Origin of the sequence: Cecembia calidifontis (assembly GCF_004216715.1) — a bacterium.
GTDB classification, from domain to species: domain Bacteria; phylum Bacteroidota; class Bacteroidia; order Cytophagales; family Cyclobacteriaceae; genus Cecembia_A; species Cecembia_A calidifontis.
Genome location: NZ_SGXG01000001.1, coordinates 1,865,001 through 1,980,343, shown reverse-complemented (window position 1 = coordinate 1,980,343; position 115,343 = coordinate 1,865,001). Strand labels below are relative to the sequence as shown.

General features: G+C 40.5%; 99 protein-coding genes, 2 rRNA genes and 2 pseudogenes (1 of these 103 only partly in view). 44 read left to right on the top strand and 59 right to left on the bottom strand.

The genetic code is table 11. From position 1 onward, the window contains the following. Nucleotides 1-484: 484 nt before the first annotated feature. Entirely contained in the window at nt 485-1,000 is a 516-nt protein-coding gene (locus tag BC751_RS08700) for a metallophosphoesterase family protein (protein ID WP_130275207.1), read from the bottom strand. A gap of 74 nt (nt 1,001-1,074) precedes the next feature. Here BC751_RS08700 and BC751_RS08695 point away from each other — a divergent pair, with 74 nt between their 5' ends. Together BC751_RS08695 and BC751_RS08690 are read left to right on the top strand one after the other, a co-directional pair. Further along, a complete protein-coding gene (locus BC751_RS08695; protein WP_130275206.1) occupies nt 1,075-1,500 on the top strand; it encodes a rhodanese-like domain-containing protein in 426 nt (141 codons plus the stop codon). Between the two features lie 121 nt (nt 1,501-1,621). After that, nucleotides 1,622-2,599, top strand: coding sequence for a pyruvate dehydrogenase complex E1 component subunit beta (locus BC751_RS08690; protein WP_130275205.1), 978 nt, complete (start codon nt 1,622-1,624; stop codon nt 2,597-2,599). A 130-nt stretch (nt 2,600-2,729) separates the two neighbouring features. On the opposite strand, the gene BC751_RS08685 is transcribed toward BC751_RS08690, so the two are convergent. Beyond that, nucleotides 2,730-5,243 (bottom strand): TonB-dependent receptor, encoded by a 2,514-nt coding sequence (locus tag BC751_RS08685; RefSeq protein ID WP_130275204.1) that lies wholly within the window; start codon nt 5,241-5,243, stop codon nt 2,730-2,732. A gap of 254 nt (nt 5,244-5,497) precedes the next feature. Between BC751_RS08685 and BC751_RS08680 the strand changes: the two genes are divergently transcribed. The 7 genes from BC751_RS08680 (at nt 5,498) to BC751_RS08650 (ending at nt 12,922) form a co-directional block, all read left to right on the top strand. Continuing rightward, entirely contained in the window at nt 5,498-6,571 is a 1,074-nt protein-coding gene (locus BC751_RS08680; protein WP_130275203.1) for a sensor histidine kinase, read from the top strand. Beyond that, nucleotides 6,568-7,308, top strand: coding sequence for a LytR/AlgR family response regulator transcription factor (locus BC751_RS08675; RefSeq protein ID WP_130275202.1), 741 nt, complete (start codon nt 6,568-6,570; stop codon nt 7,306-7,308). The genes BC751_RS08680 and BC751_RS08675 overlap by 4 nt, the downstream gene beginning before the upstream one ends. A 163-nt stretch (nt 7,309-7,471) precedes the next feature. Continuing rightward, a complete protein-coding gene (locus BC751_RS08670) occupies nt 7,472-7,948 on the top strand; it encodes a nucleoside deaminase (RefSeq protein ID WP_130275201.1) in 477 nt (158 codons plus the stop codon). A 17-nt stretch (nt 7,949-7,965) separates the two neighbouring features. Further along, nucleotides 7,966-8,496 (top strand): hypothetical protein, encoded by a 531-nt coding sequence (locus tag BC751_RS08665; RefSeq protein ID WP_130275200.1) that lies wholly within the window; start codon nt 7,966-7,968, stop codon nt 8,494-8,496. A 132-nt stretch (nt 8,497-8,628) separates the two neighbouring features. Continuing rightward, on the top strand, nt 8,629-9,891 hold the full coding sequence (locus tag BC751_RS08660) for an NAD(P)/FAD-dependent oxidoreductase (protein WP_130275199.1): 1,263 nt from the start codon (nt 8,629-8,631) through the stop codon (nt 9,889-9,891). Nucleotides 9,892-10,024: 133 nt separating this feature from the next. Next, complete coding sequence (locus tag BC751_RS08655; RefSeq protein ID WP_130275198.1) at nt 10,025-12,442, top strand: TonB-dependent receptor; 2,418 nt, start codon at nt 10,025-10,027, stop codon at nt 12,440-12,442. A 60-nt stretch (nt 12,443-12,502) separates the two neighbouring features. Further along, complete coding sequence (locus BC751_RS08650; RefSeq protein ID WP_130275197.1) at nt 12,503-12,922, top strand: DsrE family protein; 420 nt, start codon at nt 12,503-12,505, stop codon at nt 12,920-12,922. Nucleotides 12,923-13,166: 244 nt separating this feature from the next. Here BC751_RS08650 and BC751_RS08645 read toward each other — a convergent pair whose 3' ends face one another. Then, a complete protein-coding gene (locus BC751_RS08645) occupies nt 13,167-14,474 on the bottom strand; it encodes an IS1380 family transposase (RefSeq protein ID WP_130273823.1) in 1,308 nt (435 codons plus the stop codon). A 195-nt stretch (nt 14,475-14,669) separates the two neighbouring features. Between BC751_RS08645 and BC751_RS08640 the strand changes: the two genes are divergently transcribed. After that, a complete protein-coding gene (locus tag BC751_RS08640; RefSeq protein WP_130275196.1) occupies nt 14,670-15,494 on the top strand; it encodes a ZIP family metal transporter in 825 nt (274 codons plus the stop codon). Nucleotides 15,495-15,504: 10 nt separating this feature from the next. Here the strand turns inward: BC751_RS08640 and BC751_RS08635 are convergent, their stop codons facing one another. Beyond that, on the bottom strand, nt 15,505-16,263 hold the full coding sequence (locus BC751_RS08635; RefSeq protein ID WP_130275195.1) for an LOG family protein: 759 nt from the start codon (nt 16,261-16,263) through the stop codon (nt 15,505-15,507). A gap of 121 nt (nt 16,264-16,384) precedes the next feature. Here BC751_RS08635 and BC751_RS08630 point away from each other — a divergent pair, with 121 nt between their 5' ends. Then, a complete protein-coding gene (locus tag BC751_RS08630) occupies nt 16,385-17,302 on the top strand; it encodes a sugar phosphate isomerase/epimerase family protein (protein ID WP_130275194.1) in 918 nt (305 codons plus the stop codon). Between the two features lie 379 nt (nt 17,303-17,681). Here BC751_RS08630 and BC751_RS08625 read toward each other — a convergent pair. Beyond that, nucleotides 17,682-19,193 (bottom strand): annotated as a pseudogene (locus BC751_RS08625) (IS1634 family transposase). 529 nt (nt 19,194-19,722) lie between these two features. Between BC751_RS08625 and BC751_RS08620 the strand changes: the two are divergent. Together BC751_RS08620 and BC751_RS08615 are read left to right on the top strand one after the other, a co-directional pair. Further along, nucleotides 19,723-20,886 (top strand): dipeptidase, encoded by a 1,164-nt coding sequence (locus tag BC751_RS08620; RefSeq protein WP_130275193.1) that lies wholly within the window; start codon nt 19,723-19,725, stop codon nt 20,884-20,886. Continuing rightward, nucleotides 20,886-21,617, top strand: coding sequence for a VIT1/CCC1 transporter family protein (locus BC751_RS08615; protein ID WP_130275192.1), 732 nt, complete (start codon nt 20,886-20,888; stop codon nt 21,615-21,617). Before BC751_RS08620 ends, BC751_RS08615 begins: the two co-directional genes overlap by 1 nt. A gap of 46 nt (nt 21,618-21,663) precedes the next feature. Here BC751_RS08615 and BC751_RS08610 read toward each other — a convergent pair whose 3' ends face one another. Further along, nucleotides 21,664-22,695 carry a DUF4407 domain-containing protein gene (locus BC751_RS08610; RefSeq protein WP_130275191.1) on the bottom strand — a complete coding sequence of 344 codons (1,032 nt, stop codon included), beginning with the start codon at nt 22,693-22,695 and terminating at the stop codon, nt 21,664-21,666. 270 nt (nt 22,696-22,965) lie between these two features. Here BC751_RS08610 and BC751_RS08605 point away from each other — a divergent pair, with 270 nt between their 5' ends. From BC751_RS08605 to BC751_RS08590, 4 genes are all read left to right on the top strand, one after another. Beyond that, on the top strand, nt 22,966-23,619 hold the full coding sequence (locus BC751_RS08605; protein ID WP_130275190.1) for a GDSL-type esterase/lipase family protein: 654 nt from the start codon (nt 22,966-22,968) through the stop codon (nt 23,617-23,619). Nucleotides 23,620-23,660: 41 nt separating this feature from the next. After that, on the top strand, nt 23,661-23,966 hold the full coding sequence (locus BC751_RS08600; protein WP_130275189.1) for a thiamine-binding protein: 306 nt from the start codon (nt 23,661-23,663) through the stop codon (nt 23,964-23,966). A 102-nt stretch (nt 23,967-24,068) separates the two neighbouring features. After that, nucleotides 24,069-25,250, top strand: coding sequence for a hypothetical protein (locus BC751_RS08595; protein ID WP_130275188.1), 1,182 nt, complete (start codon nt 24,069-24,071; stop codon nt 25,248-25,250). 2 nt (nt 25,251-25,252) lie between these two features. Next, nucleotides 25,253-27,688, top strand: coding sequence for an OmpA family protein (locus BC751_RS08590; protein ID WP_130275187.1), 2,436 nt, complete (start codon nt 25,253-25,255; stop codon nt 27,686-27,688). A gap of 52 nt (nt 27,689-27,740) precedes the next feature. Here BC751_RS08590 and BC751_RS08585 read toward each other — a convergent pair whose 3' ends face one another. After that, the gene (locus BC751_RS08585; protein ID WP_130275186.1) at nt 27,741-28,415 is read right to left on the bottom strand and encodes a hypothetical protein; all 675 of its coding nucleotides are present in this window, start codon (nt 28,413-28,415) and stop codon (nt 27,741-27,743) included. Between the two features lie 215 nt (nt 28,416-28,630). On the opposite strand from BC751_RS08585, the gene BC751_RS08580 reads away from it, so the two are divergent. Beyond that, nucleotides 28,631-29,911 carry a serpin family protein gene (locus BC751_RS08580; protein ID WP_130275185.1) on the top strand — a complete coding sequence of 427 codons (1,281 nt, stop codon included), beginning with the start codon at nt 28,631-28,633 and terminating at the stop codon, nt 29,909-29,911. Between the two features lie 51 nt (nt 29,912-29,962). On the opposite strand, the gene BC751_RS08575 is transcribed toward BC751_RS08580, so the two are convergent. Further along, nucleotides 29,963-30,676 carry a hypothetical protein gene (locus BC751_RS08575; protein ID WP_130275184.1) on the bottom strand — a complete coding sequence of 238 codons (714 nt, stop codon included), beginning with the start codon at nt 30,674-30,676 and terminating at the stop codon, nt 29,963-29,965. 94 nt (nt 30,677-30,770) lie between these two features. Here BC751_RS08575 and BC751_RS08570 point away from each other — a divergent pair, with 94 nt between their 5' ends. Further along, nucleotides 30,771-31,952: an IS4 family transposase gene (locus tag BC751_RS08570; protein ID WP_130273808.1), complete on the top strand. Its 1,182-nt coding sequence runs from the start codon at nt 30,771-30,773 to the stop codon at nt 31,950-31,952. A gap of 2 nt (nt 31,953-31,954) precedes the next feature. Here the strand turns inward: BC751_RS08570 and BC751_RS08565 are convergent, their stop codons facing one another. Further along, nucleotides 31,955-32,701, bottom strand: coding sequence for a hypothetical protein (locus tag BC751_RS08565; RefSeq protein ID WP_130275183.1), 747 nt, complete (start codon nt 32,699-32,701; stop codon nt 31,955-31,957). 619 nt (nt 32,702-33,320) lie between these two features. Here BC751_RS08565 and BC751_RS08560 point away from each other — a divergent pair. After that, complete coding sequence (locus BC751_RS08560) at nt 33,321-33,665, top strand: PadR family transcriptional regulator (RefSeq protein ID WP_130275182.1); 345 nt, start codon at nt 33,321-33,323, stop codon at nt 33,663-33,665. Between the two features lie 304 nt (nt 33,666-33,969). On the opposite strand, the gene BC751_RS08555 is transcribed toward BC751_RS08560, so the two are convergent. Beyond that, nucleotides 33,970-35,277 carry an IS1380 family transposase gene (locus tag BC751_RS08555; RefSeq protein WP_130273823.1) on the bottom strand — a complete coding sequence of 436 codons (1,308 nt, stop codon included), beginning with the start codon at nt 35,275-35,277 and terminating at the stop codon, nt 33,970-33,972. Nucleotides 35,278-35,518: 241 nt separating this feature from the next. On the opposite strand from BC751_RS08555, the gene BC751_RS08550 reads away from it, so the two are divergent. After that, nucleotides 35,519-35,749 (top strand): DUF433 domain-containing protein, encoded by a 231-nt coding sequence (locus BC751_RS08550; protein ID WP_130275181.1) that lies wholly within the window; start codon nt 35,519-35,521, stop codon nt 35,747-35,749. A gap of 425 nt (nt 35,750-36,174) precedes the next feature. On the opposite strand, the gene BC751_RS08540 is transcribed toward BC751_RS08550, so the two are convergent. Continuing rightward, the gene (locus BC751_RS08540) at nt 36,175-37,380 is read right to left on the bottom strand and encodes an IS256 family transposase (protein ID WP_130274032.1); all 1,206 of its coding nucleotides are present in this window, start codon (nt 37,378-37,380) and stop codon (nt 36,175-36,177) included. A 361-nt stretch (nt 37,381-37,741) separates the two neighbouring features. Here BC751_RS08540 and BC751_RS08535 point away from each other — a divergent pair, with 361 nt between their 5' ends. The 6 genes from BC751_RS08535 to BC751_RS08515 all read left to right on the top strand — a co-directional run bounded on the left by BC751_RS08535 (nt 37,742) and on the right by BC751_RS08515 (nt 41,253). Continuing rightward, nucleotides 37,742-38,083 carry a hypothetical protein gene (locus BC751_RS08535; protein ID WP_130275180.1) on the top strand — a complete coding sequence of 114 codons (342 nt, stop codon included), beginning with the start codon at nt 37,742-37,744 and terminating at the stop codon, nt 38,081-38,083. Between the two features lie 11 nt (nt 38,084-38,094). Continuing rightward, a complete protein-coding gene (locus tag BC751_RS08530) occupies nt 38,095-38,769 on the top strand; it encodes a hypothetical protein (RefSeq protein WP_165389815.1) in 675 nt (224 codons plus the stop codon). Further along, on the top strand, nt 38,766-39,383 hold the full coding sequence (locus BC751_RS08525) for an HAD family hydrolase (RefSeq protein ID WP_130275178.1): 618 nt from the start codon (nt 38,766-38,768) through the stop codon (nt 39,381-39,383). Before BC751_RS08530 ends, BC751_RS08525 begins: the two co-directional genes overlap by 4 nt. Continuing rightward, a complete protein-coding gene (locus BC751_RS21890) occupies nt 39,380-39,547 on the top strand; it encodes a hypothetical protein (protein WP_165389765.1) in 168 nt (55 codons plus the stop codon). Before BC751_RS08525 ends, BC751_RS21890 begins: the two co-directional genes overlap by 4 nt. Then, on the top strand, nt 39,534-40,226 hold the full coding sequence (locus BC751_RS08520; protein WP_130275177.1) for a hypothetical protein: 693 nt from the start codon (nt 39,534-39,536) through the stop codon (nt 40,224-40,226). The genes BC751_RS21890 and BC751_RS08520 overlap by 14 nt, the downstream gene beginning before the upstream one ends. A gap of 199 nt (nt 40,227-40,425) precedes the next feature. Continuing rightward, a complete protein-coding gene (locus BC751_RS08515; RefSeq protein ID WP_130275176.1) occupies nt 40,426-41,253 on the top strand; it encodes an OmpA family protein in 828 nt (275 codons plus the stop codon). 212 nt (nt 41,254-41,465) lie between these two features. On the opposite strand, the gene BC751_RS08510 is transcribed toward BC751_RS08515, so the two are convergent. The 4 genes from BC751_RS08510 to BC751_RS08495 form a co-directional block, all read right to left on the bottom strand. After that, nucleotides 41,466-42,176, bottom strand: coding sequence for a hypothetical protein (locus BC751_RS08510; protein ID WP_130275175.1), 711 nt, complete (start codon nt 42,174-42,176; stop codon nt 41,466-41,468). After that, nucleotides 42,124-43,092, bottom strand: coding sequence for a hypothetical protein (locus tag BC751_RS08505; RefSeq protein ID WP_130275174.1), 969 nt, complete (start codon nt 43,090-43,092; stop codon nt 42,124-42,126). Before BC751_RS08505 ends, BC751_RS08510 begins: the two co-directional genes overlap by 53 nt. Before the next feature lie 158 nt (nt 43,093-43,250). Then, nucleotides 43,251-43,499: a hypothetical protein gene (locus tag BC751_RS08500; protein WP_130275173.1), complete on the bottom strand. Its 249-nt coding sequence runs from the start codon at nt 43,497-43,499 to the stop codon at nt 43,251-43,253. Between the two features lie 130 nt (nt 43,500-43,629). After that, entirely contained in the window at nt 43,630-44,181 is a 552-nt protein-coding gene (locus BC751_RS08495; protein ID WP_130275172.1) for a Crp/Fnr family transcriptional regulator, read from the bottom strand. Between the two features lie 443 nt (nt 44,182-44,624). Here BC751_RS08495 and BC751_RS08490 point away from each other — a divergent pair. Further along, nucleotides 44,625-44,735 (top strand): annotated as a pseudogene (locus BC751_RS08490) (IS1595 family transposase); the annotation flags it as partial. Nucleotides 44,736-44,772: 37 nt separating this feature from the next. Here BC751_RS08490 and BC751_RS08485 read toward each other — a convergent pair. From BC751_RS08485 to BC751_RS08465, 5 genes are all read right to left on the bottom strand, one after another. Then, a complete protein-coding gene (locus tag BC751_RS08485; protein ID WP_106567108.1) occupies nt 44,773-45,150 on the bottom strand; it encodes an Ig-like domain-containing protein in 378 nt (125 codons plus the stop codon). Between the two features lies 1 nt (nt 45,151). After that, the gene (locus BC751_RS08480; RefSeq protein ID WP_130275171.1) at nt 45,152-46,321 is read right to left on the bottom strand and encodes a 6-bladed beta-propeller; all 1,170 of its coding nucleotides are present in this window, start codon (nt 46,319-46,321) and stop codon (nt 45,152-45,154) included. 100 nt (nt 46,322-46,421) lie between these two features. After that, the gene (locus BC751_RS08475) at nt 46,422-46,643 is read right to left on the bottom strand and encodes a hypothetical protein (RefSeq protein ID WP_130275170.1); all 222 of its coding nucleotides are present in this window, start codon (nt 46,641-46,643) and stop codon (nt 46,422-46,424) included. Between the two features lie 228 nt (nt 46,644-46,871). After that, nucleotides 46,872-48,098, bottom strand: coding sequence for an IS4 family transposase (locus BC751_RS08470; RefSeq protein WP_130273774.1), 1,227 nt, complete (start codon nt 48,096-48,098; stop codon nt 46,872-46,874). A gap of 109 nt (nt 48,099-48,207) precedes the next feature. After that, nucleotides 48,208-48,774, bottom strand: coding sequence for a Crp/Fnr family transcriptional regulator (locus tag BC751_RS08465; RefSeq protein WP_130275169.1), 567 nt, complete (start codon nt 48,772-48,774; stop codon nt 48,208-48,210). Between the two features lie 250 nt (nt 48,775-49,024). Between BC751_RS08465 and typA the strand changes: the two genes are divergently transcribed. Both typA and BC751_RS08455 read left to right on the top strand, forming a co-directional pair. Beyond that, on the top strand, nt 49,025-50,830 hold the full coding sequence (typA, locus tag BC751_RS08460) for a translational GTPase TypA (RefSeq protein ID WP_130275168.1): 1,806 nt from the start codon (nt 49,025-49,027) through the stop codon (nt 50,828-50,830). A 523-nt stretch (nt 50,831-51,353) separates the two neighbouring features. Further along, nucleotides 51,354-51,608: a hypothetical protein gene (locus BC751_RS08455; protein ID WP_130275167.1), complete on the top strand. Its 255-nt coding sequence runs from the start codon at nt 51,354-51,356 to the stop codon at nt 51,606-51,608. Nucleotides 51,609-51,713: 105 nt separating this feature from the next. Here BC751_RS08455 and BC751_RS08450 read toward each other — a convergent pair whose 3' ends face one another. Further along, nucleotides 51,714-53,225 carry an IS1634 family transposase gene (locus tag BC751_RS08450; RefSeq protein ID WP_130273763.1) on the bottom strand — a complete coding sequence of 504 codons (1,512 nt, stop codon included), beginning with the start codon at nt 53,223-53,225 and terminating at the stop codon, nt 51,714-51,716. Between the two features lie 510 nt (nt 53,226-53,735). Here BC751_RS08450 and BC751_RS08445 point away from each other — a divergent pair. Continuing rightward, nucleotides 53,736-53,990, top strand: a complete 255-nt coding sequence (locus BC751_RS08445) for a hypothetical protein (protein ID WP_130275167.1) — start codon at nt 53,736-53,738, stop codon at nt 53,988-53,990. A 223-nt stretch (nt 53,991-54,213) separates the two neighbouring features. Here BC751_RS08445 and BC751_RS08440 read toward each other — a convergent pair whose 3' ends face one another. Next, nucleotides 54,214-55,224, bottom strand: coding sequence for an IS30 family transposase (locus BC751_RS08440; protein ID WP_130273814.1), 1,011 nt, complete (start codon nt 55,222-55,224; stop codon nt 54,214-54,216). Nucleotides 55,225-55,333: 109 nt separating this feature from the next. On the opposite strand from BC751_RS08440, the gene BC751_RS08435 reads away from it, so the two are divergent. The 5 genes from BC751_RS08435 (at nt 55,334) to BC751_RS08415 (ending at nt 60,346) form a co-directional block, all read left to right on the top strand. After that, on the top strand, nt 55,334-55,690 hold the full coding sequence (locus tag BC751_RS08435; protein ID WP_130275166.1) for a hypothetical protein: 357 nt from the start codon (nt 55,334-55,336) through the stop codon (nt 55,688-55,690). A gap of 40 nt (nt 55,691-55,730) precedes the next feature. Continuing rightward, complete coding sequence (locus BC751_RS08430) at nt 55,731-57,389, top strand: ABC transporter substrate-binding protein (protein ID WP_130275165.1); 1,659 nt, start codon at nt 55,731-55,733, stop codon at nt 57,387-57,389. Nucleotides 57,390-57,400: 11 nt separating this feature from the next. Next, the gene (gene hemL, locus BC751_RS08425; RefSeq protein ID WP_130275164.1) at nt 57,401-58,693 is read left to right on the top strand and encodes a glutamate-1-semialdehyde 2,1-aminomutase; all 1,293 of its coding nucleotides are present in this window, start codon (nt 57,401-57,403) and stop codon (nt 58,691-58,693) included. Nucleotides 58,694-58,704: 11 nt separating this feature from the next. Next, nucleotides 58,705-59,061, top strand: coding sequence for a Spx/MgsR family RNA polymerase-binding regulatory protein (locus tag BC751_RS08420; RefSeq protein WP_130275163.1), 357 nt, complete (start codon nt 58,705-58,707; stop codon nt 59,059-59,061). A 124-nt stretch (nt 59,062-59,185) separates the two neighbouring features. Next, the gene (locus tag BC751_RS08415) at nt 59,186-60,346 is read left to right on the top strand and encodes an acyltransferase family protein (RefSeq protein ID WP_130275162.1); all 1,161 of its coding nucleotides are present in this window, start codon (nt 59,186-59,188) and stop codon (nt 60,344-60,346) included. Nucleotides 60,347-60,591: 245 nt separating this feature from the next. Here the strand turns inward: BC751_RS08415 and BC751_RS08410 are convergent, their stop codons facing one another. Together BC751_RS08410 and BC751_RS08405 are read right to left on the bottom strand one after the other, a co-directional pair. Continuing rightward, on the bottom strand, nt 60,592-61,935 hold the full coding sequence (locus BC751_RS08410; RefSeq protein WP_242617407.1) for a transposase: 1,344 nt from the start codon (nt 61,933-61,935) through the stop codon (nt 60,592-60,594). Nucleotides 61,936-62,166: 231 nt separating this feature from the next. Further along, nucleotides 62,167-63,114: an NAD-dependent epimerase/dehydratase family protein gene (locus BC751_RS08405; RefSeq protein WP_130275161.1), complete on the bottom strand. Its 948-nt coding sequence runs from the start codon at nt 63,112-63,114 to the stop codon at nt 62,167-62,169. A 143-nt stretch (nt 63,115-63,257) separates the two neighbouring features. On the opposite strand from BC751_RS08405, the gene kbl reads away from it, so the two are divergent. Then, on the top strand, nt 63,258-64,454 hold the full coding sequence (gene kbl, locus BC751_RS08400; RefSeq protein ID WP_130275160.1) for a glycine C-acetyltransferase: 1,197 nt from the start codon (nt 63,258-63,260) through the stop codon (nt 64,452-64,454). Between the two features lie 106 nt (nt 64,455-64,560). Here the strand turns inward: kbl and BC751_RS08395 are convergent, their stop codons facing one another. From BC751_RS08395 to BC751_RS08320, 16 genes are all read right to left on the bottom strand, one after another. Next, a complete protein-coding gene (locus BC751_RS08395) occupies nt 64,561-65,235 on the bottom strand; it encodes an energy transducer TonB (protein ID WP_130275159.1) in 675 nt (224 codons plus the stop codon). 70 nt (nt 65,236-65,305) lie between these two features. After that, nucleotides 65,306-65,626: a VanZ family protein gene (locus BC751_RS08390; RefSeq protein ID WP_278043601.1), complete on the bottom strand. Its 321-nt coding sequence runs from the start codon at nt 65,624-65,626 to the stop codon at nt 65,306-65,308. A gap of 65 nt (nt 65,627-65,691) precedes the next feature. Continuing rightward, nucleotides 65,692-66,069 carry a glycine cleavage system protein GcvH gene (gene gcvH, locus BC751_RS08385; protein ID WP_130275158.1) on the bottom strand — a complete coding sequence of 126 codons (378 nt, stop codon included), beginning with the start codon at nt 66,067-66,069 and terminating at the stop codon, nt 65,692-65,694. A gap of 54 nt (nt 66,070-66,123) precedes the next feature. Next, a complete protein-coding gene (sov, locus tag BC751_RS08380; protein WP_479722971.1) occupies nt 66,124-73,200 on the bottom strand; it encodes a T9SS outer membrane translocon Sov/SprA in 7,077 nt (2,358 codons plus the stop codon). Nucleotides 73,201-73,281: 81 nt separating this feature from the next. Next, complete coding sequence (gene ruvA / locus BC751_RS08375; protein ID WP_130275156.1) at nt 73,282-73,881, bottom strand: Holliday junction branch migration protein RuvA; 600 nt, start codon at nt 73,879-73,881, stop codon at nt 73,282-73,284. After that, nucleotides 73,878-76,148, bottom strand: a complete 2,271-nt coding sequence (locus BC751_RS08370) for an NADP-dependent malic enzyme (protein ID WP_130275155.1) — start codon at nt 76,146-76,148, stop codon at nt 73,878-73,880. The genes ruvA and BC751_RS08370 overlap by 4 nt, the downstream gene beginning before the upstream one ends. A gap of 23 nt (nt 76,149-76,171) precedes the next feature. Then, nucleotides 76,172-77,275, bottom strand: coding sequence for a DUF4837 family protein (locus tag BC751_RS08365; protein ID WP_130275154.1), 1,104 nt, complete (start codon nt 77,273-77,275; stop codon nt 76,172-76,174). Nucleotides 77,276-77,347: 72 nt separating this feature from the next. Next, nucleotides 77,348-78,769, bottom strand: coding sequence for a lytic transglycosylase domain-containing protein (locus BC751_RS08360; RefSeq protein WP_130275153.1), 1,422 nt, complete (start codon nt 78,767-78,769; stop codon nt 77,348-77,350). A gap of 14 nt (nt 78,770-78,783) precedes the next feature. Next, nucleotides 78,784-80,214 (bottom strand): Asp-tRNA(Asn)/Glu-tRNA(Gln) amidotransferase subunit GatA, encoded by a 1,431-nt coding sequence (gene gatA, locus BC751_RS08355; RefSeq protein ID WP_130275152.1) that lies wholly within the window; start codon nt 80,212-80,214, stop codon nt 78,784-78,786. Between the two features lie 20 nt (nt 80,215-80,234). Then, a complete protein-coding gene (gene tatA / locus BC751_RS08350) occupies nt 80,235-80,438 on the bottom strand; it encodes a twin-arginine translocase TatA/TatE family subunit (protein ID WP_130275151.1) in 204 nt (67 codons plus the stop codon). Between the two features lie 114 nt (nt 80,439-80,552). After that, nucleotides 80,553-81,797 carry a murein hydrolase activator EnvC family protein gene (locus tag BC751_RS08345; RefSeq protein WP_130275150.1) on the bottom strand — a complete coding sequence of 415 codons (1,245 nt, stop codon included), beginning with the start codon at nt 81,795-81,797 and terminating at the stop codon, nt 80,553-80,555. A gap of 3 nt (nt 81,798-81,800) precedes the next feature. Continuing rightward, a complete protein-coding gene (gene lolB1 / locus BC751_RS08340; RefSeq protein ID WP_130275149.1) occupies nt 81,801-82,538 on the bottom strand; it encodes a lipoprotein insertase outer membrane protein LolB1 in 738 nt (245 codons plus the stop codon). Next, nucleotides 82,528-84,261, bottom strand: coding sequence for a tetratricopeptide repeat protein (locus BC751_RS08335; RefSeq protein WP_130275148.1), 1,734 nt, complete (start codon nt 84,259-84,261; stop codon nt 82,528-82,530). Before BC751_RS08335 ends, lolB1 begins: the two co-directional genes overlap by 11 nt. 182 nt (nt 84,262-84,443) lie before the next feature. Next, complete coding sequence (dut, locus tag BC751_RS08330; RefSeq protein WP_130275147.1) at nt 84,444-84,878, bottom strand: dUTP diphosphatase; 435 nt, start codon at nt 84,876-84,878, stop codon at nt 84,444-84,446. Further along, nucleotides 84,875-86,398 (bottom strand): lipopolysaccharide biosynthesis protein, encoded by a 1,524-nt coding sequence (locus tag BC751_RS08325; protein WP_130275146.1) that lies wholly within the window; start codon nt 86,396-86,398, stop codon nt 84,875-84,877. Before BC751_RS08325 ends, dut begins: the two co-directional genes overlap by 4 nt. Nucleotides 86,399-86,419: 21 nt before the next feature. Beyond that, nucleotides 86,420-87,205, bottom strand: a complete 786-nt coding sequence (locus BC751_RS08320) for an enoyl-CoA hydratase/isomerase family protein (RefSeq protein ID WP_130275145.1) — start codon at nt 87,203-87,205, stop codon at nt 86,420-86,422. Between the two features lie 226 nt (nt 87,206-87,431). Here BC751_RS08320 and BC751_RS08315 point away from each other — a divergent pair, with 226 nt between their 5' ends. Continuing rightward, nucleotides 87,432-88,886 (top strand): NADP-dependent isocitrate dehydrogenase, encoded by a 1,455-nt coding sequence (locus tag BC751_RS08315; RefSeq protein ID WP_130275144.1) that lies wholly within the window; start codon nt 87,432-87,434, stop codon nt 88,884-88,886. A gap of 124 nt (nt 88,887-89,010) precedes the next feature. On the opposite strand, the gene guaA is transcribed toward BC751_RS08315, so the two are convergent. The 9 genes from guaA to BC751_RS08270 form a co-directional block, all read right to left on the bottom strand. Next, entirely contained in the window at nt 89,011-90,540 is a 1,530-nt protein-coding gene (gene guaA / locus BC751_RS08310) for a glutamine-hydrolyzing GMP synthase (RefSeq protein WP_130275143.1), read from the bottom strand. A gap of 85 nt (nt 90,541-90,625) precedes the next feature. After that, a complete protein-coding gene (locus BC751_RS08305) occupies nt 90,626-91,630 on the bottom strand; it encodes a phosphotriesterase family protein (protein ID WP_130275142.1) in 1,005 nt (334 codons plus the stop codon). 26 nt (nt 91,631-91,656) lie between these two features. Beyond that, nucleotides 91,657-92,673, bottom strand: coding sequence for a ligase-associated DNA damage response exonuclease (locus tag BC751_RS08300; RefSeq protein WP_130275141.1), 1,017 nt, complete (start codon nt 92,671-92,673; stop codon nt 91,657-91,659). A gap of 15 nt (nt 92,674-92,688) precedes the next feature. Next, nucleotides 92,689-93,318, bottom strand: coding sequence for a flavin reductase family protein (locus BC751_RS08295; protein WP_130275140.1), 630 nt, complete (start codon nt 93,316-93,318; stop codon nt 92,689-92,691). Then, the gene (locus BC751_RS08290; protein ID WP_130275139.1) at nt 93,315-93,758 is read right to left on the bottom strand and encodes a hypothetical protein; all 444 of its coding nucleotides are present in this window, start codon (nt 93,756-93,758) and stop codon (nt 93,315-93,317) included. The genes BC751_RS08295 and BC751_RS08290 overlap by 4 nt, the downstream gene beginning before the upstream one ends. Nucleotides 93,759-93,776: 18 nt before the next feature. Beyond that, entirely contained in the window at nt 93,777-94,040 is a 264-nt protein-coding gene (locus tag BC751_RS08285; RefSeq protein ID WP_130275138.1) for a hypothetical protein, read from the bottom strand. An 80-nt stretch (nt 94,041-94,120) separates the two neighbouring features. Further along, nucleotides 94,121-94,807 carry an SDR family NAD(P)-dependent oxidoreductase gene (locus BC751_RS08280; protein WP_130275137.1) on the bottom strand — a complete coding sequence of 229 codons (687 nt, stop codon included), beginning with the start codon at nt 94,805-94,807 and terminating at the stop codon, nt 94,121-94,123. A gap of 112 nt (nt 94,808-94,919) precedes the next feature. After that, nucleotides 94,920-95,615 carry a GTP cyclohydrolase I FolE gene (folE, locus tag BC751_RS08275; RefSeq protein ID WP_130275136.1) on the bottom strand — a complete coding sequence of 232 codons (696 nt, stop codon included), beginning with the start codon at nt 95,613-95,615 and terminating at the stop codon, nt 94,920-94,922. Next, nucleotides 95,575-95,985 carry a 6-pyruvoyl trahydropterin synthase family protein gene (locus BC751_RS08270; protein WP_130275135.1) on the bottom strand — a complete coding sequence of 137 codons (411 nt, stop codon included), beginning with the start codon at nt 95,983-95,985 and terminating at the stop codon, nt 95,575-95,577. The genes folE and BC751_RS08270 overlap by 41 nt, the downstream gene beginning before the upstream one ends. A 278-nt stretch (nt 95,986-96,263) precedes the next feature. On the opposite strand from BC751_RS08270, the gene BC751_RS08265 reads away from it, so the two are divergent. Then, the gene (locus tag BC751_RS08265) at nt 96,264-96,974 is read left to right on the top strand and encodes a murein L,D-transpeptidase catalytic domain family protein (protein WP_130275134.1); all 711 of its coding nucleotides are present in this window, start codon (nt 96,264-96,266) and stop codon (nt 96,972-96,974) included. Here BC751_RS08265 and BC751_RS08260 read toward each other — a convergent pair. The 3 genes from BC751_RS08260 to BC751_RS08250 all read right to left on the bottom strand — a co-directional run bounded on the left by BC751_RS08260 (nt 96,963) and on the right by BC751_RS08250 (nt 100,867). Beyond that, on the bottom strand, nt 96,963-98,651 hold the full coding sequence (locus BC751_RS08260; RefSeq protein ID WP_130275133.1) for a L,D-transpeptidase family protein: 1,689 nt from the start codon (nt 98,649-98,651) through the stop codon (nt 96,963-96,965). The genes BC751_RS08265 and BC751_RS08260 overlap by 12 nt on opposite strands. A gap of 121 nt (nt 98,652-98,772) precedes the next feature. Beyond that, complete coding sequence (locus BC751_RS08255) at nt 98,773-99,324, bottom strand: KdsC family phosphatase (RefSeq protein WP_130275132.1); 552 nt, start codon at nt 99,322-99,324, stop codon at nt 98,773-98,775. A gap of 1 nt (nt 99,325) precedes the next feature. Further along, complete coding sequence (locus BC751_RS08250; RefSeq protein WP_130275131.1) at nt 99,326-100,867, bottom strand: bifunctional GNAT family N-acetyltransferase/carbon-nitrogen hydrolase family protein; 1,542 nt, start codon at nt 100,865-100,867, stop codon at nt 99,326-99,328. Nucleotides 100,868-101,002: 135 nt separating this feature from the next. On the opposite strand from BC751_RS08250, the gene BC751_RS08245 reads away from it, so the two are divergent. The 4 genes from BC751_RS08245 (at nt 101,003) to BC751_RS08230 (ending at nt 105,759) form a co-directional block, all read left to right on the top strand. After that, on the top strand, nt 101,003-101,938 hold the full coding sequence (locus tag BC751_RS08245) for a hypothetical protein (protein ID WP_130275130.1): 936 nt from the start codon (nt 101,003-101,005) through the stop codon (nt 101,936-101,938). Nucleotides 101,939-102,067: 129 nt separating this feature from the next. Beyond that, nucleotides 102,068-104,842 (top strand): leucine--tRNA ligase, encoded by a 2,775-nt coding sequence (gene leuS / locus BC751_RS08240; RefSeq protein WP_130275129.1) that lies wholly within the window; start codon nt 102,068-102,070, stop codon nt 104,840-104,842. Between the two features lie 50 nt (nt 104,843-104,892). Beyond that, nucleotides 104,893-105,210 (top strand): hypothetical protein, encoded by a 318-nt coding sequence (locus tag BC751_RS08235; RefSeq protein WP_130275128.1) that lies wholly within the window; start codon nt 104,893-104,895, stop codon nt 105,208-105,210. 21 nt (nt 105,211-105,231) lie between these two features. Next, entirely contained in the window at nt 105,232-105,759 is a 528-nt protein-coding gene (locus BC751_RS08230; protein WP_130275127.1) for an FKBP-type peptidyl-prolyl cis-trans isomerase, read from the top strand. Between the two features lie 39 nt (nt 105,760-105,798). On the opposite strand, the gene BC751_RS08225 is transcribed toward BC751_RS08230, so the two are convergent. The 5 genes from BC751_RS08225 to BC751_RS08205 form a co-directional block, all read right to left on the bottom strand. Then, nucleotides 105,799-106,755, bottom strand: coding sequence for an ABC transporter ATP-binding protein (locus BC751_RS08225; protein WP_130275126.1), 957 nt, complete (start codon nt 106,753-106,755; stop codon nt 105,799-105,801). Next, a complete protein-coding gene (locus tag BC751_RS08220) occupies nt 106,752-106,985 on the bottom strand; it encodes an MmcQ/YjbR family DNA-binding protein (protein ID WP_130277536.1) in 234 nt (77 codons plus the stop codon). The genes BC751_RS08225 and BC751_RS08220 overlap by 4 nt, the downstream gene beginning before the upstream one ends. Next, nucleotides 106,986-107,177, bottom strand: a complete 192-nt coding sequence (locus tag BC751_RS08215) for a DUF6728 family protein (RefSeq protein ID WP_130275125.1) — start codon at nt 107,175-107,177, stop codon at nt 106,986-106,988. A 74-nt stretch (nt 107,178-107,251) separates the two neighbouring features. Next, complete coding sequence (ispG, locus tag BC751_RS08210; protein WP_130275124.1) at nt 107,252-109,231, bottom strand: (E)-4-hydroxy-3-methylbut-2-enyl-diphosphate synthase; 1,980 nt, start codon at nt 109,229-109,231, stop codon at nt 107,252-107,254. A 4-nt stretch (nt 109,232-109,235) separates the two neighbouring features. Further along, the gene (locus tag BC751_RS08205; protein WP_130275123.1) at nt 109,236-109,940 is read right to left on the bottom strand and encodes an SDR family oxidoreductase; all 705 of its coding nucleotides are present in this window, start codon (nt 109,938-109,940) and stop codon (nt 109,236-109,238) included. 129 nt (nt 109,941-110,069) lie between these two features. On the opposite strand from BC751_RS08205, the gene BC751_RS08200 reads away from it, so the two are divergent. Beyond that, a complete protein-coding gene (locus tag BC751_RS08200; RefSeq protein ID WP_130275122.1) occupies nt 110,070-112,343 on the top strand; it encodes a helix-turn-helix domain-containing protein in 2,274 nt (757 codons plus the stop codon). Nucleotides 112,344-112,922: 579 nt separating this feature from the next. On the opposite strand, the gene rrf is transcribed toward BC751_RS08200, so the two are convergent. Then, nucleotides 112,923-113,034, bottom strand: a 5S ribosomal RNA gene (gene rrf / locus BC751_RS08195). A gap of 177 nt (nt 113,035-113,211) precedes the next feature. Then, a 23S ribosomal RNA gene (locus tag BC751_RS08190) occupies nt 113,212-115,343 on the bottom strand (it continues 747 nt past the right edge of the window).

Sequence of the window (115,343 nt, the reverse complement as noted above, 5' to 3'; positions counted from 1 at the left end):
CAGAAACACAGCTAAACATCTGTCTTGTAAATTATTTAGGACAGCATTGAAGTAATTTAAATGGAATCTAATGGCCATCCTTAAGCAAGGTGGCCATTTGATTAAAAGCTTATCCTGGGTTTACACCCGCACAAGTGGGTGCTAAATCACACTTGCTATTCCACCAACTTCCTGCATCCACACAGGCTTTTATTTGATTCCCCAAACAATATCCATCATTCTTTCCTCCGTTACATGAATAACAATGAGCATTTAGAGGTTGCAGTGAAACTGAAAAGAACAACCCAAAAGCGACGAATAAATAAATAATTTGCTTTCTCATGATTTTTTAAAATTTAAATTAAAGATAATTACAAATGGAAAAATTTTTCCTGAATTAATTCAATTGGAGGTCTCCTGATATCAAAAATAAAAAAAAGACCATATGACCAAACAATTTTTAAAAAATATTCCACTTAAAATTAGATTTTAATTAGGAGCAGAATTAAAAACTTAAACTATTTCTTCCCCTCTTTCCCAATTCTACTACCCGCAGGTTTTGTATTTTCCCCTTTTGGATTTCAAACAGCAATAGCGTCCGCATGACATGAAAACCTTGCTGTCCGATTGCCCCGGGATTCATGTAGAGACAGTTCAAGGAAGGATCAAATTCCACTTTACAGATATGGGAATGCCCGCAGACAAATAATCCCGCTCCATATTTTCTAATCTTCTCCTTTACGCCCTTGGCATAACGTGGTGGTTTCCCACCGATATGGAGCATAAACACCTTTAGCCCTTCCAATTCAAACAGTAATTCTTCAGGATACTCCTCCCTCATCTCCAAACCATCTATATTTCCGGTTATGATGCGCAGCTTTTTATCTTTGGGTAAGACCTGTCCAAGATGGATCTCCCCTATATCCCCTGCATGCCAGATTTCATCTACATCCTGTAAATAAGAAAGCACCTTGGCGTCCATATAACCATGGGAATCAGAAATAAGCGCAATTTTCACCATGTAGTGTTTGGGAATGAATTATTGTATAGTTTTGTTATGATACAAGACTAAACAATTAAAACCATAAAATCAAAATGAAAACTTCAGTCAAAAACTGGAAAAATGTACTCTTCCTAATGGGATTTTTCATCAGTATTTCCCTAACCCAAAATGCATTTGCACAGGAAGGCGCCCCAAAATTAAGCCCTGATGAATTTGAGGTCCAGGCCAAAAAACACAAGAAAAAAAATGTGATTTTGGACATCAGAACACCTGAGGAAGTCGCTGAAGGCTATATTGAAGGGGCAAAGTTTGTAGATTTTTTAGGAGGAAATTTTGAAACAGAAATCCAAAAATTGGACAAAAAGAAAACCTATTATGTCTACTGCAGGTCTGCAAGAAGGACCATTCCGGCCACAGAAAAAATGAAAGAATTAGGCTTCAAAAAGGTATACATGCTGGATGGAGGACTTAACAACTGGATCGAAAAAGGAAAACCCTTGACCAAATCACCTAAATAAGCCTTTGAAACAAATAAAACAGAGCTTCATAATTTCACTGAAAATATCCCTTCAAAGGCCAAAGCTTGTTTTGGATTTGAGGGATTAGTTTCTATTTTTACGGTCGCAAATATTGTTTATAATGAGAGTTATCCAATTCAGAGAAGCTTTAAGAGAAGCGATGTCCGAAGAAATGAGACGCGACAAAAACGTCTTTCTCATGGGGGAGGAAGTAGCAGAATATAATGGAGCCTATAAGGTATCCCAAGGCATGTTGGACGAATTTGGTCCTGACAGGGTTTATGACACTCCCATTGCAGAACTTGGTTTTGCAGGCTTAGGCGTTGGAGCTGCAATGAATGGTCTGAGACCGATCATTGAATTCATGACATTCAATTTCTCCCTGGTAGCCATAGATCAAGTGGTCAACTCCGCCGCTAAAATGTATTCCATGTCCGGAGGCGCTTACAATGTTCCTATTGTATTCAGAGGACCAACCGGAAATGCCGGTCAATTGGGCGCTACACACTCTTCAAATTTCGAAAACTGGTTTGCCAATACTCCAGGCTTGAAAGTTGTTGTTCCTTCCAATCCTTATGATGCCAAAGGGCTCTTAAAAGCCTCTATCAGGGACAATGATCCGGTGATTTTTATGGAATCCGAATTGATGTATTCTGATAAAGGAGAAGTTCCTGAAGGAGAGTACCTTCTTCCCATTGGCGTAGCCGACATCAAAAGAAAAGGAAAAGATGTGACTATCGTTTCTTTTGGGAAAATGATGAAAGTTGCATTGGAAGCCGCCGAAGAATTGGCAAAAGAAGGTGTAGAAGCAGAGGTAATTGACCTCAGAACAGTAAGACCTATAGATTACGCAGCAGTGGTAGAATCTGTAAAGAAAACCAACAGATGCGTGGTTGTTGAAGAGGCCAACCCATTGGCAGCCATTTCTTCTGAAATCGCCTACCATTTACAAAGAAATGCCTTCGACTACCTGGACGCCCCAGTAATCAGGGTCAATTCAATGGATGTACCTTTGAGCTATGCCCCAACTTACATAGACGTGACCATTCCAAACGTGAAAAGGACATTGGAAGCAGTAAAGCAAGTGATGTACAAGTAAACCAATCGTTTACTTTAAATATAAAGCCTGTCGGAAAATTCCGACAGGCTTTTTTATTTACCATATGGAATTAAAAAAAACCGCCATGCTATTGCGTGGCAGCTTTTAAAAACAAACAATCTATCTACATTTAATTATTGTTCATGTTGGCAGCTCCATTGCCTTCCCCGCCTTCCTTGATGTCATCATTGGTTACCCCTCTCTTTTTCCTTCTGGAAGGCTCCATGCTCAGCTTACCGATACGGTAATTGAAATTGATCTTAAAATTCATATTTCTCATCCCTACCACACTCTGCTGCATGATCGTCGGAGTGTTCAATTCACTACGGATTCTGAATTCCGAGGTAAAGAAATTCTCCGCACCAAATCCTATACTTCCTCTTTTTTCATTGAACTGTTTGTTGAGGTTCAAGCTGTACATTCCAAATCCACCCGCAAAGCCCTGCAACTGAACCTGTCTGCCTCTTGCAAAACCAAAGGCCTGAAGCTGCCAGTTGTTTGGCAAGGAATAATTGGCAAACAAACGGCCGCTTAATACAAAGCCCTGATTACTTGCCGCATACAAGGGATCACTCAATCCATTGTCCAAATCAGCAAAATAGCCATCTATGCTGCCATTCAGGGAGAACTTACCGGAAAGGTTAACATTGGAGAACACGGAGAAACCATAAGCCCTTTCCTGTCCGATATTCTCAAAAGTGGTAAAGATCACATCATCATCCATTACCGTTCTTACTGGTTGAATAGAACCCGTAGTATTTCTGAAATAGGTGGTAAAGTTGATGGTCATCCCTTTGGTAAAGGTGCTATAAGACAACTCATAATTATCTGTCAGTTCAGGATCCAACAATGGATTTCCCTGAGAAATCTGCTGCGGATTCGCCGCATTGATATTTGGGTTCAGGAAGTTCAAAAAAGGTCTTTGCACCCTTCTATTATAGGCCGCCTTGATCATATTACCATTAGCCAATTTACGGCTCAGGTTTAAACTAGGAACGAACAGACCGTAGGAAGGAATCTCGGTAGCCAATTCTGCATTCCTAAAATCCGCCGTAATGGCAGTATACTCATATCTTAAACCGCCCTTGAATGAATAGTTCTTTAGGAAATTAGTCGTGTAGGAAGCATATCCTGCAGTTACATTTTGGTCATAGCTGAATTCATTGGAAAAGGCGGCGTCATCAATCTGCACAAACTCTCCATCTGCCCCTTGCCCGACAAAATAAGCAAAGTCACTTTCAGCCCTTCTCAGGATATTCTTGGCACCATATTCCAGGATCTTTCCCTTACCAACTGGATTTACATAATCCAACTGTACCGTAAACTCCCTGTTTCTGCCCAAGTTGTTGTTCTTGATCCTGCTGGCCACATCTTCAAAGGTCCCATTGTAGATGCTGTTCACAAAATCATTGGTCAGGTTATTCTGGCTGAAAAGTGAAGAAATACTGAATTCTTTCATCGGCTTTTCATAGGTCTTGGTGTAGTTGAAATTGACATCCACATTGTTGTTGAGGTTTCGGATATCCACATCTCTTAATACAGAGCTCAACAATTGGTCTTCCAAATAGGTGTCGGTCAAAAGGCCATCCTGGGTATTATTCATATTCCTGACACCGAAACTCACGGAAGCTGTCAGGAAGTTATATTTATCAATATCATAATCCCATCCCAGATTATACCTTCCAAACAGCATGTTGCTTCTGGTATCGGCTGACTGCAGAATATTGAGTGTAGTGCCATCTGCATTCGTTACCATTTGGTTATTATCGAATGATCCAATGATATTGTAACCTGCACGGCCAAACCCGCCAAGGGTCCAACCCATCTTACCTTGTTTCAGGTTGGCATTCAATCCAAGGTTTGATCCTCTAAGGCCTGCACTGCTATTGATGTTTAAGGTAGCACCCTGAAGGTTGTTTTTCTTGGTCACGATATTGATGACTCCACCGGTTCCTTCTGCATCGTATTTGGCAGAGGGTGAAGTAATCACCTCGATAGATTTAATTTCTTCAGCAGGGATCTGCTTTAAGGCATCTGCCACATTGGTGGCGACTATAGCGGATTGTTTACCATTGATCAGAACTAGAATGTTTGAACTACCTCTCATGGACACATTTCCATCCATATCTACTGAAAGCATGGGCACCCTTCTCATTACATCCGTAGCATCTCCACCGATGAGGGTTTTGTCATTTTCAGCATTATAAATGGTCCTATCCACTTTTTCTTCAATCAGGTCACGCTGTCCCATCACAGTAACTTCCTGCAAGGCAACCGCTTCTGTGGCTAAGCTGATAGTGCCCAGGTCAAGAACTGGATTATCAGGACCAAACCTAAGGACCGTAGAATTGAAGGATTCAAATCCCATAAAACTGATCTGAACCTGATAATTGCCTTCCCCAAAATTGGCTATCACAAATTCACCACCGAAATCCGCAACAGCACCTGCGACATTTTTACCGGTCTCTGCATCTACCAATGCCACCGCAGCATAAGGTATGGGATCTTCTTTTCCCTTTTCAAGAACTTTTCCTAAAATCTTATAAACAGGTTTTTCACTGGACTGTGTTTGTGCCTGGAGAGGCAGAAAAGCCAACACAAACAATATCGTCAGTAGGGGTAATAATTGGTTTAAAGTTTTCATTGTCTCTGATGTGGATAGTTTACAGCAACAAAGGAATAAGGAAGAAAAATCAAAAAAAAACCAAATCTACCATAGGGGGTATTTCATCGACAAAAGAGGCGGAAAAGCTGATGAAAGCAATTTGAGGTTCCCGAAACCCTACTTTATCCCAATTTTTGGATGATCCGTCGGATGAATCTCCTGATTGGTAGATTACATGGGCAATAGCAGAAATTTTATTTTAGTTTTACCAAAAAATCACCTACATTAAATCAATGGAAACCAGCGGTCTCAAGAAAAACATCACCATCCTAATCCACATTTTAACCTGGATGTTGATTGGGCTTTTGCTATTTGTTCTCTCTCCAATATGGAGTGGGGTAAGCAGACCGACAGAATTCTGGATCAAACAGGGCCTTGAATTTTCATCTTTGATTGGAATATTTTATTTCAATTATTTCTTCCTGATCAAAAGAACCCTTTTCAGCAATAAAACCAAACTATTCTTACTTATCAACCTGCTTTTAGGCTTTGCCTATGTAGGACTACTTATTCTTTATGATGAGTATGTAGGCATGCAAGAAATCATGCATAAAGTTTTCCGTCCTAACATCCCATATGTTCCTAAACCAAGAAATTACTACTGGGACATTACTAATTTATTGATTTTTTACATGTCCGTAGGAATAAGTACCAGTATAGCCGCTGTTCAAAAATGGCAGGGAGACGAAAAAATACGCCTCAAACTGGAAAAAGAAAAAACCAATTCTGAACTTTCCTATCTCAAAGCCCAGATCAATCCCCATTTTTTCTTCAATACCTTAAATAATATCTATTCACTGACCAATATTGATGTAGAAAAGGCCAAAGCTGCCTTGCTCAAACTCTCCCGAATGATGCGGTATGTCCTTTATGAGACAGAAAAAAATCAGACGCTCCTTTCCAAGGAATTGGATTTTATACATGATTACATAGAACTGATGCAGATGAGGCTTTCCAAAAAAGTAAAATTGGACATACTACTGCCAGATAAAGTTGAAGAAGCGGAGATTGCCCCTATGCTTTTGTTGCCTTTTATCGAAAATTGCTTCAAACATGGCATCAGTTCACAGCAGGAGAGCAACATCTTCATCTCCTTGGAAAAAAGGGGAAATGAACTGCACCTGGAAACCAAAAACCACATTTTTAAATCCAGTGAAAATACCCCTGAGGGTGAGGCAAGCGGAATAGGGCTTATCAACACCCAAAGAAGGTTGGATCTATTGTACCCCGGCAAATATACCTTGACAATAGATAAAATGAATCGGGAAAATGAATACCGTGTACATTTAATATTGAAAATAAAATGAAAATCAGGTGTATAGCTGTTGATGACGAACCTCTTGCCCTTGACCTGATCAGCAAGTTCATTGAACAGACCTCCTTTCTTTCCCTGGAAGCCAAATTTGATAATGCCATTGAGGCCTTGGGTTATATCAACCAAAATGACATAGATCTGGTGTTTTTGGATATTCAGATGCCGGATTTATCTGGCATGGAACTCGCCAGAATCATTGATGGCAAGAAATCCTTTACTAAACCAAGAATCATATTTACAACTGCCTATAATCAATTTGCGGTAGAAGGTTACAAAGTAGACGCACTGGATTACCTGCTCAAACCCTTCAGTTATGAGGAGTTCTTAAGAGCCTCTACTAAAGCCTATCAGTTTTTTGAGCAACAGAAAAAGTCTGAGTCGGAGAATAAAGCTCAGGAATCCAATTCAGATTACATTTTTCTTAAAGTGGAGTACCAATTGGTGAAAGTAATGCTTCAAGACATCACCCATGTGGAAGCCTACAAAGATTATGTTAAAGTCTATTTGAAGGACAAAAAAAATCCACTGCTCTCACTTACCAGTATGAAAAACATGGAAGAGCTTTTGCCAAAGGAAAAATTCATGAGGGTGCACCGCTCTTTCATCATCAATCTTGACCATATCGATTCCGTCGCCCGGAATATTATCCATATCGGTGAGCATCAAATCACCATCAGTGACAACTACAAAGATGTTTTCGCAAACTTCCTGAGCAAATGGCTTGGCTGATTTTTTTTGGAATTTATCAAAAGCCTTTATGAGTTTTTCTTTCTGAAAATTTCTTTTTCCTTATTACCGAAAACCCAAAAGGAAATGAAATTCGGAACATTTCATTTATTTTTGACGTAACTTTAAGTATATAAACTTCAATATTCTGAGATTTTCGGCTTTTATGACAGAGGAACAAAAGTCCTTTATGAAAATGGCCATAGAAATTTCCAGATCTGGAATGCAGGCTGGAAAAGGTGGTCCATTTGGATGTGTGATTGTTAAAGATGGAAAAATTATTGGGTCAGGATCCAATTCTGTGCTTTCGACCAATGACCCTACTGCACATGCTGAAATTGTGGCCATCAGGGATGCATGCAAAAACCTTGGAAACTTCCAGTTGGAAGGTTGTGAACTTTATACTTCTTGTGAACCCTGCCCTATGTGTTTGGGTGCCATCTATTGGGCAAGGCCTTCAAAGGTTTTTTATGCCAATACCAAGAAGGATGCAGCAGAGGCAGGTTTTGATGACCAATTCATTTATGAAGAACTTAAACTTCCTTATAATTTGAGAAAAATTCCATTTGAGCAGGGAATGCGGGACTCCGCTAAAGAGGTATTCCAGGAATGGGTATTGAAAGAAGACAAAACCTTATATTAACTAAAAACTGCAAAATCATGAAAAAGGCAATCATTTTTATTGTAAGCATTGGTATTTTGGCCTCTTGTGCCAAAGAAAAGAAAATTGAAGAGCGTTATCTCTATGAAACCGACAAGGTTGTAGATATTGAAACCGGAGATGAGTACATCATGGAAGAAGAGAATGAAATCACAGTGGTACACAGTGATGGTACCAAAGAGGTCATTCCTATTGAAGAGGCACCCTTTTACGGCAGTACTTTTTCAGATGATTATCTGAGATACCTTGAAGAAAAAATGCAACAAAGGAAAGAAAGAATATTGGAGGCAAAAAAGAATCAGATCAAAGAGGCAAGAAGATCAAGGTATGCTTCCATTTCAAATGAGGAATTACTGAAACAATTCCAGCAGGCGCATAAAGATGGCCTAGACATGAGCAGGCAAATGGACATGATCGCGGAATTGATAGACAGAGGTGTGGTATCCTCTGAAGAGGCCCCGGATCTTTTGGAAATTTCCCCCGAACTGATTGACTTCGATATTGAACTGGAAAAACCAATAGAAAATTAAAAAACAAGCTGTTGAATAATAAAAAAAGGTTTTGGGATTTTCTCAAAACCTTTTTTTAAATGTGATGAAAATCACCTTTTTTAAAATTTTAAGGTGGTATTTTTAGAGGAACAAAAATAAACCCTTTTTACCATGAGCCACTTTAAAATATTGATTATTGGCGGTGGGACTGCCGGAATTACTGTAGCTGCCCAGCTGAAAAGAAAAGACAAATCGCTCTCAATTGGTTTAATTGAGCCATCTGAAAACCATTATTACCAGCCCGCCTGGACACTGGTGGGTGCAGGAACTTATAACTTTGAAAAAACAAGGCGGAAAGAAGCTGACTACATCCCAAAAGGCGTAGAATGGATTAAAGACTTTGCCACTGAAATACAACCTGAAAAAAATTCAGTCAGTACAAAATCATCCGGAACCTTCACTTATGATTTCCTGGTAGTTGCTCCTGGCCTGGTCATGAACTATGACCTGCTCCCTGGCCTTAAAGAAGCAATGGAATCAGATTATGTAGGGTCGGTATATACAGACCCCGAAAAATTCTGGAAAATCCTTCAAAATTTCAAAGGAGGAAATGCTGTTTATACCCAAGCAAATACTCCAATAAAATGTGGGGGAGCCCCACAAAAAATCATGTACCTTTCTGAGCATTTCTTTAGAAAAAAAGGAATCAGAAAAGATGCTAATGTCATATTCGCAACGCCGGGTACGGTTATTTTTGGGGTAAAAGAAATAGCCGAAACATTGACCAAAATTATTCAGAGCAGGGGCATTTATTTCAAACCCTTCTATGCCCCAATAAAAATTGACGGTCAGAAAAAAGAAATTACATTTAAATATATCAAACCGGATACGGAAAATTTAGAATCCGTAATAGATCCAAAGCTTGCGGAAAAGGTGACCGGGGACCATGAAATCACCATAAAATATGATCTCTTGCATCTTGCACCTCCTCAACAGGCTCCGGAATTCATCAGAAATTCATCTTTGGTCTATCAAGAAGGCCCACATAAAGGTTGGCTGGAAGTTGACATCAATACCCTACAGCACATGAAGTACCCCAATATCTTTGGCCTTGGAGATGTGGTAGGCTTACCCACAGCCAAAACGGGGGCTGCTGTCAGAAAACAGGCACCTGTGGTGGTTGGAAATATTCTACAACTGATAAAGCGGGACAAACTGGGCACCAAAATCTACGAAGGATATTCTTCCTGCCCCTTGGTTACCGGATATGGAAAAATGGTACTTGCGGAATTCAAATACAATAACGTCAGAGACAGTGATCCACTGATATCCAAATTTGTAGACACTACAAAAGAACAGTTTTCTATGTGGCTTCTGAAAAAATATGGCCTTCCATTTATGTATTGGAACTTAATGCTAAGAGGCAAAGCATAAAACAGCAAATCCCAGCACAATGAGCAGACATCCCATCGTTCTCATGAACATGGGATGTTTTTTTATTCCAATAATGTAATTTTCCATCGAAAATCATTAGCTTTTTACCTAATTGCCTTATATATAAATCTTCATGAGAATTGCGTTTTTTCTTTGTTTTTTCCTGATATCCACCCATTCATTCTCCCAAACTTTGGTAATTAGGGATTGGGAAACCAAAAAGCCACTGGAGTTTGTCACAGTTACTGACATGGGTGGTAAGATACAGGCTATTTCCAATGAAAATGGCGAGGTGGATCTAAGTGATTTTTCCAAAATTGAAAAATTGGAAATCAGGCTTTTTGGGTACAGGAGTCAAACAAAAACCTATTCCCAGATCCAGGAAGAGAACTTCAGGCTCTTCCTCTACCCAAGTGTGGTAAATCTGCAACAAGCGGTAGTATCTGCTACAAAATGGGAACAAAACAGGCAGGAAATCCCTTCCAAAATCTCCACCATAACAAAGGCCAACAGGGAATTGCTTAATCCCCAGACAGCCGCTGATTTACTGGGAATTTCAGGAGATGTCTTTATCCAAAAAAGCCAACAAGGTGGAGGTAGTCCCATGATCAGGGGATTTTCTACTAACCGGTTACTTTATTCTGTGGATGGGGTTAGGATGAATACGGCCATTTTTAGAAGCGGGAACCTTCATAATGTCATCTCTTTAGACCCTTTTGCCATAGAAAGTACAGAAGTATTCTTCGGTCCTGGATCCATTGTTTACGGAAGTGATGCCATAGGAGCAGTGATGAGTTTTCAAACCATTAAGCCGGAATTGGTGGATACAGGGGACAAGAAGATTCAAGGCAGTCTAACTTTAAGAGGAAATACAGCTAACAATGAAAAAACAGGGCACCTACATTTGAAATACGGAGGTAAAAAATGGGCTGGAGTAAGTAGTTTTACCCGGTACGATTTTGGGGATTTAAGAATGGGCAGTAAAGGACCTGAAGAATTCCTCAGGCCTGTTTTTGTGGTGAGAACAGATGGCACAGATAAGGTTGAGCCCAATCCTAAACCGCTTATTCAGGTGCCTACAGGATATCAGCAAACCAACCTGATGCAAAAATTGAGGTACTCGCCCAATGAACAATGGGATGTACAATATGCATTTCATTATTCTGAAACATCTGATTTCCCACGATATGACAGACTGATCCGATTCAGGCCAAATGGATTGCCCCGATCTGCCGAGTGGTTTTACGGGCCCCAGATCTGGATGATGAACCACCTTAAAATTAGTCAACAAGGAAAGAGCAAAATTTATGATCAAATGACCTTGAGTCTCTCCCAACAAAGATTTGAGGAGAGCCGGATTGATAGGAATTTCAATGATCCCATTAGAAGGACCAGAATTGAAAAAGTAGATGCTTTTGCCGCAAATTTGGATTTTCTTAAAGAATGGACTGAAAAAAAAGAAACGAAATTATTTTATGGCGCAGAAATAGTCACGAACAAAGTAAACTCAAGCGGAACAGATAAAAACATTCTTACAGGAAATATCAACCGTGCTGCTTCAAGATATCCCAATGCCAATTGGAGCTCTCAGGCCTTATATGCCAATTTCCAACAGCGTATTTCTTCCAAATCCCTGATCCAATCAGGAATCAGGTATAACAGATTTAGCTTAGATGCTGACTTTTCCCAAAACCTGGAATTTTACCCCCTACCCTTTTCCAGAAGCAAAAATCAAGAAGGCGCCCTGAATGCCAGTTTGGGATGGGTTTACACGCCTCAGGAAAGCTGGATTTTCCACGTCAACGCTTCTACAGGATTCCGGGCCCCTAATGTGGATGATATCGGTAAAGTTTTTGATTCAGAACCCGGAACCGTAATGGTACCCAATCCAAATTTAAAAGCAGAATATGCTTACAATCTGGAAGTAAATGCAGGAAAAATCCTTTCTGAATCCGTCATGCTGGATTTTACAACCTATTACACGAGGCTGGACAATGCTTTGGTCAGAAGGAAAGCTACCCTAAACGGCATGGACAGCATCATCTATGATGGGGAGTTAAGCAGGGTACTTTCTCTTAAAAATGCAGCGTTTGTAGAAATCATAGGCCTGCAGGCTGCCCTGGAAATCAAGTTTGATACCCATTGGAGTTTTTCTTCCAAACTGAACATACAAAAAGGCACAGAAGAAACAGATGATGGAACAAGAAGTCCTTCAAGACATGCGCCACCAATATTTGGAGTAAGCAGACTTGAATATAAAAATGCCAAACTCCGAATTCAGTTGTTCAGCGAATATGCAGGGAGCTTCAGTTTCGAACAATTACCTTTGGAAGAAAGGGGAAAACCCGAACTCTATGCCATTGATCAAAACGGCAACCCATTCAGTCCTTCTTGGGCTACCATTAACCTGATGGCCAAATATCAGCTTCACAAATTATTTACTGTAAGTTCAGGATTGGAAAACATCACAGATGTCAGATACAGAACCTATAGTTCAGGTGTTGCTGCTCCGGGAAGAAATTTTATCCTTTCATTAACTGCTAATTTTTAGTACCTTAAGTGATCCTGGTCACTGATAATTCATAACAAAACCGTAAATTTTCAATAAAAAATGCTTAAACACTCCATCCTCCTTTTCCTTCTATTCATCAGTTCGCAGCTTACAGCACAAGTAGTATCCAATGAACCCCATCAGATCATCTTTCAATTGGTTGATGGGGACAGTACGACCCATTCCAAATTTATACGTCAGCTCAACAATATTTTGGAGGCGGCTCCTAATGCAAAAATAGAGGTAGTTACACACGGCATGGGGGTAGATTTACTCAAAATAAAGAACAATCCTTTTGAAAATCCATTGAAACAACTCAAGGAGAGGGGAGTTGAATTCGTTGTTTGTGAAAATACACTAAAACAAAGAAACATGAAGAAGGAACAGTTCCTTCCTTTGGCCGGATTTGTACCATCGGCTATTCTTGAATTGGTAATGAAGCAGGAAAAAGGCTGGATTTATATCAAGGCAGGAGGATAATTCTTTAAAAACCTAAAATCCGCAGGATTTTAGTTTGGAGATTTGAATCTGCTTGTTTGTGTTCATTTTTGGTCTAGTTCGGGAATTTCTTCCCTTTGATTGAAGAGTGTTCATAGTTTTGAGACAATGGATTTTAGGTTTGAGGATAAAATGGACGGTTTTTTTCCTCAATTTTAATGGAAAAGGCATACCTCTTCCCTGTAAATCTTTATTTTTTGAGCTCCTGAGGGGTTTTTATCTGAATTTAGTTCAAAATCGGCTTGTAATCCTTACTCGTGAACAGTTTGAGCACTTCTCTTCTTCCCGTTCTTATCCACTTGGCTGAAACAGTGATAAATCTGAAGATAAACTTCTTGAGCCTGTCGGTAGGCTTAAGCCAATCAACTTTTCTGGAATACTCTCCAATGATATAGGTGTAAAAATTGGCATACATAGCCGTCATAAGCATAAAGGAGGTATTCTCTGCAAGGAACGAACAGGGCAACTTAGACCAGCCAAAGTCATTGTTGAGTACATCAAACAAGCGTTCGCTTGCACCCCGGGCGTTATAAAACCTTACAACAGCTTCATTGGACGATGTATGTTCATTGGTCAGAATAGCCCTGTAAGTAAATGCATCTCCACTAAACACATCTGCCTGCCCGTCTTTACGCCTGATTCTGGTAATGACCAGCCTGTAAGACCTGTCTTTACCGAAAGGTTTGTAGTCGGATAGGTCAGTAACTTCCATTTCCTGTACACCCAAACGTATTTTCTGCCACTTCTCAGGGGCTATACTTCCAAGGATATTATCCAGTTTGGCACATCTGTTTGCCCGTATATAAAAGCTTTCGGTATGTGCTTCCAGTGTGCGGAGAACTTCTTCCTGATAGGATGCTGAATCGGCTCTGAACCTTCCGATACGGATATTTTCATTGGTAAGCTGCCCAAACATGCGTGTAAGTGTATCAGCCTGCAAATATTTGGCCTGACTGTTGCCATTTCTGCCCTCTACGTACACAGGAATGGCCTGTGAAAATTCAGGATGTGCTATGGAAGCTACACCTGGCTGATATCCATAGACGTGTTTATATGTCTTTTTTGAATCGTACTTTTCAGTTGGAATGACGGTGTTGTCATAATCGAGGTCGTAAGCAACACCTGACTTGAGTAATCCGGTCTTACAAGCTGATTTTAACAACAAGCTGTTGAGTTTTCCATTGATATTAAATTCATGGCTTACTCCACTGGACGGATTTATAAAGAGTTCTGTATCAACAGCAAGCTCTTTGATACCTCTCAGAATTGTATCGGCACTGCATACTGAAAATGAAGGGACCTGTTCAAGTGCGTCTCTCAAGTGAACATTGATATCTTCAGTACAGTCGCCACCATTAAAGAAAATAGCCATATGATTGGCGAAAATGTCACTGTATGAAAACCCTCCCCTTAAGGCTCTAACCCCCAATTGATTATCAATGAGTTCTGGGAGACCAGAATTTTTGAAAGAGTTAAAAACAAAATTAAAACCTCCGAAAGGTGTGATTTTTTCTGTCGAATTCGTAATTTTCATACCGCTTATCAAGGATGTGTGGTAACACCTAAATAAGTGAAAAAAAAACGAGCCGGAAAAGCCTGAATTGAATAAATTCAGCCACTTTTTCGGCTTTTTTTAAATCCGCCCTGCGGATTTAAGGAAAAATCCGATTATATTTGGTTGAATAGAACAATATCCTCTATAGATCTTGTCCCATTAACCAGTTTATAAATGGATTATTTTGAGAGTTTGGCAATAGAAATCGGCCCGGTAAAATCGGCGTTATTGGCAACGACATTTACCTGGTTACTGACAGCTTTGGGAGCCTCATTGGTGTTTTTCTTCAAAACCATCAAAAGATCTGTATTCGACACCATGCTTGGTTTTACCGGTGGGGTGATGATAGCCGCCAGTTTTTGGTCTTTATTGGCCCCAAGCATAAAAAATTCAGAGCATTTATACCCTGACCACCCCTGGATTCCTGCTGCTGTTGGTTTCCTTTTTGGAGGTTTGTTCATTTACAGTCTGGACAAATTTATGCCCCACCTACATATCAACTTTGGCAAAGAAGAATCGGAAGGGGTGCCGACCCAATTTCACAAGTCCACTCTTTTGCTTTTGGCCATTACCCTGCACAATATTCCCGAAGGACTTGGCGTAGGTATTTTGTTCGGGGCAGCTGCCCATGGGATCGAAGGGGCTAGTTTTTCAGCCGCTATTGCCCTGGCAATTGGGATAGGCATACAAAATTTTCCCGAAGGGCTTGCCGTGGCTATGCCTTTAAGGAGGCAGGGGGTTAGCAGGAGAAACAGTTTTTGGTATGGCCAGCTTTCAGCCATTGTGGAACCTATTGCCGGAGTAGTTGGGGCTATTGCTGTCATCCACATGCAAGAAGTATTGCCTTATGCACTATCATTTGCTGCCGGAGCTATGATTTACGTGGTGGTGGAAGAGGTAATTCCTGAAACCCAAAGGGACAAATATACCGACTTGGCCGTATTGGGTTTCATGGGAGGGTTTACCATTATGATGATCTTAGATGTGGCTTTGGGGTAAATCCTTACGGTCATATCCTATTCTCAGCCAAGATAGGTTCGGGTTCAATATCAGTCCTTCTCTTTAAACCATAACCTTCGATAGCAAATTTTCGGATATGCTCCTCCATTTCATCAACAGAATCTGTCAGTAGGAACAGATCAAGATCCTTCTTGTCGATAGTCCCGTATTCCGCAAGGTGCTGGATATATTCATAAAGGTGCTTATGAAAGTCTGAGCACATCAGGACAATCGGAAATCTTTTCATTACCCTTGTCTGAATCAAAGTTAAGGCCTCAAAAAATTCATCCAAAGTACCAAATCCCCCCGGCATAACAACAAAAGCAAAACTATACTTAGACAACAATACTTTTCTCACGAAAAAATATTTAAAATTCATCCACTTATCCAAATAGGGGTTGGGGCGCTGCTCAAAAGGCAGGATAATGTTACAACCGATGGATTTACCACCCACATTCTTCGCACCCCTATTGGCTGCTTCCATAATCCCTGGACCCCCACCTGTCATCACAGCAAACCCCATTTCACTAACCCTCTCTCCCACTTTTACGGCCAACTGATAAAAGCGGTCCTTTTCTTCAAATCTCGCAGAGCCGAAAACAGTCACACAAGGTCCAATAAAATGCAACATCCTGAATCCCCGGATAAATTCAATCATTACTTTGACCACCATTTTAAATTCTTTCCATCTGGTCTGTGGTCCGGCAAAAAACGCCTCCTCTTCCGGATTGACAAGGGGAGAAAATGATCTGGGTTTTTCTTTAAGCATGACTTATAAAATTAAAATGATGGTATAAAAATAAGAGATTTGGAAATAAAACGGCAAATTATGGAGGTTCAGCATACAGAACCGGATCTTTTTAATTAAATTATTCCAATAATCCCCTGCCATGAACAGAAGAGAATTCATCCAATCCAGCTCCTTGGCTTTCATGTTCACTTTGAATATGGGCCATATTCCCCTTATGGAAAAGGAAAGCAGACTAAGATTAGGAGGGCCTATTTTCCGAAAAACGCAATCGCCGGAAGAATGGGCCTTAGCCGTTAAATCCTATGGCTACAGGGCTGCTTATTGTCCATTAAGTATAGGTGCTGGTTTGGAAGAAATCAGAAAATATGAGTTGGCCGCCAAAAAGCACAACATCATCATAGCAGAAGTAGGTGCTTGGTCAAATCCCATTAGCCCAGACCCCAAAACAGCTTTTGAAGCCTTTGAAAAATGTACCAAATCCTTACAGCTGGCGGATGAAATCGGGGCAAACTGCTGTGTCAACATTGCCGGATCAAAAAATAAGGAAAATTGGGCAGGACCCCATCCTGAAAATTTTTCCAATGAAACATTTGATGCAATTGTAGAAACGACCCGGAAAATCATAGACGAAGTTCAGCCAACGCGTACCTTTTTCACCCTGGAAGCTATGCCTTGGATTTTCCCAGAATCCCCCGATAGTTACCTCAGGTTAATTAAAGCCATTGACAGAAAAGCCTTTGGAGTCCATCTGGACCCCGTAAATATGGTAGTCAGCCCGGCCGTTTTCTTTAATAATGGAGAACTGATCAAAGAATCTTTCAAAAAGCTGGGCCCCTACATCAAAAGCTGTCATGCCAAAGACCTGGTAATAAAAGAAAAAACCTACATGCCACAGTTTGATGAGGTTATTCCGGGAAGAGGACAAATGGATTATAAAGTTTTCTTACAAGAACTCAAAAGATATCCGGATATTCCATTAATGATGGAACACCTGAGTTCAGAGGAAGAATACAAAGAAGGGGCTGATTACATCCAGAAAATTGAACAATCAGCCTGAGGAGTCAATCCAAAATTATTTGTCTGAAACGATAATTTAAAAGGCTTAAAAAATCACATATTGGAGTAATTCATGAAATTTTGTATCGAATAAAAAACTTAACATCGCTTTTTCAGGACAAAATTCTTCAGTTTTGAAAAATCAGGTCACTACAACCACATCCAAGACACAAAAAAACACATTTATGAAAAAAACGGTTAATTTCTTAACCATGTTTTCCGTTTTTTACACCTTTCATAAAAATAACGGTTAAAATTAAGGGTATAAAAAAAGGAGTCTTCGTAAAAGACTCCAAATGTGGGTTTATTTGTAACTGACTACAGCCGTATAAACTTTGGGAATTCTGACGCTCCTGACTTCGACACTGGGACACCCAAAATCAAAAACCGAACATTTTTGCGAGTTTTTGTTGACTTTCGTTCAAAAGCAGGGTCTTTCTCAGCTTTTTACCTGAAGATTTGAGCTGTATTTCAACAGTGTAAATCCCTTTTGCTATTTCTATGGCTTTCTGAGGAGAAAGTTTTGGTCCTTTTTCCAATTACTGCCTTTCCAGTTCCTTAAACACTTTGTAAGCGACGAATGCGATGCTTATATGTGCTTCGATCCTGCGTTGTTTATAATGGAAAACAGGCCTGACTTTGATTTCATTTTTGGTTATCCTGAAGGCCTTTTCTATTTTCCAAAGGTTGTTGTAATTCTCAATGACCTCGTCTTTGTCAAGGTTTGTGTTGGTAATATACCCTTTGAGACCGTCCCATTTCCCATCCTGTTCAAACTTTTCAATATCAAGGGCAATCTTTACCTCCCCTTCCATTTTAAGATACTTGTTATAGCCCCTGTTGTTGATGTGGCTTTTGTTGAGCTTTCCTGATTTTAACTGTTTCTCGAGCTTTTTAAGACCTTTCTCCCTGTTGATCCTGTCTTTTTTGGCTCTTCTGTCTGAATAACTGACAACCATTCTGAGCCCGTCCTCCCAATCCAGCAGCCTGCTCTCGCCGTTTTCAAGTTCAAAAGCCAATATCCTCTCTTTACTTTTATCAGGGGAAGCTTTCAGCCTTGCTCCCAGAATAAACTCGTAACCGTTGTCCCGTAACTCTTTTACATTGCTTTTTGACAGTAAACCTGAATCGGCAACAACAATCGGAGCAGGTAAGCTATACTTCTTTCTAAAAGCTTCTATCACAGGGATCATCGTATGCCCTTCAAACTTGTTTCCCTCAAAAATCTCATAAGCCAGAGGATATCCCTCTAGTCCAACCAGCAGACCCAAAACAATCTGTGGATTTTGATGCTTTCCCTCCTTGGAAAAACCACTCTTTCTAAGATCATCTTCATGATCCACTTCAAAATAAAGCGTAGTAACATCATAGAAAACGATATTGATACTCCCTCCGAGTATTCTCTTGGTATGTTCAAAGCTGATCAGCTGGACCGTTTCCTTATAGTTGTTGTAAAGCTTGTCCATGTACCTGTAAAGGTCCTGAACCTGGAATTCGAGGCCGTGGTAGGTGAGCAGGTAATCACAGGTTTTCAGCTTGCTGGCAGGAAAACAGATCCTGGAATATACCAGCCACCTGAAGATATCATCTTGGATTGCGCTGAACCCAATATCATTGAAAATCCTGTCCAAAAGCAGCTCGGTACCTGAAACAGTGATGTTTTCAACACTTTCCAGAACAGAATCGGCAATCCGTTCTTCATCACTGAAGGGGATTTCAAGTGCTCCTTTATGGTTTTTTATCCATTCCTCCCCAAGAATAAAAAGTCTTTCAACCTCAGATCGATCAGAACTGCTTCCGATCGTTTTTACAACCTTGCTTTTACCTTTGATCTTCTCAATTACCTGAACACTGATCTTGCCACTTTTATTGGGTTTTCTCCGAACAAACATGCCTAAAAGTACAAAAAACCACCCCGGGACACCCAAATTGAGAATCTGAAAATTATAATGATCTATATTTCAATACTTTATGTAAAAATGGGACTGACGACTGTCGAAGTCAGGAAAAAGGAGTCTTCGTAAAAGACTCCAAATGTGGGTTTATTTGTAACTGACTACAGCCGTATAAACTTTGGGAATTCTGACGCTTTTTGCGTTTTTTCACTACCAAAATTTTTTAAACTTAAAAAATATCAACGAAATCACCATAAAACTTATAAAAAATTTTTAGGATTTTTTTCCAACGGCAAATATTAATTTGCCTAATCATTCCTCTCTTTACGAATAATTTGCCAAGAAGGATTAGAGTAACTTGAGAATAGAAATATCACAGATCCTCATCCCAGATTACAAAATTGACCATTCAACATGCGACTATCTTAAGCCTCAAGAGAAAAATTTACAGGATAGAACGATTAAGCGTTTTGCCCCCTAAATTCATTGCACTTTTTTGATTAAATTGTTAGCAAAACCCACTGTTATGAAGAAATTTATTATCCTCCTGGTCGTACTCTTTTTTCTTTACTGGCTGGGAACAATGACTGTCCCAACCATCATAGAAAAAGGAAGTAATCCAGTCAAAGAACAAGCACCCTATAAGGTGTCCCAACAGGCTTTGGAGCTCTATCAATCTTTTGACTTTGTCGCGGATCTCCATTGTGATGCGCTTTTGTGGGGAAGAAACCTTACTGAAAGAGCCTATTACGGACATGTGGACTTCCCTAGGATGCAGGAAGCCAATGTCGCCATGCAGGTTTTCACCATTGTCTCCAAATCCCCTAGAGGACAAAACATGGACTTCAATAAAGCGGATACACAGGATAATATTACCCTTCTGAATATCGTGCAGGGAAGGCCTATTTCTAACTGGTTCAGTTTGATCAACCGCACCCTTTACCAATCTACCAAACTTCAGGAATTTGCCGACAATTATGGAAAAGATTTCATATTGATCAAATCCAAAGCAGACCTGGAGAAGCTTATTGAGGCCAGAAAAACAGACAGGAATGTCATTGGCGGTTTATTGGGCATTGAAGGAGCCCATGCCCTGGAAGGCAATATGCAAAATCTTGAAAGGGTCTATGAAGCTGGTGTAAGACTGATAGGCCCAGTGCACTTTTTTGACAATGAACTCGGCGGATCGGCACATGGGGAAAGCGGAGATGGTCTGACAGAATTTGGAAAAGCAGTCATTAGGAGGATGAACGAACTCAACATGATCATCGATCTCGCCCATGTCTCCCCCAAGATGTTTGACGACATCCTGGATGTATCACAAAAACCGATAATGGTCTCCCATACAGGAATCAGGGCGGTCCTTAATTCTCCCCGAAACCTGAGTGATGAGCAGATCAGAAAAGTGGCAGAAAAAGGAGGTATTATTGGTATTGCATTTTTTGACATGGCCGTAGGACCCGATGAGATCAAAGGGATAGTAGCCAGTATGAAAAGGGTGAAAAACCTGGTAGGCATACAACATGTAGCATTAGGCTCAGATTATGATGGCAGTGTAGCGGTTCCTTTTGACATCACAGGACTTCCCATTATTGTGGAGGCCTTGCTCCAAGAAGGCTTTACTGCAGATGAAATACGGGCCATCATGGGAGAGAATGTCAAAAGATTTTTATTGGAAAATTTAGGATAATGGAAGAAAATCAGATTCATAAGGTATATTCACTTTGGGGAAATACACAAAATTATCTAAGGGAATTTGTTTACGGCGGCATTGATGGTGCAGTGACCACCTTTGCAGTGGTAGCAGGAGCAGTAGGGGCCAATTTTGAACCGGCAATCATTATCATTTTAGGATTCGCTAATCTTTTTGCAGATGGTTTTTCCATGTCTGTAGGCGCCTATCTATCTGCCAAATCAGAAAAAGAACATTATAGAAAACACCGCAAAATTGAATATTGGGAAATAGAAACCGTTCCGGAAATGGAAAGAAAAGAAGTGGAAGTCATTTACCGCGCAAAAGGTTTTGAAGGGAAACTATTGCAGGACATTGTAGATGTCATTGTTTCCGATAAAGACCGTTGGGTGGATGAAATGATGAAAAATGAACTGGAAATGATCCCGGACTACAAGAGTCCTCTCAAAATTGGCCTTGCCACATTAATTTCATTTATAACGGTGGGGTTTATACCATTGATCATTTATGTATATGACTACTTTCAGGAAGTATCATTTGATAAATTTTTCTGGACAAGCTTTTTTACCGGCCTTGCCTTTGTTTTTGTGGGTTGGCTCAAAAGCTTCGTAAACCAAACGGATACATTCAAAAGTATATTGGAAACCCTCATATTGGGATTCGTTGCCGCCCTAGTGGCATACTATGTGGGAGATTTTCTTGAATCCCTGATTGTGAATGGAATTTAAATTATTCAAATATCAAGTTAGTCGCTTCGAAATCTTCTGCTCACCTTCAGGAAAAAACCTCTGATTCAAAAAGCTGGATGTTTCTTTCACTTCTCTTTTTGGTTTTGAAAGATTGCTCCTTAACATAGACCTGCACATTCTCCTCCCTGAGTTCCAAAACCTCATCATAAGGTCCTCTTGGTGAAATCAATTTGACAAAAATGGGAGCAGTCTCTAGGGCAATAAAGAGTAAAAGAATAAAATAATTGGCCCATTTGATAGCCTCGCTTTCCTGAGTCAATGCATATAGTGAATCCAAACAGGCGGCCAAACCATCAAAGCTCTCAATTTGGGGAGCTCTTTTTAAAAATTCTGCTTCCCTGAAAGCCATTAACCTGCTGATCTCTGCTTCTAAAGTGTCTATTCTTGCCTGGTTGGATAACCTGGTGCCATCCAATTCCTTTTGGGCAGCATCAAGCTGCTGCTCTTTTTTTCGGGCATTGCTTCCCAAGCCTACAATTCCGCTTGTCCCATCTGTTTTGGTACCGAATCTTTCAAAATCATACTCCTGTTGCAATTTATCCCTGAAGGCTATGGCTTTTTCAGTTTCAGCTTGGATACTATCCTTTTTTGCTTCCAAAGATTGGATCTCCGGAAAACCTTTGTCTATGGCCAATTTACTTTGGGCTATCATTTCCATTTTTTTCTCATCCAGTTTGCGGTTGATCTCCTTCTCAAAAATCTTCAACTCCAAAGGCCTTGAAATTACAATGGCCAATAGCACCGCAAAGACCAACCTTGGAAATGCCATTTTCCATTCGCTCCAAGCTTTGTTTCTTTTCCTCATACTGGAAACTATAAACCTGTCGAGGTTAAAAATCATCAAACCCCAGACCAAGCCAAAAATGGAGGCAATAAGCAAGGAGTCAAAAACTGTATAAAGGGCATATCCTGCTGCCAGGGACGCAAAAAGGCCGGTAAAAAATACTGTTCCTCCTATTCCAACATATTTATTGGTCTCAGTAGGTAAACGCTTCAATAAGGGCACATGGGCTCCTGAACAAAACCAGAAGAAACGGGTGATTGTATGGATTTGCATAGCTATGGAATTTCTAATCAGTTGGCCAACAAAAAACGAACTAGAAAAACAGAACCATCTGTGTTTTGACAAAAATCTTTTCAACTGCAACCAAAACACAGCAATAAAAAAAATTGACGGGGTTTTAAGCGGAGCATTTGAAACAACTCAATTTGATATCTAAAAAAAGATTGTAGCCAACAATGCGTTAAAAAACCAAAAACGGACATTCTGTGTACGGTTTTGAGGCAGGGCATTTTTGACTTAATTTTAGAAAAAATAAATCTGACCATGAGAAAATTAGTATTCCTGTTTTTAATTATACAGACAGGGTTAGCGTTTCCTGTATTTTCCCAATCGAGGCCCTATGAAAAAGAAGTCAGGGAGCTGAATGAAAAATACCGACAGTTACCTTGGCAGAAAGGAGGCATTGTTTTTACGGGCAGTTCAAGCATCCGCCTTTGGAAAACTTTAGAAAAGGACTTTCCTAGAAATTCAATTATTAATACCGGCTTCGGAGGTTCTCAAACCCATCACTTATTGGAATTTATTGATGATTTAGTGATCCAATATTCCCCGTCAAAGGTTTTTATATATGAAGGCGACAATGACATCCATGCGGGAAAATCAAGTCGGCAAATAATCGAAGAACATTTTGAGATCATCTCCAAAGTAATGGAAAGCCTTCCAGATGCCAAATTCTATATCATCAGTGCCAAACCCAGCCCCTCCAGATGGGAATTGAAAGGGGCTTATTTGCAATTGAAGCAGGAAATGCAACAATTCTGTGCTTCCCAAGACCAGGTCACCTTCATTGATGTCTGGACACCTATGTTGGACAAGGCAGGAAATCCCAATCCCAAACTTTTTGTGGAAGACAATCTCCATATGAACGACAAAGGCTACAAAATCTGGAAAAAGGCTATTAAGCCTCACATGAAATAACCAGCCAAGCTAACCATCACACCATCCTCAAATTAAAAATTATGTCAAGAGCAAATCTAATCAATCTCGGTATCCAGATCGTCCCAAAAAGCAAAACCTTGGACAGTTACGCCCTGGTAGATAAAGCAATAGAAGTGATCCGAAATTCAGGGATCAAACACGTGGTTACACCGTTTGAGACCGTTATGGAGGGAACGCAGGAAGAATTGATGGCTATTGCACAACAGGCCCAGCAGGCCGTCATGGATGCAGGTGCGGACGAAGTGCTGGTCTATTACCGCATACAGGTAAGGAAAAATGAAGATGTAACCATAGGGGAAAAGACGGATAAGTTTAAATCAATTTGAGCAAGAAGAAGCATTAAAATGAAACAAATCCCGTCATTTTTTTATTAATTTATAGTCAAGAGGTTCATTTTGTATCAAATATACCTAAAAACCAGTCTTTTTATGCTTAAGTACAAATATCATTACCAATCCCTTCTGCTTATTTTCTTGTCCATTTTACCCCTTTTGAGTTTCGGGCAAATCAAATCAATTTATTACAATGTACTGGCCAATGAATTGAATAATAGTAACCCTATTCCCTCTGAAGAACCATTTTTCGTAAAAGGTAGACTTCCATCTGGAATTGAGATGGTCAAAGTATCCGTCAATCGTGCCGGAAAAAATGAAAACCGGGCTATTTTTTACGAATGGAAGAAACCTTTTGATTTTGAGGTTAGTGAATATGAACTCTTTATTTCCAATCCTCTGAGAAATAATGAACGCTATGATTTCGAATTCTTTTTTTATGGCAGGGCCGAGGAGCAACAAATGCAAAAGGTCATGACTGCCCTACACCGAAACCTTGAGGCCTACATTAGGGCCAATATGGAAGTCAAAAGCAATGGCATTAAAACCAACCATTCAGATCCTGTACTCTTGTCCCAAATGAATCAAATTGTAAATGATGGACTAAGGGACTATCAGCACTTTTTAGGCCGGGAATTTCAGGGTTTCAGCGAAATCGTACGGCAGAAACTCGATCAAAAAGAGCGCTTGAAGTTAAGAAGAGCCCGCTTCAATGTCCTGGGAAGAAATAGAGAGGACAATGCAAAAGCAGCCTATGCAGAGCAATACATTCAGGAATTGATCCAATTGGTGCAAAATGAAAGTAGCCAATATCTGGACAAAAGCCTTCTTGCCTTGGTAGACATCAGGACCATTTCCAACTACCCCACTGAAAAAAGGGCAAATGTTCTTCCCCTCAATATTGGGTATGCCACTATCCCCTTGAAAAGAGAACTCCCAACTACAGAGTACCTCCACGGTCCTTATGTAGGACTGTCCCTCCCCTTGGGCAACAAGGCCTTCACGAAATTTCTCGGAAATGCATCTTTTTCCACAGGGATCTTTTTGACCAATTTTGAAAGCAGCCAGGGAGACCGTGTAACGGGTGATTTGATAGGTCTGCCCATCTATGCCGGGCTTGGGTATAAAATGTTCCAAGTGTTTAGATTGAATGTAGGTGCGGTGATGTTAAATGTTGAACCGGCCAATAACATCAGCAGCTCCAATACTTTCATCCAGCCTTTTGCTGGAATTAGTCTGGAGTTCAATTTATGGTTGGGGCTTAAAGAAAGGAGGTAAGGATGCGCCGGATGCTGACTTTTCTTTTCCTGTATTTTTTGATTCAACTTGCTTCTACTGCTCAGCAAAAAGACTTTAAATGGAGATTGGGCCTTAGTGGAGGCTACACCAATTATTATGGGGATCTGAGCCCGCATACCGTGCGTGGTATTTCCAATTGGGACGCCATCCATCATTTACTGTATTTTAACGAAAACTATTTTGACAGACCTTCTTTCAAAGTCAGTCTTGAGCGACAGTTAAGCCCTACGATTGGATTGATGTTAAGCTATGGTCAATATCAATTTGCCATGAGCGACAGGTATGTCAGAAGGGATGGAACACTTTGGACAGAAGCCCCTAATTTTGCGAGAGGGTTGAATTTCCAGAACAACACCCGTGATCTTGGATTTTCTTTTGTCATTAAATCAGACAATGACAAGTTTCTTCCTTCAAGGTCTTTAATTGCACCTTACTTTACAATTGGTTTTGGAATCTTAGATTTTCAGGTCAGAGGTGATCTTCTGAATGACCAGGGACAGCGATACAATCATAACTCTAATCAAATCATTCACAATGGCATTTATGAAACAGACCTTCATGCTTTAGTGACCGAAAATGGCTATGATTTAAGAACGCCCTACACCAATCTTGGATTGGGATTTAGAATAAAACTGGGTCCGAGATTAGAACTTTTTGCGCAAACAGACCTGATTTATAGTTTTTCGGATTACTTGGATGATGTAAGTGGCAAGTACCGGACTTCATATGACAATGACTTTCAGGCTTATGCTTCCAGGCCGGGAACCAATACAGTTGACCCCAATAATCCTTTTCGGGGAAACCCCAATTTAAGGAATGACTGGATCCTCTATCATGGGGTAGGTATCAGGTTTAACTTTGGAATTAGCAAGCGTGCCTTCCAAGCGCCAAGGATAAGCACATTCCCCCATCAAGCGCAAAATTCCAGTCCACTTACTTTTCCATCCCCTCCAAATGAGCAACAAGTAATTGAGAATAAAGGAGCTATTAATATCGAGGAACGTTTAACCATTCTGGAAAATCAGCAAACCTGGTTAAACAGGAAGGCTGACAGCATTTCTTACCGTACACAAGTTTTGATCTGGGATTCTGAAATCAATAAAAGAGAAAACAAACTTAGAGCAATTGACAACCGAAGGAAAACCTTATTGGATATTTCAAAAACCTTCCAGAATCAAATGGATGATCTTCAAATGAACAAGCACTTGGAAGAAAGCCTGAGAGATTCTTTGCTTAAAGCATACCGGTTCAGTGATTACAACCTGCGCTATAGTCTCGATTCCATCAGCAGAAGAGAAAAGGAATTCAAAACCGAAATTGACAGCATTGGCCGATTGAAATCCAATTACCACTTACTGACCGGTCAGTTTTTTGCAACAGCAAAGGATTCAACTTATTCTGAATATGCTGATAACAGACCTATGGGTCAGGGCCAAGCCAAAAGATCAATAAATACTTCTGAAGGACCAACTTACGCTGGCGCAGAAGAAAGAAGGGGAGTTTCCCAGGTTCAAAGAAGCGCAACAGAACCAAGAGAGGAAAGGAGAACCGATGCGAATTTTCAAAGAGAGGGCAGCAACACGGAAGAAATGAGAAGGTTGCAACAAGAAAACCAATACCTGAGGTATCAAAGGGACCAGCTCCTGATCAATCAATCATATCTTCGTCAGGATAGATCAAGAAACAACACTAGACCTGATAGGCTAGTTGTTATCGACAGGGGAATGCGCAATGACCGGATGGTCGTGGAAAACCAATCGCAAAATCAAGGTAGAAAGCGATGGTGGTGGCCATTTGGTGCAGCCGGAGGAGCTGTTGTAGCTGCAGCTGTTATAGATAATGAAGACTCCAATCCAAAAAAAGTTGACGACACGCCATTTGTGGTAAGGGGTAATGAGGAACTGATCATACCAGAAAGATTTTCCCTTAATACTAATCTGGCTGACAGCCTTAGCAGAATTGACCTGGGTGCTATTTTCCGGAACAGCTCACCGGATAATCTTGTCCAAACACCAAGCAGAGAAGATACGCTGGTCAATCAATTTACTTTGGGCAGACAAGAGGGTATTCAACTACTGCCACCTAAAATAATGGTCTTTTTCCAAACCAATCAACGGGAACCTGATGAGGTAGAATTAAGAAAATTAGCAAGCTTGGTGGATTTTGTAAAAGAAAATGAGGGTTTTCAAATCGTGCTTTCCGGCTTTGCAGACAATACCGGAAATATCAATTACAACCTCAAACTTGCTGATGACCGCATGCAGGCTGTGGGCAAAGCTTTAAAGGAAAACTATGGACTGGAAGCTTCACAAATACGGTTTGAGCAAGGAGGCCAGGTTATCCGCGGGACACAAAGGGTTTCCAATGATCAGGATCGGCGGGTAGAAGCCAGGGTCGAACCAACAAATCTCCCATAAGATGAATTCAGCTTACCCATCCTTCCACCCCAAATTATTTGTGCTCTTCAGGTTATTGGATATGCTTTCTTTTTGACCAATTATCAAAATTGATCCCATAACCCATAAATAGTCCAAGGTATGAACCTCTGTTATTCACGTTGAAATTGCTCCCTTCCCATTTTTCCCGATATAAGTTTGAAACCCCAAACTGTTGTCTTACACCAAAAACAAAATAATTGTTGCGTTTATTGTACAACTTTATCCCTGCCTCTGTCCTAAAAACAGGGCTTAGAGCCAATTTCTGGTTCTCAGCTGATTGTGCGCCTTGATGGGTGTCAAAATATCGGTTGGTAGCTACACCTATCGAAGGCTGTATAAAGAATCCATATTCCCCTTTATCCCAATTGTACCGGGCACCAAGTGCATAAACCCCATATTCTTCCCCTATTATGGACTTACCGAATCCAGATCCTTCTGGATAATTTTCCGAAAAAGGAACCCTTAGCCACTCAGCTTGAACGCTTAACTGCCACCGTGCTGCCATTCTTGTCAAAAAATTGACCCCCAAATGAAAATCCAAAGGAGACTGAATAGTCGCCGATGGATCAGTGGTTAATTTTTCAGCTTCAAAAAATGATTGATTCCCTCCTCCATACAACTCCAAATTGAATTTGCCCTGTGCGTAAAGCTCAGTTGAACCAATAAAACCCAAAACAAATAAGATACAGATGTGAAAATTTTTCATGATATAAATGAGGTTAGCTGTACAAATATGAAAAATTTTGAATTATTAAGCCTTTCGATACAACTTAACAAATGTTAATCCCTTAGTTAAAAAATGTAAATTAAAGCATACTTTATTTTCAACCTGAATACAAAATCAAGCATGTCAATCAATTTTTTCTCAGCAGTATTGTAGCAGTTCACATAGTTTCAGCGTCTTATATAAAAAAAATGACCATGAAAGCCTTAATCACCATCAAAGCATCTGGGAAAAAAATATTGGGATTTCTATTCTTTCTAATCATAACAGCTGGCTGCCTTCCCAGTGAAGATCCGCTCACCGGCCGGGTAGAGCCCAATTTGAGAGCACTCAGTGCAACAGAGGAAAGGCTTTCGCAATCAAGCACCAAATTTGCCATCGACCTTTTTCAGCAGATCGGAAACAAGGAATCAGAGAAAAACCTTTTTTTCAGCCCATTCAGTATCCATCAGGCCTTGTCTATGACCATGAACGGAAGCCAAGGAGAGATCTTGGAGGAATTTAAAAATGTTTTAAGATACCAAGGACTTAGCCTGGATGAGGCCAACCAAGGTTCCAAAGAACTGACCGAGTTTTTATTGCAATTGGACCCCAAAGTAAAATTGGCCATAGCCAATGCGATCTGGTACAAACAAGGTTATCAAGTCTACGCTCCATTCAAAGAAATTGCCCAAAGGTATTACCATGCAGAGGTTGCTGCACTGGATATGGGCAACCCAAATGCTGTCAATGTCATTAACAATTGGATTGCCCGGCAAACCAACAATCTCATCAGAGATATGCTCGACAATATCCCTGAAAATGCAGTGATGTACCTGGTCAATGCCATTTACTTCAAGGCGGATTGGACATACAATTTCCCGAAAGCAAACACCAAAAAAGAAAAATTCTTTCCGTACAATGGCCAGGAAGTGATGGTTGACATGATGGATCTTGGCAAAGCAGCTGGATTCAGATCTTATGGCACGGCAGATTATGGCTACCTAGAAATCCCTTACAGTTCAGGCCAGTACAACATGGGTGTACTGATTGGACAAGAAGGAAATACGGCAGCATTAGCTTCTTATTTGACCTTAGAAAACCTGGAGAAATGGAAAAAAGATGCAAGGGATATCAATTTAATTTTGAAAATGCCCAAATTCAAAATTCAGTACAGAATACCCAATATGGCAGAAGACCTTATGGCTTTAGGACTGGAAAAACCATTTGATTACCACCCTGATAATTTCACCAAACTTTTTTCCAACCCAACTAATTATCTTAAAATCAATAGGGTGATCCATGAGGCTTTGATCGAGGTGGATGAAAAGGGTACTGAAGCAGCTGCCGCCACAATTGTAGAAATCGTGGAGAGAATAAATATGGGTCCATCAGAACCTGTTGTTTTAACATTGGATAGGCCCTTTATCTTTTTTATCCAAGAAAAACACAGCGGTGCTATCTTGTTTATGGGCAAATTAGAGAATCCTATTGAATAGTAATCTATTGGAATGGCTTGGGATATCCTGCTGACCGCAACTTGAACCATCTTATTTTAACATGGCCATCTTTTTCTGCTTATCCAAAATATTCAAAGGCAACTTCCAGCCGAAATCAAATCTAAAACCATTTAGTGTGGCTTCCTGATTGAATTGATAATTTATTCCTTCAATAAGGTAATCAACCGAAATGTTACTGATTACCGGTGATCCAAAATTCCTGGTAACATTCAAACTCATAAAGCTGGAATTGAAAACCTGGAATTCTAAATGCATGCCAGCATTGAACAAAAAATGCTTTCGAATTTCAATTGGAATACTTTTAACAACCCCGGCAACACCAATTTGGGTTTGATCATTAAAAATCACACTACCGTTAGACCTAAAGGTAAAATCCCTCGTTAGGGTGTTGTCACTTAGCAGAACAGAAGTCCCAAAACTAGGACCAAATCGCACAGTTTTCCAATCTGAGAGCGGTATATCGTATTTAAAGGTAATGGGAACATGAGGGGTATTGATTCCATAAACAATCCATTCATTCCAAACAAAACTACCATGGTCTATAGCAATAGGATTCCCTGCTGAAAACTGACCATAACCAGCTTCTAAGGAGTAATTGTTCCACTTGTATCCAAATACAAGGCTAAATTGGCCACTACTGTTAAAATAAATATCCTGTTCGGGAGTTGTCGGCTGCTTTATTCTAAAGCCTCCATAAGCCATCAGGTAAAAACCATCTGCATTGGACAGGTCATTTTTGATCATTTTGTTTCAATACCGTCCTAAATAAAATATGAGAGGTCTGGTTTTTTGCCCAAAATAGCTATTTTGGGTTTGCACCAAAAAACATAAACCTCCCATGAGTAATATTACATTGTTTTCTCAGATTATTAAAAAAATCGAGCGTTCAATTTTCAAGAAACTGGTTGAAGAGAAGCAAACGGACAAGGGCTGCAAAGGCTTTGACAGCTGGACGCATTTGGTTTCCATGCTTTTTTGCCATTTTGCCAAAAGTACTTCTGTAAGGGATATTTCAAACGGCCTGCGTTCGGCCACGGGGAACCTCAACCATCTGGGGATTGCCAAGGCACCATCCAAGTCCAGTATCAGTTATCAGAACAAGCGCAGGGACTCTGACCTGTTCAAGGAGCTGTATTACGGGCTTCTGAAGCATTTAGGACAGCAGGCGTCCCTGAGCAGGGTAAAACTACGGATCAAGGCTCCCGTCTATCTGCTCGACTCCACGGTGGTAAGTCTTTGCCTTTCGATGTTTGACTGGGCAACCTTCAGGACCAAAAAGGGTGCTGTAAAGATGCATACGCTTCTGGACTATGACGGGAAACTCCCTGTTTATGTGAATATTACAGAAGGAAGTATGGCAGACAATAAAGGCGCTTATGATATTCCTTTGGAGAAAGGATCCGTTATAGTGGCGGACCGCTATTACAATGACTTTCCGATGCTCAACATTTGGGACAGCAAGGGGGTCTTTTTCGTCATAAGGCACAAGGATAACCTTAAGTTCAGCACAATCAATGAACGTCGACTCCCTGAAAATACTGCACAGGAAGTACTGATAGACGAAGAAATTGAACTGGTAAACCCGCAGTCAAAAGTGAAGTACCCCGGAAAACTCAGAAGAGTGGCTGTATGGGACGAAAAAAACCGACAGACCGTCGAACTGATTACCAATAACTTCAAATGGTCAGCAAAGACAATCGGTGATCTTTACCGGTGCCGATGGGAGATTGAGATCTTCTTCAGGGACATCAAGCAGTTACTCCATATCAAAACCTTTATCGGAACATCGAAAAATGCCGTGATGATCCAGATATGGACCGCGCTGATCACCATTCTGCTCCTAAAAGTGATGAAGGCAACCGCTAAATTCGGATGGCATCTGTCCAATCTGGTTGCATTTATCAGACTGAACATATTCGTTAAAATAGAGCTGCAAAAGTGGCTGGACAAACCCTTTGAAGACCATGAAAAACCTCCTCAAAAAAGCCAACAGGGGGTTCTATTTCCGGATTACAGATAAAATCACAATAGAAATTGCAGAAACACAGCTAAACATCTGTCTTGTAAATTATTTAGGACAGCATTGATTTTGTTTTGGTTATAATAGCGCTTGGGAATTTTTCTTTTATGCCTACTCCAATTGGAAGTATTGATTCCATAGCCTAAAAAAGCAGAAGCAAAAGACCCCTTAGATGTAACCTGATGCACCCCTGGCCTTCCGTCTAAGCCAAATATTGGAGCATTCAATTGCTGGAAATTATATAATCCCTGCTGATAGCGAAGCCCGGCGGTGAAGTAATTTTCTTTTCGGTTTAGTATTTTATATCCAACTTCAGCGTTTAACCCCAAACCTAAAGTATTTATGACCATTCCGGTTTCTAATCCATCTATTGGATCCTCGGTAACAGTGGGGTTAAAAGCTGGCGGAGGAAAAATTAAACTTGACCCAAGCTGCCAGAAAAACCCAGTCTGATTTGGTTTAAAATAGGTTTTTCGTAAGACAAATCCCATTTGAAAAACATTGTCTCCCAGAAAGGACAATGAACTTACTGTATCATACAAAAATGTCCTCCAATGGTTTCTCTTTACCAAATCGAACTGAACCCCTAGCTCTAAATCATTCCCCAATTCATAAAACCCTCTCAAACTCCCCTGCCAGGCCCATTTGGTGTTAGACCTGAAATAGGGTTCAAAAGCAGAATTCTCATAACTTAAAAAGGAACGGGATGGACCTCCTGATATTTCTATATGAAAATTACGCTGAGCCATAGCGCTAAAAAGGACAGCCCAGAAAAAGATGGCAAGCAAAAACAGCTTTTTCATCATGAGACTTAAAATACTAATATACAACTAAATTCCGATTGGGATATTATCAGTAGCTAAGATTATTTTTTGACAAATCACCAATCCTTTGAAATCCCTATTACCCCTAATGATTTAACCCAAAAAATCGGATGACGACTTTTCGATATCCAACTTCTACCATCTATAACGGAAAAGATGATAGCACACAGATGACGCAGATTTGGTAGATCTTCGCGGATTTTTATTTCCGACATTCCACTTTCGAAATCCCTCTTTTACCATCGGTTTTTCAGGCCTTTTCTAAAATCCGACTTTCAACATCTCTCTTTTAATTCAACTCCTCGCGGAGTTGGGAAGGCCGGTAATACCCTTCTCCACCCTTTCCCGGGCAGCGGCCCGGGGCAAATAACCTGCGGTATTGGACGCCTTCAGCGTCAAAAAACAGAAAAATATAGGTGCCCAAAGTCTAACCTCTTGCTTCTTGTGTCTTATGTCTTGTGTCTAGTCTCTTAAAAAAAAATACCCAAGTTTCTTATGTATGTAATTTTTTTATATATTTAGCCATCCAATGTACTTAAACACCATGTCTAATAACAATCTGATCAAAGGAAGCCTACAGACTATCATCCTCAAACTGCTGGAAGAGAATGAAAAAATGTACGGCTATGAGATAACCCAACGGGTAAAGGAACTGACCGAAGGCGAAATCAAAATTACTGAGGGCGCCCTCTACCCTGCCCTGCATAAATTGGAAGCAGAAGGACTGCTGACCACTGAAATCCAACAAGTGGACAATAGGGTAAGGAAATACTATAGCCTGACCAAGAATGGGCAAAAGGAAGTCAGTGCCAAGATGTCCGAGTTACAGAGTTTCGTAGGTAACCTCCAACGTATCCTGGATCCTGAATGGAAGCCGGGTTTGGCTTAAAGGGTTCACGCAAGGTTCGCAACGAATGACGCAACGAAATATTGAACATTGATTTTAAAATTAATTATAGCCTAAAATCCGCAGGATTTTAGTTTGGAGATTTGAATCTGCTTGTTTGTGTTCATTTTTGGTCTAGTTCGGGAATTTCTTCCCTTTGATTGAAGAGTGTTCATAGTTTTGAGACAATGGATTTTAGGTTTGAGGATAAAATGGACGGTTTTTTTTCCTCAATTTTAATGGAAAAGGCATACCTCTTCCCTGTAAATCTTTATTTTTTGAGCTCCTGAGGGGTTTTTATCTGAATTTAGTTCAAAATCGGCTTGTAATCCTTACTCGTGAACAGTTTGAGCACTTCTCTTCTTCCCGTTCTTATCCACTTGGCTGAAACAGTGATAAATCTGAAGATAAACTTCTTGAGCCTGTCGGTAGGCTTAAGCCAATCAACTTTTCTGGAATACTCTCCAATGATATAGGTGTAAAAATTGGCATACATAGCCGTCATAAGCATAAAGGAGGTATTCTCTGCAAGGAACGAACAGGGCAACTTAGACCAGCCAAAGTCATTGTTGAGTACATCAAACAAGCGTTCGCTTGCACCCCGGGCGTTATAAAACCTTACAACAGCTTCATTGGACGATGTATGTTCATTGGTCAGAATAGCCCTGTAAGTAAATGCATCTCCACTAAACACATCTGCCTGCCCGTCTTTACGCCTGATTCTGGTAATGACCAGCCTGTAAGACCTGTCTTTACCGAAAGGTTTGTAGTCGGATAGGTCAGTAACTTCCATTTCCTGTACACCCAAACGTATTTTCTGCCACTTCTCAGGGGCTATACTTCCAAGGATATTATCCAGTTTGGCACATCTGTTTGCCCGTATATAAAAGCTTTCGGTATGTGCTTCCAGTGTGCGGAGAACTTCTTCCTGATAGGATGCTGAATCGGCTCTGAACCTTCCGATACGGATATTTTCATTGGTAAGCTGCCCAAACATGCGTGTAAGTGTATCAGCCTGCAAATATTTGGCCTGACTGTTGCCATTTCTGCCCTCTACGTACACAGGAATGGCCTGTGAAAATTCAGGATGTGCTATGGAAGCTACACCTGGCTGATATCCATAGACGTGTTTATATGTCTTTTTTGAATCGTACTTTTCAGTTGGAATGACGGTGTTGTCATAATCGAGGTCGTAAGCAACACCTGACTTGAGTAATCCGGTCTTACAAGCTGATTTTAACAACAAGCTGTTGAGTTTTCCATTGATATTAAATTCATGGCTTACTCCACTGGACGGATTTATAAAGAGTTCTGTATCAACAGCAAGCTCTTTGATACCTCTCAGAATTGTATCGGCACTGCATACTGAAAATGAAGGGACCTGTTCAAGTGCGTCTCTCAAGTGAACATTGATATCTTCAGTACAGTCGCCACCATTAAAGAAAATAGCCATATGATTGGCGAAAATGTCACTGTATGAAAACCCTCCCCTTAAGGCTCTAACCCCCAATTGATTATCAATGAGTTCTGGGAGACCAGAATTTTTGAAAGAGTTAAAAACAAAATTAAAACCTCCGAAAGGTGTGATTTTTTCTGTCGAATTCGTAATTTTCATACCGCTTATCAAGGATGTGTGGTAACACCTAAATAAGTGAAAAAAAAACGAGCCGGAAAAGCCTGAATTGAATAAATTCAGCCACTTTTTCGGCTTTTTTTAAATCCGCCCTGCGGATTTAAGGTATAGATTAAAAAAATTAACCATAGCGAGCGTGGCGAAAACTTTGCGCCCGTTGGGAGAAATCACTACAATCACTACATGAAAAAACTAATCATATAATAAAACACAAACTTTAAATATGGAAGATTTACTAAAAAGAATTACGATCAATCCAGATATCGCGCATGGCAAACCAACTATCAGAAATACCCGATATGGTGTTGCATATATCCTTGAGTATTTGGCAGGAGGCGATACTGTTGAAGATTTACTAAAGGAATTTAAGGACCTTGAAAAAGAGGATATATTGGCCTGCTTAGCTTATGCAGCACAGATGGCAAATACCAAAGACTTTAAAATCAGCGCTTAATGGAGTCATTAATTAGCAAGCATTCTTTGATTATTCTTACACCTGAAAGTATAAAAGTAATACAGTGACCCGCCAACTAACCAACATAGAACTCCAAGAAATCCGCAAAGCGATCATGCGGAAAGAGATATCCTCAGCTGAGATTCTGATAGAAGTCTGGAAAATCAAATCTAAAAAAGCTTTGATATGAAGTTGACTGAAAAAGATATAGAAAACCTGCATTACCATATCAATGGTAAGCGTATCCCATATATCGAGGTAAGGGATGAGGTATTGGACCACTATCAAACGGCCTTGGAACAGGAGGAGAAAAGGTCTCTAGAAGATGTATTGGCTGAGTTGGATCAGACTTTTACTATAGGATACTGTAGACAAATTGGACACTATCCCGATAAGTGTGTAAACTTCAAATTATGGTTTTATTGTCAGGTATCAAGAAGCCTGACCCTATCACCAAATATAAGCAGGAAACTGTTAAGAATAGCTCCCCAGTCTCTGATAGGCATAGTCCATTTTTTCGATGCTTCTCTTGCAGCCAGGAAAACAGACTTCATTACGGCATCATCTGTCGGGAAAGAGAGCTTGTTTTTGGTGTATTTTCTGATCTTTCCATTGAGATTTTCAATCAGGTTGGTGGTATAGATGATTTTACGGATTTCAGCCGGGTAATCGAAGAAAACGGTGAGTTCATCCCAGTTGTCCCTCCAGCTTTTGATGGCATAAGCGTATTTGGATTCCCATTTTTTGGCAAAATCGTTCAGGGCAGCCCAAGCAGCATCTTTTGTAGGGGCGGTATAAATTTCCTTCATATCCCTTGTAAACGCCCTGCGGTCTTTCCATGCGACATATCTACATGCGTTTCTGATCTGGTGGACGACACATATCTGAGTGACTGATTGGGGGAATGAAGCTTTTATCGTATCAGTAAACCCGTTCAGGTTGTCAGTTGCCGTTATGAGAATATCTTCAACCCCTCTGGCTTTCAGGTCGGTGAGTACCCCCATCCAGAAAGCCGAAGATTCATTCTTGCCAAGCCAAAGGCCTAGGATCTCTTTAAGGCCGTTAGTTCTGAGGCCAACGGCAATATAAACGGTCTTGTTGACCACTTTGGAGTTCTCCCTGACTTTGAAGGATATACCATCCATCCAAACGATCAGGTATACAGGGTCAAGCGGCCTGTTTCTCCATGCAACAATATCCTCCGCTACGGCACCGGTAACCCTTGAGATGGTGGAGGAGGAAACATTGATGTCATAAAGCTCCCGGATCTGTTCTTCGATGTCCTGGTTTGACATTCCCTTGGCATACATGGAAATGATCACGTTTTCAACGCCCTCCGCCATGCTTCTGCGTTTGGGCACAAGGGCAGGCTCAAAGCTGCCGTCCCTGTCTCTTGGGACTCTGATTTCAGCTTCCCCAAATGTGTTTTTTATTGTTTTGGTGGAATAGCCGTTCCTTGAATTGGGATTATCGGAATTCTGATGCTTTTCATAGCCAAGATGGGCATCCAGCTCGCCTTCAAGCATTTTCTCAACGGCTCTTTTCTGAAGCTGTTGAAGGAAGGAATTAAGCTCCCCGGCAGTCCTGAACTGCTTGAGGAAGTCATCATTTAGGAGATCTTCTTTTTTCATTTTTGTAATCTGTGTGTTATAAAGGTAAGAAATTGTCCACACACAGACCGGGGGGCGCCTACCGCGGGTTCCTCAAATTCCCTGTGCGATTTCTTCTAAATCACACAGAGAATTTCGAGGTTTAACTTTAACTTCGTAAGTAGTGAAACCAACTTACACAGTTTGTGTCATAGTCCCACAAATTGCTAATAAATACCTTCAAAATCTAAAGGCAGAGTACCCATTACGATTTAAAAAGGAATTGTTTGCTTTATTTTCAATAAAAAACATCTGGATCCCAATTTTATTGTTAGCCTTTATCCTAACGCTGACAAACTATATCCCAAAGACCTCTGCACTACTTCATTTGTTGAACATAATTATGCTATCAGCTTTGGCTATCGAAAACTGGGCGATTCCAAGGTCATATCCCAACAATGAGAAAAAGCACCACTATAGAATGATCGATGACAAACCTATTTTTGCCCACTCCAAGGCAGATTCTCCAAAAGGCTTTGCCATTGTGCATATAATCTGTTACGGAATAGTCCTAGCTCCTTTACTTTTTATTTATCTCATGGAAGGTGGTCATGGAAATGATACAAATCTCATTTTCCAGCCTCCCTATCTATATGCCACAGTAGTAGGAGCATGGCTATTTATACTAATGATGATTGTAAGGTTCCGTGCAAAAACCAACCTTTCAAGACCTAAAATCAATTAATGGCAGAAATTATGAGGACCCTATTTGAAAATGAAATCCAACTAATCAAAGCCCGTCTCGATCGCTGCTTGATTGCGTACCAAGAACTTTACGATGAGTTGTTGGACCATTACATTTCTGCCTTAGAACAGGCTCCCGAAGAGGATTTTCTTCAAAAGAAGGAAGAGTTGGACGATGCTTTTTCTTGGTCTGTTATCAAGCGCATGGAAAAGGACCTACAAAATATGGCTTGGAAGGAATTTACGAAAGCAGCGCTATCCAGTTTTCAAATTTGGAAATTGGGCTGGACCAAATTAGTGACACTTTTGCTTGTTTCAACAGTAGCCTTTTTTGCTTTTAAGTTCGTCGGACCGGAATACTTTTACACAATGGCATTAGCTGGCATTGGGTTAACTTTAATGGCAATTCTTTATTTTCATAGAGAAGAATTTAGATTCAGTTTTTCTATAAACCCTTGGAAGCATAGACCTAAGAAAGTGCTGCAAACCACAGTGACACTGTCATTCGTCTTTGTCTTTAATCTGATCAATTTATTTGCCCAATTGATACCCCTTTTGCTGGAAAGCTCTCCTTATCAGCAATTCACACCCATAGTTTTCTTGATTTTAGGATCATTATTGATTGCCATGACGCTGACAATTTATCAATCCATCAATCTAAAAACATTAAAACTGATCAAGCCATGAAACTAAACCCCGAACAACTGGAAACGATCAGACTGGAATTGTCTAAAACAAAAATTTATTACACCGACATTCAGGATGAATTACTTGATCATGTCGCTTCTGAAACCGAGCAACTCATGCAGGAAGGCATGGATTTCAACACCGCATTTTCTCAAGCTGCCCAAAAGGTAAACCCGGAAAAATTTCAGATGGATGTGCTGATTGCTAGCCATTTGTCAAAGATCAAGTCAATTTTCAAATCATTGGTGGAACCGATGATTTTTATCAAATCCTTATTGTTGGCAGGTTTGATACTGGCTTTTGTGCATGGATCTGGCTTAGAAATCCCTTTTGCCATCAAATGGATGAAAACTTCCTTCATCGTACTCATTACTTTACTGATCGTATTATCTTTCAGGAAAAAGCTACTCAAAAACTCCAATGTGGTTGCTTCTTGGAACTCTTCTTGGTTAGTGTTCTGGCTAATGTTTATAGTAATTGATTTTGATTTGTTACTTAAACTAGGATTTACTGCTCAAACAATCTTTGCAATCAATACGCTTAGCATTTCCTTTTTATGTATCAGCGGCTATACCATGACAATCCGTGAAATTCAAAAATTGAAGACAGCATGAGCATATCAGAAAGAGACATTCAGTATTTAGAAGGTTTTTTCAGTTTTACCTATTACCATCCTGCTATTTCCATCAGCATACTTTTTTTCATGCTGATCTCAGCAAGGGCTATGTATCATGTATATCATTCCCAACTTAAACCCTTTTTGTATGAAGTTAAGTAAAGATCAAATCGAGCAACTCAAAAAGCTCATTTCTTACAAGGGTTATCCAGAGATTGATGTTCAGTATGAAATCCTGGATCATGTGGCCTGTAAAGTGGAAGACTTAATGTCAGAAAATCCAAAGCTGAGTGTACCCGATGCTTTCCAAAAGGTGCATGCTTCCTTTGGAATTTTTGGGTTTTCGACGCTGGAAGAATCTTATAAAAAGATGATTGAAAAAAGGCTTTGGGGTTACTATTGGAATGAACTCAAGCAACTCTTGACCAGCTACAGAATTATCTTTCCTTTGGGATTGCTCTTCATCTTTTACCAATCCTCCGCATTATTGGGGGATTCCAAAGCATGGATCCTGATGATGATAGGCTTTCTGTTCATTTCATTCATTTGGGTAGTAATCCGCTATTGGAATACCCACAAAAAATATAAAAAGTATGCTTCCTACATGGCTTCCAACTCTGTTTTCCAACTGACCAATTTTGGGGTGCTCACGTGTCTCTATGGACATAATTTTGTTTACCGACAGGGAGGGGTTCAAGAGGGCTTATTTGTAAAGATTTTTATTGGGGCAATTTTGACAGCGATAGCATTTCTTTTTATCAGCATATTTATTTTGCCAAGGGTTTTGGATAGAAGCATTGCGGATACGGAGGAATTGATTCAGGTTTATGGGGAAGGGTGAATCCCTTTATGATTCATGCCAATAAATGGCACTAAAAAATCAAATTACAATCAAAATAAATCAATAAAACTAAATAAATTTTTATATTTTGCATCCGAATAAGAATATTCATTTCCAAACACTGAATCCTTGGTATTTAATGCATCAGTATAAAAATTCCCAACAAATAATTTTTTCCTCAAAATTAAACACTAGTCAAATGATAAAGGCACTTTTAATTTCCGCTGTTTTCTATACAGTTTTCTTTAATGCGCTTGCTCAATCTCCCTGTGACCCACATCCACTATTTAATATCCTACCCCAACACAGCATTTCCGGTTGTGAACAAAAAGAGTATGATAAAATCAAGGTTGAGTTCACCGATAAAGATGGGACTTGGATTCAATATGAAAAAGCAGGGTATTTTCTGAAAACCTTCTACACATTTGAAGGTGAGTGGGGTAAGAATCCCTCCAATGCTATGATCTTCCAGAATTACATTCAGGCGGTAAGTTCCAAAGGAGGCACAGTAATCAACCAATCCAAGGCCAACCTGTTTCTCCATTTCAAATCCGGAGGAGAGTCATGGTACATTCATATCCAAAGTGATCAGAGCGGCACCTTCTCGGTGAGTTGTGTACGGGAAGAAAATATGAATCAATATATCGTGCTTTCTGCTGAGGATATCGCCAAAGAAATGAAAGCCAATGGCAAGGCTACTTTTTATGGAATTTATTTCGATACTGATAAATCAGATATTAAGCCTGAGTCCAATGAGACTTTAGAGCAATTGGCCAAGTACCTAAAATCGAACCCAAAAGTAAATGTCTTCATAGTGGGTCATACAGACAATACCGGTTCCTTTGAGCATAATCAAAAATTATCAGAAAAAAGAGCAGAAGCGGTGGTCAACCATTTAATTGGAACGTATCAAATTGCTGCTGCCAGATTAAAAGCTTACGGTGTATCTTCACTATCGCCAGTTTCAACGAATACATCAGAAGAAGGGAAAAGCAAAAACAGGAGAGTGGAGATGGTATTGAGGTAAAATCTCATCAATCTACCAAGTTTTTGTTTTTAGCTACTCCAAAAACCCTTAAGTTGACCAATGCGGCATGCTAAAGGTCCCCGCATTTTTCATCAAGTAATTGAATAGTTTGAGCCTTTACACTTGATACAATTGTGGCAATCATAACCAATATGAAGTAAGTGATTTTCATTTTTGGAGTAGAAAACTAGATATTTAAAAAAATCGGTTATCTATTTTAACTCATAGGAAACGATGGTTTTTGTACAAGATTGAAACGACAGCCCATAGGGCTCTAAACTCTCCCGAAGGGTGTCCAGTGTCTGTGCTTTAAGCCTGAAGGAATAAGAACCTTTATTTTTATCCTCATCAAGATAAAACCTTCCCAACTGACCATACTGGTTAAATTTATTCGCCAAACTGACTAAATCATACCCATCCAAATGAATGTTTGAGCGATTGGACTCGTCCTTTTTGATTACCCCATTTTTAGGGATATAAACATGTCGTTCTAACTTTTGACTGGAAATAACCTTAAGACAATTACCTGATAGTGAGACAGAAGAAATTGTCGCTGAAAAATCTTTATGTTGACCCAATAGGTTCCAGATTTGATCTAAAATAGATTTATCCAGTGCAGTTGTATAGTTGACCCGTAATGTGTAAGAATTTTTATCGAATTTTCTGGAAACTTTAAACTCATAGTCAGGCCAAAGTTTTGTAAAAATTTCCTTTAAAGACCCACCAGCAACCGCAAAACCAGGACCGCTGGATGAACTTAGGTTCTCCACTCCATCCCCCTCATACCGGTGCAATTCAAAACTACCTCCTTGAAGCTTAGCCTCAGTTACCAAAACTTTTTGTGCAGTCAACTCTTGAGCATGACCAATCTTAATCTGCAAGTTCATCAAGAGGAAAACGAATGAATAAAAAAGGAATTTCATAGGATTGTAGTTTTTGGAAAGGTTCTGGATAAGATTCTTTTTTATTAAATTCAAGAAATGCTTCATCAGTCAACAAGAGGTAAACGTAATCCCGATGGACCTGACCCAAGAAGGGAAACTCTATCCCATTGGAGAGCCTGACTTTATCTATCATCAATTTTTTGCCGGTAGGAAGATGATGGATAAGGGTTTTAAGATTGAAATCTTTAATCAAGGAATAAAAACGCCATTTTTCTGATTGGGTTAGGTATAACGGAAAGTAAAGCTTTTCTTCATCTAACTCAACACCAACCTTGGCATCAATTTTCTCTGGCATAACATGTAATCTTTCAATTCCAATTAATTTGCCGCCATTGTCAAATTTGACCAAGCTATCATTTAGCATTCGGCTAAACATAATCTCATTGCCTATAATGGCAAAAGTTTGATTAACCAATACATTAAATTGGTAAGAATTGGTCATGGAAGCAGGGTAAGGAAAATACTTTTTTCGTTCCTCTTGATTGGAAAGTGGAAATGTGAAAATTTGGTGATTCAGGGAAGAGTCCTGATTCAGGGTATTAGGTGTCTGGTAAAGAAAAATCCTGTCATCCAAAACTTCTATCCTAGAGGCATCTACTTTCAAATCCATCGAGGCCACATAAGACCTTTCTTCTAAGTTAAATTCATATACTGTTCCTTTACCATCGCAAAGAATAAATAGTTTATTGCCGGAGATTGAAAAATTCCTCGGATTACAACCCATCAATTCCATATAAATATCAGAATCCATTATAAAAGGCTCGGCGTCTGATTGAGGATAGTGGTAAACCGAAGAACCAACCAGAAAAGTAAAACCTTCTTCTCCAATTTTCCACTGGTCTGTGGTTCCAATAAATGGCATATCGCTGAATTCCAAGACCTCATACTTATTCAATTCAAAGATCTGTGATGGTAGGCTAGTGACAAATTCCGGACTATTTGAACACTGTTTACAAGACACCATTGATAAAAGTAATAAGGAAATGTATGCTTTATTCATGGCACTAAAATTTAAAAAAGGCGACAAAATTAGTTATTTTACCGCCAAACAAGTTACTGAATACTAGCCGCAGAATTTGCAATGCAAGTAGCCGACATAGCATTACAGCAGGCATAAGAACCGGCACCACAGGTTACAGATGGGCCTTCGACTTCCCAAAGAGAAATACCGAGGATTTTCTTTTTGGTCTTAAAAGTACAAGAAGTAGCACCTTCTCCTCCTGCGGCACAGGCAGCAGAAAGATTAGAATAGGACATCAAAAACAATCCTAAACAAAAGAATAACAATATAGTTTTTTTCATTTTTAAGTTTAATTTAGTCGTGGAACATAATTAAGGTTATCTCCCGGGAACAATACAAACTTAACCCCCCCCCCACACATTAAAATTTAGTTAAACTAGATTAAAAAAGAACTTCAACTAGTTGAATAAATCATAGTTTTCTTTCAGTTTTTAACTTGGAAAGGTATTGGGGACTGACGTTGAAGTAGGTAGCAAGATGTTTTTGGGGAATTCTTATCCATAATCCCGGATAAGCTTGTTTAAAGCTTTCCCATTTTTCAAGAAACAACTTCTTCCCATTGATCAATTTCCATTGGAGGTTGTATTGGTATTTTAGCATGGAGATTTCCTTGAAAACATCCAGCACAAGCTGGTGGTCCAAGTCCCGCTCTTGGAAAAAACCCATTGAAAAGCTTATTATTTTACAATCTTCCAATGCTTCAACTGTAAATGAAGACCTGAGATGACTTCCAAAATAAAATCCCGTCAAATAATAATTGCCTTCAAAAATAAACGAATTGGTAAATTCACCCTCACCATCTTGATGATATTCCCTCAAAATTCCAGATTCTATCCAAAACAAATTTGCTAATACCTGTCCCTGTGCAAGCAACAACTGGCCTTTTTTCAACCCAATTACATCCATCCAAGGAGCTGATTGATAATTGGGAAACCTTTTGAACACAAAATCAAAACCTTTCATAACAAAACCAATAAAGCTCAAACTAATATACAGGCTTTAGTTTTAAGAAATAAAGTACATTCGGAATTTTATATCAACACCTGCAACCATTTTGGTATAACTTTTTCATTCAGTTTGTTTTAATATTCCAAAGTATAAACCTTTAGGAAAAACCTGACACTACACTTTAAGCCAATTTCAAGTTTGTTTTAAAAACAGAACTTGAAATTCAATCCGTAAAAGTCTTCCCTTAACCCAAATAACCATTTCGAATGGCTGAACCAAATGCCACCAGCAGCACGGACGAAATCTTACCCATGGGTTTCAACCCTGGGTCCTACAAACAACACCTCTCCCCAATAAGTCCCTTAGGGACGGACGACCATGTACAACACATATGTCTGTTATTTCTACTGTACCATTCACAAGCAATATTCTCCCTAAGTTTACACACTTATCGGGATAGTGTCCTCAATGAATTCTGTTATAAACTAAACCGAAGATACTTTGGTAAAAAACTCTTTGATAGACTGGTTATTGCAAGCATTTGCCCCTACTTGTATACAAGCGGATAATCATATTGTTTTATAAGGCCTCCGGAAGTATCAAAATTTAAAGTACCTTAGCTTTCATAATTACAAGTATTCTAGGTTTCGCTTCTGAATTGGTTTCTATGATAATTTTTCGCTGGAAAATCCCGGGATAATGGGAGGTAAATGAAAATCCAAGTATTTTAGATTCTTTGGGCCCAATTGATCCAATTTCATGATCCAATACAGTACATTCACAATCTGAAAAAGTGCTTAGGATTTTCACATCCATATTCCCAGTGTTTTTTAGGATTATTGAACCGAAAACCTCTTCGCTGGTAGGCACTTCTCCTAAATCAATAAACTTATTTTCAACCTCAAGAACTGATTTGCTTGATTTTCCTTTACACCCAGCAAAAATAATTACCAAGATAATAACAATAAATTGGTATATTTTCATTTCAAAATGGTTTGATTTTCATTTTCAATAAGTATAATGAATTTACAGAATCTATGTCCTTAAACATTTTTCCAAAAAATGACTCTTCCATTTCCCCTTGTTTCCTAAAATATTCTATTGTTTCGGAATTTGAAATAAAAATCAATTCATTCTCTGTATTTAGGATCATAGGGTCACCCACTAATTTGAAAGAAATATCATTTTCAAACCCCTTGGAAAAAGTCTTAAATCCATTACTTACCAAACTATATATGCCATAATAAAGACGGCCATTGAGATAATAAGAAAAGACTAAGTAATTATCATTTTTTAAAAAAACGTTTCCTAAAACACTCACTCCGTTTGCAGGATCCTGAAATAATCCTCCAAAAAGAAATTTTTGAAAATCTCCCCTATTGGCAAAGACGAAATCGTTAACATTGTCAGTTTTGTACTTCAAGAAAAAATCAAGTTTCTCCTGATCAAAAACATAAACTTTGTCATCAAAGGGCAAGGAAAAATAAACCTCATTTCCCTGCTTACTGATAAAACCCGAAAATGGAATTATGGCATTGGATTTACTATGATCATAAGGAAAGAAGGTTTTTGTCTCTCCTGTGCTTATATTATAGTAAAGGACATTCTTGTCCTTGACAAAATCACTAGGATTATGGTTGATATAAAACATGAATTCATTATCAGAAAGCTGTATCATAGAGTTACCAAAAAATTCAATTTTGTAGGAACCTAAAAACTCCAAATCACTAAGGCTGTACTGAAATAATCTGAGATCTGCTGTTGAAAAAATGGTAAGAGTATCTTCCCAAACGGAAAAATCTTTAATACCTTGATATTGTCCAGGGCCTAGGCCCAATTCCCCTATTTTTCCAATAAAGTATCCGTTTGGGTCAAATACCAACAGTAACGATAGATTCTTATCAAACAAAATAAACTTTTGTTTATGTAAAATAATTTTGTCTATCTGACTTACCAATATGGAATCAGGCAACACAAATTCAGTCACCATTAAATCATAAAATAATTCTTGAAGACCTCCCTCCTCTTGTCCCAACTTATCTCTTATGGATACTTGATGAAATAGTTGGTCATCCTTTAGATAATATTGTTCATTTGGGCTTTTGCATGAAGCCAAATAATAAAATAGAAAGATAATAAAATACCCACGAAGCATAATCAATATCTGAATAATTAAAAATCAATAAATGAAAGAGCCTTCATTTAATAAACCAAATAAATCTTCATTTACCAATGAAAGCTCTCTAAAATCAATACTAAGTTTGAGGACCTCCCCCGCACCTGTTAGGAACACAGTTGGTTCTTCCAGTAGTACAGGTATTACCTATTTGAATAATATTTCCATTTGAATCGTGCATTGTACAGACTTCCAGTTCAAATTTACCTCCTGAACTGCCATTAGATGAATATGAAGTAAAATAAAAAATAGATAAAGTCATTATTCCTGAAATTAATAGAAAGGTTAATTTTTTTTTCATTTTTCTTTTGGTTTAAATATGGAACATGATTTTAGTTTATTTGCCAAGAACAATACAAATTTACCCCCCCACATTAAAATTTAGTTAAACTAGATTAAAAAAGAACTTCAACTAGTTGAATAAATCATAGTTTTCTTTTACTGTCGTCCGACTAAAATAAGAAATTTAAAATAAAGTCCTCTAATGAAGTTTTAGAGGTGTTTTTTGTTGAAAGTCAAAAAGCACCCCCTATCCGGAAAGGAATAATTGGGTTTGTACATTTTGGATGTCTTTTTGAAATATACTTTTAAAGTAAGCTTCAGGAAAAAGTAGGAACTTTTCAAGACTGACGTAGGAGCAAAGATTTTTTGCGGCTACCATGACCATGGTCGAGAAGTCTTCAGCCTCTTTTATCCGCTTATGTAGAACTGTAAACAGGAGGTTGAGTATCAATGCCACCCAAATCTGGATTTTGATCCCGTTCTCGCTGTCCGACAAAAAATATCTGAGTTCAAAATTCTGCTTGATCTGCTTGAAAAGCACTTCGATAACCCACCTGTTCTTATAGAGAAGAGCTATGGTTAGGGCATCCAATCCCTTAAGATTGGTGATAAACTCCAGCGTTTCACCGCTTTCAGGGTCAGCATAAACCACCAGTCTGGCTTCAACTGTCCGAGAAACTCCCTTCTCCCTGTAGCTCAGTGAGATAATCTGGTCCTTGATGATGTCCAAGGCATGCGTACAGTCAAACTCACTGACCACTTCATATCTTGCATTGTCTTTTTTTCTGGTCACAAAATATCTGTTTGAACTGTCCCACTTTTCAAAGCAGGAATAGCGGTTATATCCTTTGTCGAAAACAGCTATCCCGTGCTCAGGCAGATCCATCACTTTTAAAAACATATTTTCATTTGTGGCCGCAGAACGGATACATATGAAGTTGGGAACGCCTTCTGCCAGATTCATTTTGGCAAATATCTTGGCACCACCTTTTTTCTTTCCGTTCAGGGGATTGCGTCCGGCCCCTCTGAGGATTTCCTTGAACAGCGTGACCGTTGAGGAATCAAAAACCTCAACACGGCTGAGGTCGACCTCTCCACCGATATCGAGCCAATTTCCTACCAAAGATGCCCTATAGTATGAATACAGCCCTTTGTATAGTTGTTCAAAAACACGATAACTGCGTTTACGGTTTGCATCAGAAAGGGTACTCCTGGCAGGTAGCTGCTTCATTCCAAAAGGAATAAGCTTGGTTATGATCAGGCCGATGTTTTTGCAGACCTCTCTAAGACTGCTGTTTCTGGTCAACACCGCATAAAACATGCAGATGAAGTGATCACTTGTTTTGAGTTTCTTGTAGTACCTATCCGAGTTTTCTTCCTCAACGACCTGATTCAATAGCTCTTTGGGAATAAGAGAGAGGAGTTGAGCGATAATAGGATGCCCAGACAAAAATTTATGCTTAAATTGTGTCACGTTGTTGGTTCTTGGTCGAAACAACAATATGAAAAAGATGGGTAAGCTCCAAAAGGGCTGCCCATCTTTGATTTTTGTACTATTCTAGGATTTTATTTTTTATATTGCCTCAGTTCTCGGACGACAGTAGTTTTCTTTCAGCTTTTAATTTCGAAATATATTGGGGAGTGACGTTGAAGAAGGTAGCAAGATGTTTTTGGGGAATTCTTATCCATAATCCCGGATAAGCTTGTTTAAAGCTTTCCCATTTTTCAAGAAACAACTTCTTCCCATTGATCAATTTCCATTGGAGGTTGTATTGGTATTTTAGCATGGAGATTTCCTTGAAAACATCCAGCACAAGCTGGTGGTCCAAGTCCCGCTCTTGGAAAAAACCCATTGAAAAGCTTATTATTTTACAATCTTCCAATGCTTCAACTGTAAATGAAGACCTGAGATGACTTCCAAAATAAAATCCCGTCAAATAATAATTGCCTTCAAAAATAAACGAATTGGTAAATTCACCCTCACCATCTTGATGATATTCCCTCAAAATTCCAGATTCTATCCAAAACAAATTTGCTAATACCTGTCCCTGTGCAAGCAACAACTGGCCTTTTTTCAACCCAATTACATCCATCCAAGGAGCTGATTGATAATTGGGAAACCTTTTGAACACAAAATCAAAACCTTTCATAAAAATCAATTTAAAAACAAACTAATATATGAAAATTAGTTGAAACAAAAAATTCACAGTCTTACCAAATCTTACTTACAGCCAAACATTTATCTATTCCTAAACAGGAGACCTCTTTACAGATGAAACATATCATTGCTTACCCCAGAATCTCTTACCTGAGTAACTCATTAATTCTTAGCAAGTTTCTCACATTAACGATTTGAAACCAAATTTTCTTCTTACCTTTGCAGCCTAATTCAATTTTACAATGCAGAATATTCGGAATATCGCGATTATCGCTCACGTTGACCACGGTAAGACCACCCTGGTGGACAAAATTATCCATGCCTCCAAAATCTTCCGTGAAAACCAACAGTTTGACGATTTAATCCTGGATAACAACGACTTGGAAAGGGAAAGAGGAATCACCATCCTTTCCAAAAACGTATCCGTAAGATATAAAGACCATAAAATCAATATCATTGATACCCCTGGACACGCTGACTTCGGTGGGGAAGTGGAAAGGGTATTGAAAATGGCCGATGGGGTAATCCTACTAGTGGATGCCTTCGAAGGCCCTATGCCACAGACCCGTTTCGTTTTGGGCAAAGCACTGAATCTTGGTTTGACTCCGATTGTAGTTGTGAACAAAGTGGACAAACCAAACTGCCGTCCGGATGAGGTACATGAGGCGGTTTTTGACCTGATGTTCAACCTGGATGCTACAGAAGAGCAATTGGAATTCCAGACCTTGTACGGTTCTGCCAAACAAAACTGGATGGGACCTGACTGGAAAAACCCAACCGATTCCATACTTCCTCTATTGGATGCCATCATCGAATATATTCCTGCTCCAAAAATCGAGGAAGGTTCTTTGCAAATGCAAATTACTTCGTTGGACTATTCCTCATTCGTGGGACGTATCGCTATCGGAAGAGTTCACAGAGGAAGTATCAAAGAAGGCGCCCAGCTTTCCCTGTGTAAAGCCGATGGCGTAATCAAAAAGGTGCGTGTAAAAGAGTTGCACGTGTTTGAAGGCTTGGGCAAAAACAAGGTATCAGAAGTACATGCAGGAGATATCTGCGCGGTAACAGGCATCGAAGATTTCGAAATCGGTGATACCATTGCAGCTCTGGAAAATCCTGAGCCATTACCAAGAATTGCCATCGATGAGCCTACCATGAACATGCTCTTTACCATCAACAACTCTCCTTTCTTCGGCAAAGAAGGAAAATTCGTGACTTCCCGTCACTTGAGAGACCGTTTGATGAAAGAAACGGAAAAGAATTTGGCCTTAAGAGTAGAACCAACAGACTCAGAAGACAAATTCATAGTTTATGGCCGTGGAATTCTCCACTTGTCAGTCCTAATTGAGACCATGAGAAGAGAAGGTTACGAATTGCAGGTAGGTCAACCTCAAGTAATTTTCAAAGAAATTGACGGGGTACAGTGCGAGCCTATCGAAACTTTGGTAGTGGACGTGCCGGAGGAAACAGCTGGTAAAGTTATCGAACTGGCAACCCAGCGAAAAGGGGAATTGTTGATCATGGAGCCAAAAGGTGACTTGCAACACTTAGAGTTCAAAATCCCTTCCAGAGGTTTGATCGGTTTGAGAAACAACGTATTGACCGCTACCCAAGGGGAAGCGATCATGAACCACCGATTCTCTGCATATGAGCCTTACAAAGGTAACATCCCCGGAAGGATCAATGGCTCTTTGATCTCCATGGAAGGGGGCCCTTGTACTGCTTATGCCATCGATAAATTGCAGGACAGAGGTATTTTCTTCATCGAACCGGGAGACGAACTTTATACAGGACAGGTAATCGGAGAGCACTCCAGGGATAATGACCTCGTGGTCAATGTTCAGAAAGGTAAAAAACTCACCAATATCCGTGCGGCAGGGTCAGATGACAACGTCAGAATAGCCCCTCCAAAAAGATTCTCTTTGGAAGAAGCCATGGAATATATCCAAAAAGACGAATACCTGGAAATCACGCCAAAGTCCATCCGAATGAGAAAAATCTATTTGGATGAGAATGAGAGGGCGAGGATGGCGAAGAAAGATGCGTAAATGAAGTGGGAGATTAGAGGCGAGAGGTTAGAAACTAGAAACAAGAGTCAAGAATCAAGACATAGACCCCGAAGTTGAAAAGACTATCGGGGTCTTTTTTTGACCAACAGAAATGAACCGGCAGAGGAAAAAATGCTATATTTAGCCGAAAAAGTTCTAAAAATCCACCCTAATTACTGAAAAAATTCAGACTTGAATTCAACTTTTACCCCCCTAAATATCAATGCACTAAACCTGTTTTTACTAAATATTTAAATCTTGGTTAAATAAATTTTCGTTGCAAAAGACAACCGATACTAATAATCTCCTGTGTTAAAAAAGTGAATAAACTCGGCAAAAATGAAAAAACCCTTGATTCTTTCCCTATGCATGTTGCTCCAAGCTTTTTTTCTGTGCAGGCCCAAAAAGACAAATTATACCTAAAAGATGAAATCAAGGAGGTCCAAGTGAAAGAAGTGGGTCCAATTTCATCAGGTTCAAATACCCGAATGAAAACGCTGCTTATACAATAAGCAAATATCAGGTGGATAAAATAGTTTTTGCTTCTGGAAGAGAAGAAATCTTTGAATCTCCCTTTAAGCTAGTCAACTCATTCGAAGATTTTGAAAATGTTTATCTTTCCTATTCTCCCCAGGATGTGGAAGGACTAATGTCACTAGGTCAGGTATTTTCAAAAGCTACAGGGGTCACCACACTGCCCAGCATTAACAATGTGAACAACAGGGCTGTAAGAAAAGTGAAAATGGAAGCTGCCATGTTGGGGGGAATATTGTTCTAATTGGCAATACATTCCAAAGGGGCAATCAATACGGCAATGAAAATGTTGCTGGAAATCCCACCATGACCAGTATATCTCCTGACTTCGACACTGGGACACCCAAAATCAAAAACCGAACATTTTTGCGAGTTTTTGTTGACTTTCGTTCAAAAGCAGGGTCTTTCTCAGCTTTTTACCTGAAGATTTGAGCTGTATTTCAACAGTGTAAATCCCTTTTGCTATTTCTATGGCTTTCTGAGGAGAAAGTTTTGATCCTTTTTCCAATAACTGCCTTTCCAGTTCCTTAAACACTTTGTAAGCGACGAATGCGATGCTTATATGTGCTTCGATCCTGCGTTGTTTATAATGGAAAACAGGCCTGACTTTGATTTCATTTTTTGTTATCCTGAAGGCCTTTTCTATTTTCCAAAGGTTGTTGTAATTCTCAATGACCTCGTCTTTGTCAAGGTTTGTGTTGGTAATATACCCTTTGAGACCGTCCCATTTCCCATCCTGTTCAAACTTTTCAATATCAAGTGCAATCTTTACCTCCCCTTCCATTTTAAGATACTTGTTATAGCCCCTGTTGTTGATGTGGCTTTTGTTGAGCTTTCCTGATTTTAACTGTTTCTCGAGCTTTTTAAGACCTTTCTCCCTGTTGATCCTGTCTTTTTTGGCTCTTCTGTCTGAATAACTGACAACCATTCTGAGCCCGTCCTCCCAATCCAGCAGCCTGCTCTCGCCGTTTTCAAGTTCAAAAGCCAATATCCTCTCTTTACTTTTATCAGGGGAAGCTTTCAGCCTTGCTCCCAGAATAAACTCGTAACCGTTGTCCCGTAACTCTTTTACATTGCTTTTTGACAGTAAACCTGAATCGGCAACAACAATCGGAGCAGGTAAGCTATACTTCTTTCTAAAAGCTTCTATCACAGGGATCATCGTATGCCCTTCAAACTTGTTTCCCTCAAAAATCTCATAAGCCAGAGGATATCCCTCTAGTCCAACCAGCAGACCCAAAACAATCTGTGGATTTTGATGCTTTCCCTCCTTGGAAAAACCACTCTTTCTAAGATCATCTTCATGATCCACTTCAAAATAAAGCGTAGTAACATCATAGAAAACGATATTGATACTCCCTCCGAGTATTCTCTTGGTATGTTCAAAGCTGATCAGCTGGACCGTTTCCTTATAGTTGTTGTAAAGCTTGTCCATGTACCTGTAAAGGTCCTGAACCTGGAATTCGAGGCCGTGGTAGGTGAGCAGGTAATCACAGGTTTTCAGCTTGCTGGCAGGAAAACAGATCCTGGAATATACCAGCCACCTGAAGATATCATCTTGGATTGCGCTGAACCCAATATCATTGAAAATCCTGTCCAAAAGCAGCTCGGTACCTGAAACAGTGATGTTTTCAACACTTTCCAGAACAGAATCGGCAATCCGTTCTTCATCACTGAAGGGGATTTCAAGTGCTCCTTTATGGTTTTTTATCCATTCCTCCCCAAGAATAAAAAGTCTTTCAACCTCAGATCGATCAGAACTGCTTCCGATCGTTTTTACAACCTTGCTTTTACCTTTGATCTTCTCAATTACCTGAACACTGATCTTGCCACTTTTATTGGGTTTTCTCCGAACAAACATGCCTAAAAGTACAAAAAACCACCCCGGGACACCCAAATTGAGAATCTGAAAATTATAATGATCTATATTTCAATACTTTATGTAAAAATGGGACTGACGACTGTCGAAGTCAGGAAAAAATGCTATATTTAGCCGAAAAAGTTCTAAAAATCCACCCTAATTACTGAAAAAATTCAGACTTGAATTCAACTTTTACCCCCCTAAATATCAATGCACTAAACCTGTTTTTACTAAATATTTAAATCTTGGTTAAATAAATTTTCGTTGCAAAAGACAACCGATACTAATAATCTCCTGTGTTAAAAAAGTGAATAAACTCGGCAAAAATGAAAAAACCCTTGATTCTTTCCCTATGCATGTTGCTCCAAGCTTTTTTTCTGTGCAGGCCCAAAAAGACAAATTATACCTAAAAGATGAAATCAAGGAGGTCCAAGTGAAAGAAGTGGGTCCAATTTCATCAGGTTCAAATACCCGAATGAAAACGCTGCTTATACAATAAGCAAATATCAGGTGGATAAAATAGTTTTTGCTTCTGGAAGAGAAGAAATCTTTGAATCTCCCTTTAAGCTAGTCAACTCATTCGAAGATTTTGAAAATGTTTATCTTTCCTATTCTCCCCAGGATGTGGAAGGACTAATGTCACTAGGTCAGGTATTTTCAAAAGCTACAGGGGTCACCACACTGCCCAGCATTAACAATGTGAACAACAGGGCTGTAAGAAAAGTGAAAATGGAAGCTGCCATGTTGGGGGGAATATTGTTCTAATTGGCAATACATTCCAAAGGGGCAATCAATACGGCAATGAAAATGTTGCTGGAAATCCCACCATGACCAGTATATCTGGAACTGCTTATACCACTTCTCCCCGCAATTACAATAAAGAAACAGTCAAAGATTTTTTGGTGAATTTTCAATTTGTGTTACTCAAAAAAGGCAAATTGAACCGAAATACATTCGATAAAAAAACTGAAATACAAGAAAGCCATGTTCAAGTCATAAATGCAACGCCTAATTTTTTCATTAGACATTCGATAGGACTAAGATAATTAAACTTTCTTATTGGCCTGTTATTGATTTTGGTTTCTATATTTTGGATCTGTTCCCGAGAGATTTGATTGAGGTCAGTACCCTTTGGCAGGAAAGCCCTGATAAGTCCGATTCTGTTTTCCACTGTTCCTTTATCCTGTGAAGTGTATGGTCTTGTAAAGAATGTTGGGATATTGAATTTATCTCTGATTTTATAATGGTTTGCGAATGCCATATCATTATCGAAAGTGATTGATTTGAAGAACGAAGCACCAATTCTCTGTATTCTCTTTGCTATTTTCTGTTCAATGATATCTGCATTTTTACCATCAAGTTTCTCTATGGTAGTAACCAAGGTTGCCCTGTCCACCAGTACCAAAAGAGCTGATTTGTGGTTTTTCCCCATCATAAGGTCTACTTCAATATCTCCTATCCTTTGTCTTTTTTCAACTACAGGAGGCCTTTGGTCAATTGGAACTCTCTCCCTGATAATTCCTCTGGTATGCCTGTAATTACCTCTCTTACGCTTTCTTTTACCATGCCGGAGATTCTTGTAAAGCTCCCTGTCCCTTCGGTATCTCCAATGGCTACTTTTTTTGGCAGTAAATATCCAGTTGTAGAGTGTCTCATGACAAACCCCTTCTTTACCTTGTTTCTTCCAGGTGACCGATATTAGCTCTGGGCTCAATTTGTCAACAACAAGGAATTTGCGGGCCTCTTCTTTAAGGGACTCGGTAAATTTGATTCGCTTTCTCTTGAGTCTATGTCTTTCGTCTGTACGGTTCTGGGCAACTGCAGCCTTATATTCACCGCTATAACGGCCCCTCTTGCCGGTATTTCTTTGAAGTTCTCTGGATACAGTACTTTTGTTGACACCGATAATCGCAGCGATTTTGGTCTGGGAAGTTCCGTTTCTAAATAAAGCCTCTATTTGGTACCTTTGTTCCTGGCTGAGATGTTTAAATTTATTCATGACAACACTAAATTAATATTTTCAGCCTAAGGGAAGGAACCTAGGTTCCTTCCCTTAAACCCTTAGTGTTGCATTTATGACTTGAATATAGGAAATTTATGACTCAAATATGAATGCTAAACTTTTCAGTTTTGATAAGGTTTATGAAAAGGATGGATTCTTATATGTCAAAGCCAGGAATTTAAGGCCCAAATCAGGTGAACTGAGAGTCCTATTCGCAAATGAAGAAAACATCACATTAGTTGAGCAACATAATAACAGTATTTACAATTATTTCTTGATCAGCGAGAAAGAGCCAAGGGTAATTCAATTGCAAGCTGATAAAGAAAGAAAAGCAGGGGGAAAACTTAATTCATATATTCACAAGCCCTTCAATAAGGGGTTTTTTTCATTTTCCAGGAAAAAGGCTAAATCCCAAACTTCTTTTCATTTGGTCAAAAATGGATTAAATTCGAGGCCTGATTAATTATGGGAATGAAATTTGCCCATATATTCAAAAAAAGCATATGAGATATTTTCTCCTTGTATTGATATTCCTAGCAAACTCATTGAATCCTCTTTTTTCTCAGGATCAACTTAGCGGCTACAATAGGGCAAAAACCTTGATGGGTTATGGAAATTATGCTGATGCAATGAATTTATTGCGCCCTTATATGGATGCCCAGAAATTTGGAAATCTTTCCCAATACGCCACTTATCACTTTGCCAAGTCTGCTTACCATCAAGGTCAATATTTATTAGTGGAATCAGTCCTAAAAGACCTTGCTAACCAAGAAACATGGGGCAATAAAGATAAAGCCAAATATTTGCTTGCCCTTGCTTATTTTCAGGAAGGCAGAAACATTGATGCCTTGGAACTGATAACCAAAATAACAGAACCAAGTGTTAAGGAACAGGCTGAAAATGCCTCCTACAACTTTTTGAAAAATGCCTCTGTTGGTTTTCTGATGGGAAATATCAGGAAATACAATGAAAACAAAGGATTCATGTTGGCCCTAAAAGAGCAGATTGAAAAACAGACCGTCTTGTCCACAGATGAGAGGGCCATTTACAACCAAATCAGAACCATGGATTTTGGTAATAAGGGAGTTGAAAGCATCAATAAAAATTCCCAGGTCCTTGATGTCGCAGTTGTTTTGCCATTTAATTATTCCGGGGGAAAAGGAGTCCAGAATTTGGCCCCTAATAACTTTGTTTTTGAACTTTATCAAGGTATTCAATTCGCGGCTGAAGAATTGAATCGTCAGGGAATGAAAGTTAACCTTAAAAGTTTCGACTCTGAGCGCAACCTTTCAAAACTATCTTCGATTTTGGAAGACCCCTTTCTAAAGCAGGCTGATATTATTATTGGCCCTATTTATCCTGATGAAGTGGAAATGGTGATGGGATTTTCAGAAAGGAACAGCATACCTTTTATCAATCCACTTTCTAATGTAGATGAAAAATATGAGGGGCTTAATTTTGCTTATCTTTTCAGGCCATCCATAAGCGCTTTGTCTGAGGGAATGATTGAATTTGCCAGGAAAAATATTGTGGGAAGAAGGCTGGCTATTGGCTATTCAAACACCACAAGAGATGAACTTTTGGCAAAAAGCATAGCTGAAAAAGCTCAAAGATTCGGCTATTCCATTGTGAGAAATGACCAAATAAACGGCAGGTCCATCCAAGATTTCATGGAAAGGATTCAATTAAAAAATGGTGATCAGGCCAATGCCGATCTGGTTATCATCCTTTCTGATGATCCAAATGTCGCTGCTCCAGCATTTGGCTTTATGGAATCCCAGAATGTCCGAAAACCTGTTTTGGTAATGGACAGCTGGCTGTTTTTCAATTTCGCCAATTATGAAATGCTGGAAGAACAGAATTTCCACTTTGTCAGCAATAACACCGTCCAGTTCGATAAATCAGGACTGGAAAGATTCAGGGAAGATTTTTACTCAAAATACATCAATTACCCCTCTTTTAACGCCCATTTGGGCTATGAACTGATGTACTGGGTTTCTCAAAATATCGGTCCACGGATGGGCTTTAATCTCAGGGAAAACCTAAATAGAAATGGTTTCCAAAATGGAAAAATCACACACGGATTTGACTTCAGAAACAGTAATTCCAATAGGTTTGTGCCGGTTTTAAAACTGGAAAACGGAATGCTTTTGTACAAATAACCCAATAATTCATGCAGATATCAAAAAGTAAAGCCTTATTTGAAAAGGCCAAAAATTATATTCCAGGAGGGGTAAACTCTCCTGTCAGGGCCTTCAGGGCTGTTGGAGGTGATCCGCTTTTTATCAAAAGGGCGGATGGGGCCTTCATTTATGATGAAGATGGCAATGCATTCATAGAATTGATCAACAGCTGGGGACCTATGATCCTAGGACATAACAATCCTATGATCAGGGAAGCCGTTATCAAAGCCATGGAAAATGGCACCTCCTTTGGCGCACCTACGGCCAGAGAGGTTGAAATTGCTGAATTGATCACCTCAATGGTACCCTCTGTCGAAAAGGTCAGAATGGTCAACTCAGGTACTGAAGCTACCATGTCTGCAATAAGGGTAGCGAGAGGATTTACCGGAAGGGATAAGTTCATCAAGATGGAAGGGCATTATCACGGACATGGGGATTCTTTTCTGATTTCTGCAGGATCCGGAGCAGTCACTATGGGAAACCCAGATTCCCCCGGTGTTACAAAAGGAACAGCCAAAGACACTTTATTGGCTCCTTACAATGACCTTGATGCAATAGAAAAGCTTGTGGCTGCCAATAAAGACGAAATAGCAGCCATTATCCTTGAGCCTGTACCCGGAAATATGGGATTGGTAATCCCAAAAGAAGGATACCTTGAAGGGCTTAGAAAAATTTGTGATAGAGAAGGAATTGTGCTGATTTTTGATGAGGTAATGACCGGCTTCCGTCTGGCAAAAGGCGGAGCCCAGGAGTTATTCGGAATCACACCAGATATGACTACACTGGGCAAAATAATCGGCGGGGGATTACCTGTTGGTGCTTATGGAGGCAGAAAAGAAATCATGGATTTTGTATCTCCGGCTGGACCAGTTTATCAGGCTGGAACACTATCCGGTAACCCTATCGCAATGGCAGCCGGCCTTACAATGCTCACTTACCTCAACGAAAATCCTGAAGTTTACCAAGAACTTAACAGGATTGGGGATAAAATTGTAAATGGAATAAAATCTTCCTTAGGAAAACTTGGAATGAACTATACGGTTAATCATTTGGGAAGTATGTACAGCCTTTTCTTTACAGATAAGGATGTTTTTGATTTTGCTTCTGCCAAGCATTCTGACACCGGTCTTTTTGGAAAGTACTTCCAGCGCATGCTTCAAAAAGGCATTTACCTTGCACCATCCCAATTTGAAAGTTTGTTCTTATCCACTGCACTTTCAGATGATCTGATTGATAAAATAATAGCTGCCAATGAGGCTGCACTTATTGAAATACACAGCTAAAAAATATTACCATGAAGTTACGCGTTTACGGAATCAAAAACTGCGACACCATGAAAAAGACCTTTGTTTTCTTAGAAAACAAAGGTCTTGATTATGAATTTATTGACTACAAAAAAAATGCCCCGGACACTGCTCTATTGTCTGGATTTGCCGACAAAGTCGGGTTCGAAAATCTGATCAACAAAAAAGGCACGACCTACCGAAAGTTAGATGACCAGGAGAAAAAAGACCTAGAAACAAAATCCAATGCCATCGCTCTTCTTTCAGAAAAAAGCAGTATGATCAAACGGCCTATTATTGAGTTTCCGGACGGTTCAATACTTTTGGGCTTAAATGAAGAGGAAATAATTAAAAAGGCAGGAAAATAAAGCAAAAAATCGAAGCTTATTCTTCAGACGTTGATTCAATTAATTTTCAAATAACTTCTTTAAATAGTAATGGCATATGAATTAAAATTTGGAAAATAGTTTTAAATTTTCAGAGATAAACTTTATGGAATTAAACAAAAACAGATTATTTTTTCTTGATTGGTTGAGAGTAATTTCAATTTTTCTGGTTTTTCTTCACCATGTGGCCATGCCTTTTAATGGGCAGAGCTGGCTGGCAGATTATCAAGGCAAAAGCGAATCTCTTTATAGCTTTACTGTTTTTTTTGAACAGTGGAGGTTAAATCTTCTGTTTCTTATTTCAGGAGCAGGAACGTATTTGGCCTTTTCAAAGCGTACAGCTTTGCAGTATTTCGGAGAAAGAACACAAAGACTTTTAATACCCTTATATTTTGGCATATTCTTTATTGTGCCTCCGCAAACCTATTACCAATTTTATAATAATTATGATAGTTTTTGGGACTTGTACCCGAACGTATTCTTTGACCGCCAACTTTTACATTTATGGTTTTTGAAGATGTTATATGCTTTTTCGGTTGTCATTATTCCCCTTATTCTATATTTAAAATCGGAAAAAGTTAAACTTTTTAAAACATCACTTTCCAGGCTTCTTGAAAACGCCTGGGCTATCTTTACTTTAGGTCTAATATTTGTCTTAATTGGTGTCATTGCAAAAAAAAATTTCCCAGAAAATCCTGATGCATTTTTAACTAATTATGGAACGAGTGTACCTTTTTTCCTTTATTTCTTGACGGGGATAATACTATCATCTAATCCAAAATCATGGGAGAAATTATTTGAACTTAGAAAGACTTTTCTGTTTTTTGGATTAATTGGAATAGTCTTATTTTATTATTTCTTTTTCGTAAAAGAACATCTCGTTCATTCTGGAAGGTTAACTGAGGATTCAGCTAAATTAATTTGGGACAGTATACGGGGATTTATGGGCTGGTCTGTAATTTTAACAGTGATAAGTTTTGGTGTTAAATACCTAAATAAAACAAATAAGTGGCTTAGACCCCTAAACGAAGGAATTTATCCTTTTTATATCCTGCACCAGACCATAATAATTATAATAGCATTTTACGTAATACAGCTAAACTTAATCTGGCAATTTAAAATACTAATAGTCTTATTTAGCTCATTGTTTTTGTCAATTGGTGTTTATAGATTTTTGATATATCCTATAAAACCCTTGTGGTACTTTTTTGGGTTAAAACCCAATAAAAAAGCTCAAACCAAAAATTCTCTAAAAGAAGTTGTTTAAAAAAATATTAACCAGAAGATTCAAAAAAACAAGACAAGCTAATTAGGGCCTCTTGGAAAATTCCTTCGGAATTAGGGAGTAGAGCTTAAACTAAGTTCTACTTTCTTTTTTTTGGAGACTTTGGGCATTAATTTGCGGTCAATTTGAGTACGGAAAAGTACAATTTAGGCTTCGGTTTTGGATGCGTTGGGCCATGATTTGCAGTATGGGCACACTGCTCCCATGAAGATCTTTTTTGGTGATTTTTATGCTGATCGTTGTAGGGGTGGGCTTTCCTTTGCTGCCCTTCTTTTTGCTATCAGAACCGCATTTGCTGACATAATCCCAAAAAATATCATCAGTTTTTCTCTTTTCTCCCCTTTCACCTTGATTTTGCCAAGCCCATAATGGTTTTTGTTTGTCCCAAAAACACCTTCCATTACAGTAGCTCTCTGTCTGGAGATTTCAGAGCTTAGTACTTTTTCTGCTTTGCTTAATTGTTTGGGGCCTTTTTTTGGGAAGCAGGTGAAGATCTTCTGATGGGTACAGAATACACGGTTTTTGTTTGTTGCATATATTCTGTCCGCTCCAAGCTGTCTGGCAGGACCGAAAAATCTTTTATGCTTTGCTACTGACAGCTTCAGTCTTGTACATTCATTGAATGCATTAAAATCCAGTTTGTCAATAAAAGCAAGACCATCCACCTGTAAGATATGGGCTTTGGCACCAAACTCTACAGGCTTATTCTCCTTCCCTCTCACTATTGGTCGGAGATATGGTTTATGAAGTGACACAATCCTATCCTTGAGTTTGGAAGGAGGATTGTCCAACAGGAACTCCTGTTGCTGACATATCTTTTTTACCACCCCAAACCTTGAAAAGTCTTTCAGATCAAGGCCCGCTCCTTTGTTTTTGTCCAAAACCTCCTGAAGCTGTTCTATGCCTTTGTTGAGAAGATACACCAATGCTTTTCTTCTTCTGAGTGTTTCCTTAAAACTGTTTTTCCTTTTTCTCGAATAAGTCGTTTGGGCGAGTTTCTGCTCCCTGAATTTGGATCTTGGCCTTTTGATACCCAGGTCTGAACAGATCCTGAATAGCTGATCTTCAAAAACCCATTCACAGCACTCCCAAAGAAGCTTTACGTCAGTTGGAAAACGTATGTACGACTCATAGCAGGTGGCATCCATCAGAAGTACATGGCTGTTATTGACATCATGTTTCCAGTGCAGGATAAGAATCTCCTGAAGCTTCTCCCATTCACAATGGGTTTCAATATAAGCCCTTATACGGGTCATAATGGTCATGTCTTTAATCTGCTCATTTTCTGCCAATACTTTCCCGCAGAAATACTGGAGAGACCAGTCAGTATTGAAGCGTTCCAGAAGATGCCGGTCGCTGACATTCAGATATGCTTTTAAAAACATAAGTGCAAACATACCCTTGGGACCAAACCAGCTTGGAGCACCTCTTCCCGAAAGTTCTCTTGGGAGACATGAAACAAGTTCATCCCAAGGGATACTGTCATGAACCTGACCTAACAATGAATTCTTGAAAAAGTGATATTTTGGAGAATATCCATCGAAATCTTTGAAAAGAGGAAGCTGAGCCATATCTTTAATCGTATTTAAGTCTGCAACCTTAAAATACAAAAAAGAAAACCCCGAAAAAAGCTCAAAACAGCCGATTTCGTGGTTTTTGTGTTATGTTTTTGTTATTTATTTAATTGACTTTCAGTCAATTAAGAATTAAACAAGAGACCCTAATTAGCAATAAGACTCAAACACTTCCCCAAAAAAGAGGCCGTCCCTTTTAAAAGACAGCCTCTTTTTATTTTAAACCCATTAAAATGAATAAGTTGGCAAATGCTTTAAAATATCTTCTGTCATTTTCTCCAAATCATACTCATGCTTCCATCCCCAATCTTCCCTGGCCCTGCTGTCATCAATGCTGTCCGGCCAGCTGTCTGCGATAGACTGTCTAAAATCAGGCTCATAACTAATAGTGAAGTCCGGATAGTGTTTTTTGATACTCTCATAAATTTCCTTCGGGGAGAAGCTGATAGCAGCAAGATTATAGCTGGACCTAATTTTAACATTCTCCTCAGGAGCATGCATCAAATCCAAGGTAGCTTTAATGGCATCAGGCATATACATCATAGGGAGGTATGTGTCTTCTTTCAAAAATGAAACAAAATGTTCACCTGCAATGGCTTTGTGATAGATGTCCACTGCATAATCAGTCGTACCTCCACCAGGTAAAGATTTATACCCTATCAATCCTGGATACCTTAAACTCCTTACATCCACTCCATATTTCTGAAAATAGTATTCACACCATCGTTCACCTACCTGTTTGGAAATCCCATAAACGGTATTCGGCTCTTTCACACAAAACTGCGGGGTATTTACTTTGGGCGTATTGGGCCCAAAAACAGCTATTGAAGAAGGCCAGTAAATTTTATCAAGCTTCTCTTCCCTTGCCAATTCCAAAACAAACAGCAAACTGTCCATATTAAGCTGCCATGCAAAAAGTGGATTCTTTTCACCTGTTGCTGACAGAACTGCCGCCAAATGATATATCTGCTTTACATTTTCGGATTTCACAAGACTCCTTACAGTCTTTTTATCCATGACGTCGAGGACCTTTGTTTTACAATAATCAAACTTCTCCAAAGCTTGAGGTTGGATATCGGTAGCAATGACATTTTCGCCGCCATAAATATCTGCAAGTGCCTGCGTCAGCTCAGAACCTAATTGTCCTGCCGCTCCTATGATTAAAACTCTTTCCATCGTAAAAGACAACATCCAAAGGCTTCCCAACCCTTGATGATTTTTGATTATATTTGGGATTGAATGGGGCAAAAATAGTGAATTTCATTTATCAAATTCACTATTATTCCTTAGTGTTTTCAAACCATCCATAAGCTAAGTGTATGTACGATACTTTAAAACCCAAATTACAAGAAGAGTTAAAAGAAATTGAAGCCGCAGGTCTGTTCAAAAGAGAAAGAATCATCACTTCTCCGCAAGCTGCGGAAATAACCATCTCAGGAGGCAAAAAAGTTCTCAATTTTTGTGCGAACAACTACTTGGGACTTTCCTCTCACCCAAAAGTTATCGAAGCCGCAAAAAAGACTATTGACACCCATGGTTTCGGTATGTCTTCTGTACGATTTATCTGTGGAACCCAAGACATCCATAAAGAACTCGAAGAAAAAATATCCAAATTCCTGGGAACGGAAGATACCATTCTGTATGCTGCGGCTTTTGATGCCAATGGAGGTGTATTCGAACCCTTATTTGGTGCAGAGGATGCCATTATCTCTGATGCCCTTAACCATGCTTCCATAATAGACGGAGTAAGGCTTTGTAAGGCTATGCGCTTCCGCTATAAGCACAATAATATGGAAGACTTGGAAGCCCAACTAAAGGAAGCAGACGCCAAAGGAGCCCAACAAAAGATCATCGTAACAGATGGGGTTTTCTCCATGGACGGCACTATTGCCCAGTTGGACAAAATTGTAGGCCTAGCGGAGAAATACAAGGCCTTAGTGATGTCTGATGAATGTCATTCAACAGGCTTTATGGGAAAAACCGGCAGGGGTGTCCATGAATATCGTGATGTGATGGGCAAGATTGATATCATCACAGGAACTTTGGGCAAGGCCTTAGGAGGAGCTTCCGGTGGTTTTACCTCTGGCCGTAAAGAAATCATTGAAATGCTCAGGCAAAGATCAAGGCCTTACCTTTTTTCCAATACCCTCGCTCCATCCATTGTTGGAGCTTCCATCGCCGTTTTTGATCTTTTGAGTGAGACTACAGAACTGAGAGACAAGCTGGAAGACAACACCAAATATTTCAGGGCCAAAATGACTGAGGCAGGATTTGACATCAAACCAGGTGAACATGCCATTGTCCCAATCATGCTATATGATGCGGTTCTTTCTCAGAAAATGGCAGAAAAATTACTTGAAAAGGGAATTTATGTGATTGGATTCTACTATCCTGTGGTTCCAAAGGGTGAAGCAAGGATTAGGGTACAAATATCTGCAGGACATGAAAAGCATCACCTGGACAAAGCAATTCAAGCATTCATTGAAGTAGGGAAGGAACTGGGGGTTATAAAATAAAAATTAAATAAGAGCATAAACTTAAAAAAGCCGCTGAAAAAATCCAGCGGCTTTTATTTTTAGATGTGCATAAAAAAAGGGCTTAAAAGCCCTTTTACATTTAATTTTATCCAAGTTTGAATCGGATTGGAAGTCTCATCCTTACCCTTACCGGACGTCCCCTTTGCTTTCCTGGAGTCCACTTAGGTGCATTGGAAACTACCCTCAATGCTTCCTCGTCACATCCACCTCCGATACCTCTCAGGATTTCAACATCCTGAATAGACCCATCGGTGTTTACTACGAATACCACATAAACTGTACCTTCTATACCCATCCTTCTTGCCTGGGTAGGATATTTAAGGTTCTTCCTCAAATATTCGTTCCAAGCTTCCATTCCTCCTGGGAATTCTGGAGAGTTTTCCACAACGTCAAAGATCTCATCTGCCTTTTCAACCACAGGTGCATCAGCGATGACAACTTCTCTGATTACAGTTTCCTCTTTTACATCCAAGTCAAAATCAACTTCGATTTTTTCCTCGATTTCCACTTCATCAGGAACTTCCTGAATGATAGGCTGCTCGATTGGAGGTGGTGGCGGTGGTGGCTGTTCGGTAATAGGAATATCCAATAGTTCCTCGAAATCATCGGCAACCTGTCCCAAATCTTTCAAAGGTCCGACATCGTAGGACTTATATTCGAAAGCGAAGAGAACCAGGCCGACGCTCACAAGGAGACCAAGGTTCAGGAACATCCCTGATTTTTTGGTCAAATCCGCTTTTGGCGTCTTTTTAGCTTCCATGGTTGTACTTTTATAAAGGTTAATAAATTTTGCATTCTAAGGAATAACAATCTTAGCCAATTATTTTTATTTATACAAGAGAACTTTTCGCCTTGTATAAAATAATAAAACCGCTAAAACCAATTAAACCTCCAAAGAGATTTGCCAGGATATCCTCCAACTCAAATGACCGGTTAGGAACAAACATTTGCAAATACTCTATAAATATAGGAAAAAAAATTGAAAATACTAACATGTTAGTCAATAGTTTTCCCCATTTGATACATTTTTTTTCATCCAAAGTCCCAACCCGGGCCCATAGAAAGGTCAATACCGAAAAGCAACTAAAATGAATCAGCTTATCGGCAAACGGAAATAAGGGTACTTTTGGCAGATTATTGCCCGGGGTCAACAAAGCTACTGATACAAACAGCAACCATAACAAAGCCGGTAATAACCTGTATTTGTTCAAAACGATCAAGCTCCTACCAGCTCCGCATATTCCGCCGCAGAAAGCAGATCATCCGGAAGGTCTCCTGTTAATTTCACTTTAATCATCCATCCTTCTCCATAAGGAGAATCATTTACGAGTTCTGGAGAGGATTCCAATTCTTCATTGAACTCCAGGATTTCACCCTCCACAGGCATAAATAGATCCGAAACTGTCTTAACAGCTTCCACTGTGCCAAAAACCTCACCTGCACTGATGGTCTCTCCAACAGTCTCTACTTCTACATAGACAATATCGCCAAGTTCTCTTTGGGCAAATTCAGTAATCCCGATGGTGGCAATACCATCTTCAATCCTTACCCACTCGTGGTCTTTGGTGTACTTAAGTTCTTCTGGAAAGTTCATATTTGAGTTTGTTTAAGGTCGTCAAAAATACAAGGATTCATTAAATCTAAAAACCTATTGTGACAAATTAAATCGTAATTGTCCACCGAAGGCTGTAGAGCTTCTTCTAAAGGCAGTAGTGACCCTCGGGTCGTTGATTGTCCTATCAAAATAAATCTGAATATTCAGATTTTGATTGATCACATAACCCACTGTGGGCCTGATCTGAAGGTTCAAATTTCCATTTGTAACTGTGTTTACGTCTTCAATTTTCCTCTGTACCTGACGTGTATCCACTACCCGTGTATTCAACCTTAACTGGAGATCATTTTTCAGAACTTCCTGTCTTCCCTGAATTTTAAAAGGTACTTTGACACCAGCCTTGGTATAACCCAGATCAAATCCAAAATCCCTGCTATTTTGCTCTGTTACCTGGGCATTGGAAAAATTCAATCCAAGATTCCTTTCTGTATTATACTCCATCGCAATATTCAACCTGTCCTTGGTAAGCAAATTAACCCCTATCAGAGGAGCAAAACGCTCTGTTAGAATTACCTGATTTAAAATGAAAATCGGAATAAACTGTCCAAACTCATCTGTCAGGTTCGCTCCAGGAATGATATTGGACACCCGATTGAAAAGTTCCAAGCCTTGCTGATATAAAAGGGAATTGGAAAAATTACTGACCTCATAAGTTGACGCATAGCCATGGGTCAAATTAATAGAGGAGAAATATTCCCTCAATGCTGGAATCTGCGAGAGTCCGCGATAATCTACTCTCCAATTTGGCAATGGTATTTGAGGCAAAGGATTCAAATTAATCGAATTCGCATCCCTACCGGAATAAGCGGACAAAAATGCCAATGTCAATACATCCTGCCCATTCAATCCAAACTCACCCCCGGGGTTTTGGGCATTGAGCCTGGCCTGAATGACTGCCCTATTATTTTCAAGTTGCCTGAATACAGGTGAATTGTTGTTGTTATCATCCCTTACAAAAGCCGTCCTTATGATAGAATAAGTAATGCTATACCCACCAAGTCTATTGGGACTCAGGCTGCTAAACCGCAAGTCAGGATCTCCGGAGTTCCTAAATATCTCACTGTATTCTCCTGTTTCCCGCTTTCTAGCTTCAAAATTGATCCTGAAATCTTTGAAAGGCTCCGCCAAAGCAGTCAGTTGGAGGTTGACAGCTTTATTCTGCCGGAAAGCCTGGGTAAGCTCAACACTTGGCGCCATCAATCCATCCTCTGCTAACCTGAACCTGAGATTGGGGTCCTGACTTCCAAAAATGAATCCAAGACCTGGATTCAAGAAGCTTCTGTCCAACCCCAATAAACCCGTATTTTCCATATAACCCGGTAAAAAAGTACCCTCCACCACTGAATACCTAAAATTGATATCTTTTACCATAGTCAAAAACTTGATAAGTTTATTGGTAAATGGGGTGCCGATGGTATCTTCTGCATTTACCACCTGTCTTCCGGGTATACTCGGTCTCCTTGGGGCATACAATGCCCTCAACTTTGCATTTTTGTTATACAATTTGACAAGATCCAACTTGCCGGTGATAGCTCGATCCCGGGTATTCTGTATCACATTACCCAAAGTGTCCCTTTGTCCGATGGCTCCGGTGAGCCAGGCATAATTGGCTGAATACCTATAATCCATACCAATCCAGTCCAAGGCTTTGACCTTATCCAATGGCAGCTTGTAATTGGCCATCAATTGATGGGTATAATTGGTAGTTCTACCAAAATTCCTAAGATTGACCCTAACGGAATCCCTTGCCTCTTGGGTATCACGGGCACCTTCGGGCTCATCCACTACAGAGAAATTCCTGCTCATCAAATCAACCCTTAGATTTTTGGTCAAATCCCAATTGACATTAAAGGTCCGGTTAAGGAAGAAACTTTTTTGGTAGAATGGATCAACCCCATCAGTGGTCAACTGGTCATTTCTAAATTGGGTACGCATGAACCTCCTGTCTAGATCAACCCGTGCAGATACACTCGTCGGAACAAAATTAAAATTGATGTCCCTTATCAATCTGAATCCGGAACCTCCGGACCATTCCGCATTTTTAAATGGCTCTAAGATCAAAGGTTTGGGTTGGTACACATAGGCAATATTCCCAACCCTTGTCTCAAACTCATAACGCGCTGTATTGATATTGCTCTGTCGCACACTACCAAAAGCATAGGAAACCGAGAAATTACTCAAATCATAAATCTTGACACTTTCCTTAGCCGGATTACGGTTTTTCCGGACATTGGAAAACCCAATATTTCTTCTTTTCATTAGGTCCAGCACCTGACTTCGGTACAAATCCCTCTCTGCATCTGACTGGAATTTGTCCAATGCCAGCCTCAAAGGAACATCAGGGTTCAATGGATCATATTCAGGCCTTACCGTGATATTTTCCATACTGGCATACATGGGTATGGTCATATTCAATGCCTCAGGCAAAAGTTTTTCTACACTGACATTGGCAGAAATATCATATTGGGTGGCAGACTCCAAAGAGCGCTGGGATAGTCTTGTTTCCAAACCTCCAAATCCAACCGTATTGTGTCTAATGGAAGTAGAAATTGTAGCTACATCTGCAATCTGAGTATTCAAAATGGCATTGGCTGCCCAACCGGAGGATTCGATAAAACCAGTCACTCGTAATTCGTTTGCCCATATACAGATAGACCTGGAGCCTCCTCCTGTGGCTCCTGGGTTACGGATACCAATCATCATACCTTGTATAAGACTGAGTTCGGGCCTTCCCACCACTGTCACTTTATATTGCCTGATTTCCTGTGTAAAGGCCAAATTCAAAGGAACCCTTTGATTGTCCCTGTCCACTTTGACCCCTACAATCTCTTTGATGGCTATGTCAAGTTCATTTTCCAAAGGCCAGATCTGCCTTGGATCTCTGGTTCCCTTTGGAGTAATTAAAAGTGGAACCTCTATTTCGTAATAATTATCAGTATAATCAGTACCCATCCTGATAAAGGCAGTCAATTCTCCATTTTCAGCATCCTCAGAGTCGGCATGGAAAAACATCTTGATCCTTTCATATTGTACCAGGTTGAGGGACCCTGTGTTCTTAAATACTGCCCGGGCATCCCTGGCCTGCAGATCTTCAACACAAAGACGGAGGGATTGCTCGTTCAACTGCCTTTCCACAGCTGCTAAATTATCCCTGTCCCGCGTAATTCCAGGAGGCAGCACATACGGGCTCTGGGTAGCACTTCCTTGACTGTTTTCTTCGATATTGACGACACCAACAGTAAAATTGGAATTATCAGGTTCAGGAATCTCAAAAAAGCCCCTTTCGAAAAGTGACTCTTGGAATACACGCCATTGACTGGCCACCAAACGGAAATTAGCCATTCTCAAGACAACGGGCTGTTCAAAATCTGTGAGGTAAGTCCTCATAAAACGGATAGATTTAAATCCTGAGATTTCGCCCTGAACCCTATCAGGATTTCTGACCGGTATCCTAAACAGGTACCAACTTACCTCATCCCCGCTCTGAATAGAAGTAACCCGGTCGACAATGTACCCTCTCCCGACTTCCAATTGTCCTGGTCTAAGGTCAATTTCGTATTCATAATAGGCCTCCAGCTCATTGATTGTATTGTCATTATTCAAGTCTTCATTGTCCGGAAGGTTGGAACCAGAAGGTGTAAATGGCAGGTTGACATTAGAAGTAATAGGGGTGTTCCCTTCCATACCATTGAAATTCTTATAACGCTCCAGAATTTTGATATCTCTATTGTCAAAATCCTGATCCAAATAATACTTGAAATTATCAGCCGAAGGATCAGCTTCAATTTCCTGAAGGACCTGTGGCGTTACATTCAGCCTATTTAAAAACCTATCTCTAAAAAATTCTGCTTCTTCAGCCGAGTTCAGACCATCCAGACCGACATCTTGGTTGGTCCTTGCTTCAGGTGAATTATCAAAAGCAGGAATTAAAAACTGTTGCCTCGTAATCCTTCCCCATTCTGTGGTAGCTGTCTGACTAAAGTCTCCATCTGCCGGCAAGCCATTTTCAAATCCATGCCTGCTGTCTTTTACCACATCCTCGGAAATTTCCCCTAAATTAAACCGAAGTTTTCCACCTGTTGTATTGTTCTGATTAAACTTTCCATCTAAGACCCTGCCATTGGGCCCTTGAATAAATGGATCGAGTAACCAGAACTCAATATATTCCACATTTGTCCTATCAAAGTCCACTTCTGTGGTGATAGCCCTTGTAACTCCTCCATAATTCAGCCTTGGATTGGGAAGAAAACCATCCGGGGTCAGTGCAGGATTGTAATTATACATCCCCCTTTCACTTGGGAAATAAGCCAATTCAAAAAGTGGCTCAGGTACTATAATGACGTCCCTATCCCTGCTTTGGAAAATTTCTTGAGGTATTACCCTTCTCACATAGTGATTTTGCCGATCCTCTCTGGTAATATTGCCGGGAACCCCAGGCCCACTCTCTCGGTAAAACACGTTGTCTATGTTATACCAGGCCAGCTTTGCCCTTCGATAAGTATTGCCTAAACGGTCTTCCGTTGTGCTGCTTAAATCAAACTGATCATTATCAGTCTTTGGTGTTGCAGCCAATCTCCAAGTTTGGGCAGCAGCATTTCCCAAGCCATAGGGAGTAATGGCTGTTTCAAAATCATCGATATAGACCGTCGGCTCTCCAGCAACTCTATTGGAAGTACCAGGTAGCAGTTGGGCAAATTCTCCACTAAAGGTTACCAAAGATTTTTCCTTGGTATTGGTAAATGGAAGAAAATCTGCCAGTTTGGTAAGGAACCGGGATTCATCCGAGAAATTGGCATCCAATCCCCACATGCTGTTCCTTAGGGTTTCAGCCCCAGTGGCAATCCTGGTTATATTTGGCCTTTCATTAAGGTAAAGAAATGTTCCCCCCAGACTCAGCTTTTCATTGACCGCATAATCCAATCTTGTCCCTAAAAGACTTCGCGTTTGAAAGGATACAAGATCTGCTTTTTCAAAACTGATGGAAATTCTTTTCCCTGACTGAAGAATAGACTCATTAATGATATTGACACGTCCAATATTGTAATCAACCGTAAAATCAACACCCTCTGTCAAGGGAATATTGCCTGCCATCACAATCACGGATCCAGGAGAAATATTCAAGCCAGGCAACAAAATCTCCGAAGCTGAACCGGCTGTCAACCTGCCCTTGATAAAAAATTTATCATAGCGCGTCACCAGTTCTGCATCGGCCCTTGTTGTCCGGTAGAGCGTATCAAATACAAAGCGATCGGCCAAGTTACGTTCGTTGGGAAGAAAAAGATTCCTTAATGTCCTCCCAAAAGGTTCCAACACCGGGAAAGCAAGTAATCCCCTGTCAGGAAAAATTGTAATTCCTGGAACAAAGTCAAAATTCCCATCGGGAGCTGGATCATTCTGAGGGTTAAGGTTATCCAAACCCATCAATCGGATCAACGGCCTGTTTCTTACATTCTCCCCTTCCAAGAGGGTAGGATTATCCAAACCCGTCCTATCATCTCTGTAAATTACCTGAAGCTGAAAACCGTCCCTCATCACCTGATTGGCATTCAGGTTATAAATGTTTTTCATCATCAGGTCCCAAGTAGGAATGTTGATGTTTATCCTTGCAGGACGCAACATTTTCAGGTAAATAAATTCATTCTGAGGCCTGTTTTGATAATCTTCTGACATTTCTCCCACTTTGAATACCTGACCATTAAAGGTGTATTCAAAAGAAACAGCCAAAACCTCATCATTTTGCAACCTCCTTGAAAGCGAAATATAACCTAACTCCCGGTGAAAGAAGAACTCGTTGGGTCCCAACTTTCTGGCTCCACTTACCTGTTCAAAATCAATTCCCCTGGTAAGCTGCAAGGAAGATTCAATGGCACTTGACCCTGTGTCTGCAGGTCTGAAAGAAGGATTTGCCAAGAGGTTCTGAAAGAGCAGGTTGGCATTATTGGCCGCTGGACTTCCTGGACTTCCGGTACCTATATTGGGATTGGTAGGCCTAAAAATCCGGGTCCCTTCGCCCAAATCCATAAAGGAAACAAAATTCCTTAATGTCTCGGTATTATTGGCCCTGTTCATGATGTAAACCTCCACCCGGGTGATATTTACTCCGGAAAGAATCTGAGGTATACCCCTTAGCCAGCGCTCATAATTGTCTCTAAAAAAGTGGGCCAAAAAAAAGTGTCTGTTCTCATCATAATTGGAACCCTGGATTTCAAACATCCTACCCTGTCCTCCAGCCTCAATGACAAGCTCATCTCTCCTTCCACGCTGGGTAGAAGCCACAGAGGTGACAAAAAGGTTACCGAACTGCATCTGGGTCTTTACACCAAATAAATTCTGGGCTCCATGAATCAGACTGTTTTGCACAGGCATGCTGACATTCCCTATCTCTATAGATTTGATGATATCTTCCTTGAAGCCCTGGTATTCTACCTTCAACTGATTCTGAAAGTCAAAAGAGTTGTTGGAGTCAAAGTTGGCTGCCATTCGCATCTTCTGACCCAAACTGCCATTAACTGCCATTTGGATCTGCTGATTGAAATTAAAATTGCCGTTTTGTTGCTGCCTGATAGGGATAGCCGGATTGTCTATTCTTCTGAAAATGGCTCCAAGATCCAGGTTGACAAAACCTGTAGGTACCAGTGTAATTTCATCTCCTCCAAAAATCCTGTCAAACTGAGGAGAACTGGTAAATGGAATCGAAATATCTCTTCCCGTTACGGGACTTTCTCCATCCATCCCTCTCGACCTGGTTCTCCAATACTCCTGCCTGACTTTGAATTCCTGAATTTTTGAAAACTCATCAAAATCATAGATTACTCCAGGAGTTAAAGAAGCAGAGTCCAGCTCATCCTGAATCCTATACTTCAAAGTGGAATCCATTTCCACTCTGATATTTTGCCTTAGTGAAGGCGAAGGATAAAATGGCGAATATTGCGGCCTATACGGATTTTGGTTGGGAAAAAGAGGATTTGTCCTAAGGCTTGGCCAAAGTAAGAAAGACGGTGATATCCTCCTTTTGTTGAGAGAGTCCAGCCTACTTACTGTCAAGGTATCTATAACAGTCTCCTGTGCAAAGGATTCCAAGGAGGGTAAAATAAAACACAGCAACAGCAAAAAAACTGATGCAAACTTTAAGATGGAATCTTTGAAAAAAAATTGACGCCCAAGCAAAAGACCAAAGATTTAAATTGTTGATTAAGGTGCCTTTAAAGATGCTTTAATTAATTCTTCTAAAGAAATTTCTGAACCTGTTTTTTTCAATACCGCGGCAATGTTTTTTTCAGCAGTAGCTTTTGGAAAACCTAAAGTAATCAAAGCCTGTAACGCTTCTTCTCTGATTTTATTGTTTGATTGGACAAAGCCTACTGCCGTCTGACCATGTTCTAACAGTGTATCTTTTCTAACTTTATCCTTCAATTCGAGTACAATCCGCTGAGCCGTTTTTGCACCGACCCCCTTTACATTTTGGATGGTACGGAAATCCTCCTGTACAATAGCACTTTCCAATTCTTCAGAACTCAGGGAAGAAAGGATCATCAATCCGGTATTAGGGCCAACCCCTGAGATGGAAATCAAATGCAAAAAAAGTCTCTTTTCATTCTCCTCTTTGAATCCATAAAGGGTGTGGGCATCTTCTTTGATATGCAAATAAGTGAGGAGCATAATATGCTCCTCATCTTTTATTTTTGAATAAGTCTGCAAGGAAATTTTTACATGATACCCAATACCCCCTACTTCAATAAGTACATAAGTTGGGTCTTTGTAAACCAGCTTTCCTTTTAGGTATGCAATCATAATTTTTCTTTCATTTGCGCATCCACCACCGCTATGGCTACCATATTAACGATTTCTCTGATGGAGCTTCCAAGCTGTAATATATGCACTGGCTTATTCATTCCCAAAAGAACAGGACCAATTGCTTCGGCATGTCCAAGTTCTGACAGCAATTTATAAGCGATATTACCGGAACTAAGATCTGGGAAAATCAAGGTATTTGCCTTGTTTCCGATCAGTGCACTGAACGGATAGTTTTCCTCCTGGATCTCCTCGTTCAAGGCTACATTGGCCTGCATTTCACCTTCTATGATAAGATTTGGATATTTTGCCTTTGCCAATGCTGTTGCTTTTGCTGTTTTGGCCGCAACTTCCCCTTTTGCTGAACCAAAATTGGAATAGGAAAGAACAGCGATTTTAGGTTCAATATCAAAGAACTTTACTCCTTCCGCTGTTAGCCCAATGATTTCAACCAGCTGTTCCGCTGTAGGGTTTACGTTCACTGTGGTATCGGAAAAGAAGAAAGGACCACGGTCTGTATTCATGATATACATACCTGCTACACGGTCAATGCCTTTTTTCACTCCGATCACATGAAGTGCTGGAAGAATGGTCTTTGGATAATCTTTTGTAAGGCCTGAAATCAAGGCATCTGCTTCTCCCAGCTCCACCATCATAGAACCAAAATAGTTCCTGTCCTTCATCAACCTATAGCAATCCTGGGGAGTAAGTCCTTTTCTCTTCCTTTTTTCAAACAGAATGTTTCCAAAGCGCCTCAGTCTTTCTTCATCTTCATAAGGATCTACAATGGTAACTCCAGACAAATCCAGCTTATTTGCTTCAATGATCTCATCAATTTTTTCTTTTCTACCCAAAAGAATCGGAATAGCCACACGTTCATCCCTTAGAATTTGGGCGGCTTTCAGGATTTTAACATTGTCTGCTTCAGCGAATACCACTCGCTTAGGATCTTTCTTGGCTCTTGTTACAACCCTAAGCATCAGCCTTTGGTCAATGCCAATTCTTTCCTGAAGCTCAAGATTATATGCATCCCAATCCGTAATTACATATTTTGCAACCCCTGATTCCATGGCAGCCCTGGCTACTGCTGGGGCAATAGTAGTTATCAATCTTGGATCAAGAGGTTTTGGAATCAGATAAAATCTGCCAAAGGCCATTTGCGTATCGCCATAGGCCTTATTTACTATTTCAGGGACAGGTTCTTTGGCAAGGGCTGCAATGGCTTTCGCAGCAGCTAATTTCATTTCCTCGTTGATGGTGGTAGCCCTAACGTCCAATGCACCTCTGAAAATATAAGGAAAGCCCAATACATTATTGACCTGATTAGGATAGTCGGACCTCCCCGTAGCCATGATCAGGTCATCACGCGTAGCCATTGCCAAATCATAAGCGATTTCAGGATCTGGATTGGCAAGCGCAAAAACAATTGGGTTCGGTGCCATCTTTAAGATCTGCTCAGGAGAAACTATATTCCCCGCAGAAAGCCCCAGAAAAACATCGGCTCCTTCAAGCGCCTCTGTTAAGGTATGAACATCTTTATGGGTTGCAAATTCCTTTTTGATCTCATCCAAATTTGGACGGTCCATCCTGATGGCTCCTTCTTTGTCGCACATCACGATGTTCTCCCTTCTCACCCCAAGACTCATATAGAATTTGGTGCAGGAAACCGCCGAAGCTCCCGCTCCATTGACCACCAATTGGATCTCATCTATCTTTTTCCCTACAATTTCAAGCGCGTTGATCAAGGCTGCACCTGAAATGATAGCGGTCCCATGCTGGTCATCGTGCATCAAAGGAATCTTCATTTCCCTTTTCAAGGTTTCCTCGATCAAAAAGCACTCAGGAGCTTTTATATCTTCCAGGTTAACCCCTCCAAAGGTAGGCTCCAGCGACTTAATTATCTGGATCAGCTTGTGCGGATCCTTTTCGTCAATTTCAATATCAAAGACATCGATGCCGGCAAACTTCTTGAATAATACACCTTTTCCTTCCATCACCGGCTTTGATGCCTCTGGACCAATATCTCCCAGTCCCAAAACTGCGGTGCCATTCGAAATTACCGCCACCAAATTACCCTTGGCTGTATATTTATAGACGTTTTCTTTATCATTGGCGATCTCTTTACAAGGTTCTGCCACCCCTGGGGAGTAAGCAAGTGCGAGATCTAACTGACTGGAAAGCGGTTTGGTAGGTACTACTTCAATTTTACCGGGTTTCCCTTGCACATGATAGTTCAGTGCATCCTCTTTACGGATTTTAATGGCCATATAGGTTTGTTTGTTAAATGATATCAGCTGGAAGATTCCGGTTTGGGAAGCACTTCCGTTGCTAACAAAATAGTTTCGATCTCCCGGATAGATTCTCTATGGGCTTCATTGGGATAATAAACGAATCCTTCCATGTAATAAAGTTTCCCTTTTTTATCATCCACAATCACATAACCCAGGAATGAGCCACCCATGCTAAGGTTATTGGTTTTCCATCCTCCGCGGATTTCGACTGCAAAATTATTGTTTATCTTGAAATTACTAAATACCGGAGTGGGATCAACCCGCTCTGTAACGAGATAAGAATTTCTGTTTGAGGGGTTTCCATAAATATGCATTTTTGTAATTTTTTCCCTCAGCTCCAGAATAGATTGGGGAAAGACCTGATCTTCAGACACATAATCTGTCTCGTAAAAAAACAGGCTGATATCTGGTCTGTCAGAACGGGGTGTAGGCTGCCTCAGCCACAAAAAATCACTCTCAGCTTTGGCAATCTGATAGGAAGCCGGCACATTGACACCTAAGCCCAGCTTTTCACCGGCCATTTTTGCAGCTGAATTTTTCCTGTTGAGCAGTAATTTGTTTAACCTGTCCCTTTCTCTCACATGAAAAAGGTTCTGTATTTTATTTTTATTTGCCCTTAGGTTTTGAATCAGCTCTTCTTCATTGTTGCCAAACAGGTACAAAACCTCCTGTCCAAGCGCAAACTCGTCTGCACTCCTCAAAAAATACAATGAAGGGTCATTGGCCGCTTTTTCTTTCGCCTCCTTGCTAAAAAGAGCGTTGATATTTTGGCTGGCAGCCCTTCTGTCATCAAATGTAGTAACATAAACGATATTGGTTGCCATTTTTAAAATCCTGGTCATTGCCCGGGGATCTACTTTTCGGATATCAAACATGCTCTCATCCCTGATAAGACCGGAAACGTCCTCCAAAAACACCTCTTTCAATGTCTGTCCAAGTGGTCCCTCCCATTTGGCAGAATCAATTGCCAGTATAATTTCACCTATAGCGCCTCTTGCTTTTGGTTTGGTTGAATTTTGTGATTCCTCATCACCTTGGCAACTCAAAAAACCAAACATTGCAATGATGAAGGTCATTGCTAAACCTATTTTTCTGATATTCATACGCTTAATTTTTTATGGCCAGTACAATTTAAAAATTAATAAAAGGAATAAAAAGTTTTACTAACGAAATAGTTATCCAATTATTAATCTCTGCCCTGGTTTAATCTGATCGGTGTTTAGGTTATTAAGTCTTTTTATCTGATCTACAGTCACACCATTCAGTTTTTTTGAAATCAGCCAAAGCGAATCACCTGGCTGTACGGTGTAGTATCGGGGATTGGATGCGTCCGAACTGGAATTATCTGCCAAAGTAGTCTGTAACGATGAATTGTTCCTATAGATATACAGTGTCTGACCAACTTTGATGGTATTGGAACTTAAATTATTCCAATTCTTGATTTGAGTTACTGTAGCTCCATGTTGTTGGGCTATTTTCCCCAAAACATCCCCAGGCTTCACTTTATAAGCAATCCTGTCACCGCTTGGCCCAGGGGAATTATTGCTGACTGTCCTAACCGGACTTGAGTTGACGGGTGCCGACGCACTGCGCAAAGCAACAGTCCTTTCAGAAGTTAGCTTTACGGCACTGGCATAATTTTCCTGATTCTGGGTTATCCACTCGGCTGTTGATTTAGGCAAACGCAATGCGATATGCTGATGTGAGGATGGAATTAACCTATTCTGAATAGAAGGGTTTAGAAATTCAATATCCTCGATACAGGTACCACTGATATAAGCAAGTTGCTCTAAATCAAGTTCCTGATTAAATCTCACTTTTTCATAAGCGATGGGATAGGTGGGTTCTTCCAAAAAAAAGTTATGCTCTTCAGCATACCTCACCACATACATCATCGCCTGGAATTGAGGCACATAACTTCGTGTTTCTTTTGGAAGATGGTTATATATACCCCAAAAGGTCTTTTTACCTCCTGAACGATTGATGGCCTTTCTTACATTTCCCGGGCCACAGTTGTAGGCTGCTAAAGCCAATTCCCAATCACCAAACATTCTGTACAGGGATTTGAGATATTTTGCTGCGGCTTCGGTGGACATTTCGGGATCCATCCTGTCATCTATATCCCTGTTGACATGCAGGTTATACATTCTTCCCGTTGCAGGCATAAATTGCCATAGCCCCATAGCCCCCACTCTGGATTTTGCTTTTGGATTAAGACCAGATTCGATGATTGACAGGTATTTGATATCATCTGGCATACCGTGTTCGGCCAGGGTTTCCTCAAATAAAGGAAAGTAAAATTCCTTCCTTTTGAGCACCATTTTGGTGTACTCCCTATTTCTGACAACGAAGTAATTGATGAATGAAAAAATCCTCTCATTCAATTCGAAGGGCATATCAGTCTTCATTGCCCTGATTCTTTTTTCCACCTGATCATAGGTGAAATCGGGAATATATTCAAATTGGTAACTCGGGATTATTGTTTCTTCCTCAATGGAAGAATTGTTGATATGGAAGAGCTCCTGACCATAAACGGAATTATTTATCCAAAACATTAAGACAAAAGCGAATGTGATGGTGCAAATTTTCTTTTTCATGGTCAGGATATTAATTAGTTATTATTCAACTCCATGAGGTAATTCCCAAAGGCATATAATTCGGCCTCTTTGAATGAATTGGCCATTACCTGCAAGCCTATGGGAAGCCCTTGATGGTCTTTTCCATTTGGTAATGATAACGCTGGGACTCCCGAAACAGATGCCTGTACAGTAAATAAATCTTCCAAATACATGGCAACTGGATCGTTGCTGTGCTCTCCAAACTTAAATGCTGTTGAAGGCGTAGTTGGGAGCAGAATGTAATCATATTTATTCAGAAGGTTCTCTGTAAATTCCTTGATTAGCCTTCTCACCTTTTGGGCTTTGGTAAAGTAAGCATCATAGTAACTTGCACTCAACACAAAAGTCCCAAGCATAATCCTTCTCTTTACTTCCTCGCCGAATCCCTCAGACCTTGTTTTTTTGTACATACTTTCAAGATTATGGGCATTCGGACTTCTGTAACCGTATTTCACACCGTCATACCTGGAAAGATTGGAGCTCGCCTCGGCTGTGGTCAGGATATAATAAGTAGGAAGTACATATTTCAATAGCGGGAAGTCCACCTCTTCTACCTCATGCCCCTCCTCCTTTAAGCGTTCCAATACCGATAGGGTATTTTCCTTAATTTCCTTTTGTAAAGCCGGTGACTCAATGGTTTCCTTAAGATAAGCAACTTTTACCCTTTTGTCAAAATGCAGGAGTTCAGAATATTTTGGAACGGGTTTTCTCGAAGCAGTGCTGTCAAAATTATCAGGACCAGCCATGATCTCCATGACAAGGGCATTGTCCCTGACATTTCTGGAAAATACACCAATGGTATCAAATGAAGAGGCATATGCAATAAGTCCCCATCTGGAAACCCTGGAGTAGGTGGGCTTAATGCCGACTAATCCTGTAAATGCCGCCGGCTGCCTCACGGAGCCACCGGTATCCGTGCCAAGAGAAACAGTACAAAGATTGGCCTGCACAGCTACCGCAGATCCACCTGAAGACCCGCCAGGAACCCTGCTTTCATCCGCAGCATTCAACACCTTTCCGTGAACTGAATTCTCATTTGAACTACCCATACCAAATTCATCGCAGTTCAGTCTGCCTATGATGATTGCGTCTTCATCAATGAGCCTTTGGATGGCAGTCGCTGTGTATTGGGAAATGAAACCCTTTAAAATCCTGCTTGATGCATTGGATTCATGGTCTTTGTAAACCAAGACATCTTTTATTCCAATGACCATACCCGCAAGCCTTCCAGCTTTGCCTGAGGCAATTTTTTCATCCACTCTGGCTGCCTGCTCCAAAGCGGATTCCGTATAAACTTCAACGAAGGCGTTGAGATGCGCCTTCGTTTGAATGTTTTGGAGATAATAATTTACTATCGCTTTACAATCGGTTTCCCTATTTTCAAGCGACTTCTTGATATCGTCAAATGATAGGAATTTTTCCAAGGTTCTGATCTTTGGTCTGTTTACTCTTTTTTCTTCTTTTCTTTCAGACCTTCTTCAAGGTCCTCCTGAATTTCTTTGGTGGCATCTTTGAATTCTCTGATTCCTCTTCCAAGTCCTCTTGCCAGTTCAGGGATTCTCTTTGCACCAAATAGCAGGAGAATCACTAAGATGATAAGGATAATAGATCCTCCACCCATATTTTGAAAGAAACCCAATGTTGTCATGATGATATGATTTAGATGATAAATTGTTTACAAAGATATACTTGTGCAGCGCTAACACAAAGGAATGACTCCGCTATAATTGTGTATTTTTTATAAATATACAAATTATTTACATTATCGACCAGCCAGCCAAATGGACGGGTTCATGGGTTCAAGTCCTTTCCAAGTTTCGAAGTGAACTTCAGCTACTCCTTCCCTATTGGTGTAGACCTGTCCCAAAACCTGTTTGGCTTTTACCTTTTCCCCGGATTTCACCGAAATCACCTTCAGCTTGCTGTACATGGTGTAGTATTCTCCATGTTTGATAACAATGGTTCCTCCATATCCGGGAATGGTTCCTATTTTGATCACTTCCCCATCAAAAACAGCCCTGACACTGGCATTTGGCGTGGTCTGAATGTCTATCCCATCGTTATCCTCAGTAATGCCTTTAAGCGTTGGGTGGGGATGTGTGCCAAAAGGCCTTGAAACAAACCCACTTTCAACAGGCCATGGCAATTTACCTCTGTTCCCTGCAAATGAACTCGATAAGGCAGCTGCCTCTGGAGTCATGGGTATGCTGCTTCCAGAAGGTCTTGTTGTTGTGGCGCCGGAGGATTTTGCTGCAGCTTCTGCTTTCCTTCTGTCTTCCGCAATGATTTCCCTAAGCATGCGGTTGAGGTTTTCCTGCTGCTTCTTAGCTGCTGCAATTTGCTTCTTGAGTTCCTGCTCTTGTTGATTGAGGCTATTGACAATGTTTTGCTGATCCTTTTTGGCTTTATCCAACTGCTGCTTTTGCTGATTCTCCTGCTGGATGACCGCTTGCATGTCTTTCTTTTTTCCTTCTAAACTTCTCCTCTGTCCCACAAGTTCCTCAGTGACATTTTCGATCTGTTCAACTTGCTTCTTCCTGGCATCAGAGTATTGTTTGAGGTATTTCAGGCGCATGTAAAACTGCTTGAAGGTTTCCGAACTGAAAACAAAAGCTGTCATGGTCATACCTTGATTCAACTTGGAGGAAGTATAAACCATTCCTGAATATTCTTCCTTCAGGGTTTTCAGCTCCTTTTCGAGATTTTTAATCCTTGACTCCGTTTCCCTGATTTCGGTTTCCAGCAACCTCATTTCACCATTGAGGGTATTGATATAATTGATCCTGTTCTGAAGCTGTTGATTCAAGGCATTCAACTGGCCAACAGAAACCTTTTTTGATTCAGCCGTTTTCTTCAGGATCTGATCAAACTCTAAAAGCTTTTTCTGGATTTCATCTTTCTCCTTTTCAATCTGCGCCCTAGTTTTTCTGGTTTGTGCATGAGCGGGGGATATAACTAACCCGAACATAACCAATACCAAAATCCATATCAACCTGAGCTTTACCATTTTTTAAAATTGGAAAGGGAAAGTTAACGAAGTTCTGGAAAATTCAATTTTTGTCAATTCCAGGTTAATCAAAGCAGTCTGAATACCCTCAGCCGTATTATAAGACAATCTTAGCAGCATTTTATTGGGAAATGGCTGCCCTTCAACATCTTCGAAGGTAGGGTAGCTGGCCAAAAGAGACCCTTTGTCTGACATGGATGCACTGCTCAATTCCTGAACTTTTCCAAACCTTGTACTCACCCTGGAATGGTACCTGACACCATCTCTCACTTGGGTCAGTTCAAAATACTGCCCCACCCTGATCAATCTGTCCCTATAACTGAATTCATGAGGTGGGTTGGCATAGATAATGTTCTGAAGGAGGTCAAGGGACAATTTGAGATCAAACCTGTCCTCCACTTCAACAAAACTCATGTTGATATCCTCCCCGTTCAAGCGGTCCTTTATCCTAAGTTTATCTTTGGTTATTGCCCCTCTGAATGCTTCAAGGCCCAAACCTGGAGTCACACTGAACCAGATGATGCTGTCTTTCTTAGCTCTAAAATTAATGGTTCCCCTGGTAGTCTTTCCACTGGCTTCCTCAATCACAATCCTTCCACGGGCCGACAGGTAATCAAAATCCAAATAGACAGGCTCAAACTCCTGCATGATTTCATCAGAGGTATACAGGTTGGGCTTTTTTGCACAACCTGTAACCAAAGCAAGAAAAACTAGTCCAAGTACTAAAAACCTACTTATCATAATACTTTTGATCCTTTATCTTTTTAAGCAAAAATTCAGAAGTTTCATCTCCGCCTTCAGCCTTTTTCCAATAGCTGATGGCTTCATTTCTATTTCCCAAATGATACAAAATATCTCCGTAATGCTCCCACATCACACCGCTTGGACTTTCTTCATTTTCCAATGCTCTTTCCATAAACTTCCTGGCATTTTCATAATCCTTTAACTGAAAAAGTACCCAGGCGTGTGTATCCAAATAAGTCGCATTATTAGGGAATTTTTTTACCAAACGCTCCGACATGGATTTTGCCTTTTCCAGATCTTTCTTGGACAAGGAAAGGAAATAAGCATAATTGTTCAGCACATGTTCATCTTCCGGTCTGCTGGCCAAGACCTCCTCATACATATCAAAAGCTTCTTGCTTTTTCCCTAACATATGAAAAGTGTCTCCCAAAGAGGCCTTGACCAAAAGGTCCAGCTGGACATTTCTACCTCTGTTGGTTTCGATGGCCTTAAGGAATGAAGCTTCCGCTTCTTCACCCTTCTTCTGGGTAAGCTTTGCCGTTCCGTCAAAGAACCAGAATTCAGCCTTCTCGGGAAACTCGTCAACCGCCATTATGGTATACTTTTCAATTTGTGCATAATCCTTCTGCAATTCAAACATGGTGGTGATTACATTCTGCAAAACCTGTGAATTGGCTGGGTTCACCTCAAGAGAAGATTGATAAAGCTGCAAAGCCTCTTCCTTCCTGTTGTTGATGAACTGACGGTCCCCCAATACTGAAAGTACATCAGGGTCATTGGCATTATATTCCCGCATGCTCTTCTCCAAAATATCCATTAAGGAATCCCTTCTTACGGTTCTTACCTCTCTCAGCAAGTCACCAAAGGCATCAGCTTTCACCTTGCCTTCCAGATCAGGATTAGAGAAGGCTTCTATTATGAGACTTTCTGCTTTATCTATATCACCTTTTTCTTTGTACAGGGCATAAGCTGCCAATTGCAAATCCGGTTGGTTGGGATAAGCCTCCAAAGACTTATTGACAAGGTCAATGGCCTGATTTGTCCGGCCATTGTTGAATAAAATTTCTACCAAATTCAGAACATACTGAGAATTTCCCGGATGGGCTTCAATTAGTTTTTCCCCTTCTGCAACCGCACCGTTCAGGTTGTTTTTGCGCAGGTAAATCCTCTGCTTTTGGACAGTAAGCTGCTCCACTACACCGTAGTATTCTTCTGCACGGTTCAAAGCGCTGAGCGCATTGTCCAAATCTCCAGCAGATAGGTATAAGGAAGCCAGGTCAAGGATATAATTTTGGTTTTCTTCAGAATTGGCCATCAATCCCTCTAGGATCTTTGCTGCTTCCAACAACTGCCCCTGTTTGGTATATACCTCTGCCATGACCAGGTTGTAGTATTTATTGTCGGGATCTTCTGCAACCGCCCTCATACCATATTGAAGTGCATCTTCAATCCGATTGGCACGAAGTAGAATTTCAGCAATTTTAAAATTTATGGCTGCCGCATTTGGACTGATCTCTCTTGCTTTTTGGAAATAAAAATAAGCACGGTCATAATCCTCTAACATGAGAAAGCGCTGACCGTCGATAAAAAGCCGGGAAGCCCTGGCCTCTTGTAATTGCTTCTTCTTCTCTTTTTTGGATAGTCTTTCCTGCGCATGCACAGAAAAAGACAAAGCGGAAGCAAAAATTAAAAGAATTATGGTTTTGAAGTTGATGCTCACGTGGTGTCTTTTTGCACTAATATGCTTCTAATCCTGCCAATACGATATAAACAAGCGAATGGTTTAAGGCAGCATGGAATGTAGAATGAATTTACTCACAAATCAACACAAACATAATGCCTTTTTGATTTCATTGACAATTTGTCAATGAATACTGCTCAAAATTTTTAAATTTTACGTAATCAGGATTTTCCAGTACTCCCATAGCCTCCGGCACCCCTTTCGGTGTCAGAAAGCACCTCTACTTCCTGCCAATTGATCTGCTCATGCTTGGCAATGACCATTTGGGCAATTCGCTCCCCGTCCTGAACTTCAAAAGACTCATTGGAAAGGTTGACCAGCAGGACCTTCACCTCTCCCCTGTAATCTGCATCTACCGTTCCGGGGGTATTGAGTACTGTCAGTCCATGCTTGAAAGCAAGACCACTTCTTGGCCTGATCTGTGCCTCAAAACCTTCAGGTAACTCTATAAAAAGGCCCGTCCCGATTAGTTTTCTTTCCAATGGCCCTAATACCACCGGTTCATCTATATTCGCTCTTAGATCCAGTCCAGCCGAAAGTGGGGTCTGATAGGCCGGCAAGGAATGCTTTGAACGGTTGATAACTTTTACTTTCATCTTTTCTTCTTTTTAATGGAAAATCCCAATGCCTGAAGCTGCTTTTTTTCCATCAGCAAAACTACAAGAACAAAACCAATCACAAGGGCATTTCTGAGGATAAATTGCAGGACAGGAACTTCAAACTTCAAATAGAACCCCAAATAACTCAAACTAAAAGCAAGCAACAAATAAAACAATGCTTTCCCGGTCTGATAGGGAATGGGGAAAAATTTTTGACCGTAAATATAACAGATCACAGACATGGAAAGGTAACAGCCCAAGGTACTCAATGCTGCTCCCATATAGCCTAAAACCGGTACCAGTAAAAAAATGATAAGGACTGTAATTACTGCCCCTGCCAAAGTAAAGTAGAATGAATATCTGGTTTGGTCGGTCAATTTAAACCATATGCTCAGGTTAAAGTAAATCCCCAAAAAAAGGTAACCAAAAAGCAGGACAGGAACGATAAAAAGCCCAGCATCATACCCCTCCCCTCTCAAAAAAAGGCTTCCCAAAATGTCCAAATTAACCGAAATAAGGATCATCAGGGTAGAACAAAAGATCACAAAGGCGTGCATTACCCTCGCAAAAAGTTCAGGACTATTTTTGTCAGTGGATTGATTGAAGAAAAAAGGCTCAGCGGCATACTTGAATGCCTGGATGACAAGGTTCATGAATATGGCCAACTTAAAATTTGCCCCAAAAATTCCCCCTGCCTGTCTGGATGTCAATCCTTCATAGAAATTGTCGGGCAGTACATATTCAAACAAACCTCTCGAGAAAACTTCATTGGTGACACCGGCCAAGCCCATGAACAATAAAGGTACAGCATAATGCCACATAGGTTGGATGAATTTTCTGTCAATTCCAAAACTGAATCTTCCTGACATTTTAAAAAGCACAGGAATCATCAGGGCATTGGCCAGTAAATTGGCAAGTAGAATATAATCCACCCCCCAGTCTGCACGGTAAAATGTCCCGATTATGGGCTGCAGAGAATGAAAAATATCACCTTTCCAAACATGAAAACAGAATACAATGAAAAATACATTGAACCCAACATTCAGAAAAATGTTCCCAAGCTTGGTCAAAGCAAAGGAAAGGGCTTTGTTTTCTTTCCTTAACTTGGCATAAGGAATGGCTAAGACCGCATCAATGGCCAAAATCCAGGCTACCCATCGGAACAAATGCGATTTGCCTTCATATCCCAACCATAAGGAAATAGGCTCGGCACTGAAGTAGATGATTGCACCTAAAGAAATGGAACTGGTAATCAATAGAGACTGTATCTGCGCAAATACTTTTTGGGGATCTAAGCCTTTACCGGTTGCATACCGGAAATAGGTCGTCTCCATCCCATAGGTAAAAACGATATTCAAAAATGCAATAAAAGCATATATGGCCGTAAATGACCCCAAAGCTTCCTTATCCAGATAAGCAGTGTATATGGGTAAGAGCAAAAAATTAATGGTCTTACCCAGAATGCTGCTAATGCCATATACTGCAGTCTGACCAGCTAGTCTTTTGAGTTGGCTCATCTTCAAAAAAAGAAAGGGGAATTACTCCCCCTTGAATACCGGTTTTCTTTTCTCCAGGAAAGCCGAGGTTCCTTCCTTATAATCTCCAGATTTGACACACCTTGCAAAGCTATTGGCTTCTGTCTGATAACCGTTTTCTTCTTGATTGAATACGGCATTCACACAATCTATGATCATTCCAATTGCAAGGGGTGCTTTGCTCATGATTTTTTTCAAAATCTCCTCTGCTTTCTCAATGGCTTCCGCCTTAGTAGGTAACACATGATTGACCAAGCCTAAATCTTTTGCCTCATCGGCTCCGATCATATCTCCTGTCATCATCAGTTCAAGTGCTTTGCCCCTCCCGACCAGGTAGGTCAACCTTTGGGTGCCTCCATATCCGGGTATAATCCCCAGGTTGACCTCGGGCTGACCAAATTTTGCAGAGGCAGTTGCAACCCTCATATGACAGGCCATTGCCAGTTCACAGCCCCCACCTAAAGCAAATCCATTGATAACTGCGATGACCGGTTTTGGACAATTTTCGATTAAGCTAAATATTTCTTGACCGTTTTCTGCAAATTTTCTCGCATTGAGTTCATTCAGCTCTGCAATTTCACTGATGTCCGCGCCAGCTATAAAAGCCTTTTCTCCAGAACCAGTGATGATTACTGACTTGATATTCTTGTTGTCAGAAACTTCATTGAAAATGTCCCTGAACTCTTCTAATGTTGCAAAATTGAGAGCGTTAAGCTTGGTCTCCCTGTTTACTGTCAGATAGAGAATTCCCTCTTTTACATCTGAAAGAATATTTTTGCTATCAGCCATAAGAATAGGTGAATGTTGGAAACCAAATATACAAGCACGCCGTACATTACCAAAGGATTTCTTAGAAAAATACAATAAATGAAAAATTTTACTTTGATTCTCAGCTGTTTCAATCTGCCGGGCAACTGTTTTATTGTGCTAAATTGGAATAGGTCAACCCCTCAAATCAGCTAAATTTTTATATTTTTGTGCCACATCGTTAAAAATCAACAAACCCAAATTATATATGTCATCAAAAAGAAAAATCACTGTTGCCTATGGCGATGGTATCGGACCGGAGATCATGAAAGCCACTTTGAATATTCTTGAAGCGGCCGGTGCTCAACTCGAATACGATGTCATCGAAATCGGTGAACAGGTGTATTTAAAGGGGATCACCTCCGGTATGGAGCCCAAGTCCTTTGCTTCCTTAAGGGAAACAAAGGTATTTTTAAAATCTCCCATAACAACCCCACAAGGTGGCGGCTTCAAAAGCTTGAACGTAACCACCAGGAAATCCTTTGGGCTTTTTGCCAACGTCAGACCGTGCAAAGCATATTCCCCCTTCATTAAAACCCATTTCCCGAAAACCGACCTGGTAATCATCAGGGAAAATGAAGAAGACTTATATGCCGGTATTGAGCACAGACAAACTCAGGAAGTATATCAGACACTGAAATTGATATCCCAACCGGGCTCCGAAAAAATCATCAGGTATGCTTTTGAATATGCCAGAAAATACGGCAGAAAGAAAGTAACCTGTATGACTAAAGACAATATCATGAAATTGGCCGATGGCTTATTCCACAAAACCTTTGATGAAATAGCCAAGGAATACCCGGATATCCAAAAAGACCATAAAATCATCGATATCGGATCTGCATTGATCGCTGAAAGGCCTGAAATTTTCGATGTTATCGTTACCCTGAACTTGTACGGAGACATCATCTCTGACATTGCAGCTCAGGTAACAGGCTCCGTTGGTCTGGGAGGATCCGCCAACGTAGGTGAAGAAGTGGCCATGTTTGAAGCTATTCACGGATCTGCCCCTGATATTGCCGGTATGGATATCGCCAACCCATCCGGATTGTTGAATGGTGCCATTATGATGTTGGTTCATATCGGCCAACCGGAAATAGCAGAAAAAATCTCCAATGCCTGGATGAAAACTTTGGAAGACGGAATCCATACCGCTGATATTTACCAAGAAGGAATCTCTTCCAAAAAAGTTGGAACTCAGGAATTTGCCCAAGCTATTATTGAGAGATTGGGACAAACACCAGTCAACATGTCGCCTGCTACTTTCGATAAGTCCTCTACCGCTCCTCTTAGCATCAAATTAAAACCGGCTAAAAAAGAGAAAAAAGAACTGATAGGTGTAGACGTGTTTATCGATTGGGATGAGGACAATAGAAATCCTAATACCATAGGAGAAAAGTTGAGGAAAGCAGATGCCAATGGACTGAAGCTACATCTGATCACCAACAGAGGGGTAAAAGTATTTCCTGAAGGAATGCCTGAAACTTTCTGCACCGATCACTGGAGATGCAGGTTCAAAACAGCCGACCAATCTGTCATCACCCATGCGGATGTACTTGAGCTCTTGAAACAAATCAAAGACCTTGGATTTGACTTCATCAAAACAGAACACCTGTATGCTTTTGATGGTGTAAGAGGTTATTCTTTGGCTCAAGGAGAATAAATTTTAATTCCATTTAAAACTCCACCCCGGTTCCAACAGGTTCCGGGGTTTTCGTTTTTTAAAAAAAAAAGCCCTTTGGCCTAACCTGGCCAAAGGGCTTTATATATACTGTTTCAAGACTTTCTTATTCCCATTCAATAGTTGCCGGTGGTTTGGAAGAAATATCATAGACTACCCTATTGACACCCTTGACCCTATTGATGATTTCATTGGACATCTTGCCTAAGAATTCATAAGGAAGGTGAATCCAGTCAGCAGTCATGCCGTCCACAGAACCTACTGCTCTTAAAGCCACTACCCTCTCGTAAGTCCTTTCATCACCCATTACCCCCACAGATTGGATAGGCAATAAAATCGCACCTGCCTGCCAAACCTGGTCATATAGGCCAAAATCTTTAAGCCCTTTGATAAAAATATGATCCACTTCTTGAAGGGTTTTAACTTTTTCAGCAGTGATATCTCCTAAAATCCGAATGGCCAAACCAGGTCCTGGGAAAGGATGTCTTCCTATGATGGTTTCTGGAATCTCCAGGGCTCTTCCTACTTCCCTTACCTCGTCCTTGAACAAAGTATTCAGCGGCTCCACTACTGAGAGTTTCATAAAATCAGGAAGCCCTCCTACGTTATGGTGGGATTTGATGGTTGCAGAAGGCCCCTTGACAGAAACCGATTCGATCACATCAGGGTAAATGGTACCTTGACCAAGCCATTTTACCCCTTCAATTTTATGGGCTTCATCATCAAAAACCTCTATAAATACCCTTCCAATCGCTTTTCTTTTGGCTTCAGGATCTGTCAGGCCTGCCAGAGCCTCATAGAAGCGCTCCTTGGCATCCACCCCGATCACATTCAATCCCATGTTTTTATAGGACTCTAATACTTCTTCGAATTCATTTTTCCTCAAAAGCCCATTGTCCACAAACACACAGGTAAGATTGTCTCCGATAGCCCTATGGATCAATGTAGCTGCCACCGAAGAATCCACACCGCCCGATAGGCCCATGACTACTTTATCATTCCCCAATTTTTCTTTGAGTTCAGCAATCGTAGCATCAATAAAAGTATCAGAAGTCCAATCCTGGGCACATCCACAGATTTGAACCACAAAATTTCGCAACAAATTCTTGCCTTCAAGAGAATGGGTAACTTCCGGGTGAAACTGAATCCCATAAGTTTCTTCACCTTGAACTTTAAAAGCTGCCACTTCCACAGAAGCGGTGCTGGCAATCACATCAAAGCCTTCCGGAAGTACTTTGATGGTATCTCCATGGGACATCCAGACCTGGGAACCATGGGTCATTTCTTTCAACAAATCATAATGCAGATCAATGTGGTCCAGATTAGCCCTGCCATATTCCCTGATTTGGGAAGGCAGTACCTCTCCTCCATATTTATGGGCAAGCAATTGGGCGCCATAGCAAACCCCCAATATGGGAAGCTTTCCTCTCAGGCTGTCCAAATCAATATCAGGAGCACCTTCATCCCTTACGGAACAAGGACTGCCGGATAGAATGACCCCTTTTATGTTAGAAGTGATTTCTGGAATCTTGTTAAATGGGTGGATTTCGCAATAAACATTGAGTTCCCTAACCCTTCTGGCGATGAGCTGTGTATATTGGGAACCAAAATCGAGGATGAGTATTTGTTCTGCCATGCGCAAAGGTACACAGGCTCAAGAAAATGAGAAAAGATTTTACAATAATTTCAGAAGATTATTTTGCTTCTTTTTTTTATAAAATTCACTTATCCCTTATAGCAAAGGCCTTCTTTGGATTTTCAGTCAGAAGCAGATCAATATCTGCCCTGGAAAAGCCATTTTCATAAAGAAGGGGTATGAGTTCATCAAAAATGCTGGTATAACCTTTAAAGTTTTTCTGGTCTGCAAGCCCGGGCTCAAACCATCCTGCATCATGGGAAATCAAAACCCTTTCCAATCCGACCTTTTCCTTCAAAAACAGTAATCTCTCCAAGTGTCCTCTTACATCCCAAACCACACCATCCAAGCTGATCCAGACACCTTCCTTATGAGCAACCCGGTAATTCTCAAAATCTTTTTCATTTTGGGCATGGACCCAAACAAAATTCTTCAAGGGCACATTCATGGATTTCAGAACATCCATCTGGGCTTTGGCAGTTTCCCAAGGACCGGTATGGGAAACGATCAATAAGCCGGTCTCTAAATGAGTCAGTGCCGCAGCCTTGACCAACTTGGCATCGATATCAGAAAGAACAGCGTCCTCATTGACAGAAATTTTGATAAAACCCGGCTTTACTCCTGTGTCTTCAATTCCTTCCTGGGCTTCTGAAATCCATCTCTTGGCAAGTTCTTCAGCAGACTCTTGATAGGCATGTTCAGGCAGGTATTTACCAGATACTGCTCCATAATACCCCACATTGGTCAAAAACTGCATTCCGGTCTTTTCGGAAAGCATTCGTAACAATTCAGGATCTTTTCCCAAAAAAGAAGGGGTACATTCGATGATTGTCTTAACCCCCAAGTCCTGAGCCTCACGTATATGGGGAAGTAAAAATGAAACCACTTCCTCTTTATCCCATCTATGAAAACCCGTAGAATCTGCACCTATAAAGTCCACCAAAACATGCTCGTGAACCAAGGTCAATCCCAAATCTTGAGGATCAATTTCCCCAGCGACTGTATGTACGATATACTGCTCTTTTTTCTCAGGAGACTGGCAGCATTGAAATAAGACCAAGAAGAGAATCAGGAAGAGGAAATTTTTCATAACCTGGTCAAATTACGAAAAAACCATCAATCATCATCAAGGTTACTGTTTTCACCTTGAAAAAGTGTCTCAAGTTTCACTGCTTTAATTTTTTCCACTTCTTCCAAGTACCTTCCAAAAACCGCTGTATTTCCGTGCGTAAGATAAACTTTCTCAGCTGCCGTGGCTTGAATGGCTGCAATGAGCCCTTCCCAATCCGCATGATCGGACAATACAAACCCTGTATCTGCAGCTCTCCTTCTTCGGGCACCTCTGATGTTCATCCAGCCTGAACAAATAGCTGTCCTGAATGGGGCAAATTTCTTCAACCAAGGTGTTCCCATGGCTGAAGGTGGGGCAATGATCAAAGCACCTTTGAACCTGGATTTCGGAATTTCTCCGGCTACTTTCTGGACATCCAGCACTTTCACTCCATTTGCCAAAAGCGCCTGATTGGTGTTCCAGATGGCCCCATGGGCAAACACCTCTCCAATACTGGTTTCTAAATGATTGATAATCCTCTGTGCTTTACCCAAAGAATAGGCAAAAATTATAGAGTTTCGGTTATTTTCAGCATTCGTTTTCCACCATTGATTGATTTTCTCAAAGACTTCAGACTGGGATTGCCATTTGTAAATAGGCAAACCAAAAGTACACTCAGAAACAAATTCATGGCAGCGAACAGGCTCAAATGGCTCAGATAAGCCATCATTCTCTAATTTATAATCGCCACTCACCACTGCTATTTTACCCTGATATTCCAGCCTGACCTGAGAAGATCCCGGAATATGTCCTGCAGGATGAAGTGAAACCCTTACCCCATTGATATTTACTGCTTCATCATAGCTTACAGTTTGAAGGGAAATATCATTTCCCAATCTCAGTTTCATGACTTCTTGAGAATGCTTATGTGCTAGATAAGATTTCATTCCCCATCTGGCATGGTCTGAGTGGGCATGAGTAATTACCGCTTTGTCAACAGGTCTCCATGGATCTATAAAAATACCCGCCATAGGACAATACAGCCCATAGGGGGTCAATTCGATCAACCTGGATTCGCTCATAAAAATTTTTGAAATCTATATCTCCTGTAAGTCTTTACCGGGTTTGGGATAACTTAATCTTGCCAGTTTCTTACCTAAATGATACTCATCCAATCCTGAAACCGTTACTGTTCCAAGCTGATTGAGATCCAGAGAACCATCTTCCCTTAGTCCGGATTCCTCCACATAAACATGTTCAATGGCACCTATGACCAAAACCGTACCATTGACCTGAAGGGTCTGTTGTTCCTGAAGGGAACAGGCTACTTTTACAGGGCTTAATTTAACAAAAGGAGCATAAAAACCTGACAGATATTCTTCTTCTAGTCCTACCGCATTAAATTCAGATTCTTGGTATCTGGCTGCAGTTTGATGGGCCTGTTTATAAAAAGCCTCTGTGACATGGTTGAGGGTGAAATACCCGGTCTCAAGTATATTTTCCAAGGTATGTCTTTCAACAGTATTTGGCCTAAACAATACTCCTACCAAAGGTGGTGTAGCTCCAATATGAAATACCTGGGAAAAAGGGGAAAGATTGGTAATCCCTGATTTACTTTTTGTTCCGATCAGGTTCAGACTTTTATAACCGGCAAGAGAGTTGATAAGGTCTCTTCTAAAAGATGCATCTGCTCCTAAAATGCCTGCTTTATCAAAATGCTTCATCATATCAATATCGCCTCTTCTATGGAATTACAATACTTGATATCCAGAAGGTGAATAATATTGTCGGGGTTATTCTGAATAATTTGGTCTTTGGCTATCATCACCATTTTTTCAAACCATTTTTCCTCTGGCAGTATCTTTCTATGTTTGGTGATACCTAATTCAAGCATTTTATTTTTCCAATTCAAAAAATACCATTCCATGCTGGGCTGGTGGAACGCCCTCAAGGCCCTTTTGTCAAAGATGAATTTTTCAAATTTACCAGCTTCAGCAATGCTTGCAATATGGTTAAATATATCTTTAAAATCTTCAATAGGCACATAATCAGCCAAGAGCTCACATATCAGCATTCCTTTTTCTGGATTGGCATATACTCTGGCATACCTCATTTCGAACATCAGTTCGAAGTTGTTTTCTTCAATGATATGGGTAGTGGTATTCATAACGGAATTTTCTTTGCATCAATGAAATGATCGGTTTTTAAGGTTTTTCCCTTTGCTCACTTCTTCTTTGAAGTTACCCAGGTTTTCTTCAAGACGGATAGCATAATCCAAGGTTGTCTTTATCAGTTCCTGTTGGGACTGAATTTGTTCTTTCAACCTTGCCAATTCTTTGTTCATTTCAGCCAGTTTGGCTTCATATTCTTTTTTTAGCCTTTCTTTTTCCAGTCTGGCTTTTTCCAGTTCTTCCTTGAAAATCAAAAATGATTCCGGTGGAGTCCTCATAATCTCGTACTTTAATCTTAGGGAGAATACCCCATATACACTACACTTTTTCTATCCCGATTGTTTATCCCCTTTTCAAACTACATCCCCCTAATGGAGGACATTCCTCCATCCAGATGCAATACCTGTCCTGTCATCCAAGAGGATTCATCAGAAAGCAAATACAAAGTAGCCGCAGCAATATCCTCTGGTCTACCATATCTTCCCAAAGGGTGACGCTTGTTCGAAGCTTCTTTTTTATCTTCATTGGACAACAGTTGTGAAGCCAAAGGAGTATCAGTCAAAGAAGGCGCTACCACATTCACCCTGATTTTATTAGGTGCCCACTCTGCAGCCAAGGATTTTGCCAGTCCTTCTACAGCTCCTTTGGCACTGGAAATGGAAGCATGAAAACCAAGCCCTACCTTCACTGCAACTGTACTGTAAAGAATCACAGATGCCGAAGAAGATTTTTTCAGCCCCTTTAAACAGGCCTGAAGTACCTTGACAGCACCTAGCAAGTTGACTTCATAATCTTTCCTAAAATCTTCAATTGTAAACCGGTGAAAAGGCTTAAGATTGATCGTACCAGGGCAATACACCAAGCCATCAATTACTTCTGGCAATTCCTCCAAACTTTCAAAATCGGCCGTTACATCCAGCACCCTTCCCGCTTCTCCACTTCTGGAATAGGCAAAAACTTGGGCACCCAAATCTTCCAGTTTTGATTTGACCGCTTGCCCTATTCCTGAGTTTCCTCCTATCAAAACAATGTTTTTGTTCTTCATATTTGTCACTTTTCTACTTAATCAAAAAACAGTTAAAATGTTTTGTGTTTCTTAAAAAAGAAAAAGCCGGAAAATGTTTCCGGCTCAAGATGGTTTAGTTTTCAGAATAATATTACAAACTGATGTATTTCATGAATTCCGCTCTTGTTTGTTCGTCCTTTTCGAACTTCCCGCTGTAGAATGAAGTCACAGTGGAACTATTTACATCCTGTATTCCTCTGGATGAAACACACATATGGTGTGCATCTAGTACAACTGCCACATCTTCGGTACCAAGTACTTCTTTCAGTTCATTTCCTATCTGCATGGTCAGCCTTTCTTGTACCTGTGGTCTTTTGGCAAAATACTGTACGATTCGATTGATCTTGGACAAGCCGATTACATGCCCATTTGAAATATAAGCGACATGGGCTCTTCCAAAAATCGGAACAAAGTGATGCTCGCAGTGGGAATAAAATGTGATATCTTTTTCCACGAGCATTTCATTGTATTTGAATTTGTTTTCAAAAAGCTTTGCAGCAGGTTTGTTTTTAGGATCTAAACCACTAAAAACTTCTTTGATGAACATTTTAGCTACCCTTCTTGGTGTTCCCCTCAAACTATCATCTGTCAAGTCCAAACCCATGATGTGCATGATTTCTCTGAAATGTTTTTCAATCAATTCAATTTTGAGATCATCATCCATGGCGAATGCATCCTCTCTTAATGGAGTTTCATGCGAAGTAGCTACATGCTCATCTCCCATGTCTTCAATATTCTGAGAATAATCAATCCCCACTGTATTCAACAAAGTTTCTTTCTGTTTCATATAATCGAATCGTTAAGTCGAATTTTAAATCAATTTTTTGTCTTAGAATATTCCATATAACCACAGCAATGTTTTCAGCTGAGGGATTGACTTCCTTGAATTCATCTGTGTCCAGGTTTAAGTTTTTATGGTCAAATTTATTCAAAACATGCTCTTTGATCAGGTCACTGAGAACCTTCATGTCATAGACATAACCGGTTTCGGGATCTACTGGTCCATCTAATTTCACAATCAGTTCATAATTGTGGCCGTGATAATTGGGATTATTACACTTTCCAAAAACCTCTTGGTTTTTTTCATCGGACCACTTGGGATTGTGCAACTTATGTGCAGCATTAAAATGCTCTTTTCTAAATACAGATACTTTCATTTTTTATCAAACAGCTATTCCCGATATTTTGTTTAATTTTTTGATTATTTATTTAAACAAAATTTCGACCCCTCTGATTATCACAACTTTTAATCAGTAGCTTAAACCATTTCCTCAGGAAAACAGCAAAGCAAACTCAAACAGTTCCATTTCTGAAGCATTCAGTCCCAAAAGATTTAATGTTGTTGGACAAACATTTTTTTACTGATACAGACTGTTCGTTTGCAAAATAATACTCTTGGAACTTTTTTTGATAAATTAGCATTTTATATTTCGTAATGCGAAAAATCACCTTATTAATCATCCTATTGGTCGCAGGTACGTTCTCGAGCAATTTCTTAGTCAACAGTTCTCCTTCTTCAGTATTAAAGGAGATTTCGCTTGAGGATCATTTCATCGAAATGGTCAGTACCTCCAGTTTGAATGCGGAAAAACCTCTGCCACAACGTGAGGTTTTGAGTTACGGCATCAAAGGCTATTTGAAACTTCAAGAAGAGGGAAAAATCCCTCAGGGAAAACCTTTGACCGTTATTGACTTTACCTTGCCATCTTCTGAAAAACGCATGTGGATCATTGATATGACAAATGGATCGATTATCCATCATGGACATGTTTCACATGGAAGGAACTCAGGAGACCTGATGGCCTACCGGTTTTCAAATGTAAGTTCCTCTTACATGAGCAGTTTAGGATTTTATCTTACCGGAGAGACATATCAAGGAAAACATGGTTATTCTTTGAGGCTTGATGGCTTGGAAAAAGGTTTTAATGACAAAGCAAGAGACAGGGCCATCGTGATCCATGGTGCTGATTATGCCAAAGAAGAGTTTATAGCTCAGACAGGCCGTCTAGGCAGAAGTCTTGGGTGTCCCGCGCTTCCTCATGAAATTGTGGACGAGGTCATCAACATCATCAAAGATAAATCTTGTCTCTTCATTTACGGAAACGACCAGGAGTATCTTCAAAAATCAAACATCTTAAACTCCTGATTTGCTAATTCTTCCTTCTCTTAGGGATTTATAGATTTCAGCATCCCTGGAATAAATATCTCTCCTAAAGAAATAATCCCCCTTGTTGTTTGCCCAGTAGGTAAGATAAAGCACAACAACGGGGATTTTTCTATCCAACATGACTATCTTTTCTTTGGGCAAATGCATATTTTCCCTGATTTTTTCATCCGTCCATGAAGGATCAAATGACAAAAGCAATTTGGCAAACTCAAAGGGTTTTTGAATCCTGATACAGCCATGACTGAGCGCCCTGTCTTCCCGATCAAACAATGACCTAGCCGGTGTATCATGAATGTAAACACTGTGTTTGTTAGGGAACATAAACTTGACAAGACCCAAGGCATTGTTTTCTCCTGGCTCCTGCCGGATGATGTAAGGGAAAGTCCTGGGATTTACTTTTGCCCAATCTATTGAAGAAGAGGGTACTTCAACTCCTGAGGCCGTCAATATTTTCATATTATTCTGCTTCAGGTAGTTATGATTTCTTTTGACAGCAGGAATAATTTCATTTCTGGCAATGGAATTGGGCACTGTCCAGGTAGGGCTAAATACAATGTAGGACATCATTGCGCTGAATTGAGGAGTAGAATGTATGCTTTTTCCTACAATTACTTTAGAACTCAACAGGGTGTCACGTCTCGAAATAAAATCCAGTTGGAAATTTGCGGTATTCACCAAAATCAGCTCATTTTCTTTTAAACTGTCCGGCAACCATCGTAATCTCTCCATATTTACCGATGCAGTGGCAATAAGATTTTCAGGAGTTTGGTTAATTGCCTGAATAGTTCCCTGACCTATCACCCCATCCTGTTCCATTCCGTGACGGTACTGAAGCTTTTTTACCCCTGCGACCATGACCGAGTCGTACACCCGCTCATTTTCAACCCCATAGGTTTCCAAAAATCCCCAAAAAAGAAGCCTGCTTCTTACATCCGGAATGAGATTATGGGTATCCCCTGGTTTAATGGATTTATCTAATTTCAAAGCTTTCCAAGGCCTGCTTGGATCTTGGGCATACTTTTCTTGATAATCGAACAATTCCCTGAGACCGTCCCTCATTCTTTTATATACTGTAAAAGAGGGATATAGCTCTTCCAGACTTTTTCTGATACTACCTTCTTGCAGGGCTTTCCCCAATCTTTGATCGATTTTTAATTCAGGGGCCGTCCTTTGGATATTCCATGCAGTTTTCAGGTTTTCAGGATCAACTTTGCCCAAATACAGATGGGAGGAAAGCATGATGTATGCATCGGTCAGTAACAAATCGATGTTTGCAAATTCCTGATTGGTGATGGCCTGACCACCATTTCTGCTTTTCTCTATCCTATCAAAAAAATAATTGATCCTATCCAAATGATAATCATAGGGGTTCAATCCGTCAAATTTGGATTGCTGGATCTCATAACGCATCTCGTAGGCCCTCTCTGTAAGCTTCTTACTTTCCAGCCATGCCGGATGAAATTCTCTTTCCTGGTAGAATTTCTGAATGACCACAGAACTGAACAAAACTGTTCCTCCAACCCTTTTCCTTAAAGTGGGGTCATCCATTTCAAGCTGGTTCCTGATCAAAAAATCAATCCCATTTTCCTCTGTTTCTTGCTGGGCTTGGACAAAAAATGAAATAAAACTAACAAATACAAATAAAAGGAACTTCATGACTACTGGATTGGTTCAATACTGAAATTTTAAAAATTTATTTTAAGATGCCAATATTCAAAGGCATTTATTAGACAATATCCATTAGGGATTTTACAATCGCCATGAAAAAGTCAATAAATCAGGGATTAGCATACTTTGAGATAATACCGGAAAGGAGTCCTTTGGCATCAAGGATGATGTCCCCTACTTCCCGGAATACACCTTGGCCTCCACTTAATGTAGAAATGTAATCCACATGTTCAGTAACATAAGGCATAGCATCTTTTGGACAGACAGAAAGCCCTACCTTCTTTAACAAAGGAAGATCCAATAAATCATCCCCTATATAAGCTACTTCCTCGAGTTCAATTTCGAGAACCTCCAAAATTTCTGTTAATTTTTTCAGCTTATCCCTTACTCCGTGATAGTGGAAATCAAAATTCAACTCTTCACACCTGTTTTCCACCACCTTGGATTCCCTACCTGTAATAGCACCAACAAGTATTCCGCTCTTTCTGAGGTGCTGGACTATAAACCCATCTTTTACATGAAACCTCTTGAATTCTATTTTGCGGTCATCATAAATGATTCCGCCGTCGGTCAAAACCCCATCTACATCGGTGATGAGCAATTTCACCTTTTCAGCCTTTTCTTTGATTTCTTGTGAAATCCCTTTCAAATATTGAGACATCTTATTTCTTTTTCTTCCATTGGATAGAATAGAGATCAAGCCTCCTTTGCTCTAGGTTACGGACACTTCCTGCTTTGCGCTGCTTGGTCAAAAGGTCCAGGTCCACGTCAGCCACAATGGTGGTCTCGGCATTTTCTGAAGCCTGGGCCACGGTCGCGTCATGAGGAAAGGAAAAATCCGAAGGAGAATAAATTGCCGCCTGGGAAAATTGGATATCCATATTTTCAACCCTTGGCAAATTCCCTACCGAACCTGTTATCGCCACATAACATTCATTTTCAATAGCCCTAGCTTTGGCACAGGTATTCACCCTAAGAAAGGCATTTTTGGTATCCGTCCAATACGGCACAAAAAGGATGTCCATTTCCTGCTCGGCAAGTATTCTTCCCAACTCAGGAAACTCCACATCGTAGCAGATCAAAATGCCTACCTTGCCCGCATCTGTATCAAAAACCTTAATACCATTTCCTCCCTGAAGCCCCCAATAGGCGGCTTCATCTGGCGTAATGTGTAATTTGTATTGCTTATCCGTGGTACCATCTCTTCGGCAGAGATAACTGACGTTCCTCAATTTTTTCCCATCATATTCAGGCATACTGCCGGCTATGATATTGACATTGTAAGAAAGCGCCAGGTCACTCATTCTTCCCACAATTTCATCGGTATAATCAGCCAGATTCCTGATAGCCTCTGAGGCATCCATATCATTAAATTCTGCCAACAATGGGGCATTGAAGAATTCAGGAAGCAAACAAAAATCTGATTTGTATCCGGAAACAGTATCTACAAAAAACTCTACTTGCTGCATCAGATCGTCCACACTGTTGAAACGACGCATTTTCCATTGCACTAATCCCAGCCTTACAATCGATTTTTTGTTACCAATAAGCTTTTCATCCTTTTCGTAATAGATGTTTATCCATTCCAATAGGGTAGCATAAGCCCTTGAATCAGTATCTTCAGGTAAATACTTGGTGATTACTTTTCTAACGTGAAATTCATTGGCCAATTGAAAAGACAATACCGGATCAAAAATCTCCTTGCTCTTGACCAGGTCAATATATTTTCTTGGAGTCATTTGATCTGCATACTTGGAATATCCAGGTATCCGTCCTCCTGCGATTATAGATCTTAAGTTCAGGTTCTCACAAAGTTCCTTCCTGGCATCATAGAGCCTTCGGCCTAACCTCATTCCTCTGTAATCCTTATGTACAAATACATCTGTGCCATAAAGCGTATCCCCTTCATCGTCATGGGTGTCAAACTTTCCATAACCTGTGATCTGATCATAGGTATGGTTGTCTCCAAATCTACTGTAATCTACAATCAGACTTAGTGCTGCCGCTACCACTTTCCCATTGTCCTCAATACAGATCTGCCCCTCGGGAAAAGCTTTCAATTGATTTTTTAGCTCTTGCTTTGTCCAAGCTCCCCCTTGGTCCCTGTATATACTGACCATGATCTCTCTGATGTCATCATAATCAGATAATTTGATGTTTCTAAGTTTTAACCGGTGCTCTAATTCCTCTTTATGCTTACTCATGCCACAAAATTAACTAATTTTCCATACCAAAATGGGGCAGAAAAATTGAAAAATTGATATTTTTTATATTTATTTACCCAGTCAGAGTGACCAAAAAATATTGTACTCAAAAATCTGATTTTCAAATATTAGTAAATGAAGCGGCTGATTTTTACCCTATTTTTTACCTCAACTGTATCTTTAGTATCTGCCCAAAGCTTTTACCGTTACAGATTTGAAGCACCATGGTCAGTTTCTGCTTCTATAGGCCCAACACAATACTTTGGAGAATTGTACTCTTTATGGAAATACGATGAAGGAATACAGCCTGACTGGAATGCCAACATAGCCGTAAGAAGGGTTTTAGGAACATATATAAAAGCCCGTATTGAGGGAACTTATTATCAGATTTCAGGACAGGACCCTCCTGCTGACCCAAGGAGTTTTAGAGAGCCAAGAAACCTCCATTTTAGAGCAAGAAATTGGGAGGTATCAGCTATTGGGGAGTTTCATCTTAAGCCCGTTAGACAATATAACATCACAAGGCATTTCATCAATTTTTATGGTTTTGCCGGAGTTGGTGTATCCACCAATGATCCTAAGGCTCAATTGAGAGGAGAATGGGTAGCACTTAGGCCTTTGCAATTGGAAAACAACCCCTATGATAAGTATGTCATTGTTTTTCCTACAGGAATTGGCATGAAGTACAAGGCCAACGTATGGATGGATTTGATCTTAGAATTGAATTACCGGTGGACATTAACTGATTACCTTGATGACATCAGTGCTTTTAATGTAAGCGAATTTTACCTGGATCTGGTAAGTGATTATGGCACAAACGGTGATGGGCCTAACCCAGACCGCTTAAGATTGGCAATAAGAAACCCAAGTTTTTATAGGGAAAATGGAGAACCTGATGTCCAAAAAATATTAAATAACCGAGGCCGAATAAGGCGAGGTTCCGGACTTGATAACCGCTTTGATGGATATCTTTCTTTTAACATTGGCGTTGAACTCTACCTTTCCCAGGATATTTGGGACAATTGGGTTTTCAGAAATAGACTGAAAGAGAAACAGTATCGTTTCTGGTAATACCCCCCCTTTTTTTGCTAAATTTGAAGCCACAGAATACTTGCAGCTTATCGGCATTTTATCAGCCGTTTACGGTTTATTTTTCTATTTTTGCAAGCAATTCTTCAAAAACAAAGCATTTATCAAAAAATGGCTGATTATAATTTTCAGGAAATAGAAAAAAAATGGCAGGCTTACTGGGAAAAAAACCAGATTTTCAATGCCAAAGCTGATCCTTCCAAACCAAAATTTTATTCTTTGGACATGTTCCCCTATCCTTCGGGAGCAGGACTTCATGTGGGGCATCCCCTTGGCTATATCGCTTCTGATATCATCACGAGGTTCAAAAGGCTTCAAGGTTACAATGTCCTGCATCCCATGGGATATGATTCATTTGGCCTTCCTGCCGAACAATATGCCATTCAAACTGGCCAGCATCCAGCCATTACCACTGAGCAAAATATCCAAAGATATACTGAACAGTTAAAAAACATAGGCTTTGCATTTGACTGGGAAAAAGAAGTAAGGACCTCTGACCCGGAATATTACAAATGGACTCAATGGATTTTCATGCAGCTGTTCAACAGCTATTATGATAAAAAAGAAGATAAAGCCAAAAGCATTGCTTCTTTGGTAGAAAAATTTGAAACCTCAGGCAATCTGGAAGTGGATGCAGTATGCGATGAGGACACAGCTCTTTTTACTGCTGAGGATTGGAAAGGCTTTTCAGAAAAACAACAACAGGAGATCCTTTTAAAATACAGGCTGACATTCCTAGCTGAAACCACCGTAAACTGGTGTCCTGCCCTTGGAACTGTACTTTCAAATGATGAGGTAAAAGACGGCTTTTCTGAAAGAGGCGGACATCCGGTAGAACGGAAAAAAATGATGCAGTGGAGCATGCGCATCACTGCCTATGCAGAAAGGCTGCTTCAGGGCTTGGAAAAACTGGAATGGTCCGATCCCATCAAAGAAATGCAACGCAACTGGATCGGAAAATCCACCGGAGCTGAATTGGTTTTCCAGGTTAAAGGACAGGATAAACTGATCAAAGTTTTTACCACAAGGATTGACACAATTTATGGAGTGACCTACCTGGCATTAGCGCCTGAACATGATTATGTTCAGGACCTGATTACAGACGATCAAAGGGAAACTGCCGAAGCTTATGTGGAATTGGCAAAAAACCGCTCTGAAAGAGATAGAATGTCAGATGTGAAAACTATTTCTGGGGCATTTACGGGTTCCTATGCCATCAACCCTTTTAATGGGGAAGAAATCCAAATCTGGGTTGCAGATTATGTGCTGGCAGGCTATGGAACAGGTGCGGTCATGGCTGTTCCTGCCCATGATGAGCGGGATTATAATTTTGCCAAGCATTTTGGATTGGAAATCCGCCAGGTCATTGAGGGAAGTTTGGAAAATGGATCCTTCCCCGGAAAAGGAGGAACTATCATCAATTCTGATTTCCTTTCCGGCCTGGAAATGAAGGAGGCCATGAAAAAGGCCATTGCCTATCTTGAAGAAAAAAATATAGGTAAAGGCAAAATCCAATACCGCATGAGGGACGCTATTTTCACCCGTCAAAGGTATTGGGGAGAACCCCTCCCTGTCTATTTCAAGGACGGTCTTCCCTATCTGATTGATGAAAAAGACCTACCTTTGGTTTTGCCTGAAGTGGACAAATACCTTCCAACTGAGGATGGTGAACCTCCATTGGGAAGAGCAAAGGATTGGACTTATAAAACAGAGGAAGGAGTATTCCCTTTGGAAAAAAGCACCATGCCTGGCTGGGCAGGATCAAGTTGGTACTTTTTCAGGTATATGGATCCCAAAAACCAGGACAAGCTCGTAGATCCCGAAATTGAAAAATATTGGGGTGCGGTAGACCTTTATATTGGCGGGGCAGAGCATGCTACAGGCCACTTGCTGTATTCCAGGTTTTGGACCAAGTTTCTCTATGATATCGGTGCAGTAAGCATTGAGGAACCCTTTCAAAAAATGATCAACCAAGGGATGATCCAAGGCAGGTCTAATTTCGTGTATAGGCTAAAAGGGAGCAATACATTTGTCAGCTTCGGCTTGAAGGATCAATACGATACCTCTGCCATGCATGTTGATGTCAATATTGTTCACAATGACCAATTGAATTTGGAAAAGTTCAAGGCTTGGAGGCCTGACCTGGCCGATGCGGAATTTATTCTTGAAGATGGAAAATACATCTGCGGGGCCGAAGTAGAAAAAATGTCAAAGTCCAAGTACAATGTGGTGAATCCAGATGATATCATACAAAGATATGGCGCAGACACCCTTAGACTTTATGAAATGTTCCTTGGGCCACTTGAACAGTTCAAACCATGGAATACAAACGGCATAGATGGCGTATCGAAATTCCTGAAAAAACTTTGGAAACTTTATCATGACCAACAGGGAAATTTCTTTGTTTCCGAAGAAAAAGCCAGCAAGGAAGAACTGAAGACCCTGCATAAAACCATCAAAAAGACAAGGGAAGACCTAGAAAACTACTCCTTCAATACTTCCGTGGCATCTTTCATGATTTGCGTGAACGAACTGACCACTTTGAAATGTAACAAAAGGGAAATTCTGGAACCTTTGGCCATTATCATTTCGCCTTATGCCCCACATATTGCAGAGGAACTTTGGTCTATGATGGGTCATCAAAATTCCATCATCTATGCACAATTCCCAGTATTCAATGAGGAATACCTGGTAGAAAACAGTCATGAATACCCGGTGTCTATCAATGGAAAAGTTAGGGCTAAATTACCCCTTTCCCTGTCCCTTAGCAGGGAAGAAGTGGAAAAGGCCGCCTTATCAGACAGCACGGTACAAAAATGGCTCGAGGGGAAATCACCTAAAAAAGTGATCGTAGTCCCTGGGAAAATTATCAATATTGTGATTTAAGGCTGATCCTCCTGTAGAAATAACTACGGGAGGATTTTAATTCCAACGTCATGAACCGACTTTATTTTTCCCTTGCAGCGTTATTGTCCTCGGGTATTTTTGCTTATGCTTATTGGAAGGAATGGATTGCCATTCAATGGATGGGGGAAAAAGCAGTATTGCTGCCTGATTCAGGTTATGCTCCTTATTTTCATGCCTCTGAAGAGCTTTATCTCCGCGTGCTTCTAATTTTCGCACTCCTCTTTTCAATCATCTTTGTGGCCAGCATTGTATTTTCTCTTAAAAAAAACCATAAGGCGGTGTTTTTCTGTTTCATCTTCAGCATGTTGACCATATTTGCAGTCATGATCAATGGGGCAATTAAGTAAAACTTTGACTACCTTTGCGCCATGGAAATATCAAACAATGCAGTAGTAGGTCTTACCTATGAATTAAAAGTCAGTAAAGAACAAGACGAAATCGAATCCGCTCCATTCAGTGTTGAAGTCAGGGATGAGGAGGATCCGTTTTATTTCATATTTGGACAAAGCGGATTGCCCGAAAAGTTCGAGTCTTTCCTTGTAGGAAAAAAGGAGGGGGAAAGCTTCAGTTTCATGATCGCATCAGCTGAAGCTTATGGTGAGGCTGATGACGAACTCATCATGGCATTGCCAAAAGATCAATTCACCAAGGAAAGAGGTTTTGAGCCGTATATGTTGGAAGAAGGTAATTTTTTGCCCTTAATGGATGAAAATGGGTACCCGCTTCAGGCAAAAGTGCTCAAAGATCTGGGCGAAGAAGTATTATTGGATTTCAATCATCCTTTGGTAGGGTTTGACCTTCATTTTGAGGGAGAAGTATTAGAAGTAAGGGAGGCAACGCCGGAAGAACTGGACCACGGTCATGTTCATGGCGAACATGGTTTCGATCACGAATAAAAAAACAAATTTCCAGGGCAAAAGCTCTGGAAATTTGTTTTAAAAAGGACCTATCACCTTTCCAGCATCCCATTTTAGGAAAATTTTTTGTCCTGGGAAAAATTCCCTTTTCTTGTCCTCAACCTTCCATATTTCACCTGTACCTAATTGAATTGTAAGCTGGTTATAATGTACCAAGTATTGCCTTTCTTTTACTTTTGCGGGGATACCTGTGCTCTTATAAAGCTGAATATCTGAAGGGCGTATATAGCAATGCTGATCACCAGGTAAAGGATTCAAATGACTGAAAAGCTTGGCGGCATAAAGGTTTTTTGGTTTTGTAAATATTTCTTCGGGATGGCCTTTTTGGATAAGCTTTCCCTGTTGTACCAAAACCAGGTCATTGGACATCTGAAGCGCATCATCCAAATCATGGGTAACAAACAATACAGTAACCTTTAAGGCTACAAACATTTCCCTTAATTCGGAAATCAATTCTCTCCGCTGTATGGTATCCAAGCTGGAAAATGGTTCGTCCAATAAAAGTACCTGCGGTTCCAAACTCAGGGCTTTTCCAATAGCCACTTTTTGCTGCTGCCCTCCTGAAAGTTGTCTTGGCAGTTTTTCTTTATACTTCTCTAATCCCAATAATTTTAAAAGGGTTTTTACCCTTTTCTCCTTATAGCTTTTATCATAAAGCAGGAGAGGCCTTGCTATATTTTCTTCTACAGAAGAATTGGGATACAAATGATAATCCTGATAAACCAACTGAATTTCGTCATATCCAGGTACAAGTTTTTCTTTGGGATTCGCTATCCTCATCCCCTCCAAATAAACCTCGCCGTCATTCCGGTTTTCCAAACCAGCTACAATTCTTAAGAGCGTGCTTTTTCCAGAACCACTTTCTCCAATCAGAGAAACCACCTGTCCTTTTTCCAAATTCAAGGAAAACTCTTTTAAAACAGGCTGACCGTTTTCATAGCTTTTCTGGATTTTATCTAATCTTAAATAGGTCATCCGGCAATATGACTTTGTTGGATTTTTTTGGTTAGGCTGTTAAAAACAAGATAAAAGGAATGGTCCACCAATTGAAGGATTAAACCATCCGGAACAGAACCGTCACAACTGATGGCATTCCAATGATTTTTGCTCCTATGATATCCCGGCAGTACACCCTCATGCCTTTCCCTTAATTCGATAGCCCGATCAGGATCACACTTTAGGTTCCCACTTTCAAAAACAAAAATTTAGAACATTCTTTTCGCCACCCAAATAATGATAGCGGCAAGGAACATCAAGATAGATATTTTATTGATCCCGTGCATCATCCTCAAATTGAAATTGGTAGGCCTGTTTGGATCCGGTTTTTGGAATACACGGACAAAGTAATTGGCTACTTCTCCAAGTTGAAAAAACTCTTTAATTCTACTGTTTGCCATGCTGATTAATTTTAGAATTGAATTGAGGGCATACTGATAGGTATGCCCAGTATTTTTAGGATATAACCTGAATATCATGCCTCAGGTTCAATCCACATGCCATCTTTTCTGATGATTTCAATCAGTTCGTCAACCGCCTTCTCTGATGGAACTGATTTTTTAACTACCTCTTTTCCTTTATAAAGTGTAATCTTTCCTTTTCCTGAACCTACATACCCGTAGTCTGCATCTGCCATTTCTCCTGGGCCGTTTACGATACATCCCATGATACCGATTTTAACACCTTTTAAGTGATCTGTTCTTTTCCTGATCATGGCGGTCGTCTCCTGAAGATCAAAAAGCGTTCTTCCGCAAGAAGGACAGGAAATGTATTCTGTTTTTGACATCCTGGTCCTTGCTGCCTGAAGTACCCCAAAGCTCACAGAATTATGCAATTTAATCTGATCCAAGATTTGGGGCCTAGGCGCACCTCTATAAGCTCCCAAGCCAATCATGATTCCTTCACCCAAACCATCTATTAACAAACCTCCAACATCTGTAGCTGCATAAAGCATGGTCTTATCCTGGTCCTGTTGAGGATAATTTACCCTCACTACCACAGGAAGAATGCTGTGGTTTTCCATCAATTCAAAAAAGGCCCTTCTTAGTGCCGGCATGGTATGGAGGTTGTAACTGTGCAAAATAACCACCACATCTTTTCTTCCCTCTAATAAGTGCAAGGCTTCTTTTACTTCTTGATCTGATAACATCAGGAAGTTCAAACCATAGTGCAGTTTTTCCGCCTCCCGGAATTCTTCCAAGGTTAATGCCGGAAATTTATTGACCTGGTCTTCCGCATTGAGCCAAATAGCATAATGCTGGATTTCCTTCATGCCATTAGGCAGCATAAAAGGTATTGGGTTGGAGCCAGAAAAGACATAATCCGCACCAAGATCATTCATTTTCCACTTATCCAATTCCGGAAGGTAAAAATGCCCCACATGCTTCATTTCCTTTTCCGTGATGTTTTCCACCGCAGAAATATCGGCTATTACCCTTGGTACATTGGTTCCGCCGAAATTAAACACCTCTATGGTATCCCTACGGTTATACTCAAATGGATTAACTGGATAATGGGTAAGGTCCGGAATAAAGTCATGTTCGGTTCTGTTCTCATACCTATCTACAAGGGCTTTGGCCACAGGAGCCTCAAACTCAGGGTCCTCTGTCAATGAAACCCTGACAGTATCGCCTAGACCATCCTCCAGAAGAGTACCTATCCCGACAGCTGATTTGATCCTTCCATCTTCACCATCTCCGGCTTCTGTCACACCTAAATGTAGAGGATATGGTTTAAACCCTCCCTCATCAAGTTTTTGTACCAAAAGGCGATAGGCCTGAACCATCACCTGTGTATTGGATGACTTCATGGAAATGACCACATCATGGTAATTTTCTTCTTCACAGATCCTTAAAAACTCCAAGGCAGATTCCACCATACCAAGAGGTGTATCTCCATACCGGCTCATAATACGGTCAGAGAGGGAACCGTGATTGGTCCCGATCCTCATAGCGGTACCATGCTCCTTACATATCCTTACCAAAGGCAAAAAGCGTTCCCTGATCCTTTCAAGTTCTTCTTGATAACTTTGATCTGTATATTCTATAAACTCAAATTTCTTTTTATCCGCATAGTTTCCAGGGTTGATGCGTACCTTTTCCACAATTCTTGCAGCAATTTCAGCAGCATTGGGAGTAAAATGAATGTCAGCCACCAAAGGCGTATTGTACCCCCTTTTCCGGAGTCCTTCCTTGATATTCCTGAGATTCTCGGCTTCTTTGATACTAGGGGCCGTGATCCTGATCAATTGACAACCGGCCTCAATCATCCTGATACATTGTTCCACCGAACCCTCTGTATCCATGGTATCCACTGTAGTCATGGATTGGACCACAATTGGATTGTCACCTCCTATAATTACATCTCCCACTTTCACGGGAATGGTCTTTCTTCTGGAGTAAGCCGTCAGGCTATTACAATACCGCACTTTTTCCAATAAATATTTGGTTTCCATATTATTATAAGTCTCCTAATTGTGGTCTTATGACAATTTCTTCAACAACTGAATAAGGGGAAAGGTTATAGGCCGACCAAACAGAAGCGGCAATATCCTCAACTTTCATAAACCTTTCCAAAGGAATTTCCACTCCTTCCCAACTTGCCGTATACGTGGCCCCAGGAAGAATGGAAGTTACTTTGATATTATAATCTTTCAACTCCTGTCTCAGGCATTTGGTAAAACCCAACATGGCCCACTTGGATATTGCATAACTTCCTCCATTGGCATAAGCTGTAAGCCCTGCTATGGAACCCATGGAAAAAATATGGCCCGACTTTCTTTCCATCATCTCTGAAGTAAAAGCCCTAGTAAGGTAATAAGCAGAAAAAAGGTTGGTCTGCATCATCATCTCAAAATTGCCTTCTGGCTCTGAATGAATGGCACCAGGAAGAAATATTCCTGTATTATTGACCAAAACATCAGGGATAGCCTGGCTTTTTACCAACGATGAAAATCGCTGAACTTCGTCTTTTCTGGAGAGATCCGCTTCTGTCACAAAAATCTTTTGACCTGGAAATCTGGACAAAAATTCCTTTTCTAATGTTTCGAGGTCTTTGGCATGCCTTGAACAGGTAAATACATCAAACCCCTCTTCTCCAAACCTGTCGATGATGGCCCTACCTATTCCTTTTGTACCTCCGGTTACCAAAATGCTTTTGGTCATTTGATTAGTATTTTAATAGTTAGTATAACAACTATTTACAGCGAGCAAAGTTACATTTTTTTGAAAACTTTCTGAACTTAAACGGATAATCGGCGGTGCTCCTGAATTTTTTATCCTAATTTTATTTTCATGGAAACACAGATTACCGATAGACTTGAACTGGCGGCACATTTTGTAAACAGCACCAATAACCCCATTTTCCTTACCGGAAAGGCCGGAACAGGTAAAACTACCTTTTTGAGGAATCTGGCATCATTGACACACAAACAGTTTGTTATTGTAGCGCCAACGGGAATCGCTGCATTACATGCAAAAGGAGTAACCATACATTCTCAATTTTTATTGCCATTGGGGAGCTTTTTACCTACAAAAGAACCGGAAGGGAATTTTGGCAATCAAGGAAATATTTTCACCCAGTTTTCACTAAGTAGAAAACATCCTTTGAATGGTGGAAGAAAACAGGTACTTGGTTCAATTGATCTTCTCATAATTGATGAAGTGAGCATGCTTAGGGCTGACATTTTGGATGCCATCGATTTCAGGCTTAAAAGTGTCAAAGGAAATTTCAAAGAGCCATTTGGGGGAGTACAGGTATTGATGATTGGGGACTTGTTCCAGCTACCTCCAATTGTCAGGGAAAACGAATGGGAAATCCTGAGCAAATTTTATAACAGCATGCATTTCTTTGAGGCCCATGCCCTCAGAGAATCTGGAATGGTCTATCTGGAACTGGACAAAATTTTTAGGCAAAAAGATGAAGTCTTCATTAATATCCTGAATCATCTAAGGGATAATTGTGCCAATGAGGAAGATATCAAGATCTTGAATAAGCATTTCAAAACCGAAGAGGAGATTAAAAACCTAGAAGACACTATCATCATAACCACTCATAATTTTAAAGCAGATGCCCACAACCAGAAAGAACTTCAGGCCTTGAAAAGCCCCTCTCACTTTTTTCAGGCCATCATTGAAAAAGATTTTCCCGAACATTTATACCCGCTTCCAAAAACCCTTGAGCTCAAAGAAGGTGCGCAGATCATGTTTATTAAAAATGACAGTAGTGGCAACGGGGAATATTACAATGGTAAAATGGCTAAAATCAAAACAATTGATGAGGAAGGAATTCAAGTGATAATGGCCGAGAATAAGGTCCTGTATACCCTAAAAAGAGAAGTTTGGGAAAACAAACGCTATGTTGTCAATGAATCAACCAAAGAATTGGAAGAAGAAATTATCGGCAGTTTTGAACAGTACCCCATAAAATTGGCATGGGCTGTAACCGTCCATAAAAGTCAGGGATTAACTTTTGACAGGGCTATCATAGATGTAGGGCAAGCATTTGCACCAGGCCAGGTCTATGTCGCATTGAGTAGGCTAAGAGGATTGGAGGGTTTGATCCTGAGAACAAGAATTCAAAATAACATCATATATAGCGACCATCAAGTAGTCAATTTTACACAAAAAACTGCATTCCAAGAACCACTGGAAACGCTTCTGGAAAAACACCAAAGACGATATGTGGAAAAATTACTATTGGAAACCTTCAGCTTAGATGGGCTGTTCAAAGCGCTTATAAATTTCAATAAGGAAAATGAAAGCAGTTTGGAATTTGAGGACGAAGAAATGAAACAAGCCATTCCTAAACTCCTTGAAAATCTAAATGCTGAAACTGAAAATACTCTTAAGTTTCAAAGACAATTGATCCAACTCTTATTTGCGAAAGATGAAGACAAATTGTTGGAAAGGTTGGAAAAAGGAACTATCTATTATTCGGAATTCCTTGAAAAGCAACTAACCCACTTATTGGGCCATGCTGCAGAAGTAGAAAGGTTTTCAAAAACCAAAAAGTACCTCGAAAGTTTGGCCCAAATTGAGTTGCAATTGTTACGTAAACTTACCCAAATCAAAAAAGTAAGTATTCTCGTCTCTTGTATTCTACAGGGAAAAGAAATAGGAAAACTGGACCGAATCCCGATAGAAACCTCACAATTACGACTGAAACTTGCCAAAGAAGCCAAAGAAAATGCATTGAGTAACCCCAAGTTTTCAAAAAACAGAACGGGTAAGAAAAAGAAATCAGAAGATGGGCCGAGTTTAAAAAGAGTAAAAGGAGAAACCTATGAAATCACTTTCGAGATGAGTGATTTTGGAGCTAGTATTGAAGAAATAGCCATACAACGGGGTTTGGCCGAATCAACCATAAAAGGACACTTGGCCAAAGGTATTCAGGAGGGACGGATTTCTTTATTTACTCATATGGATGAAGCAACTTATCAAAAAGTGGCTGAACTCATTAAAAAATATGATGCGGATTTAGCCATGATTCGCCAAGAAGAACCCGGAACTTATGACTTTGGAACATTAAAGATGGTAGCCGCCCATATGGGTTTACATAAATCTTAAACAGATCAAATGGTTGTCAGGACCTGAAATTACCTGGCACCTCATACCGAAATAAAATTTCCAATTTCCAAAATTCCCCAACTTCCGCTGTCTGATTTTCCAAACTTGGAAGGTGGTTTTGCAACAGAAAATAAGAGAATGAATTTTTTTGAACCACAACTTGTCCCGAATTTCGGGAACAGTGACAAAAGCAAACAAAAAATCCACCCTGACCTGTCCTTCCGAAATCCGCCTTCCCCCTTTTTCCCTGTGTCTTGTGTCTTGAATCTAATCTCTAGTCTCTCGCCTCTCGCTTCTAACCTCTTGACCTATAAACGCCAAAAGCCTTCCAGTTTCCTGAAAGGCTTTTAAATAATGTGGCGGCGATCCCGGTTCCCGGGACAGGCTCTACTCTCCCCGGGCGCAACCCCTTCCGTATTGTGCGCAAAACACAAAAGCCTCCCAGTTTCCTGAAAGGCTTTTAAATAATGTGGCGGCGATCCCGCTTCCCGGGACAGGCTCTACTCTCCCGGGTGCAACCCCTTCCGTATTGTGCGCAAAACACAAAAGCCTCCCAGTTTCCTGAAAGGCTTTTAAATAATGTGGCGGCGACCTACTCTCCCGGGTGTAACCCCAGTACCATCGGCGCTGCAGGGCTTAACTTCTCTGTTCGGGATGGGAAGAGGTGGGACCCCTGCGCTGGGCCGCCTATGCTTTTAGATATAAGACCGAAGACACAAGACATAAGACTTAGCTCTGTCTGGCTTCCGGTCCATATATTCAATATCTTAAGTTCTGTTGACGTGCACCGAGTCCCAAGTCTTGTATCTTGTGTCTTGTGTCTCACGTCTAAAATGATCATGTCTCGCGGAAAATGCAACAGGCAGACTTCAGTAAGCTTTCGGGCTATTAGTACTGCTCGGCTTTGTCATTACTGACTTTACACCTGCAGCCTATCAACGTCATCGTCTCTGACGGCCCTGTTCGGAAGTCTCATCTCGGAGGGAGTTTCGCACTTAGATGCTTTCAGCGCTTATCTCTTCCCGACGTAGCTACCCGGCAGTGCAGTTGGCACCACAACCGGTACACCAGCGGTCAGTCCAACCCGGTCCTCTCGTACTAAGGTCAGGTCTCCTCAAACTTCCCACGCCCGCAACAGATAGGGACCGAACTGTCTCACGACGTTCTGAACCCAGCTCGCGTGCCACTTTAATGGGCGAACAGCCCAACCCTTGGGACCTTCTCCAGCCCCAGGATGTGACGAGCCGACATCGAGGTGCCAAACCTCCCCGTCGATATGAGCTCTTGGGGGAGATCAGCCTGTTATCCCCAGAGTACCTTTTATCCTTTGAGCGACGGCCTTTCCATTCAGTACCGCCGGATCACTATACCCGTGTTTCCACCCTGTTCGGCTTGTCGGCCTCACAGTCAAGCCCCCTTATGCTATTGCACTCCGCGCACGGTTACCAAGCGTGCTGAGGGAACCTTTGGAAGCCTCCGTTATCCTTTTGGAGGCGACCACCCCAGTCAAACTACCCACCAAGCAATGTCTCCCGGACATTCCGGGATTAGATACCAGGCAAACAAAGGGCGGTATTTCAACAGCGGCTCCACCGTGCCTGGCGACACAGTCTCACAGCCTCCCGCCTATCCTACACATCGTTTACCCGATACCAATGCTAAGCTGCAGTAAAGGTTCATGGGGTCTTTCCGTCCCGTTGCGGGTACACGGCATCTTCACCGTGACTACAATTTCACCGAGCTCATGGCTGAGACAGCGCCCAGATCGTTACACCATTCGTGCAGGTCGGAACTTACCCGACAAGGAATTTCGCTACCTTAGGACCGTTATAGTTACGGCCGCCGTTTACCGGGGCTTCAATTCAATGCTTCTCTTGCGATAACATCCCCTCTTAACCTTCCGGCACCGGGCAGGTGTCAGGCCTTATACATATTCTTTCGAATTCGCAAAGCCATGTGTTTTTGCTAAACAGTCGCCTGGGCCTTTTCACTGCGGCCCCCCTTTCGGAGGGCGCCCCTTCTCCCGAAGTTACAGGGCAATTTTGCCGAGTTCCTTAGCCATGACTCACTCGAGCACCTCAGGATCCTCTCCTTGACCACCTGTGTCGGTTTGCGGTACGGGCGCACATACGCTTATCGCCAGAAGTTTTTCTTGGAAGCCCTTAGGGACTCTGTCCGCTCCCCCGTAGGGTCGCGGTACTGTCAGGTTCGGCTAAAGCTGCGCATTTTACTACAGCTCCATTACCTACACCCTTTAACGCGGTATTCCGTCACCGCGCGGTCCTTTCATCACTCCGTCACTCCGTCACCTGTATGTGCGGTATGGGAATATTAACCCATTTGCCATCGGAATCCCCTAACGGGTTATCCTTAGGTCCCGACTGACCCTGATCCGATTAACGTTGATCAGGAAACCTTGGTCTATCGGTGTGGGGGTTTCACGCCCCCATTATCGTTACTTATGCCTACATTTGCTTTTCCAAACGCTCCAGCGCACATCGCCATGCGCATTCACCGCCGTTTGGAATGCTCCCCTACCACACAGACTGATGTCTGTATCCTACGCTTCGGTATTACACTTGATGCCCGTTTATTATCGACGCCCTGCCGCTCGACCAGTGAGCTGTTACGCACTCTTTAAAGGAATAGCTGCTTCCAAGCTAACCTCCTGGCTGTCTCTGCAGCTGGACCACCTTTGTTCAACTTAGTGTAAATTTCGGGACCTTAGCGGTAGGTCCGGGTTCTTTCCCTCTCGGACTCGGACCTTAGCACCCAAGCCCTCACTGCCGTTACAGTATCGACGCATTCGGAGTTCGTCAGGATTTGGTAGGATGTGACTCCCCCTAGTCCTATCGGTAGCTCTACCTCATCGATACTTTCCACGACGCTGTTCCTAAAAACATTTCGGGGAGTACGAGCTATTTCTCAGTTTGATTGGCCTTTCACCCCTACCCACAGCTCATCCGGAAGCTTTTCAACGCTTATCGGTTCGGCCCTCCA

Coding starts and splice junctions, on each gene's coding strand:
- BC751_RS08200 (WP_130275122.1), top strand. CDS start 110,070: ATGGAAACACAGATTACCGATAGACTTGAACTGGCGGCACATTTTGTA.
- kbl (WP_130275160.1), top strand. CDS start 63,258: ATGTACGATACTTTAAAACCCAAATTACAAGAAGAGTTAAAAGAAATT.
- BC751_RS08520 (WP_130275177.1), top strand. CDS start 39,534: ATGAAGTTAAGTAAAGATCAAATCGAGCAACTCAAAAAGCTCATTTCT.
- BC751_RS08530 (WP_165389815.1), top strand. CDS start 38,095: ATGAGGACCCTATTTGAAAATGAAATCCAACTAATCAAAGCCCGTCTC.
- folE (WP_130275136.1), bottom strand. CDS start 95,615: ATGAAACAGAAAGAAACTTTGTTGAATACAGTGGGGATTGATTATTCT.
- ispG (WP_130275124.1), bottom strand. CDS start 109,231: ATGGAAACCAAATATTTATTGGAAAAAGTGCGGTATTGTAATAGCCTG.
- BC751_RS08665 (WP_130275200.1), top strand. CDS start 7,966: ATGAAAAAGGCAATCATTTTTATTGTAAGCATTGGTATTTTGGCCTCT.
- BC751_RS21890 (WP_165389765.1), top strand. CDS start 39,380: ATGAGCATATCAGAAAGAGACATTCAGTATTTAGAAGGTTTTTTCAGT.
- BC751_RS08515 (WP_130275176.1), top strand. CDS start 40,426: ATGATAAAGGCACTTTTAATTTCCGCTGTTTTCTATACAGTTTTCTTT.
- BC751_RS08615 (WP_130275192.1), top strand. CDS start 20,886: ATGGAAGAAAATCAGATTCATAAGGTATATTCACTTTGGGGAAATACA.
- leuS (WP_130275129.1), top strand. CDS start 102,068: ATGGCTGATTATAATTTTCAGGAAATAGAAAAAAAATGGCAGGCTTAC.
- BC751_RS08610 (WP_130275191.1), bottom strand. CDS start 22,695: ATGCAAATCCATACAATCACCCGTTTCTTCTGGTTTTGTTCAGGAGCC.
- BC751_RS08685 (WP_130275204.1), bottom strand. CDS start 5,243: ATGAAAACTTTAAACCAATTATTACCCCTACTGACGATATTGTTTGTG.
- BC751_RS08550 (WP_130275181.1), top strand. CDS start 35,519: ATGGAAGATTTACTAAAAAGAATTACGATCAATCCAGATATCGCGCAT.
- BC751_RS08680 (WP_130275203.1), top strand. CDS start 5,498: ATGGAAACCAGCGGTCTCAAGAAAAACATCACCATCCTAATCCACATT.
- BC751_RS08235 (WP_130275128.1), top strand. CDS start 104,893: ATGAACCGACTTTATTTTTCCCTTGCAGCGTTATTGTCCTCGGGTATT.
- BC751_RS08560 (WP_130275182.1), top strand. CDS start 33,321: ATGTCTAATAACAATCTGATCAAAGGAAGCCTACAGACTATCATCCTC.
- BC751_RS08620 (WP_130275193.1), top strand. CDS start 19,723: ATGAAGAAATTTATTATCCTCCTGGTCGTACTCTTTTTTCTTTACTGG.
- tatA (WP_130275151.1), bottom strand. CDS start 80,438: ATGACAACATTGGGTTTCTTTCAAAATATGGGTGGAGGATCTATTATC.
- hemL (WP_130275164.1), top strand. CDS start 57,401: ATGCAGATATCAAAAAGTAAAGCCTTATTTGAAAAGGCCAAAAATTAT.
- BC751_RS08315 (WP_130275144.1), top strand. CDS start 87,432: ATGTCATCAAAAAGAAAAATCACTGTTGCCTATGGCGATGGTATCGGA.
- BC751_RS08600 (WP_130275189.1), top strand. CDS start 23,661: ATGTCAAGAGCAAATCTAATCAATCTCGGTATCCAGATCGTCCCAAAA.
- BC751_RS08365 (WP_130275154.1), bottom strand. CDS start 77,275: ATGAATATCAGAAAAATAGGTTTAGCAATGACCTTCATCATTGCAATG.
- BC751_RS08690 (WP_130275205.1), top strand. CDS start 1,622: ATGAGAGTTATCCAATTCAGAGAAGCTTTAAGAGAAGCGATGTCCGAA.
- BC751_RS08500 (WP_130275173.1), bottom strand. CDS start 43,499: ATGAAAAAAACTATATTGTTATTCTTTTGTTTAGGATTGTTTTTGATG.
- BC751_RS08535 (WP_130275180.1), top strand. CDS start 37,742: ATGCTATCAGCTTTGGCTATCGAAAACTGGGCGATTCCAAGGTCATAT.
- BC751_RS08410 (WP_242617407.1), bottom strand. CDS start 61,935: ATGGCTCAGCTTCCTCTTTTCAAAGATTTCGATGGATATTCTCCAAAA.
- BC751_RS08345 (WP_130275150.1), bottom strand. CDS start 81,797: ATGGTAAAGCTCAGGTTGATATGGATTTTGGTATTGGTTATGTTCGGG.
- BC751_RS08670 (WP_130275201.1), top strand. CDS start 7,472: ATGACAGAGGAACAAAAGTCCTTTATGAAAATGGCCATAGAAATTTCC.
- guaA (WP_130275143.1), bottom strand. CDS start 90,540: ATGGCAGAACAAATACTCATCCTCGATTTTGGTTCCCAATATACACAG.
- BC751_RS08450 (WP_130273763.1), bottom strand. CDS start 53,225: ATGTTTGTTCGGAGAAAACCCAATAAAAGTGGCAAGATCAGTGTTCAG.
- gcvH (WP_130275158.1), bottom strand. CDS start 66,069: ATGAACTTTCCAGAAGAACTTAAGTACACCAAAGACCACGAGTGGGTA.
- dut (WP_130275147.1), bottom strand. CDS start 84,878: ATGAAAGTAAAAGTTATCAACCGTTCAAAGCATTCCTTGCCGGCCTAT.
- BC751_RS08590 (WP_130275187.1), top strand. CDS start 25,253: ATGCGCCGGATGCTGACTTTTCTTTTCCTGTATTTTTTGATTCAACTT.
- BC751_RS08420 (WP_130275163.1), top strand. CDS start 58,705: ATGAAGTTACGCGTTTACGGAATCAAAAACTGCGACACCATGAAAAAG.
- BC751_RS08415 (WP_130275162.1), top strand. CDS start 59,186: ATGGAATTAAACAAAAACAGATTATTTTTTCTTGATTGGTTGAGAGTA.
- BC751_RS08635 (WP_130275195.1), bottom strand. CDS start 16,263: ATGCTTAAAGAAAAACCCAGATCATTTTCTCCCCTTGTCAATCCGGAA.
- BC751_RS08580 (WP_130275185.1), top strand. CDS start 28,631: ATGAAAGCCTTAATCACCATCAAAGCATCTGGGAAAAAAATATTGGGA.
- BC751_RS08285 (WP_130275138.1), bottom strand. CDS start 94,040: ATGAGGACTCCACCGGAATCATTTTTGATTTTCAAGGAAGAACTGGAA.
- BC751_RS08435 (WP_130275166.1), top strand. CDS start 55,334: ATGAATGCTAAACTTTTCAGTTTTGATAAGGTTTATGAAAAGGATGGA.
- BC751_RS08440 (WP_130273814.1), bottom strand. CDS start 55,224: ATGAATAAATTTAAACATCTCAGCCAGGAACAAAGGTACCAAATAGAG.
- BC751_RS08300 (WP_130275141.1), bottom strand. CDS start 92,673: ATGAGCGAATCCAGGTTGATCGAATTGACCCCCTATGGGCTGTATTGT.
- BC751_RS08655 (WP_130275198.1), top strand. CDS start 10,025: ATGAGAATTGCGTTTTTTCTTTGTTTTTTCCTGATATCCACCCATTCA.
- BC751_RS08205 (WP_130275123.1), bottom strand. CDS start 109,940: ATGACCAAAAGCATTTTGGTAACCGGAGGTACAAAAGGAATAGGTAGG.
- BC751_RS08430 (WP_130275165.1), top strand. CDS start 55,731: ATGAGATATTTTCTCCTTGTATTGATATTCCTAGCAAACTCATTGAAT.
- BC751_RS08325 (WP_130275146.1), bottom strand. CDS start 86,398: ATGAGCCAACTCAAAAGACTAGCTGGTCAGACTGCAGTATATGGCATT.
- BC751_RS08265 (WP_130275134.1), top strand. CDS start 96,264: ATGCGAAAAATCACCTTATTAATCATCCTATTGGTCGCAGGTACGTTC.
- BC751_RS08485 (WP_106567108.1), bottom strand. CDS start 45,150: ATGAAAATATACCAATTTATTGTTATTATCTTGGTAATTATTTTTGCT.
- BC751_RS08605 (WP_130275190.1), top strand. CDS start 22,966: ATGAGAAAATTAGTATTCCTGTTTTTAATTATACAGACAGGGTTAGCG.
- BC751_RS08565 (WP_130275183.1), bottom strand. CDS start 32,701: ATGGCTCAGCGTAATTTTCATATAGAAATATCAGGAGGTCCATCCCGT.
- BC751_RS08230 (WP_130275127.1), top strand. CDS start 105,232: ATGGAAATATCAAACAATGCAGTAGTAGGTCTTACCTATGAATTAAAA.
- BC751_RS08585 (WP_130275186.1), bottom strand. CDS start 28,415: ATGAAAAATTTTCACATCTGTATCTTATTTGTTTTGGGTTTTATTGGT.
- BC751_RS08475 (WP_130275170.1), bottom strand. CDS start 46,643: ATGAAAAAAAAATTAACCTTTCTATTAATTTCAGGAATAATGACTTTA.
- BC751_RS08215 (WP_130275125.1), bottom strand. CDS start 107,177: ATGGCAAACAGTAGAATTAAAGAGTTTTTTCAACTTGGAGAAGTAGCC.
- BC751_RS08660 (WP_130275199.1), top strand. CDS start 8,629: ATGAGCCACTTTAAAATATTGATTATTGGCGGTGGGACTGCCGGAATT.
- typA (WP_130275168.1), top strand. CDS start 49,025: ATGCAGAATATTCGGAATATCGCGATTATCGCTCACGTTGACCACGGT.
- BC751_RS08650 (WP_130275197.1), top strand. CDS start 12,503: ATGCTTAAACACTCCATCCTCCTTTTCCTTCTATTCATCAGTTCGCAG.
- BC751_RS08495 (WP_130275172.1), bottom strand. CDS start 44,181: ATGAAAGGTTTTGATTTTGTGTTCAAAAGGTTTCCCAATTATCAATCA.
- BC751_RS08280 (WP_130275137.1), bottom strand. CDS start 94,807: ATGAAGAACAAAAACATTGTTTTGATAGGAGGAAACTCAGGAATAGGG.
- BC751_RS08305 (WP_130275142.1), bottom strand. CDS start 91,630: ATGAAAAATTTCCTCTTCCTGATTCTCTTCTTGGTCTTATTTCAATGC.
- lolB1 (WP_130275149.1), bottom strand. CDS start 82,538: ATGATAAGTAGGTTTTTAGTACTTGGACTAGTTTTTCTTGCTTTGGTT.
- BC751_RS08645 (WP_130273823.1), bottom strand. CDS start 14,474: ATGAAAATTACGAATTCGACAGAAAAAATCACACCTTTCGGAGGTTTT.
- BC751_RS08575 (WP_130275184.1), bottom strand. CDS start 30,676: ATGATCAAAAATGACCTGTCCAATGCAGATGGTTTTTACCTGATGGCT.
- BC751_RS08595 (WP_130275188.1), top strand. CDS start 24,069: ATGCTTAAGTACAAATATCATTACCAATCCCTTCTGCTTATTTTCTTG.
- BC751_RS08465 (WP_130275169.1), bottom strand. CDS start 48,774: ATGAAAGGTTTTGATTTTGTGTTCAAAAGGTTTCCCAATTATCAATCA.
- BC751_RS08320 (WP_130275145.1), bottom strand. CDS start 87,205: ATGGCTGATAGCAAAAATATTCTTTCAGATGTAAAAGAGGGAATTCTC.
- BC751_RS08695 (WP_130275206.1), top strand. CDS start 1,075: ATGAAAACTTCAGTCAAAAACTGGAAAAATGTACTCTTCCTAATGGGA.
- BC751_RS08555 (WP_130273823.1), bottom strand. CDS start 35,277: ATGAAAATTACGAATTCGACAGAAAAAATCACACCTTTCGGAGGTTTT.
- BC751_RS08525 (WP_130275178.1), top strand. CDS start 38,766: ATGAAACTAAACCCCGAACAACTGGAAACGATCAGACTGGAATTGTCT.
- BC751_RS08260 (WP_130275133.1), bottom strand. CDS start 98,651: ATGAAGTTCCTTTTATTTGTATTTGTTAGTTTTATTTCATTTTTTGTC.
- BC751_RS08480 (WP_130275171.1), bottom strand. CDS start 46,321: ATGCTTCGTGGGTATTTTATTATCTTTCTATTTTATTATTTGGCTTCA.
- BC751_RS08225 (WP_130275126.1), bottom strand. CDS start 106,755: ATGACCTATTTAAGATTAGATAAAATCCAGAAAAGCTATGAAAACGGT.
- BC751_RS08570 (WP_130273808.1), top strand. CDS start 30,771: ATGAGTAATATTACATTGTTTTCTCAGATTATTAAAAAAATCGAGCGT.
- ruvA (WP_130275156.1), bottom strand. CDS start 73,881: ATGATTGCATACCTAAAAGGAAAGCTGGTTTACAAAGACCCAACTTAT.
- BC751_RS08510 (WP_130275175.1), bottom strand. CDS start 42,176: ATGAAATTCCTTTTTTATTCATTCGTTTTCCTCTTGATGAACTTGCAG.
- BC751_RS08405 (WP_130275161.1), bottom strand. CDS start 63,114: ATGGAAAGAGTTTTAATCATAGGAGCGGCAGGACAATTAGGTTCTGAG.
- BC751_RS08270 (WP_130275135.1), bottom strand. CDS start 95,985: ATGAAAGTATCTGTATTTAGAAAAGAGCATTTTAATGCTGCACATAAG.
- BC751_RS08700 (WP_130275207.1), bottom strand. CDS start 1,000: ATGGTGAAAATTGCGCTTATTTCTGATTCCCATGGTTATATGGACGCC.
- BC751_RS08640 (WP_130275196.1), top strand. CDS start 14,670: ATGGATTATTTTGAGAGTTTGGCAATAGAAATCGGCCCGGTAAAATCG.
- BC751_RS08255 (WP_130275132.1), bottom strand. CDS start 99,324: ATGTCTCAATATTTGAAAGGGATTTCACAAGAAATCAAAGAAAAGGCT.
- BC751_RS08630 (WP_130275194.1), top strand. CDS start 16,385: ATGAACAGAAGAGAATTCATCCAATCCAGCTCCTTGGCTTTCATGTTC.
- BC751_RS08360 (WP_130275153.1), bottom strand. CDS start 78,769: ATGAAAAAGAAAATTTGCACCATCACATTCGCTTTTGTCTTAATGTTT.
- BC751_RS08290 (WP_130275139.1), bottom strand. CDS start 93,758: ATGAATACCACTACCCATATCATTGAAGAAAACAACTTCGAACTGATG.
- BC751_RS08250 (WP_130275131.1), bottom strand. CDS start 100,867: ATGAGTAAGCATAAAGAGGAATTAGAGCACCGGTTAAAACTTAGAAAC.
- BC751_RS08395 (WP_130275159.1), bottom strand. CDS start 65,235: ATGGAAGCTAAAAAGACGCCAAAAGCGGATTTGACCAAAAAATCAGGG.
- BC751_RS08675 (WP_130275202.1), top strand. CDS start 6,568: ATGAAAATCAGGTGTATAGCTGTTGATGACGAACCTCTTGCCCTTGAC.
- BC751_RS08370 (WP_130275155.1), bottom strand. CDS start 76,148: ATGGCCATTAAAATCCGTAAAGAGGATGCACTGAACTATCATGTGCAA.
- BC751_RS08245 (WP_130275130.1), top strand. CDS start 101,003: ATGAAGCGGCTGATTTTTACCCTATTTTTTACCTCAACTGTATCTTTA.
- BC751_RS08540 (WP_130274032.1), bottom strand. CDS start 37,380: ATGAAAAAAGAAGATCTCCTAAATGATGACTTCCTCAAGCAGTTCAGG.
- BC751_RS08295 (WP_130275140.1), bottom strand. CDS start 93,318: ATGATGAAGCATTTTGATAAAGCAGGCATTTTAGGAGCAGATGCATCT.